At 69.6% G+C, this 109,712-nt stretch carries 98 protein-coding genes; 39 read left to right on the top strand and 59 right to left on the bottom strand.

From position 1 onward, the window contains the following. Nucleotides 1–16: 16 nt before the first annotated feature. The 3 genes from ftsL to mraZ all read right to left on the bottom strand — a co-directional run bounded on the left by ftsL (nucleotide 17) and on the right by mraZ (nucleotide 2,604). Nucleotides 17–886 carry a cell division protein FtsL gene (gene ftsL, locus KGQ19_RS03035; RefSeq protein ID WP_212007491.1) on the bottom strand — a complete coding sequence of 290 codons (870 nt, stop codon included), beginning with the start codon at nucleotides 884–886 and terminating at the stop codon, nucleotides 17–19. A 2-nt stretch (nucleotides 887–888) separates the two neighbouring features. Next, nucleotides 889–1,839, bottom strand: coding sequence for a 16S rRNA (cytosine(1402)-N(4))-methyltransferase RsmH (rsmH, locus tag KGQ19_RS03040; protein WP_212007492.1), 951 nt, complete (start codon nucleotides 1,837–1,839; stop codon nucleotides 889–891). A gap of 321 nt (nucleotides 1,840–2,160) precedes the next feature. Continuing rightward, the gene (gene mraZ, locus KGQ19_RS03045; protein WP_212007493.1) at nucleotides 2,161–2,604 is read right to left on the bottom strand and encodes a division/cell wall cluster transcriptional repressor MraZ; all 444 of its coding nucleotides are present in this window, start codon (nucleotides 2,602–2,604) and stop codon (nucleotides 2,161–2,163) included. A 671-nt stretch (nucleotides 2,605–3,275) separates the two neighbouring features. Between mraZ and KGQ19_RS03050 the strand changes: the two genes are divergently transcribed. The 3 genes from KGQ19_RS03050 (at nucleotide 3,276) to KGQ19_RS03060 (ending at nucleotide 8,474) form a co-directional block, all read left to right on the top strand. Further along, nucleotides 3,276–4,241 (top strand): AAA family ATPase, encoded by a 966-nt coding sequence (locus KGQ19_RS03050; protein ID WP_368862045.1) that lies wholly within the window; start codon nucleotides 3,276–3,278, stop codon nucleotides 4,239–4,241. Between the two features lie 17 nt (nucleotides 4,242–4,258). Beyond that, complete coding sequence (locus tag KGQ19_RS03055) at nucleotides 4,259–5,590, top strand: DUF58 domain-containing protein (RefSeq protein WP_230418129.1); 1,332 nt, start codon at nucleotides 4,259–4,261, stop codon at nucleotides 5,588–5,590. Between the two features lie 97 nt (nucleotides 5,591–5,687). Continuing rightward, nucleotides 5,688–8,474 carry a transglutaminase TgpA family protein gene (locus tag KGQ19_RS03060; protein WP_212007495.1) on the top strand — a complete coding sequence of 929 codons (2,787 nt, stop codon included), beginning with the start codon at nucleotides 5,688–5,690 and terminating at the stop codon, nucleotides 8,472–8,474. A gap of 144 nt (nucleotides 8,475–8,618) precedes the next feature. Here the strand turns inward: KGQ19_RS03060 and KGQ19_RS03065 are convergent, their stop codons facing one another. Further along, entirely contained in the window at nucleotides 8,619–9,047 is a 429-nt protein-coding gene (locus KGQ19_RS03065) for an SCO2097 family morphological protein (RefSeq protein ID WP_212007496.1), read from the bottom strand. A gap of 258 nt (nucleotides 9,048–9,305) precedes the next feature. Further along, complete coding sequence (locus KGQ19_RS03070; protein WP_212007497.1) at nucleotides 9,306–10,112, bottom strand: methyltransferase; 807 nt, start codon at nucleotides 10,110–10,112, stop codon at nucleotides 9,306–9,308. 251 nt (nucleotides 10,113–10,363) lie between these two features. On the opposite strand from KGQ19_RS03070, the gene KGQ19_RS03075 reads away from it, so the two are divergent. Both KGQ19_RS03075 and KGQ19_RS03080 read left to right on the top strand, forming a co-directional pair. Further along, nucleotides 10,364–12,349 (top strand): DNA polymerase IV, encoded by a 1,986-nt coding sequence (locus KGQ19_RS03075; RefSeq protein WP_212007498.1) that lies wholly within the window; start codon nucleotides 10,364–10,366, stop codon nucleotides 12,347–12,349. 11 nt (nucleotides 12,350–12,360) lie between these two features. Beyond that, on the top strand, nucleotides 12,361–13,323 hold the full coding sequence (locus KGQ19_RS03080; protein WP_212007499.1) for a pirin family protein: 963 nt from the start codon (nucleotides 12,361–12,363) through the stop codon (nucleotides 13,321–13,323). A 1,668-nt stretch (nucleotides 13,324–14,991) separates the two neighbouring features. Here the strand turns inward: KGQ19_RS03080 and KGQ19_RS03085 are convergent. Next, the gene (locus KGQ19_RS03085) at nucleotides 14,992–15,372 is read right to left on the bottom strand and encodes a hypothetical protein (protein WP_212007500.1); all 381 of its coding nucleotides are present in this window, start codon (nucleotides 15,370–15,372) and stop codon (nucleotides 14,992–14,994) included. Nucleotides 15,373–15,435: 63 nt separating this feature from the next. Beyond that, on the bottom strand, nucleotides 15,436–16,866 hold the full coding sequence (locus KGQ19_RS03090; RefSeq protein WP_212007501.1) for a serine/threonine-protein kinase: 1,431 nt from the start codon (nucleotides 16,864–16,866) through the stop codon (nucleotides 15,436–15,438). 190 nt (nucleotides 16,867–17,056) lie between these two features. Here KGQ19_RS03090 and KGQ19_RS03095 point away from each other — a divergent pair, with 190 nt between their 5' ends. The 3 genes from KGQ19_RS03095 to KGQ19_RS03105 all read left to right on the top strand — a co-directional run bounded on the left by KGQ19_RS03095 (nucleotide 17,057) and on the right by KGQ19_RS03105 (nucleotide 20,768). Beyond that, on the top strand, nucleotides 17,057–17,803 hold the full coding sequence (locus KGQ19_RS03095) for an ANTAR domain-containing protein (protein WP_212007502.1): 747 nt from the start codon (nucleotides 17,057–17,059) through the stop codon (nucleotides 17,801–17,803). A 218-nt stretch (nucleotides 17,804–18,021) separates the two neighbouring features. Continuing rightward, entirely contained in the window at nucleotides 18,022–18,750 is a 729-nt protein-coding gene (locus KGQ19_RS03100; protein ID WP_212007503.1) for a GAF and ANTAR domain-containing protein, read from the top strand. Nucleotides 18,751–18,947: 197 nt separating this feature from the next. Then, nucleotides 18,948–20,768, top strand: coding sequence for an APC family permease (locus tag KGQ19_RS03105; RefSeq protein ID WP_212007504.1), 1,821 nt, complete (start codon nucleotides 18,948–18,950; stop codon nucleotides 20,766–20,768). Nucleotides 20,769–20,863: 95 nt separating this feature from the next. Here the strand turns inward: KGQ19_RS03105 and KGQ19_RS03110 are convergent, their stop codons facing one another. The 14 genes from KGQ19_RS03110 to KGQ19_RS03175 form a co-directional block, all read right to left on the bottom strand. Beyond that, nucleotides 20,864–21,799, bottom strand: coding sequence for a SigB/SigF/SigG family RNA polymerase sigma factor (locus tag KGQ19_RS03110; RefSeq protein WP_230418130.1), 936 nt, complete (start codon nucleotides 21,797–21,799; stop codon nucleotides 20,864–20,866). 314 nt (nucleotides 21,800–22,113) lie between these two features. After that, complete coding sequence (locus tag KGQ19_RS03115) at nucleotides 22,114–23,166, bottom strand: acyl-CoA desaturase (protein ID WP_212007505.1); 1,053 nt, start codon at nucleotides 23,164–23,166, stop codon at nucleotides 22,114–22,116. A 238-nt stretch (nucleotides 23,167–23,404) separates the two neighbouring features. Next, nucleotides 23,405–23,959, bottom strand: a complete 555-nt coding sequence (locus KGQ19_RS03120; protein ID WP_212007506.1) for a hypothetical protein — start codon at nucleotides 23,957–23,959, stop codon at nucleotides 23,405–23,407. After that, nucleotides 23,956–24,537: a hypothetical protein gene (locus KGQ19_RS03125; protein ID WP_212007507.1), complete on the bottom strand. Its 582-nt coding sequence runs from the start codon at nucleotides 24,535–24,537 to the stop codon at nucleotides 23,956–23,958. The genes KGQ19_RS03120 and KGQ19_RS03125 overlap by 4 nt, the downstream gene beginning before the upstream one ends. 150 nt (nucleotides 24,538–24,687) lie before the next feature. Further along, a complete protein-coding gene (gene atpA / locus KGQ19_RS03130; RefSeq protein ID WP_212007508.1) occupies nucleotides 24,688–26,328 on the bottom strand; it encodes a F0F1 ATP synthase subunit alpha in 1,641 nt (546 codons plus the stop codon). Between the two features lie 36 nt (nucleotides 26,329–26,364). Then, nucleotides 26,365–26,808: an STAS domain-containing protein gene (locus KGQ19_RS03135; RefSeq protein ID WP_212007509.1), complete on the bottom strand. Its 444-nt coding sequence runs from the start codon at nucleotides 26,806–26,808 to the stop codon at nucleotides 26,365–26,367. Nucleotides 26,809–26,937: 129 nt separating this feature from the next. After that, nucleotides 26,938–27,102, bottom strand: a complete 165-nt coding sequence (locus KGQ19_RS03140; RefSeq protein WP_212007510.1) for a hypothetical protein — start codon at nucleotides 27,100–27,102, stop codon at nucleotides 26,938–26,940. 121 nt (nucleotides 27,103–27,223) lie between these two features. Then, the gene (locus KGQ19_RS03145) at nucleotides 27,224–27,580 is read right to left on the bottom strand and encodes a PRC-barrel domain-containing protein (RefSeq protein WP_212007511.1); all 357 of its coding nucleotides are present in this window, start codon (nucleotides 27,578–27,580) and stop codon (nucleotides 27,224–27,226) included. A gap of 83 nt (nucleotides 27,581–27,663) precedes the next feature. Then, nucleotides 27,664–27,837, bottom strand: coding sequence for a hypothetical protein (locus tag KGQ19_RS03150; protein ID WP_212007512.1), 174 nt, complete (start codon nucleotides 27,835–27,837; stop codon nucleotides 27,664–27,666). A 297-nt stretch (nucleotides 27,838–28,134) separates the two neighbouring features. Then, a complete protein-coding gene (locus KGQ19_RS03155) occupies nucleotides 28,135–28,815 on the bottom strand; it encodes a DUF1345 domain-containing protein (protein WP_212007513.1) in 681 nt (226 codons plus the stop codon). Further along, nucleotides 28,812–29,075, bottom strand: coding sequence for a WhiB family transcriptional regulator (locus KGQ19_RS03160; RefSeq protein WP_212007514.1), 264 nt, complete (start codon nucleotides 29,073–29,075; stop codon nucleotides 28,812–28,814). Before KGQ19_RS03160 ends, KGQ19_RS03155 begins: the two co-directional genes overlap by 4 nt. Nucleotides 29,076–29,212: 137 nt before the next feature. After that, complete coding sequence (locus tag KGQ19_RS03165; protein WP_212007515.1) at nucleotides 29,213–29,821, bottom strand: hemerythrin domain-containing protein; 609 nt, start codon at nucleotides 29,819–29,821, stop codon at nucleotides 29,213–29,215. 105 nt (nucleotides 29,822–29,926) lie between these two features. Continuing rightward, the gene (locus KGQ19_RS03170; protein ID WP_212007516.1) at nucleotides 29,927–30,424 is read right to left on the bottom strand and encodes a GNAT family N-acetyltransferase; all 498 of its coding nucleotides are present in this window, start codon (nucleotides 30,422–30,424) and stop codon (nucleotides 29,927–29,929) included. 5 nt (nucleotides 30,425–30,429) lie between these two features. Further along, a complete protein-coding gene (locus KGQ19_RS03175) occupies nucleotides 30,430–31,830 on the bottom strand; it encodes an MFS transporter (RefSeq protein ID WP_212007517.1) in 1,401 nt (466 codons plus the stop codon). A 178-nt stretch (nucleotides 31,831–32,008) separates the two neighbouring features. Between KGQ19_RS03175 and KGQ19_RS03180 the strand changes: the two genes are divergently transcribed. Then, a complete protein-coding gene (locus KGQ19_RS03180; protein ID WP_230418132.1) occupies nucleotides 32,009–32,572 on the top strand; it encodes a winged helix-turn-helix transcriptional regulator in 564 nt (187 codons plus the stop codon). 61 nt (nucleotides 32,573–32,633) lie between these two features. Here KGQ19_RS03180 and KGQ19_RS03185 read toward each other — a convergent pair whose 3' ends face one another. Continuing rightward, complete coding sequence (locus tag KGQ19_RS03185; protein ID WP_212007518.1) at nucleotides 32,634–33,242, bottom strand: helix-turn-helix domain-containing protein; 609 nt, start codon at nucleotides 33,240–33,242, stop codon at nucleotides 32,634–32,636. 114 nt (nucleotides 33,243–33,356) lie between these two features. Here KGQ19_RS03185 and KGQ19_RS03190 point away from each other — a divergent pair, with 114 nt between their 5' ends. Continuing rightward, entirely contained in the window at nucleotides 33,357–34,175 is an 819-nt protein-coding gene (locus tag KGQ19_RS03190; protein WP_212007519.1) for an MBL fold metallo-hydrolase, read from the top strand. Next, nucleotides 34,141–34,689, top strand: a complete 549-nt coding sequence (locus KGQ19_RS03195) for a serine hydrolase domain-containing protein (protein WP_212007520.1) — start codon at nucleotides 34,141–34,143, stop codon at nucleotides 34,687–34,689. The genes KGQ19_RS03190 and KGQ19_RS03195 overlap by 35 nt, the downstream gene beginning before the upstream one ends. A 229-nt stretch (nucleotides 34,690–34,918) precedes the next feature. On the opposite strand, the gene KGQ19_RS03200 is transcribed toward KGQ19_RS03195, so the two are convergent. Continuing rightward, on the bottom strand, nucleotides 34,919–35,089 hold the full coding sequence (locus tag KGQ19_RS03200) for a tellurite resistance TerB family protein (protein ID WP_212007521.1): 171 nt from the start codon (nucleotides 35,087–35,089) through the stop codon (nucleotides 34,919–34,921). A gap of 662 nt (nucleotides 35,090–35,751) precedes the next feature. Between KGQ19_RS03200 and KGQ19_RS03205 the strand changes: the two genes are divergently transcribed. The 5 genes from KGQ19_RS03205 (at nucleotide 35,752) to KGQ19_RS03225 (ending at nucleotide 39,143) form a co-directional block, all read left to right on the top strand. Further along, nucleotides 35,752–36,432, top strand: coding sequence for a DUF6629 family protein (locus KGQ19_RS03205; RefSeq protein ID WP_212007522.1), 681 nt, complete (start codon nucleotides 35,752–35,754; stop codon nucleotides 36,430–36,432). A gap of 12 nt (nucleotides 36,433–36,444) precedes the next feature. Then, the gene (locus KGQ19_RS03210) at nucleotides 36,445–36,915 is read left to right on the top strand and encodes a YrhB domain-containing protein (protein WP_212007523.1); all 471 of its coding nucleotides are present in this window, start codon (nucleotides 36,445–36,447) and stop codon (nucleotides 36,913–36,915) included. A gap of 166 nt (nucleotides 36,916–37,081) precedes the next feature. Next, a complete protein-coding gene (locus tag KGQ19_RS03215) occupies nucleotides 37,082–37,903 on the top strand; it encodes a helix-turn-helix domain-containing protein (RefSeq protein ID WP_212007524.1) in 822 nt (273 codons plus the stop codon). Continuing rightward, nucleotides 37,900–38,694 (top strand): alpha/beta fold hydrolase, encoded by a 795-nt coding sequence (locus tag KGQ19_RS03220; protein WP_212007525.1) that lies wholly within the window; start codon nucleotides 37,900–37,902, stop codon nucleotides 38,692–38,694. The genes KGQ19_RS03215 and KGQ19_RS03220 overlap by 4 nt, the downstream gene beginning before the upstream one ends. Beyond that, complete coding sequence (locus tag KGQ19_RS03225) at nucleotides 38,691–39,143, top strand: SRPBCC family protein (RefSeq protein WP_268907685.1); 453 nt, start codon at nucleotides 38,691–38,693, stop codon at nucleotides 39,141–39,143. The genes KGQ19_RS03220 and KGQ19_RS03225 overlap by 4 nt, the downstream gene beginning before the upstream one ends. Nucleotides 39,144–39,354: 211 nt before the next feature. Here KGQ19_RS03225 and KGQ19_RS03230 read toward each other — a convergent pair whose 3' ends face one another. The 4 genes from KGQ19_RS03230 to KGQ19_RS03245 form a co-directional block, all read right to left on the bottom strand. Further along, nucleotides 39,355–40,497: a S53 family peptidase gene (locus tag KGQ19_RS03230; protein WP_212007527.1), complete on the bottom strand. Its 1,143-nt coding sequence runs from the start codon at nucleotides 40,495–40,497 to the stop codon at nucleotides 39,355–39,357. 474 nt (nucleotides 40,498–40,971) lie between these two features. Next, nucleotides 40,972–41,178, bottom strand: coding sequence for a GH32 C-terminal domain-containing protein (locus tag KGQ19_RS03235; protein WP_212007528.1), 207 nt, complete (start codon nucleotides 41,176–41,178; stop codon nucleotides 40,972–40,974). Between the two features lie 120 nt (nucleotides 41,179–41,298). After that, on the bottom strand, nucleotides 41,299–41,766 hold the full coding sequence (locus KGQ19_RS03240) for a hypothetical protein (protein ID WP_212007529.1): 468 nt from the start codon (nucleotides 41,764–41,766) through the stop codon (nucleotides 41,299–41,301). 215 nt (nucleotides 41,767–41,981) lie between these two features. Continuing rightward, entirely contained in the window at nucleotides 41,982–42,521 is a 540-nt protein-coding gene (locus tag KGQ19_RS03245; RefSeq protein ID WP_212007530.1) for a TetR/AcrR family transcriptional regulator, read from the bottom strand. A gap of 76 nt (nucleotides 42,522–42,597) precedes the next feature. Here KGQ19_RS03245 and KGQ19_RS03250 point away from each other — a divergent pair, with 76 nt between their 5' ends. From KGQ19_RS03250 to KGQ19_RS03260, 3 genes are all read left to right on the top strand, one after another. Next, a complete protein-coding gene (locus tag KGQ19_RS03250; protein ID WP_212007531.1) occupies nucleotides 42,598–43,524 on the top strand; it encodes an SDR family NAD(P)-dependent oxidoreductase in 927 nt (308 codons plus the stop codon). A 70-nt stretch (nucleotides 43,525–43,594) separates the two neighbouring features. Further along, nucleotides 43,595–45,043 carry an aldehyde dehydrogenase gene (locus KGQ19_RS03255; RefSeq protein ID WP_307856335.1) on the top strand — a complete coding sequence of 483 codons (1,449 nt, stop codon included), beginning with the start codon at nucleotides 43,595–43,597 and terminating at the stop codon, nucleotides 45,041–45,043. Nucleotides 45,044–45,059: 16 nt separating this feature from the next. Continuing rightward, the gene (locus KGQ19_RS03260) at nucleotides 45,060–45,530 is read left to right on the top strand and encodes a hypothetical protein (protein WP_212007532.1); all 471 of its coding nucleotides are present in this window, start codon (nucleotides 45,060–45,062) and stop codon (nucleotides 45,528–45,530) included. Between the two features lie 232 nt (nucleotides 45,531–45,762). Here KGQ19_RS03260 and KGQ19_RS03265 read toward each other — a convergent pair whose 3' ends face one another. The 8 genes from KGQ19_RS03265 to KGQ19_RS03300 form a co-directional block, all read right to left on the bottom strand. Then, on the bottom strand, nucleotides 45,763–46,449 hold the full coding sequence (locus KGQ19_RS03265; RefSeq protein WP_212007533.1) for a response regulator: 687 nt from the start codon (nucleotides 46,447–46,449) through the stop codon (nucleotides 45,763–45,765). Next, nucleotides 46,446–47,639 carry a sensor histidine kinase gene (locus KGQ19_RS03270; RefSeq protein ID WP_212007534.1) on the bottom strand — a complete coding sequence of 398 codons (1,194 nt, stop codon included), beginning with the start codon at nucleotides 47,637–47,639 and terminating at the stop codon, nucleotides 46,446–46,448. The genes KGQ19_RS03265 and KGQ19_RS03270 overlap by 4 nt, the downstream gene beginning before the upstream one ends. A gap of 37 nt (nucleotides 47,640–47,676) precedes the next feature. Then, the gene (locus KGQ19_RS03275; RefSeq protein WP_212007535.1) at nucleotides 47,677–48,510 is read right to left on the bottom strand and encodes an ABC transporter permease; all 834 of its coding nucleotides are present in this window, start codon (nucleotides 48,508–48,510) and stop codon (nucleotides 47,677–47,679) included. Beyond that, the gene (locus KGQ19_RS03280) at nucleotides 48,510–49,184 is read right to left on the bottom strand and encodes an ABC transporter permease (protein ID WP_212007536.1); all 675 of its coding nucleotides are present in this window, start codon (nucleotides 49,182–49,184) and stop codon (nucleotides 48,510–48,512) included. Before KGQ19_RS03280 ends, KGQ19_RS03275 begins: the two co-directional genes overlap by 1 nt. Nucleotides 49,185–49,372: 188 nt before the next feature. After that, a complete protein-coding gene (locus tag KGQ19_RS03285; protein ID WP_212007537.1) occupies nucleotides 49,373–50,338 on the bottom strand; it encodes an ABC transporter ATP-binding protein in 966 nt (321 codons plus the stop codon). Nucleotides 50,339–50,530: 192 nt separating this feature from the next. Beyond that, nucleotides 50,531–51,448: a C1 family peptidase gene (locus tag KGQ19_RS03290; protein WP_212007538.1), complete on the bottom strand. Its 918-nt coding sequence runs from the start codon at nucleotides 51,446–51,448 to the stop codon at nucleotides 50,531–50,533. 590 nt (nucleotides 51,449–52,038) lie between these two features. Then, nucleotides 52,039–53,514, bottom strand: a complete 1,476-nt coding sequence (locus KGQ19_RS51665; protein WP_368862047.1) for a sensor histidine kinase — start codon at nucleotides 53,512–53,514, stop codon at nucleotides 52,039–52,041. Nucleotides 53,515–53,573: 59 nt separating this feature from the next. After that, nucleotides 53,574–54,284 carry a response regulator transcription factor gene (locus tag KGQ19_RS03300; protein ID WP_212007540.1) on the bottom strand — a complete coding sequence of 237 codons (711 nt, stop codon included), beginning with the start codon at nucleotides 54,282–54,284 and terminating at the stop codon, nucleotides 53,574–53,576. Between the two features lie 64 nt (nucleotides 54,285–54,348). Between KGQ19_RS03300 and KGQ19_RS03305 the strand changes: the two genes are divergently transcribed. Together KGQ19_RS03305 and KGQ19_RS03310 are read left to right on the top strand one after the other, a co-directional pair. Next, the gene (locus KGQ19_RS03305; RefSeq protein ID WP_212007541.1) at nucleotides 54,349–55,569 is read left to right on the top strand and encodes a UDP-N-acetylglucosamine--N-acetylmuramyl-(pentapeptide) pyrophosphoryl-undecaprenol N-acetylglucosamine transferase; all 1,221 of its coding nucleotides are present in this window, start codon (nucleotides 54,349–54,351) and stop codon (nucleotides 55,567–55,569) included. Further along, nucleotides 55,566–56,591, top strand: a complete 1,026-nt coding sequence (locus tag KGQ19_RS03310) for an SDR family NAD(P)-dependent oxidoreductase (RefSeq protein WP_212007542.1) — start codon at nucleotides 55,566–55,568, stop codon at nucleotides 56,589–56,591. Before KGQ19_RS03305 ends, KGQ19_RS03310 begins: the two co-directional genes overlap by 4 nt. Before the next feature lie 86 nt (nucleotides 56,592–56,677). Here KGQ19_RS03310 and menC read toward each other — a convergent pair whose 3' ends face one another. The 11 genes from menC to KGQ19_RS03365 all read right to left on the bottom strand — a co-directional run bounded on the left by menC (nucleotide 56,678) and on the right by KGQ19_RS03365 (nucleotide 71,378). Then, entirely contained in the window at nucleotides 56,678–57,787 is a 1,110-nt protein-coding gene (menC, locus tag KGQ19_RS03315; protein ID WP_212007543.1) for an o-succinylbenzoate synthase, read from the bottom strand. Further along, nucleotides 57,784–58,725 carry a hypothetical protein gene (locus tag KGQ19_RS03320; protein ID WP_212007544.1) on the bottom strand — a complete coding sequence of 314 codons (942 nt, stop codon included), beginning with the start codon at nucleotides 58,723–58,725 and terminating at the stop codon, nucleotides 57,784–57,786. Before KGQ19_RS03320 ends, menC begins: the two co-directional genes overlap by 4 nt. Nucleotides 58,726–58,867: 142 nt before the next feature. Further along, nucleotides 58,868–59,971: a dipeptidase gene (locus tag KGQ19_RS03325; protein ID WP_212007586.1), complete on the bottom strand. Its 1,104-nt coding sequence runs from the start codon at nucleotides 59,969–59,971 to the stop codon at nucleotides 58,868–58,870. A gap of 203 nt (nucleotides 59,972–60,174) precedes the next feature. After that, nucleotides 60,175–61,218, bottom strand: coding sequence for an ABC transporter ATP-binding protein (locus KGQ19_RS03330; RefSeq protein ID WP_212007545.1), 1,044 nt, complete (start codon nucleotides 61,216–61,218; stop codon nucleotides 60,175–60,177). Continuing rightward, the gene (locus KGQ19_RS03335) at nucleotides 61,215–62,267 is read right to left on the bottom strand and encodes an ABC transporter ATP-binding protein (protein WP_212007546.1); all 1,053 of its coding nucleotides are present in this window, start codon (nucleotides 62,265–62,267) and stop codon (nucleotides 61,215–61,217) included. Before KGQ19_RS03335 ends, KGQ19_RS03330 begins: the two co-directional genes overlap by 4 nt. Next, a complete protein-coding gene (locus KGQ19_RS03340) occupies nucleotides 62,264–63,274 on the bottom strand; it encodes an ABC transporter permease (protein ID WP_212007547.1) in 1,011 nt (336 codons plus the stop codon). The genes KGQ19_RS03335 and KGQ19_RS03340 overlap by 4 nt, the downstream gene beginning before the upstream one ends. A gap of 13 nt (nucleotides 63,275–63,287) precedes the next feature. Further along, nucleotides 63,288–65,048: an ABC transporter substrate-binding protein gene (locus tag KGQ19_RS03345; RefSeq protein ID WP_212007548.1), complete on the bottom strand. Its 1,761-nt coding sequence runs from the start codon at nucleotides 65,046–65,048 to the stop codon at nucleotides 63,288–63,290. 43 nt (nucleotides 65,049–65,091) lie between these two features. Next, the gene (locus tag KGQ19_RS03350; protein ID WP_212007549.1) at nucleotides 65,092–66,084 is read right to left on the bottom strand and encodes an ABC transporter permease; all 993 of its coding nucleotides are present in this window, start codon (nucleotides 66,082–66,084) and stop codon (nucleotides 65,092–65,094) included. A gap of 53 nt (nucleotides 66,085–66,137) precedes the next feature. Continuing rightward, nucleotides 66,138–67,334 (bottom strand): serine hydrolase domain-containing protein, encoded by a 1,197-nt coding sequence (locus tag KGQ19_RS03355; RefSeq protein ID WP_212007550.1) that lies wholly within the window; start codon nucleotides 67,332–67,334, stop codon nucleotides 66,138–66,140. Between the two features lie 357 nt (nucleotides 67,335–67,691). Then, nucleotides 67,692–69,380: a PucR family transcriptional regulator gene (locus tag KGQ19_RS03360; RefSeq protein WP_212007551.1), complete on the bottom strand. Its 1,689-nt coding sequence runs from the start codon at nucleotides 69,378–69,380 to the stop codon at nucleotides 67,692–67,694. Nucleotides 69,381–69,599: 219 nt separating this feature from the next. Then, nucleotides 69,600–71,378: a sulfatase gene (locus KGQ19_RS03365; RefSeq protein ID WP_212007552.1), complete on the bottom strand. Its 1,779-nt coding sequence runs from the start codon at nucleotides 71,376–71,378 to the stop codon at nucleotides 69,600–69,602. Nucleotides 71,379–71,416: 38 nt separating this feature from the next. Between KGQ19_RS03365 and KGQ19_RS03370 the strand changes: the two genes are divergently transcribed. From KGQ19_RS03370 to KGQ19_RS03400, 7 genes are all read left to right on the top strand, one after another. Beyond that, nucleotides 71,417–72,358 (top strand): formylglycine-generating enzyme family protein, encoded by a 942-nt coding sequence (locus KGQ19_RS03370; protein ID WP_212007553.1) that lies wholly within the window; start codon nucleotides 71,417–71,419, stop codon nucleotides 72,356–72,358. 73 nt (nucleotides 72,359–72,431) lie between these two features. After that, complete coding sequence (locus KGQ19_RS03375; RefSeq protein ID WP_212007554.1) at nucleotides 72,432–72,998, top strand: PadR family transcriptional regulator; 567 nt, start codon at nucleotides 72,432–72,434, stop codon at nucleotides 72,996–72,998. Nucleotides 72,999–73,032: 34 nt separating this feature from the next. Then, on the top strand, nucleotides 73,033–74,607 hold the full coding sequence (locus KGQ19_RS03380) for a sulfatase family protein (protein ID WP_212007555.1): 1,575 nt from the start codon (nucleotides 73,033–73,035) through the stop codon (nucleotides 74,605–74,607). Nucleotides 74,608–74,617: 10 nt separating this feature from the next. Next, nucleotides 74,618–75,970 (top strand): MFS transporter, encoded by a 1,353-nt coding sequence (locus KGQ19_RS03385; protein WP_212007556.1) that lies wholly within the window; start codon nucleotides 74,618–74,620, stop codon nucleotides 75,968–75,970. Beyond that, entirely contained in the window at nucleotides 75,967–77,424 is a 1,458-nt protein-coding gene (locus KGQ19_RS03390) for a sulfatase family protein (protein WP_212007557.1), read from the top strand. Before KGQ19_RS03385 ends, KGQ19_RS03390 begins: the two co-directional genes overlap by 4 nt. After that, entirely contained in the window at nucleotides 77,421–79,904 is a 2,484-nt protein-coding gene (locus KGQ19_RS03395; RefSeq protein WP_438801858.1) for a beta-glucosidase family protein, read from the top strand. Before KGQ19_RS03390 ends, KGQ19_RS03395 begins: the two co-directional genes overlap by 4 nt. Then, nucleotides 79,901–81,004: an extracellular catalytic domain type 1 short-chain-length polyhydroxyalkanoate depolymerase gene (locus KGQ19_RS03400; protein WP_212007559.1), complete on the top strand. Its 1,104-nt coding sequence runs from the start codon at nucleotides 79,901–79,903 to the stop codon at nucleotides 81,002–81,004. Before KGQ19_RS03395 ends, KGQ19_RS03400 begins: the two co-directional genes overlap by 4 nt. Nucleotides 81,005–81,048: 44 nt before the next feature. On the opposite strand, the gene KGQ19_RS03405 is transcribed toward KGQ19_RS03400, so the two are convergent. From KGQ19_RS03405 to KGQ19_RS03425, 5 genes are all read right to left on the bottom strand, one after another. Then, entirely contained in the window at nucleotides 81,049–81,891 is an 843-nt protein-coding gene (locus KGQ19_RS03405; protein WP_212007560.1) for an LmeA family phospholipid-binding protein, read from the bottom strand. Between the two features lie 119 nt (nucleotides 81,892–82,010). After that, nucleotides 82,011–82,586, bottom strand: coding sequence for a helix-turn-helix transcriptional regulator (locus KGQ19_RS03410; protein ID WP_212007561.1), 576 nt, complete (start codon nucleotides 82,584–82,586; stop codon nucleotides 82,011–82,013). A 134-nt stretch (nucleotides 82,587–82,720) separates the two neighbouring features. Then, a complete protein-coding gene (locus tag KGQ19_RS03415; RefSeq protein WP_212007562.1) occupies nucleotides 82,721–83,524 on the bottom strand; it encodes an alpha/beta hydrolase in 804 nt (267 codons plus the stop codon). A 1-nt stretch (nucleotide 83,525) separates the two neighbouring features. Continuing rightward, entirely contained in the window at nucleotides 83,526–84,005 is a 480-nt protein-coding gene (locus KGQ19_RS03420; RefSeq protein ID WP_212007563.1) for a hypothetical protein, read from the bottom strand. A gap of 416 nt (nucleotides 84,006–84,421) precedes the next feature. After that, nucleotides 84,422–87,676 (bottom strand): penicillin acylase family protein, encoded by a 3,255-nt coding sequence (locus KGQ19_RS03425; protein ID WP_212007564.1) that lies wholly within the window; start codon nucleotides 87,674–87,676, stop codon nucleotides 84,422–84,424. A gap of 166 nt (nucleotides 87,677–87,842) precedes the next feature. Between KGQ19_RS03425 and KGQ19_RS03430 the strand changes: the two genes are divergently transcribed. Beyond that, nucleotides 87,843–88,394, top strand: coding sequence for a P-loop nucleotide/nucleoside kinase family protein (locus KGQ19_RS03430; protein WP_212007565.1), 552 nt, complete (start codon nucleotides 87,843–87,845; stop codon nucleotides 88,392–88,394). Between the two features lie 54 nt (nucleotides 88,395–88,448). Here the strand turns inward: KGQ19_RS03430 and KGQ19_RS03435 are convergent, their stop codons facing one another. Genes KGQ19_RS03435 through KGQ19_RS03445 form a run of 3 tightly spaced genes read right to left on the bottom strand, consistent with a single transcriptional unit; the run spans nucleotide 88,449 to nucleotide 92,054 of the window. Continuing rightward, nucleotides 88,449–88,865: an acyl-CoA thioesterase gene (locus tag KGQ19_RS03435; RefSeq protein ID WP_212007566.1), complete on the bottom strand. Its 417-nt coding sequence runs from the start codon at nucleotides 88,863–88,865 to the stop codon at nucleotides 88,449–88,451. Between the two features lie 2 nt (nucleotides 88,866–88,867). Next, complete coding sequence (locus KGQ19_RS03440; protein WP_212007567.1) at nucleotides 88,868–90,769, bottom strand: acyl-CoA dehydrogenase family protein; 1,902 nt, start codon at nucleotides 90,767–90,769, stop codon at nucleotides 88,868–88,870. A 31-nt stretch (nucleotides 90,770–90,800) separates the two neighbouring features. Further along, nucleotides 90,801–92,054: a beta-ketoacyl-[acyl-carrier-protein] synthase family protein gene (locus KGQ19_RS03445; protein WP_212007568.1), complete on the bottom strand. Its 1,254-nt coding sequence runs from the start codon at nucleotides 92,052–92,054 to the stop codon at nucleotides 90,801–90,803. 225 nt (nucleotides 92,055–92,279) lie between these two features. On the opposite strand from KGQ19_RS03445, the gene hppD reads away from it, so the two are divergent. The 3 genes from hppD to KGQ19_RS03460 all read left to right on the top strand — a co-directional run bounded on the left by hppD (nucleotide 92,280) and on the right by KGQ19_RS03460 (nucleotide 94,589). Beyond that, nucleotides 92,280–93,326: a 4-hydroxyphenylpyruvate dioxygenase gene (hppD, locus tag KGQ19_RS03450; RefSeq protein WP_212007569.1), complete on the top strand. Its 1,047-nt coding sequence runs from the start codon at nucleotides 92,280–92,282 to the stop codon at nucleotides 93,324–93,326. Nucleotides 93,327–93,406: 80 nt separating this feature from the next. Beyond that, nucleotides 93,407–94,309, top strand: a complete 903-nt coding sequence (locus KGQ19_RS03455; protein ID WP_212007587.1) for a phytanoyl-CoA dioxygenase family protein — start codon at nucleotides 93,407–93,409, stop codon at nucleotides 94,307–94,309. A gap of 40 nt (nucleotides 94,310–94,349) precedes the next feature. After that, nucleotides 94,350–94,589 (top strand): acyl carrier protein, encoded by a 240-nt coding sequence (locus tag KGQ19_RS03460; RefSeq protein ID WP_212007570.1) that lies wholly within the window; start codon nucleotides 94,350–94,352, stop codon nucleotides 94,587–94,589. On the opposite strand, the gene KGQ19_RS03465 is transcribed toward KGQ19_RS03460, so the two are convergent. Next, nucleotides 94,586–95,494, bottom strand: a complete 909-nt coding sequence (locus KGQ19_RS03465) for a LysR family transcriptional regulator (protein ID WP_212007571.1) — start codon at nucleotides 95,492–95,494, stop codon at nucleotides 94,586–94,588. The two genes, KGQ19_RS03460 and KGQ19_RS03465, sit on opposite strands and share 4 nt — an antisense overlap. Before the next feature lie 286 nt (nucleotides 95,495–95,780). On the opposite strand from KGQ19_RS03465, the gene KGQ19_RS03470 reads away from it, so the two are divergent. The 4 genes from KGQ19_RS03470 to KGQ19_RS03485 are packed head-to-tail and all read left to right on the top strand — an operon-like array spanning nucleotide 95,781 to nucleotide 99,495. Then, entirely contained in the window at nucleotides 95,781–96,227 is a 447-nt protein-coding gene (locus KGQ19_RS03470; RefSeq protein ID WP_212007572.1) for a MaoC family dehydratase N-terminal domain-containing protein, read from the top strand. A 2-nt stretch (nucleotides 96,228–96,229) separates the two neighbouring features. After that, a complete protein-coding gene (locus tag KGQ19_RS03475; protein ID WP_212007573.1) occupies nucleotides 96,230–96,634 on the top strand; it encodes a MaoC/PaaZ C-terminal domain-containing protein in 405 nt (134 codons plus the stop codon). 49 nt (nucleotides 96,635–96,683) lie between these two features. Beyond that, nucleotides 96,684–98,171: an NAD(P)/FAD-dependent oxidoreductase gene (locus KGQ19_RS03480; RefSeq protein WP_212007574.1), complete on the top strand. Its 1,488-nt coding sequence runs from the start codon at nucleotides 96,684–96,686 to the stop codon at nucleotides 98,169–98,171. Between the two features lie 49 nt (nucleotides 98,172–98,220). Next, nucleotides 98,221–99,495 carry a cation:proton antiporter gene (locus KGQ19_RS03485; RefSeq protein WP_212007575.1) on the top strand — a complete coding sequence of 425 codons (1,275 nt, stop codon included), beginning with the start codon at nucleotides 98,221–98,223 and terminating at the stop codon, nucleotides 99,493–99,495. Nucleotides 99,496–99,545: 50 nt separating this feature from the next. Here the strand turns inward: KGQ19_RS03485 and KGQ19_RS03490 are convergent, their stop codons facing one another. The 4 genes from KGQ19_RS03490 to KGQ19_RS03505 all read right to left on the bottom strand — a co-directional run bounded on the left by KGQ19_RS03490 (nucleotide 99,546) and on the right by KGQ19_RS03505 (nucleotide 103,521). After that, nucleotides 99,546–99,815, bottom strand: coding sequence for a hypothetical protein (locus KGQ19_RS03490; protein ID WP_212007576.1), 270 nt, complete (start codon nucleotides 99,813–99,815; stop codon nucleotides 99,546–99,548). 94 nt (nucleotides 99,816–99,909) lie between these two features. Continuing rightward, entirely contained in the window at nucleotides 99,910–101,328 is a 1,419-nt protein-coding gene (locus KGQ19_RS03495; RefSeq protein ID WP_212007577.1) for a class I adenylate-forming enzyme family protein, read from the bottom strand. A gap of 132 nt (nucleotides 101,329–101,460) precedes the next feature. Beyond that, entirely contained in the window at nucleotides 101,461–102,357 is an 897-nt protein-coding gene (locus tag KGQ19_RS03500) for a LysR family transcriptional regulator (RefSeq protein WP_268907686.1), read from the bottom strand. A 147-nt stretch (nucleotides 102,358–102,504) separates the two neighbouring features. Next, complete coding sequence (locus KGQ19_RS03505; protein WP_212007579.1) at nucleotides 102,505–103,521, bottom strand: GNAT family N-acetyltransferase; 1,017 nt, start codon at nucleotides 103,519–103,521, stop codon at nucleotides 102,505–102,507. A 655-nt stretch (nucleotides 103,522–104,176) separates the two neighbouring features. Between KGQ19_RS03505 and KGQ19_RS03510 the strand changes: the two genes are divergently transcribed. The 3 genes from KGQ19_RS03510 to KGQ19_RS03520 are packed head-to-tail and all read left to right on the top strand — an operon-like array spanning nucleotide 104,177 to nucleotide 109,586. After that, nucleotides 104,177–108,568, top strand: a complete 4,392-nt coding sequence (locus KGQ19_RS03510; RefSeq protein WP_307856337.1) for a DUF6531 domain-containing protein — start codon at nucleotides 104,177–104,179, stop codon at nucleotides 108,566–108,568. Then, nucleotides 108,565–109,074 carry a hypothetical protein gene (locus KGQ19_RS03515; protein ID WP_212007581.1) on the top strand — a complete coding sequence of 170 codons (510 nt, stop codon included), beginning with the start codon at nucleotides 108,565–108,567 and terminating at the stop codon, nucleotides 109,072–109,074. Before KGQ19_RS03510 ends, KGQ19_RS03515 begins: the two co-directional genes overlap by 4 nt. Before the next feature lie 5 nt (nucleotides 109,075–109,079). Next, nucleotides 109,080–109,586 carry a hypothetical protein gene (locus KGQ19_RS03520; protein WP_212007582.1) on the top strand — a complete coding sequence of 169 codons (507 nt, stop codon included), beginning with the start codon at nucleotides 109,080–109,082 and terminating at the stop codon, nucleotides 109,584–109,586. Nucleotides 109,587–109,712 lie beyond the last annotated feature (126 nt).

Consider the following 109,712-nt stretch of genomic DNA (forward strand, 5'->3'; position numbering starts at 1 on the left):
GGGCGGTCTCGGTCGCTCATCGCTGCTCTCCCGTTGGGGTCGGCGTCGGGATGGGAGTCGGGGGCGGGGTGTGTGTGGCCGGTGCCGGGGAGCGCGGAACCGGCGGGTTCGGGACCGGCGGGTGCGCGACCGGAGGCTGGGGCACCGCGTTGGGCTTGGCACCCGGGCCGTTCGGCGCGGGCGGCACCGGGGTGGTCGGCGCCGGTGTGGTCGGCAGGACGGCCTCGCCAGGCGGCGCACCGTTCCCAGCCGGCTCGGAGGTGGAGGGCGAAGGCGTCGGCGTCGGCGCGGGGGTGGGCGAGCCGAGCACCGAGCCGTTCGGCGCGAGGAACGCCGGGTCCGGATTCGGCACCATGCCCATCTGCGAGGCCTTCGACGCCAGCGCGCCGGGGCCGTCCAGGCTGTTGAGGGACTGCTGGATCTGCTCGGACTGCTGCTCGAGCTTGGTCGCGGTGGCTTTCTGCTGCTTTATGGTGAACGCGCCCTTGTTCAGCTCGGTGTTGAGGAACAGCAACGCCACCAGGCCGACCGTGCCCAGCACCAACAAGACGGCCACGAAGGGCAACAGCGAAGGCGTGCCCTTACGCCCGGCCAGCACGACGAGCCGCGGGGAGATCCCGCCGCCCCGCCCGGAGCCGCCGGACCCGCTGCCGGCACCACCACGCACCGCGCTGAGCTTGCCCGCCGCGCCGCCGGAATCGCTCAAGGCGCCTAATCGGCTCGCCCCGACGCCGCTCTCGCGCACACCGGAACCGCCGGCCTTGCCCGAGCCACTCCCGCTCGTGTCCGATCCACCGGGCCCGGCCGGCCGAGCGCCGCCGCCCTTGACCTCGCCCTTGACCTCGCCCCCGCCCGAGCCCGTCGAACCACCAGCACCCGAAGCCACCGCTACCCCTTCCTCACACGCTCGGCAGCCCGTAGCTTCGCCGAGGCGGCCCGCGGGTTCTCCGCGATCTCCTTCTCGGTCGGCGGCTCGGCGCCCCGGGTCAGCAGCCTGAATTTCGGCTGGTACTGCTCCGGCACCACCGGCAGTCCCGGCGGCGCCGCCGATTCGGAGGCCGCCGCGAAGGCCCGCTTGACCAGCCGGTCCTCCAGCGAGTGGTACGACAGCACCGCGATCCGTCCGCCCAGTTCCGTCGCCGCGACCGCCGCCGGCAGCGCGCGCTCCAGCACCGGGAGTTCGTCGTTGACCGCGATGCGCAGGGCCTGGAAGGTGCGCTTCGCGGGGTGGCCGCCGGTGCGGCGGGTGGCCGCCGGGATGGAGTCCCGGACCAATTCGGACAGACGCGCCGTCGTGGTGAACGGTTCCCGGTCGCGTTCGGCCACGATGTTCTCGGCGATGCGGCGGGCGAAGCGCTCCTCGCCGTAGTCGCGCAGGATGCGGGCGATCTCAGCGGCCGGATACGTGTTCACGATCTCCGCCGCCGTGATGCCGCCGGTGGAGTCCATGCGCATGTCCAGCGGCGCGTCGTAGCTGTACGCGAACCCGCGCTCGCGCATGTCCAGCTGGAGCGAGGAGACTCCGAGGTCGAACAAGGTCCCGGACAGCGCCGGGACGCCGAGCCGGTCCAGCACCGCCGGGATCTCGTCGTACACCGCGTGCACCAGCGTCGCGCGCTCGCCGAACGGCGCCAGGCGCTTGCCCGCGGCCTCCAGCGCCTGCGGGTCGCGGTCCAGGCCGATCAGCCGCGCGTTCGGGAACCGCTTCAGGAACGCCTCGCTGTGCCCGCCGAGCCCCAATGTCGTGTCCAGCACGACCGCGCCGGGCCGCTCCAGAGCCGGGCCGAGGAGGTCGACGCAGCGTTCGAGCATGACCGGGATATGCGTCGCGCTAGTCATCGGTGGTGGTTTCCGCCTTCGCCAGTGCCGTCTTCTTACGCGCCCACGGTACCGAGCCGACCTCATAAGCCGCGCACGCCGCGCGCCTGAGCCACGCACGCCGCGCACCTTCTGGTCCCCGCCCGTTCTCCGGCTCACCGCGGGCTGGCACCGGGGAAGGTGTGCCAGCCGCGGCGGGCCGGTCGAGCGGGAGGAGGCCACAGGGCGCGCGGCGCGTGGTCCGAGCCGGCTGATCTCGTCGATCTCGCCTGAGCAAGCCGATCCGGAAGCAAGGAGTAGAGGGCAGGGGGTATTTTGCGGGGTATATAGCAGAGAGCAGTCTTAGGGAGCCGCCTCCGATCCGCTCGCCGAGAACGCGGACTCGGCCTCGCCCAGGTAGTCGGCCCACGCCGTGGCGTCCCAGACCTCCAGCCGGGTGTCGGCGCCGATCACCACGCACTCCCGGGTCAGCCCGGCGTACTCGCGCAGCGGCGCCGGGATCACGATCCGGCCCTGCGTGTCCGGCTGGCAGTCGTAGGCGCTGGCGAAGAACACCCGGTGGTAGTCCCGGGACGAGCGGCCGATGCCCGCCTCGGGCGAGCCGGGCCGGGAGGCGCTGCGCATCTGCGCCGTCAACTCGGCGAAGCCCTCGGCGGTCCACACCGCCAGACAGCGCTCCTGCCCCTTGGTCACCACCAGACCCGCAGCCAGTTCCTCGCGGAACCTGGCCGGCAGGATCAACCGGCCTTTGTCGTCCAAGGAGGGCGTGTAGGTCCCGAGGAACACTCGCGCCTCCTCCCGGGCCGTCGGCGTCCAAGTCGGTGTCCAGGTCGGTGTCCAGGTCGGTATCGATAGAACGGCGGGTCCGTAAAAAATCTGCGCATTGCGCGGTAGGCCGAATCCGGGCCCGGTGCCGCTCCACTTCCCCCCACTGTACTCCACCAAACCTCGCGGGCAACCCGGGAACGTGGAATCCGAGCAGGTCACAGTGGCCTCGGACACCCGTTCGGTGATTGCCCCGAACGGGCGGTGCAACGGGAATCGTCCGGCACGCGTCTTGTCTTCAACGAGCGGGGAAAGCGGGTGGTCCAGACCAGTGGGACAAACTTTTGACCGGATCTATTGCCCTACCGGCCCCGCTGTGAGCGAAGATCTGAGGAGTACATGTTTTCTGCTGACCGCGCGCCGTGCGATCAGCGGTGGAGTGCTATCGGTCGCGTGCGAAGGAGTGCGCGGCGGGGGCCTGGCCGGCGCGGGGTCCCGGATCGGAACAGATCCGGAGAATCCGCGGCGGCGGGCGGGGCGGCCGTGCGATCACCGCACGGCCGATCTGACAGCGGTGGGAGGAACCTGTGACGGTCGGCAACAGCGAACTGGGTTACACCGGGGGCGGCGGCGGTCTGGACGCCGTCACGGCGCCCGGCGCGCGTGCGCGGACCGGGGTCGGCCCCGCCGACCTGGAGCGCATCGCCGCGACCACCACCCGGATCCGGACCGCGGTGGAGACGGTCATCGAGGGCAAGCCCGAGGTGGTCAAGCTGGCGGTCACGGTGCTGCTGGCCGAGGGCCACCTGCTGCTGGAGGACGTGCCCGGGGTCGGCAAGACCATGCTGGCCAAGGCGCTGGCCAAGTCCATCGACTGCACCGTGCGGCGGATCCAGTTCACCCCGGACCTGCTGCCCTCGGACATCACCGGGGTGTCGATCTTCGACCAGCAGCGCAAGGAGTTCGAGTTCAAGCCCGGCGCCATCTTCGCCAACTTCGTGGTGGGCGACGAGATCAACCGCGCCTCGCCCAAGACCCAGTCGGCGCTGCTGGAGTCGATGGAGGAGCGGCAGGTGACGGTGGACGGCACCACGTTCCACCTGGAGGCGCCGTTCATGGTGGTGGCCACCCAGAACCCGATCGAGATGGAGGGCACCTACCCGCTGCCCGAGGCCCAGCGCGACCGGTTCATGGCCCGCATCTCCGTCGGCTACCCGGCCCCGGCCGCCGAGCTGCGGATGCTGGACACCCACGGCCAGATCTCGCCGCTGGACGACCTGCGCCCGGTGGCCGACGCCTCCGAGGTGGCGCACCTGATCGAGGCGGTGCGGCACATCCACGTCTCCGACGAGGTCCGGCGCTACACCGTGGACCTGGTGAACGCCTCGCGCACCTCCCCCGAGCTGCGCCTGGGCGCCTCGCCCCGGGCCACGCTGCAGCTGGTCCGGGCGGCCCGGGCGGCCGCGGCGATGGAGGGCCGCGACTTCGTGCTCCCGGACGACATCCAGCACCTGGCGGTCTCGGTCCTGGCGCACCGCCTGCTGCCCACCGCCGAGACCCAGATCAGCCGCCGCACCACCGAGCAGGTGGTGGCCGGGCTGGTCGCCGCGGTCCCGGTGCCGTCGCTCGGCGGCGGTGCGCACCACTCCCGCCGCTAGCGCCGAGGAAGGGCATCATGTCCGCCCAACAAAACCAGAACACCGAGAACACCGACGGACGCGGCGGGCGGCTGTCCGGGCTCACCACCCGGGGCCGGTCGTTCCTGGCCGCGGGCCTGGCGGCGATGGCCTGCGGCATGCTGTTCGACTACAAGGTGCTGCTGCGGGTCGGCGCGATGCTGGCGATGCTGCCGCTGATCGCGATCATGGTGCTGGCCCGCACCCGGTACCGGGTGTCGTGCCGGCGGGCGCTGGAGCCGGCCCGGGTCGGGGTCGGCCAGGAGGCGCGCGTGCACCTGCGGCTGGAGAACGTCTCCCGGCTGCCCTCGGGCACGCTGCTGGTCGAGGACCGGGTGCCGTACGTACTCGGCTCCCGGCCGCGCTTCGTGCTGAACAAGGTCGAGCCCAACGGCCGGCGCCGGGTGGTCTACCGCGTCCGCTCCGACGTGCGCGGCCGCTACCTGCTCGGCCCGCTGGCGCTGCGGCTGGCCGACCCGTTCGGGCTGGTGGAGCTGTCCCGCTCGTTCTCGGCGCAGCACGCGCTGACCGTGACCCCGCAGGTCCACACCCTGCCGAACGCCCCGGTCGGCCAGGCCTGGAGCGGCCGCGGCGAGGGCCACGCGACCTCGGTGGCGGCGGCCGGCGAGGACGACATCGGCACCCGCGAGTACCGGCACGGCGACGACCTGCGCCGGGTGCACTGGCGCTCGACCGCGCGCACCGGCGAGCTGATGGTCCGGCGCGAGGAGCAGGTGTGGCAGAGCCGCGCCACGATCCTGCTGGACACCCGGGCGATCGCGCACCGCGGCGACGGCCCGGCCTCGTCCTTCGAGTGGGCGGTCTCCTCGGCCGCCTCGATCGCGATCCACATGGCCCGGCACGGCTACGCGGTGCGGCTGCTGACCGAGACCGGCCAGGCGGTGACCGCCGCGGCGCACGACTCCTCGGCGGCGGTCGGCCTGGACTTCGAGGGCATGCTGCTGGACGCACTGGCGGTGGTGGAGATGAGCAACGCCGCGACGCTGTCCGGCGCGAACTCGATGCTGCGCCAGGGCGGCGGGGACAGCCTGGTGATCGCCGTGCTCGGCGACCTGTCCGGGGACGACGCCTCGGAACTGGCCCGGGTCCGGCACTCCACGACCTCCGGCGTGGCGTTCGCGATGGACACCTCGGCCTGGCTCGGCGGTCGTCCGATGCCCCAGTCCCAGGCCCGCTTCACCGGCTCCGCGCAGGTGCTACGGGTCGGCGGGTGGCGCGTGGTGGAGGTGGAGCCGGGCGACCGGCTGCCGGAGCTCTGGGAGCAGGCGGCGCGGCACGGTTCCAAGATGGAACTGAGGGCCACGCGATGAACACCGGTGCGCGTGCGCGCGTGGATACGGGAGCGCGCGTCGATACGGGTGCGCACAGGGATTTCTGGGACCGACCAGACGACGGGGGCTGGAAGCGATGACCGGCAGATTGCGCATAGGCATAGCCGCGGCCGTCGCGCTGCTGCTCACCTCCTCCGGCCTGCTGCGGCTGCTGGCGCCGGGGACGTGGGTGTGGCCGATCGTGCTGGCGGTGATCGTGGCCGCCGCCTCCGGCGAGCTGTTCCGGCGGCTGATCCGGCCCCGGCCGCTGGTGGTGCTGGCCCAGGCCGTCGTCGTGTTCTGGTACGACATGGTGCTGCTGGCGCACGACGAGGCGTTCCTCGGCGTGCTGCCGACCTGGTCGGTGTTCAGCAGGCTCGGGAGCCTGTACTCGACCGGCGCGCACGACATCCGCGACACCTTCGTCGGCGGCCAGGCCACCTCGGGCATCGCCGCGATCCTGGTGCTGTCGCTGAGCGCGCTGGCGGTGCTGGTGGACGCGCTGGCCGCGACCTACGCGGCGGCCCCGCTGGCCGGCCTGCCGCTGCTGGCGCTGTACCTGGTCCCGGCCACCCGCAGCGGCGGCGGCTACGACTGGCTGGCGTTCGCGCTGGCCGCGGCCGGCTACACCGCGCTGCTCTCGGCCGAGGGCCGGGACCGGCTGGGCCGCTGGGGCCGGCCGCTGGTGCACGCCGGGCGGCAGCGCACCGGGGCCGACGGCAAGCCGGTCGCGGCGCCCAAGGCCCGGGTGGACACCGGCCCGATCGCCGCCACCGGCCACCAGATCACGATGTACGCGCTGGTGCTGGCGGTGCTGGCGCCGATCCTGCTGCCCACGGTCTCCGGCGGCCTGTTCGGGATCGGGCCGGACAGCGGCAACGGGAACGGCCACAAGAAGGACAACGGCTCGTTCAGCCAGGTCCTGAACCTCAAGTCGAGCCTGGCCTCCAACTCCGACGCCCCGGTGCTGAACTACACCTCGCCCAAGCCCGAGTACCTGCGGCTGCAGACTCTGGACGAGTTCAACGCCAAGAGCAACATCCCGTGGACCCCGGATCCGAACGCGCCGATGAACCCGCTCCCGGACGACGGGACCGTCTCGGCCACCGTGCCCGGCCTCACCCTCAACGGCGGCGTCCAGCCGCCCACGGTCAACCTGAACATCCAATACAACTCCCAGACGACCACCAAGGTCACCGCCACCGGGCTGAGCTCGCTGCCGCTGCCGTACCCGGCCAAGCACGTGGGGATCCCGACGGCGGGCTTCTCCTACGACGCCAACTCGCTGGCGGTCATGGGCGTGAGCCCGGTCTACGACGGGATGTCCTACAGCGCGACGGTCTACGACACGACCTCACTCGCGCCGGCCACACTGGCCGGCGTCAGCGGCCTCACCGCACAGGACATGTCCCAGTTCAAGCTGGCCCAGGACCTGGATCCCACCGGCATCCCGCCCGAAGTGGTGCAGCTGGCCAAGAGCATCGTGGCGGGCAAGACCAACCTGGTCGACAAGGCACAGGCGCTCCAGAACTACTTCCTGGACCCGGCCAACGGCTTCTCCTACACCCTGAACGTGCCGGACAACATGACCGGCGCCAGCGCGATGCTGTACCTGCTCCACAATAAGAAAGGCTTCTGCCAGGACTACGCCGACACCATGGCGGCGATGGCCCGGGCGGTGGGCATCCCGGCGCGGGTTTCCCTGGGCTTCACCCCCGGGGTACAGACCGGCAACACGTGGCAGGTGACGCAACACGACTACCACTCCTGGCCGGAGCTGTACTTCCACGGCGTCGGCTGGCTGCGGTTCGAGCCGACCGTGGGCATCGACAACACCCTGATCAGCGGCGGCCACGGCCGGATCCCGAACTACAGCACCAGCACCGCCGGCAGCACCACGACGCCGTCGCAGAACCCGACGTCGACCACCGGCCCGAGTTCCACGGCCTCCTCGGCCAACAAGTGCCCGGTGCAGATCCGCAAGGCCGGCGGCTGCACCGACACCGACACCGGCACCGGCACCGCGACCCCGGCGGCGAAGTCGAAGTTCAGCTGGCTGGGCTGGCTCGGGGCGATCCCGCGGTTCCTGCAGTACTGGCTGTTCGGCGGGTCCGGATACGCCATCGCGGTGCGGTTCGTCCTGCTGGCCCTGCTGCTCGTCGCCTGCGTGCCGATGGTGCTGCGGATCATCCGGCGGCGGGCCCGCGGCAAGCTGGCCTCCGGCCGGCGGGCGAAGGACGGTCCCGAGGGTGACGACGGCCTGGACTGGGAGTCGGCCGACGGGCCCTCGGCCCGCCGGCCCGAGGAGGACCCGGAGCGGCTGCGGATCCTGGCGGCCTGGGACGAGGTGCGGGACAGCGCCACCGACCTGGGCTACACCTGGCCGAGCTCGGAGACCCCGCGGCGCAGCGCCGAGCGGATCATCCGGCAGGCGCACCTGTCGCGGCCGGCCCAGGACGCGATGGGCCGGGTCACCGGGCTGGCCGAACGGGCCAGCTACGCCCGGACGCTGCGCCGTCCGAGTGCGTCCGGGGCCGCGCCGACGCCGGCCTTGATGGACGACGTCAAGGTGATCCGGGCCGGGCTGGCCGAGCCGGTGTCCCGGCGGACCCGGATCCGGGCCACGGTGCTGCCGCCGTCGGCGCTGGCCGCGTTGCGGGAGCGCCGGGAGGACTTCACCGGACGGGTCTATGAGCGGGTGCAGGGCGCCGGGTCGCGGCTGCGGCCTCGCGGGTCGCGGGGCGAGCCGGGCAGGCCGGGCGGGTCCGGATCGGGGTCCGGATCGGGATCGGGATCCGGGTCCGGCGAGTCGGGCGGGTCGGCCGGATCGGGCGGGTCGGCCGGCTCCCGGCCTGACCGCGGCGACGGCCACGGCGGTCGGTGACCAGACCCGGGCCCGGGAGCCGCATCCGCCCGGCCCCGGCCGCGGCCCGGTGACCGCGGGTAACAGATCCGGGTAACAGATCACAGAACGAAGGCCGGGCCCCGATCACGGGGCCCGGCCTTCAAGCTTGTGCGGAGCGTGCCGCTACATGTTGCCCTCGTCGCGGCGGCGCTGCCAGCGCTCTTCGAAGCGGCGCATCGTGGGCTGCTTGGCCTGACGGCCCTGGCGCCCTTGCCGGCCGCCGCCCTTGCCGGTCACGGCCCGGGCCCGGCGGCGGGCGATCGGCACGATCTCGCCGGGGGCCGGGATCCGGCGCCAGCTGGCGTAGGTCAGCCAGGCGCAGGCCAGCATCACCACGAAGCCGGCCACGCTCAGCGCGATCTGCGAGATCACCACTCCGGCGACCAGCATGCCGACGCCGAGCACGAAGCCGATCACGGCCAGGAGGGCACGGCGCCGGAACAGCGCGCGCAGGTCCGCTCCTTGCAGCGCGGAGGCGAACTTGGGGTCCTCCGCGTGCAGCGCGCGCTCCATCTGCTCCAGCAGGCGCTGCTCATGATCAGACAGCGGCACTTGGCCTATCCTCCCAGCATCCACAGCCACCCATCGGCGGTGACTGTCTCAAGAATAAGCAGACCACGGGGTCTACGAAAGCTCCCATCGGAACGGATCACACGACCCCTTCATCGGAACGATGCCCTGGTATGCGCTGGGCTACTCATGGCGTCATCGGCGATGGCGGGGACGCTGTCAGGTCCACCCCTTACAAGAACGTTTCGGAGCGGGAAAAGGTTCGCTTCCGGAACGGTCTGGTTCTCGCGTGAGCGGAAGTCAAGAAGCGATCTTGCGGGCCAGCAAGTGGAGCCGCCCGGCCACCGCGCGGAACTCCGGGCGGTCGGCCACGGCCGCCTCCAGCGCCGCCAGATCCGCGGCGCCGTGCGGCTCGGTGTCGACCAGGGCGCCGGGGACCAGGTCGGTGAACACCCGCACCCCGTGCACCGACTGCACCGTCAGCCCCGCGTCGGCCAGCAGCCGGGACAGCTGTTCCTCGTCGAAGCGGGCGGCCAGCGGGTCCTGCGCCCCGAACCGGCCGCGCGGGTCGGCCAGCGCGCGCCGGGCCTCGGCGAAGTGCCCGCCCAGGGCCCGGGCCACCACCGCCGCGGTCCGGTTGGCGGCCAGCACGCTCACCACGCCGCCGGGGCGCAGCACGTCGGCGACCACGGCCAGCCCGACCGCCGGGTCGTCGGCCATCTCCAGGACGCCGTGGCACAGGACCAGGTCCACGCTGCCCGGCTCGACGTGCTCCAGCAGGCCCGCGAGGTCGCCCTGGACGGCCCGCAGCGCGTCCTTGGGCACGCCGGCCTCGGCGGCCCGGCGCTCCAGCGCGGCCAGCGCGTCGGGGCTGGGGTCCACGACGGTGACCCGGTGCCCGAGCTCGGCGATCGGGACCGCGAAGCCGCCGGTGCCGCCGCCGACGTCGAGCACGTCGCGGGGGGTGGGAGCGTCCAGGACGGCGCTCACGGCCTGCCACAGGACGGCGGTGCGGGCCTGGCCGCGGCGGGCCGGGGCCGGACCCGGTCCGGCGGATCCCGCGCTCGCGGCGGGGGCGGCGGTCGCGCTGGCGGCGCTGTCGGCCATGAGGGGTGCACTCCTGCGGGTCGGCTCGGCTGGGGTTCGGCGGGCTTCGCGGCGGCCTCGGTGCAACCACCTGGGGCTTCATCGTGGCACGGTGCGGCTTCAGGGCCAGCGTAGTGGACCGGGGGGCGGGTGGTCCGGGGTGTCTCGCGGGGCGGTGGCGGGGGTCGGCGTCCCCGGCACATCAATCCCGGCACATCACTCCCACCGCGTCACTGCCAGCAGGTGTCAGTGGCTCGGGGCACGATGGTCGGGTGCGCAGCCTGCCCTCCATCCTCCACGTCGACCTGGACGCGTTCTACGCGTCGGTGGAGCAGCTGCACAAGCCGAGCCTGCGCGGCAAGCCGGTGGTGGTCGGCGGCATCGGGAACCGGGGCGTGGTGTCGACCGCGTCGTACGAGGCGCGGGCCTTCGGCGTGCACTCGGCGCTGGCGACCGGGATCGCCCGCCGCCGGGCCCCGAACGCGGCGTACCTGATCCCCCGCTTCGGCGCGTACCAGGTCTACAGCGAACGGGTCATGGCGCTGATGCACGAGTTGTCGCCGTTGGTCGAACCGCTCAGCCTCGATGAGGCATTCATCGACATATCACACTTAATGGAACCGATTGACAGACAATCGAGCCGTAATGCGACACTGAAAGCACGACAAGTAGCCGACGACCTCAGAACCCGCATCAAAGACGAAACCGGACTCACCGCCTCCATCGGCGCCGGCAGCAGCAAACTCATCGCGAAGATCGCCTCGGACGCCGAGAAGCCCGACGGCCTGGTCATCATCGAACCCGGCACCGAGCAGACCTGGCTGGACCCGCTCCCGGTGCGGGCGCTGTGGGGCGTCGGCCCGGCCACCGCCGAACGGCTGCGCAAGATCGGCGCCACCACCGTCGCCGAACTGCGGACCCTGAGCCATGCCGAACTGACCGCCGCCGTGGGCGCCTCCTACGGAGCGACCCTCTACGCGATCGCCCGCGGCCAGGACGACCGCGACGTCAGCACCGACCGGGAGCTGAAGTCGGTGAGCGTGGAGGACACCTTCGCCGAAGACCTCCTCGACCCGGCCACCATCACCTCCCACATGGACGACCTGGTCACCCGGCTGGGCAGCCGGATCCGCAAGGCGGGCCGCTCCGGCCGGACGATCACCATCAAGGTCCGGGGCCACGACTTCACCACCGTGTCCCGCAGCGAGACCACGCCCAACCCGACCGACGACCCGGCGGCCATCCGGGCCGCCACCCACCGCATGCTGCCCGGGGCGGTGGCGGCCGCCACCCAGCTCACGCCGGGCGTCCGGCTGCTGGGCGTGGGGCTCACCGGACTCGCCGAGTGGGCCCAGCTCGACCTGTTCAGCACCGAAGAGGACGACGACACGCTCGACTTCTGGGATCGGGACGCCGAGACCGGGCCGGGCGACTCCGACGAGGACTTCGACATGCCGCGGGGGGTGGTCGAGGGCCCGGTCGCTCCGGCCGCACCGGCCGCTCCGACCGCTCCAGCCGCACCGGACCCCGACCCGCAGCCGACCCAGGATCCCGCCCCGCAGCCCGACCCGGCCGACATAACAACCCCGGTCCCGACCGTCGAAGGCGAGCGCTCCCCGCGCCAGTTCGGACCGCTTCCACCCGGAACCCGCGGCGCCGTCGAGACCGCGCAAGGCGAGCGCCGCTTCCTGCCCGGCCAGGACGTGGCCCACGACGAGTTCGGCGGCGGCTGGGTACAGGGCAGCGGACTGGGCCGGGTGACCGTGCGGTTCGAACGCCCGTGGACCGGCTCGGGGCGTATCAAGACCTTGCGTTCCGACGACCCGGCCCTGCGGCTCGCCGACGCCGCGGACGTCGCCCGGGAAGCGCTCGAACTACTCGCCGGGCGCGGCCCCGACGACGGCATTAGCATCGGCGACATGACTGATGAGCCCACCAAGACCGAGGTCGTCGACAACGAACTCGAAGACCGCTTCGAGATCTGGCACGGCGACCGCCTCGCGGGCTTCGCCGCCTACCGGCGACGGGACGACGCGACGGTCTTCGTGCACACCCAGATCGAGCCCGAGTTCGAGGGCAAGGGGCTGGCATCGGTGCTGGCGCGGCGGGCGCTGGACGAGACCGTGGCCCGGGGCCAGGCCATCATCCCGGTGTGCCCGTTCATCGCCGCCTACCTGCGCAAGCACCCCGAGTACGAGGAGCACGTGCGCTGGCCCGCCGCCGACTCCCCGGCCGGCGACCGCTCCGGCGAACACTGAGAGCCGACACCGTGAGCAACCTCGACGCCAACCCACCGGAACAGGACTGCCCGGCCAAGGACGACCCGGGCCCGGTCGCCGAGTTCCACGAAGCCCGCGACGTCCCCCTCGGCGGCGTACGCGGCGTCCACGTAATGCGCGCACTCCCCCAGCGCGTCCTGCCGACCGTCGGCGCCTGGTGCTTCCTGGACCACTTCGGCCCCCAAGCCGCCGCGATGAACATCAACCCGCACCCCCACATCGGCCTGCAAACCGTCACCTGGCCATTCCAGGGCGACATCCGGCACCGCGACAGCGTGGGCTCCGACGTCGTGGTCCGCCCGCGCCAGCTGAACATCATGACCGCCGGCCGCGGCATCGCCCACTCCGAGTTCGGCATCGAGCCCGGGCAGCTCGGCCACGGCCTCCAACTCTGGACCGCCCTGCCCGACGAACACCGAGACATCGCCCCGCACTTCGAGCAGCACCAGAAACTCCCCGTCTACGAGCTCCCAGGCCTACGCGCACTGGTCTTCCTCGGCACCCTGGACAACGTCACCTCCCCGGCAACGACCTACTCCCCAATCCTCGGCGCGGACATCACCCTCAACCCCGGCGCCACCGCGACCATCCCCCTGACCAACTACCACGAGCACGCCATCATGGTCATCGCCGGCGACCTCACCACCGCCGACACGACCGTCCCACCCGGCCCACTCCTCTACCTAGGCACCGGCCGCAGCGAACTGACACTCACCACCCACACCGGCGCCCACCTGATCCTCCTCGGCGGCCAACCATTCCGCGAGGACATCGTCATGTGGTGGAACTTCGTAGCACGCACCCACGACGACATTGAGCAGGCACGCAACGACTGGGAGAAGCGCAACACCGAGCGCTTCCCGGACATCGCAGGGCACACGGTCGCCGAGCGCATCCCCGCTCCGCCGCTGCCTGGGGTGCGGCTCAAGGCTCGTGGGCGTGGGGGTCGCTAGTGGGTGCTGGTGGGTACTGCTGGTGGGTACTGCTGATAGCTGCTGCTGGTGAGGGTTGCTGGTGAGGGTTGCTGGTGAGGGTTGCTGGTGAGGGTTGCTGGCGGGGGCTGCTGGCGGTTCGGGTCTTTTGGGGAGGCTGGGGTTTGCGGGCCGGGTTGCGGTTTGGTTGTGGGTTTCAAAGCTTTTTACGCCTTCGGTCATAGTTGAGCCGGTTCGGGGTTCGTGGTGGTGGGTGTGCTTGTCGGCTGCCGGTCTTCGCGTTCACAACCCCGCCCCGCCTCAGGCCTCTTCAACTCCAGTAGGTCCGAGCACGGGCAAGATCAAGAGCAAGATCAAGATCAAGAACTGTGATGAAGAGCCGGGCCTCCGGCGGGCCTCGGCAACCTCAGGGAAACTAGCGCGGTTCCCTCGGGTGGCCAATCTAGTCTCAGCGGCGGCGGTTTGTGGGGTGGTGCGGTCCGTTCCCCTCGGTCGCGTCGTCAGCCCGGGGGGTACAGCACCGGTGTCCGGGGGTAAAGTCCGCGCGCTTGCGGTCGAGCATTTGACCTGCGGTTTTGTGCAGCGCGAACTTGACCCCCGGCCACCGGCACTGTAGGCGAAGCCCTGCCGACGCGACCGAGGGGAACGAACCGAAAACCAGCCGGAAGAATAGCAATCGCAAGGAACGAGGACACGGCTTGGTGACGCAGCTGCCGGTGAGGCTGTGGCGGCGGGTCGCTGGTCAGTTGGTCGAGAACATGCCCGGGTGCGGTGCGGCCGTGCCACAGCAACCAACCGCGACTGATATCCCCGGCTGGCCTTGCTGTCCGCAGCATCGGCTTTGGTGGCGAGGTCGATCCGCTATCCGCCGGTGTCTGTGTTGGTAGTCGGCGCGATCCGCACCCGCCAGCCGGGAATGTGCACCTCGGGGCTGGTGCGCTGCCAGGCGCTGAACCGGCGGCCGAATTTGCCGAGCCGCCGGTACCGAACCACTGGGCTTTGCCATTCTCCGACCGGTTTTCGGTTCGTTCCCCTCGGTCGCGTCGGCAGGGCTTCGCCTACAGTGCCGGTGGCCGGGGGTCAAGTTCGCGCCGTACAAAACCGCCGCCTACCTGCATGACCGCCGCGCGCGGACTTTACCCCCGGACACCGGTGCTGTACCCCCCGGGCTGACGACGCGACCGAGGGGAACGGACCGCACCACCTCACCGGCCGCCGCCGCTGAGACCGACCCGGCCACCCGAGGGAACCGCGCTAGTTTCCCTGAGGTTGCCGAGGCCCGCCGGAGGCCCGGCCCTTCACCACAGCCCTTGACCTTGATCTTCAGCTCTTGATCTTGCCTGCGCCGTTGATCTTGCTCTTGATCTGGCCTGTGCCCTTGCCCCGACTTGCTGGAGTTGAAGAGGCCTGAGGTGGGGCGGGGTTGTGAACACGAAAACCGGCAGCCGACAAACACACCCACCACCCCGAACCCCGAACCGGCACAACTATTACCGAAGGCCGTAAAAAGCCTTGAAACCATCAACAAAACCGCAGCACGGCCAACAAACCCCGACCCCACAAAAACCGACCCGAACCCGGCCACCCCAAACCAGTCCCTACCGCATCCCGCCAGTAGCCATCCGCAGCCAGCAAAACCGGCACGCCAACGCCAAATCATCACCGAAGCAAACGTTGCCTGATACGGCGCTAGTTGAAGGTGACAGGTCCGGCGATGTCACGAGCCTGCACGACAGAGCCGTCCACAGTCCCCGAGACCGTGCCGGTCACGTCGCCAGCTCCGGTCACCGTGACGACAGCCGCCCGGTGCCAGTCGGCCAGCTCGGCGGCGAGCGTCGGATCGGCGGCAGCCGCGGCTGCCAGGGCCTGCGCCAGTCCCGGTACCTGCTCCGGCTGCAGCGGGCTGTCCAACGCAGGCAACGCTTCCCCGGCTTCGCCGCCGGAGCGCGTCTTCCACTTCCCCACGATCCACGCCAACCCGGCCAGACTTCGCCGCCCGGCTTCGCCCCCAGCCGCGTCCAGTGCCTTCGACAACGCACCGGCCAACATCTGCGCGGTGACGATCTCCATCGCCCGACCCCCCAGCCCCTGTCCGGCCGGCCCCAGCGCGCGCCGGCGTCCTCCTCATACCCGTCACGACGACGGTGTCGCGCTCGCCGTGGGGTCGTTCACCAGTCCGGCACAGAGTGTGTACGATTTGTCGCTCGGCTGCCAGCGTTCGTCAGAGCCGCCCCAGCCGGGCACGGTGTCCGTGGTGCACGTCGCCGTCGGGTCGTCGAAGCGGCGGAGTACCTGCCAGACCGCTTCGCCGGCCGGCGGTGCGGTTCCACACGTCATCGGGGCCCATGGCCCGTTCTTGTCCGCGCCTGGCGGCATCGCGTGGAAGCACTGGCCCTGCTTGATGTTCTTGATGTCGTAGGGCGTCGCGCTCGTGAAGTGGTCGTGGACGTAGTTCCAGATGGGCTGGTGCAAGACCAGGACGACGAGGAAGAGAAGCCCGCCGATGATCGAGCCCCATCCTGAACTGGAAGACGTCGAGGTCGCGGGACTCGTCGGTGGCTGCGGTTGCGGCTTGTCGATGACCGGCGGGCGCGGGAGTCCGGAGCTGGCGCCCAAGGTCACTGATTCCCACGGCATCTTCGGTTTCTTGCCCGGGTCCGCTTTCGCGTGTGCCGGCACTGCTTCGGTGGCTACGAGGTCCGGAGACGGAGCGGTCCACCCGTCGGGCTGGCCGCCGGCGAGGAGTGCCTGGGCCTGGGCGACGGTGGGTCGTTGCTCGGGCAGCTTCAGTGTCAGTGCGCTGATGAGGGGGGCGAGCCGTCCGGCGCGGGTCATCGGCGGCAGCGGCTTGGTGAGGATCGCGGTCAGCGTACCGGTGCGGCTGTTCTTCTTCTCGAACGGCGAGACGCCTTCCACGGCCTCGAACAGTGTCGCCCCGAGGGAGAACAGGTCGGCGGCCGGGCCGTCGTTCTGGCCTTCGGCGCGTTCCGGCGCCATGTATGCCATGGAGCCCATGACCGATCCGGAGACGGTCATGGTGGTGTCCGTCTCGGCTTTGGCGATCCCGAAGTCGGTGAGGAGTATCTGTCCGTCGTCGGAAAGCAGGATGTTGGCCGGTTTGACGTCCCGGTGCACGATGCCGGCCTTGTGTGCGAAGCCCAGTGCGGACAGCATGGCTTCGGCGATCCTCGCTACGGCGTCCACTTCCAGCGGAGCGCCGGGCGATTCCGGATCGGCGTGGTCGGACAGCAGCGCGGTCCGCAGCGAGGTGCCGCGTACCAACTGCATGACGATCCACGGTGCGCCGTCCTCGATGACGACGTCATAGACGGTGACGATGTTGGCGTGATCCGCCAGGGCCGCGGCGTTGCGTCCCTCGCGCTGGGCCCGGTCGAGCCGTTCCGCGTGCTGTGCGGGCGGCAACAGTGACAGCATGACCTCCTTGACGGCCACGGCCCGGCCCAACTGCTCGTCGGTCGCTTCCCAGACCCGGCCGAAGCCGCCGACGCCCAATAGTTCGATCAGCCGATAGCGACCCCCCACCAACGTCCCGATCTCAGCCATCGACAATCCCCCATACGAATGCTGTCATGCCCCGGGACCGACTCCCGCCAGGAGGATAGCCGTCGTGAACGTCGGTGTACACAGCGGACGTCCCGGCCGCGGGCGGGCAACCTGGCCGCGTCCTGACTCGGCACGGTGGTCTTCGAGGCCGTCAGGAGGGGACTACCGTAGGTGATGTCCGGTGTCGTTGGTGCGTTCCGAAGAAAGCGGTGCCGAGGTGGTCAGCGACCGGATGGCCACGGTCCTGGCGCGGCTGGACCGTGGCGGGAGCGGCGACGGCGGCGACAGCTTGTCGCATCTGGCCTCCTCGACGGTGGCCGGGATCGTGGGAGTCGACGGCATGTGCGCCGGGGTGGGTACCGGGCCCGCGGGCACGGTGCCGGCCTGGGGCGGTGAGGCGGTCGGCGCCGCGTTGGAGGACCTGCAGTTCACGCTCGGCGAGGGACCGAGCCGGGACGCCGCGGTGACCGGGGTCCCGGTCCTGACGCCGGACCTGGCCGACGCCCTGGCCCGCTGGCCGGCGTTCTCCCCGGCCGCGATGGGCTTGGGCGCGCGGGCGCTGTTCGTGTTCCCGCTGCGGATCGGTGCGATCGGGGTCGGCACGATGCTCGCGCATCGGCGCGCCCCCGGCGCCCTGGCGGCGGGCCAGATGACCGACGCGCTCGCGCTGGCCGACGCGGTGACGCTCGCCCTGTTACACAGGCAGTGGTCCGCGCCGGAGGACGCCGGGCGACCGGGCCCCGGCTGGGCACAGCCCGTGACCTACCGCGCCGAGGTGCACCAGGCGACCGGGATGGTCAGCGTGCAGCTCGGGGTGAACCTGGCCGAGGCGCTGGTCCGGCTGCGGGCCCGGGCCTGGGCCGAGGACCGTCCGCTGGCCGACCTCGCCGCCGACGTGGTGGCCCGCCGCCTGCGCTTCGACGCCTCGGATCGGTGAGGACACCCGGACCTACGGCAGACCCATGGCACCCGCACCCATGGCACCCGGACCTACGGCAGACCTATGACACCCGCACCTAATGGCACCCGGACCTGCGACAGGAAGCCCGGACCAGTGACAGCCCGATCAGTGACCCCCGGATCACAGACATCCCCGACCTCAGCTGGACGGCGCGGCCACACCCGCGACCTGCCTGGCGGGTCTACCTTGGAGGCATGAGCGTGACCCGTGAACGACAACTCGTCGAGACGTTCGTCGAGGTCGCCGACACCCTGGTCGACGACTTCGACGTCATCGACTTCTTGCTCACCCTGGCCGGGCGCTGCGTGCGGCTCCTGGACGTGGACGCCGCCGGCATCATGCTCATCGACCAGCGCGGGCATCTGCACGCCGCGGCGGCCTCCACCGAGAGCGCGCGGCTGGTGGAACTGTTCGAACTACAGACCGATGCCGGTCCCTGCGTCGACTGCTGCCGCACAGGCACCGCCGTGGTCAACGCCGATCTGGGGGCCAACGCCGAGCACTGGCCCCAGTTCGCCGAAGCCGCGCGGGACTCGGGTTTCGTGGCGGTGCACGCCCTGCCGCTGCGCTTGCGGGAGACCGTCATCGGGGCCCTGAACCTCTTCAGCGCCGAGAGCCGGGTGCTGACCGAGGACGACGTCCGCGCCGGGCAGGCGCTGGCGGACGTGGCGACCATCGGCATCCTGGCCCAGCGCAGCCTGCACCAGGCCGAGCTGCTCGCCGCGCAGCTGCAGAGCGCCTTGAACAGCCGCATCGTCATCGAACAGGCCAAGGGGGTGCTGGCCGAGCGCCGCCAGGTCGGCGTCGACGAAGCGTTCCGGCTGCTGCGCGAACACGCCCGCAACCACAATCTGCGACTCTCCGATGTGGCCCGTGACGTCGCCGAACGCTCGGCGGCGGCGGCCGAACTGTGGGGCGCCTGACCGCTGGAACGAACACCTTGGAGCCGGCGAGCCCGGTGATCGCCTCGGCGCCGCGCCGGTTTGGGCTCCGGCGTTCCGGACAGCAGGAGGGGCGTCGGCCGACCCGCGTTTCGGCCGGTGGCGTTGCGATCGATTCCTGCGACCGATCGATAGCGTTGGTTTCGACTGGGCTTCGATATCAGGGATCTGGATCTGCCATGGGCTACGGAACGGCGTCGAAGAAACTGGTGCCGCGCGTCCCGCACCGGCACGGCGAGGGCGAGAAGGATCATCTGACGAGTTTCGGCGGCCTGGCCGCGCTGTCGCTGGACGCGTTGAGCTCGGTCGCCTACGGCCCGGAGGCCATACTGCTGGTGCTGGCGGTGGCCGGCACCTCCGCGCTGCGGCTGACGCTGCCGATCACCATCGCCATCACCGTGCTGCTGGCGGTGCTGGTGGTCTCCTACTGCCAGGTCATCGCGGTGCATCCGGACGGCGGCGGCGCCTACGCGGTGGGCAAGAAGGACCTGGGCGGCACGGTCAGCCTGCTGGCCGCCGCCAGCCTGGTGGTCGACTACGTCCTGACGGTCGCGGTCAGCCTGGCGGCCGGTGCGGCGAGCCTGGCCTCGGTGTTCCCGTCTCTGGCGCACCACATCCTCGGCATGACCCTGCTCGGTCTGGTCCTGATCGCGGGTATCAACCTGTGGGGCGTCGCCGAGAGCGCGCGGGCCTTCATGGTGCCGATGCTGCTCTTCCTCGGCGCCGTCTTCGCCGTCATCGGCGCCGGGCTGTTCCGGACGCATCCGGCGGCGGTGGTGGGCACGGCCGCACCCGTCCATGCCGTCGAGGCGGTGAGCGTGCTGCTGGTGCTGAAGGCCTTCGCCGCCGGCTGCTCGGCGCTGACCGGGATCGAAGCCATCGCCAACGGGGTGCCGACCTTCCGCGAGCCGCGCGCCGAACGCGCCCAGCGCACCGAGCTGATGCTCGGCGGGCTGCTGGCCGCCATGCTCCTCGGACTGGGCGTCCTGATCCACCGGCAGCATGTCGCGCCGCGCGGGGGCGTCACGGTGCTGGCTCAGCTCACCGCGGGTTCGTTCGGCACCGGCTGGGCGTACTACGCCACGAACATCATCGTCACCCTGATCCTGGCCCTGGCCGCGAACACCAGCTTCGGCGGACTGCCGGTCCTGATGAGCCTGCTGTCCCGCGACAACCGCCTGCCCCACCTGTTCGGCCTGCGTGCCGAGCGCCCGGTCTACCGCTACGGCGTGGTCGCCCTGGCGCTGCTGGCCGGGCTGCTGCTGACGGCGGTGCACGCGGCCACGGACCGGCTGATCCCGCTGTACGCGATCGGGGTCTTCATCGGATTCACCATCAGCCAGACCGGGCTGGTCCGCCACTGGTTCGGCGAACGCCCGCCGCGCTGGCGGCTGCGCGCCGCCCTCAACGGAACCGGCGCGGCCCTGACCGGGCTGGCCGCCGTCGTGTTCATCATGACCAAGTTCGCGTCCGGGGCCTGGGTCGTGGTGATCACCGTGCCGGCGCTGATGCTGCTGTTCGCCCGGATCCAGAGCTACTACACGGCTGTCGGCCGCGAACTGGACCTGTCCGGAACCTCCACACCCCCGCTGACGCCGACCCGAAGCCTGGTGATCGTCCCGGTCGGCAGTGTCAGCAAGCTGACCGAGCACGCGCTGTACGCCGCCCGGTCCCTGGCCGACGATGTGGTCGCGGTCAGCGTCTGGCCGGATCCCGGGCAGTGTTCGCAGTTCCGCGACGCCTGGGACCGGTGGGATCCCGGTGTCCGGCTCGAAACCCTGGTGAGTCCGCACCGGTCGCTGGTCCACCCGATGGTCGCCTACGTCCGACAGGCGGCGGAGGGCAGTCGGCAGGTCGCGGTCCTCATCGTCGAGGTCCAGCCGCACCGGTGGCGCTACCGCATCCTGCAGAACCAGCGCGGTCTGCTGCTGGCAGCGGTTCTGCGCGCCAGCACCGATGTCGTCATCTGCACCATCCCCTACCGCCTCACCTCGCGGTAGACGATCGCCTCCGGCGGCAACCGCGGGTCACAGCCGACGGCTACTGCGAGAGCCAGTCGGGGCCGACGGCTAGAGCGAGTCGGGGCCAACGGCTACTACACGTCACCGCCGGCGTGTGTCCTGAGCCTGCCGAGGATCCCGGTGAGCAGACGGGAGACCTGCATCTGCGAGACGCCGAGCTCCTTGCCGATCTCGGTCTGCGTCATGCTCCGGAAGAAGCGCATGAGCAGGATCTCCTTCTCCCGCGCGGACAAGGTCGCCAACAGCGGTCGCAGGGTCTCGCGATCGATGACGTTCTGGATGCCACGATCGTCGGCACCCATCAGGTCGACCGGCGAGGAGCCGGACCCGTCCTCGGTGGCGGCCGGCACGTCCAGGGACCCCACGGCGTGCAGCCCGGTCGCGCCGATCGCGTCGGCCACCTCCCCCGGATCGGCGGCCAGCAGCACCGCGAGTTCCTGGACGGTCGGAGCCCGGTTCAGGTCCTGCGAGAGGGTCTCGGTGGCGTCTCGCAGTTCACTGCTGAGCTCCTGGATGCGTCGCGGCACGTGGACCGCCCACGTCGTGTCCCGGAAGTAGCGCTTGAGTTCCCCGAGGATCGTGGGGGTGGCGAAGGTGAGGAAGCCGGTGCCGAAGCCGGGATCGAAGTGGTCGACCGCCTTGACCAGGCCGACATAGGCGGACTGGAGGAAGTCCTCCGCGGCCTGGCCGCGCACGCCGTAGCGGCCCGCGACATAGCGGGCGTAGGGCATGTACTCGGTGATCACGGCCGTCCGCAGAGCGGACCGTTCGGCGTCGTCGGGTGCCAGGCTGTGCATCCGGTCCAAAGACCGCAGCGCCGCGGCCCGCTGATCGGTCCGGTCACGACCGTGGCGATCGCGGCCGTGACCGATCCGCGGCTCGAAGGCGGGGTCGTGGGCCCGGCCGCGCTGGTGCGGCACAAGCACGGCGGCGGTCGCATCGCCGCCGATCACATCGATGTCTGTCGCATCCCAGCTGGTCGCATCCCGGCCAGTCGCGACGCCTCCCATCGCGTCGCGGCCTGTCGCGTCGGGCCGGGTGCGGAGTCCAGAGCCCGTCCGGGAACGGCGCGATTGACCTCGTGGCACGCGTGGTCGCACCGCGCGTGCCGGCGTGCTGATGGAAGCTGTGCCCATGAAGCGCCCTACGCTTTCGCATATGGGGCGTCGACTGCGTGGGAGGGCTTTCGCGGCCGAGGGTGAAACCGGTGCCTGCCCCGACCGCATACGGCGCGTCGGAATTCACGGCGCCAAAGTCTGGGGCGTATGAAGTTACAGCCACAGTAGCGCGAATCGATACGGTGCGTATATAGCGCCCCTGGCTCCTACCTGGCGCGATCACGAGGGGCCAGCGGCCCGGTACGCGGGAGCGCGGACGGGAGCACGGAGGCGGACGCGGACGCGGGCGCGGGCGCGGCAGCCGGACTCAGCCGGTGCTCGGCCAGGCGCCGGGGGTCGGGCCACCGCACATCGGTGGCCCAGCCGAGGCGCTCGAACAGCCGGATCACCCCGGCGGACAGGTCGATCTGGCCGCGATCCACGCCGTGCCGGGCGCAGGACGGATCGGAATGGTGGGTGTTGTGCCAGCTCTCGCCCATCGACAGCAGGGCCAGCGGCCACAGGTTCGTGGCCCGGTCGTGGCGGCGGGTCGCGAACGGCCGCGTGCCCATCAGGTGACACAGGGAATTGACACTCCACGTCACATGCTGGAGCAGGAACACCCGGGCCAGTCCGGCCCATATCAGTGCCGTGACTCCCGCGGTCCAGGCGAAGTCGCCGATCGCCCAGCCGGCCAGAGCGGGCAGGGCCAAGGACGCCACACACAGCACGGGGAACATCCCGGAGATCCGGCGCATGGCCGGTTCGGCCACCAGGTCCGGGGCGAAGTGGTCGACGTCGGTCGGGTCGTCGCCGAACAGCCAGCCGAAGTGGGCGTGGACCAGGCCGTGCAGTTGGCCCACCGGTCCGGTGCCGTACCGGTAGGGCGAGTGCGGATCGCCGGGCCGGTCGGTGAACGCGTGATGCCGCCGGTGGGTCGCGACCCAGCTGATGACCGAGCCCTGGAAGCTCATCGATCCCGCGACCGCGAGCCCCGCGCGCAGGGCCGGTTTGGCGGTGAAGCTCCGGTGGGTCAGCAGTCTGTGGAAGCCCACGGTCACGCCGAACCCGGTCAGGAAATAGAAAAAGCCCGCCAACAGCAGGTCGACGGCACCGACGCCCCTCCCCCACAACAACCACACCGCGGCGACGAGGCCGAGCAGCGGCGCGGTGACCAGCAGGGCCGTCACGGCGACTTGGATTCTGCGTTGGACCGGCGTCGTGGCGGTCGGCGGGTGGCCGGGAAACGGCTCTACGCCGTCATAGGGGATAGCAGCCATGGCGGTTACCTCACTGGTTGAATGCAGCGAGGCGGGTCACGAGACCGGCGTGAGGTCCAGACCTGATCGAAAACTCGGTCGGGCTGCGATGATTGGGTGCTTCACAGGCATTCTACGGCCGCTGGCCGGGCGCGGGCCAGGAGCGGCCGGGCGGTGGGACGACGTCCTCGGAAGGACGGCGCCGCCTGCTGCGATGCCGCGCCTCGCGGGGTGAGACGCGGCACCGGTCCAGGGGGTGTTACTTGGGGAGGATGACGCCGACGAAAGCGCGGTAGCGCCGCAGCGCCAGGCGCAGCTCCTCGGTTCCGGGACTGCCGTCCTGCCAGTCGGCCGCCAGATCGGTCCTGCGGGCCTGGAAAGCCTCGAGCAGGGCCGCGGCGATCTCGTCGATGAGCTGGTCGGCGTCACGCACGGACTGCGGCGGGTCCTCCACGAAGCCGACCTGGATCTCGGCCCAGCGGCTGAGGAAGGCCTGCTCCGCCGCGTCGCTCAAGAGCGGGCCGCTGACGACCGGGTCCGACGTCGCCTTGGACGAGGTCTCCATCGACGTCTGCGGCTCCGCAGGCTCCAGCTCTGCGGATTCTGGTTCCGCGGACTCCTGTTCCGCGGACTTCTGCTCCGCGGATTCCTGTTCCACGGACTTCTGCTCCACGGACTCCTGCTCCACGGACTCCTGCTCGACGGAATCCGGCTCCGGCGACCGCTCCTCGGTGAGCACGCCACCGTCGTCAGCCCACCGGTGGGTCGGCTCGGTGGGGAAGGTGTCCTGGTTCATAACCGGTTCGGCGTTCACGGTGTAACCTCCGATTCCTTGATCCTGCGCGACACCGCTGCACCGGGCTCGGTGAGCAGGTCTTCGAAGAGTGTCTGGTACTGCATCAGGGCTTCGCGTTTCGCCTCGGTCGGCATCGACGCCGGATTGGTCCGCAGGCGTTCGCTGACCCACAGCGCCTGGCGGTAGTCCGCCAGGGCGGGTCCGTGCCGGACCGAGAGCAGCGCCAACTGCTCGCCTTGATCGTCGACGGGATATCCCCTGGCTTCCAACAGCCGGGTCAGCAGCTGCGCGGCACTCGTCACGGCGACCCCCGGGTCATCGAGGAAACCGCCTCGGATGTGCTGCCAGGACGTGGCGTAGAACTCCCGGTCGTTCGCGCTGATCGGTTCCAGGGGAAGCCTGTCGTGCATCTGGCTGCGCCGCGCCAGCTCCCGATCCGCGGCGCGCGTTCCGCCTTGCTCGGCCCGCACCCGGGCGTATTCGGGCCCGAACGCGGTACGGATCCGGCGCTTGGTGTACTCGTGCCGGCCGCTGTACGCCGCGAAGGCGATGACCAGGACGATGGCGATGACGGCGAAGACCGCGGCGATGATCATGAGGGCCTCCTCAAAGGGGCTTCCGCCCATGAGTACCCGAATCACCGGATTCAAACGGGGTAGCGCACATACTTCAGAACCCGACTTCGGAGCCGGGCTTCAGGGCCGGGCTTCAGAGCCCGGCTTCAGAGCCAGCTTCTCTGTGCGCTCTCACTTGGCCTTGACGTGCTTGGTGATCGTGGCCTGGCCGACGTTGTCCTCGTCTATGGCGTCGGCCTTGTTCCGGTCGGCCAGCAGGCTGCCGTCGCCGAGCTCGAAGCCGCGCTTGAACTGCGCGACCGCGTCCTTGAACGCCGAGACCGTGTCGTCGGAGAGCTGACCGGTCTCCCGGACGGTCGCCAGCACTTCCTCGTGGCTGGTCTTCAGGAACGAGATGAACTCGCTCTCGAAACGCCGCACGTCGGACACCGGCACATCGTCGATCGAGCCGGAGGTACCGATCCAGATCGCGGCCACCTGGTCCTCGACCGGGTACGGCGTGTACTGGCCCTGCTTCAGGATCTCGACCATGCGCTGACCACGGGCCAGCTGCGCCTTGGACGCGTCGTCCAGGTCCGAGGCGAAGGCCGCGAACGCCTCCAGGTCACGGAACTGCGCCAACTCCACACGCAGCGAACCGGACACCGAACGCATCGCCCGCACCTGCGCCGAACCACCCACGCGGGACACCGAGGTACCCACGTTGATCGCCGGACGCACACCGGAGTTGAACAGGTCCGTCTCGAAGAAGACCTGACCGTCGGTGATCGAGATGACGTTGGTCGGAATGAACGCCGAGATGTCGTTCGCCTTGGTCTCGATCACCGGCAGACCGGTCATGGAGCCGGCACCCATCTCATCGGACAGCTTCGCGCAACGCTCCAGCAGACGCGAATGCAGATAGAAGACGTCACCGGGATAGGCCTCGCGCCCCGGCGGACGACGCAGCAGCAGCGACATCGACCGATAGGCCTCAGCCTGCTTGGTCAGGTCGTCGAAGACGATCAGCACGTGCTTGGAGTCATACATCCAGTGCTGGCCGATGGCCGAACCGGTATACGGCGCCAGATACTTGAAACCCGCCGAGTCCGAAGCGGGGGCGGCGACAATCGCCGTGTACTTCATCGCGCCGGCCTCCTCCAACGCGCCCTTGACGGCCGCGATGGTCGAACCCTTCTGGCCGATGGCGACGTAGATGCAGCGGACCTGCTTCTTCGGGTCGCCCGACTCCCAGTTCTGCTTCTGGTTGATGATCGTGTCCACGGCCACCGCGGTCTTGCCGGTCTGCCGGTCGCCGATGATCAGCTGACGCTGGCCACGGCCGATCGGCGTCATCGAGTCGATCGCCTTGATACCGGTCTGCAACGGCTCCTTCACCGACTGCCGGGCCATCACACCCGGAGCCTGCAACTCCAGAACCCGGGTCCCCTCGGCCTCGATCGGGCCCAGGCCGTCGATCGGCTCACCCAGCGGGTTCACCACCCGGCCCATGAAGTTGTCACCGACCGGCGTCGACAAGATCTCGCCGGTACGGCTCACCGTCTGGCCTTCAGCGATCCCCTCGTAATCGCCGAGCACGACCACGCCGATCTCCCGGACATCCAGGTTCAAGGCGATGCCCAGAGTGCCGTCCTCGAACTTCAGCAGCTCGTTGGTCATGGCTGAGGGCAGACCTTCGACCCTGGCGATACCGTCACCGATCACGGTCACAGCCCCGACCTCATCGATCGGCGCCGTCGTCGCCTCATAAGAATCGACAAAGCGCTCCAACGCGTCCCGGATCTCATCCGGACGGATCGTGAGTTCCGTCATGGCTATTCCTGTTCTCTTCGATTCGATGGACGCGCTTCATTCGACATCGGCGAAGGCATCGACGGCGGTCGGATAACAGCGCAGCGCCGCCGCGAGTCCGGTGATATCGAGCATCTTCTGCAAACGACGGTCCGTACGGCACAGCCGGATCCACCCGCCGCCTGCGCGAGCCCAGTTATGGATGAGGACGAACGCGTTCAAGCCCGCGCAGTCGCAGAAGTACAAACCGGCCAGGTCTACGACGACGTAGGGGCGGGGGCGGGATTCGAACGTTTCGAAGCAGACGGTCTTGACGGCGGGCGCGGTCGCGATGTCCAACTCGCCGGCCAAGGAGACCACCGGCCTGCTCGCGGTCGGGTCGACCGATATGGTCAACAAGGCCCGCGAGGTACTGGCGGGGGCGCCGATATCCAGCCGACCGGAATCGGACCGCCCACGTAAGTCGATGCCCGAGTCGATGCGCGAGTTGATGTCCGCCATGCCGGCCCCCTAGGACGTGCCGCAGGAGTGCGAAGCGTCACCGGGGTCCGGGGAGACCGCCCAGATTGGCCGGGCGTAGTTCAAGTCTAGACCTCCCGGCCAACAGGGAGGCTTTAGTTCAGAAGGTCTTCATCGCTGCCGCTGCTGCGGGTGACGCAGCCGCACCACGCCGAAGACGAGGGCCGCGGCGACCAGCACGCAGCCGATGATCAGCAGGTAGAACAGGCCTTTGACGACGGCGCCGATGATGCCCAGCACGACCGCGGCCAGGATGAGGAGCAGGAACACAACCATGGCGCTTCTTCCTCTTGCGGGCAGATGGTCAGTTGGGGCAGCTAGCCGGCTTGCGGGCAGCTGGTCGGCTTGCGGGCCGATGGTTAGCTTGCGGGCCGATGGTTAGCTTGCGGGCCGATGTTCAGCGGCGAGCGAGTTGCCGCTCCCCGGAGGCACCGGGCTCGTACGGCAGCTCGTAGTGCTGGAAAACAGCTTCCTCGTCCTCGAAGGGGAGGACGTCGTCGGTACCGATCGCCGGGCTTCCCTTCACCAGCGACTTGGCATAGTTGACCCTGACGTAGTCGGGTCCCACGACCACGTTGTCCAGCGGGACGAACACCAAGCGGTGCCTGGTGGGAAGGCCCACCCGGACGGTCGCCATCGAGGGTTCGTCGGTACTGGTGTCCACGTAGACCGCCTCCAAGGAGCCGATCTTGTGCCCACCGGAGTCGACCACATCGTAGGTACGCCACTCCCGCAGGTCCGCTGCCTGGATCATCGTGCCTCCTCCCGCGCCGACCGGCGGCGTCTCAGGGTCCACCGCCATGTCCGGGCGGACATGGCGCAGATCAGGTCACGGCCTTAGCCGTCTTTCCCTTCGCCCCGTTGGTTGGCGATGTCTATGCGATTACGCCGGCTGTCGGCGATGACGAATCCCAGCGCCAGCGCCATCACGATGACGGCGACGACCCACATGAAGTTCACCGCGAAGCCGATCAGGCCGCAGAGCAGAGCCACGGAGAGCGCGCTGAGCATGACGGCGTCCGGGCCCCTCTTCTGGCTCAGGAGCCGCCGGAGCCGTTCGTCCGGCCTGAACTCCCGGCCGGGCTGAGCCGATCGGGGAGCTTGCGCACTGTACCCAGCCGTGTGGATGCCTTGGTCGCCGATGACGTTGCTTTTGTCGGGTCTCATCATGAGGCCCCCGATCTCCCTCCGGTCGCGAAGGGGCAATAGCTCTACTTGGGCTTATTGCCAGCATACGCCCGTCAACTCCCGATATAGCGCGAGCCGCGGAATCAGCGGGGCCCGGCGGCCGGGGGCGGACCAGGCGTTTCACTTCGCCAGCCCGGACACGAGGTTGATCGACGTCGCGATGATCACGGCACCCAGCGGGAACGACAGCCAGGCGTGCCGCAGCGCCGTGCGCCGGATCTCCTTGGACCCGATGTTCGTGTCGGAGACCTGGAACGTCATGCCGATGGTGAACGCCAGATAGGCGAAGTCGCTGTACTGCGGGGCGTCAGACTCGTTGAAGTCGATCCCGCCGACCTCGCCGGAGTAGTACAGCCGCGCGTACTTCAACGTGAACACCGTGTGGACGAGCGTCCAGGACGCGAAGACCGAGACCAGCGCCAGCGCCGCCTGCCCGTACTTGGCGTTCCCACTCGCGTGGCCGGCTCCGAACAGCACGACCCCGACGGCGACCAGGCTCGCGACCGCGGCCCCGAGCAGGACCAGGTCGGCCAGATCGCGGCTGGGGTTCTCCCGGTTGGCATGTCCTGCCGTGGCCTCCGCGTCCAGGCTCCACACCGCGGACCACACCCACGCGCAGAAGACGACCGCCAGCACGTCCCAGCCGATCAACGGCGCGGCCCGGCCGGCGCCCAGCAACGCCGCGGCCACGCCTGCCACGGCCGCCGCGGCGACGGACACCAGCAGCTTCGTCCGGGCCGAGCTGACCGGCCGGCCGGTCGCATTCCGATTCCGGTCGCCGGTGTGCGCTTGACTCGTCAAGGGCGGGACCCCGACCGATCACCATGGCGGCGGACCGTACGGCGCTCCTCCTCGGACATCGCTCCCCATACCCCGTACTGGGCCATCCGTGGATGGGCAAGTGCCCACTTGCGGCAGGACTCGACCACCGGACACTGCTGGCACACCGCTTTCGCCGCGGTGAGCTGCTGCTTCGGCCGGGTGTAGCCGGGCGCCGTGATCGGGAAGAACAGCTCCGGTTCGCTGGTCCGGCAGGCGCCCTGCTGGACCCAGTCGGACATGTCGTCTCCCGGTGTCCGCAAACGCTGCTGACCCGCTGGACGGGCACCGTTCCGGCGTTTGGGCGGGCCGGCACCCCCCGCGCGCGGTCGGGTGCCGACGATCCTGGCGTGGCCAGGCGTCCCGGTGGCGTAAGTCATCAGTACCCTCCTTCGGTGGGACGCGCCAATGCGTCGCGGAGCCGGTCGACCAGACCCGGCACGGGTCCGGCAAGCACGTCGCCCGGAGGCGTCGTGACGGCCGCCGGGTGCGGTCGGGTCGGTCTGACCGACTTGCCGGCTTGAACCCGCTCACCGATTTCACGCAACTCCGTCGGTGGGCACGCCGCGGCCAGACACGGGAACAGCTGCGTCTCCTCGTCGGCGACATGGGAGCGGGTCACGGTCATCAGCTTGATGAGCACCCGGTCGAAGACCTCGTCGGTCGCTTCGAGCGGCTCAAGCTGCTTCATGAGCGCCTCGGCCTCGGCGTCTGCACTCACCGCGTGATCGACCACCGCCTGTCCCCCATCGGCCTCGCGGACGATCGGGTAGACGTACTGCTCTTCGGCCACCATGTGCCGGACCAGTTCGATGATGGCCTGGTCCGCGAGCTCCTTGCGGCGGTTGCGGTAATGGGCATGGTCCTGGACCTTCTTGAACAGCTCCTCGACGTCCTGGTGGTCGCCCCTGAGCACCGCGATGACGTCAGGGGTTTCCGGGCTGCCAGGGGTACCAGGGCTGCCAGGGCTGTCCTCGGCTATTGACATGGCGACTCCGATGCGACTGTGCGCGGGTCGCGGGATAGAACCGCGAGCCTCCTGCTGCCCTGCCCGCCCGAGAGTAAACAGCCTCGTCACGGTCCGCGCTCGGAGTCAGATGCCGGACAACCACACGGCGTAGTGCCACTGCCCGTCCCGCACCCCCGTGTATCGCAGGCTCGGCAACGCCGCGTGCAATGCTCCGCGTGCGGCTCGGTTGCCGACCTGAATCTGCGCATACAACACGGGCACCGCAGCCGCCTTGGCCACAGCGGCGACTTCCTTGACCAGTCTCGTACCTAGACCGCCTCCCTGGTGGCGGTCGCAAACCAGGGCCGCGAGTTCGGCGGAGTCGCGGTCGTTGCCCAGTCCGTACTCCGCCCAGCCCACGATGCGGCCTTCGCTCTCCGCCACGCAGGCGTTCCACGTGCCGCGTGCCCAGCCTTCGGCGATCCGGGCTAGATACCAATCGGGGATCGTGGGATACGGCACGCCGAACCGGAGGGCCAGCGTGTCCCGCGAGATCCCGACAGCGGCCTCGCCGAGTCTTTCGATGTCGTCCGCACGCCATGGACGCAGCTGTACGGTGCCGGGCTCCACAATGACGGCCACGGTCATCACCTCTGGCGGCTGGTGATGCCGCAGGCGGTGGCGGCGGATACGGCCGCGGTGCCGGCGATGAACCACCAGGCCTGGCCGAAGGAGTGCGCCGGATGGCGTGCGGAGTCCGCCGCGCTGACGATGGCGATGAGGATGGCGACGCCCAGGACGTAGCCGAGTTGGCGGCTGGTGTTGACCACGGCGCTGCCGGAAGCCGCCTGTGCTCCGGGCAGGTGGGCGGTGGCCTGGGTCAGCATGACCGGCAGGGCCAGGCCGATCCCGGCGCCGATCACGAGCCATCCCGGCAGGATCTGCGTCGCGTACCGGGGATCCGAGGAGGCACTCGCGGCCAGCAACACGGCACCGGCGGCGAACACCAGGTTCCCCGCCGCCACCAGGGCTCCGGCCGGGACGCGCGAGGCCAGGCGCCTCCCGACGGCCGCGAACACCGGCACCATCACCGGCCCGGGGGCCAGGGCCAGGCCGGTGACCAGCGTGGAGTAGCCGACCGGGCCCTGCAACCACAGCACGACGGACGGGAAGACCGCGCCGAAGGCGACGCAGAACATCAGCACTGTGATGTTGGCCCAGACGAAGGCCGGTATCCGGAACAAGGCCGGATCCACCACGGGTGAGGGGTGGTGAAGCATCCGGAATACGAACACCGCGATAGCGACCGCGGCGACAGCGAAGACACCGAGGCTCTGCGCTCCGGTCCACCCCCAATCCTGGCCCTTCACCAGGCCCAGCGAGGCCGCACCGAAGGCAACGGCCAGCGCCGCCGTGCCCACCGGATCCGGCATCCGCACCACTGACGCCTCCCGCAGGTCGGGAAGCACGCGGCGGGCCGCCACGAACGCCGCCACCCCCACCGGAACGTTGATCACGAACACCCATCGCCAGGACAACTCCACCAGAGCGCCGCCGACCACCGGGCCCACCGCGCCCGCGAACGAGCTGGTGGTGGCCCAGATCCGGACCGCGCCGGCCCGGCGCTCCGCCGGCAGCACAGTGAGCAGCAGCCCGAGGCTGGCCGGGGTGAGCACGGCCGCGCCGACCGCCTGCACTCCGCGGAAGAACACCAGCCACCACAGCTGGGGTGCGAGGGAGCAGGCGGCGCTCGCGGCGGTGAACAAGACCAGTCCCGCGAGGAACGCCGGCTTGCGGCCGTAGCGGTCGGCGAGCCGGCCCGCGGGGATCAGCAGCGCGGCGTAAAGGATCGTGTAGGCGTTCAGGACCCAGCTCAGATCGGCGAGCCGGGCACCGAACTCGGCGCCGATGCCCTTGAACGCGACGTTGACCACGAAGACGTCGAGCATCGCCATGAACGCCGCGGAGCACACGACGAACGTGATCACCGATGGTCGGGCGCCCTCCGGGCGCACGGCTTCCTGGGGCGGTGCGGCTTGTATCGCCACGCGAATCTCCTTGCGATCGATCCCAGTTGTTCGAGAGCGGCAGCGGCAGAGCTCAACTGACGGCAGGGCTCAGCCGGCAACAGAGCTCAGCCGGCCGCAGGGCTCTAACTATCCCGAAATATAGCCAGCGAGAGTCTGGCTATACAAGACTCCAGTCGAAGTCGGTATCATGGGGCCCATGCCCGTAGTCATGGAAGGCGCGCTGGCCGACCTCGGCGCGTGGAAGACCGACCACTGCTCGCTGACCAAGGCGCTGGAGGTGGTCGGAACCCGCTCCGCGCTGCTGATCCTGCGCGAGGCCTTCTACGGCACCACCCGGTTCAGCGGCTTCGCCAGCCGGATCGGCGTCACCGACCGCGCCGCCGCCCACCAACTACGGCACCTGACCGGCGCCGGCCTGCTCGCCAAGCGCCCCTACCGCGAGGACGGCGGCCGCACCCGCGACGAATACGTGCTCACCGACATGGGCCGCGACCTGTTCCCGGTCATCGTGGCCCTGATGCAGTGGGGCGACAAATACCTGCAGGACGGCACGGCGCCGCTGCACTACCTCGACCACGAGACGGGCGTCCCGGTCCACGTCGAGGTGCGCAGTGAGAGCGGGGACGCGGTCGAGCTGGAACAGGTCGGCGTCCGGAAGAACCCCGCGTGGTCTGCACCGAAGGCACCGACCACGCCGAACGCGCCGAACCCACCGAACGCGCCGAAAACAGTCCGGGAGCGTCCGGACACGGCTTCCTGACCGGCCGCTGGAAGCTCGCAACCGCTCCGGGCGACGCCCGCACCGGCCGGTACGCCACCGATCAGGTTCTGCGCGAGATGACCATGATGTATTCGCAGGGAGCGTCCGTCCGGTTGGCGAAGCCGTGGTCCGCATCGGCTTGGAAGAACAGGGAGTCGCCCGCGTTCAGGGTCTCGCTGATCCCGCCGACCGCGACGGTGAGGGCGCCCTCCAGCACCACGAGCTGTTTCTCCGTACCCGGCGGATACGCGGGTAGCAGCCCGGTGGAGACCTGCGCGGGGAGGTAGTGGACGACCATCTCGGCACGTCCCGCGCCCGGGGCCGCCGACACGATGTGCCGCTCGAAGCCGGTTTCCGGGTCGCGGAAAACGGGGCGATCCGTCTTGCGCATCACGACGGCCACGCCGGACGCGGCGGCTGCCGGCGCACCGATCAGGTCCGAGAGCGACACCTGGAGCGCGTGGGCGATCCTGGACGCGACGCCGATCGTCGGGCTCTTCTCGCCGCGTTCGACCTTGGACAGCATCGCCCGGCTGACCGATGACCGGGTGGACAGCTGCTCCAGCGTCAGGCCCGCCTCCTCGCGGCGTCGCCGCACGTTGGCGCCGAACGCGCCGGCCAGGTCGTCACCGGGCTCCGGCTCGGCCGCGTTTCCATCTTGCTTGACCACCGTGCTCCTAGATCGATGGATACCTCGCTGCCCACAGTGTAGAGTTTCTCCTAAAGTAGATTCTATCTTCCATCGAAGATGGACGGTGCACGCCCGACCCGACGGAGGGGTTCCATGCGGTTGATCTCGAGTGGCCGGCACCACGCCACGTTCGAATTCGGCGACCTTCAGGTGGTCTCATTGCGGGACGGGTACATCGACATGCCGCCGACCCGGCTCCGCGACGAGGACGGACGCCCGCTCGACGAGCTGCCGGCCGCCGTCCCCCTGGCCGACGACAACCTCCGGCTGTCAGTCAACGCCTTCTTCATCACCGACGGCGCCCGCTCGGTCCTCATCGACACCGGCGCCTCCGACGTCTGGCACGTCCCCGGCATGGGGTTGATCTATGCCGCGCTCGACGAAGCGGGGATCGACCGCGCGCAGGTCACCGACGTCGCCATCACCCACCGGCACGAAGACCACGTAAGCGGCCTGATCGCGCCCGACGGCTCCGAGGCCTTCACCGAACTCGAGCGCGTGTGGATCGGCGCGGGCGACACCTCGGTGTTCACCGGCCGACTCGCGCCGCTCCGCGACCGGGTGGTACCCGTGTCGGAAGCGGTCGCGATCAACGCCTGGACCACCGCGATCCCGACCCCGGGCCACACACCCGGCCACACCGTCTACGCCGTCCGGAGCAGCACCGGCCACCTTCTCGCCTGGGGCGACACCGTCCACGTCCCCACGCTCCAATTCGACCAGCCGAACGTGTCCTGGGAACTCGACGGCGACCAGCCCCAGGCCCGCGCGGCACGAGCGGCCCTACTCGCGCAACTGACCCAACCGCAGCACTTCGTGGCCGGCGCTCACCTCGACTCACCCGGCATCGCCCGCGTGAGCGCCGCCGGCGACGGCTATGCGCTGGAGTACCTCGCGCCGCCGATCGGCTGATCGGGCGTGTCGGCACCTTCACGCGCGGGGCGAGACCGACCACCTCTCGGCGGTCTCGGTCCGCGTCACCTATCCGGGCGAACGGCACGCCACCGCCGTCACCGTCGGCACCACGCGGTTCGGCGGCCACACGCCGGTGTCCGACGACGCAATGCGGCAGATCGGCAGCACCACCAAGGCGTTCACCTCGGTGGTGCTGCTCCAGTCGGAAGCCGAGGGGCGGCTGTCCATCCACGACACGCTCGGCAAGTGGCTTCCGCAGTACCCGGCGTGGAGCAGTGTGACGATCCAGCGCCTCCTCGAAGTGCTCGCCCTGATGGCGCGCGGTCTGTCCAACCCGGCGATCGCCGCCGAACTGGTCATCAGCGAGCGCGCGGTGCACAAGTACATCAACCGGATCTTCGGCAAGCTCGGCCTGCCGCCGACGGAAAGCGCGCACCGGCGGGTGACAGCGGTGCTGCGCTGCCTGGACGGCAGCGGGTCCCACACGGCCCGGCCGACGTCAGTGTTCTGACACCGCACCGGGCGCGCTGATCCAGATCAGCCCGGACCAGCCCGGACCAGCCCGCCCGGCATTACCGAAGGCCGGGACCAGGGGTCCCGGCCTTCGGGCATATACGGGGTGCGGCTTCGCGCTGCACCCCGCTGGTGCCCTGGCTCGCCAGCGCCCGCCTGTAGCGAGCCGGCACCACGCTGAGCCGCCAGAGGCCCCCCGGCACCCAGCATGCTCAGCCCAGGGGGTGTTACAGGGTGTCGACCTGGAACAGAGCCCTGCGTAATTTGGCAGTGGTCATCTCCATACCCGCCACGGCATGGATGGTCAGGACGGCGTCGCCGGATACCCCGAAGATCCCGGCTGCCTCCAGGACCTTCGTCTTCTCCTTCGTGGCCTGGGCACCGTCGACGGCACACATCTGGACACATGATGGAGCGCAGGGAGCAGGGGATCGCAGACTGCGGGAAGACGGATCACTGCGGCGATCAGCACTTCGGGCGGGCCGGTCCTGGGGAGGGTGTTCACCGTCGGGCGGGGGCCTGGCCCGGACAGCGCCCAGTACGTATGGTCACGATTCGAGACGGTATACGTACCCTGCGTTGCGCACCCCAGTCTGCACCGATGCCCGGCGTTCTGCAAGGGCCGACGCCGAATACGGGCTGCCTGTAGTGGTTGTGCTTGTCTGGTCGTGCTTATGGTGCCTGTGTGGCCACGTTCTGGAACCGCTGACGGAGCCGCCGCTTATCGATCTTGCCCACCGGTGATCCCGTCCGGGCGATCGTCCAGGGCCCTTGGCTATCGCTCCGGAGCTTCTGCCGTTCTACTGGAGGAGCGACACAACGCCTCAGGAGAAAACTGTGCAGCCGAGCAGATCCACACCCGGGAAGTGCCGATGACGTCGGACCGCACCGCACCGCAGCTCGCCTGGCCTTCACCGATGCCTGTGCTGCCGGTGCCGCCGGTGTTGCCTGGGCCGCCGGTGCTGCCTGCGCTGCCTGTGCGGGCACGCCCGGCGCCGTATTCCGTCGCCGCTCCAGCGTCGGCCACGCCGCGGCATGACGCCGGATCCGAGGTGGAGCCATGTGCTGGAGTCCGGACGCCGACCTCATCGCCGGGGGCGTGATCGCCGCCCTCGGCATCGGCACTCTGGCCGGGGTCCGCCGCCGGACCGACCTCCCCCTGGCCGCGCTCCCGTTGCTGCTCGGGACCCACCAAATGGTCGAGTCGGTGGTGTGGCGGGGACAGGAGGGCACCGTGTCGCCCTCGGTGGCCTCGGCGGCCCGGGTCATCTGGGCCGTCATCGCGCTGCCCCTGCTCCCCCTGCTGGTTCCAGTCGCGGTCCTGCTGGCCTCGTCATCCGCGGCCGGCAAGGTCCGGCGACGGCTCGTCTTCCTGACCGGAGTCGGCGCGGCGACCTCCATCACCCTGGCCGTCGCCCTGGCCCGCGAACCGGTGAAGGCCCACGTCCACGGCCACACCATCGCCTACACCGTCGGAATAGCGGCCGCACCTCTGGTCGTCGCGGGATACCTGGTCGCGACCCTCGGTGCCCTGCTCGTGGCGGAGGACCGCACCATCCGGACACTCGGCGTCGTCTGCACGGTCGGCAGCGTCGTCTGCTTCCTGGTCTGGCGCCTGGCCTTCGCCTCGACCTGGTGCGCGCTCGCAGCGGTGGCGAGCCTGATCCTGCTGCGCTGGGCCTGGGGCTCGCGGCCGATGACCCGCCCGAGCGGGCTGGACCGCACGCGTTTGCAGAACTGAAGGCGTTCCCGAATGCGCTCGATGCGCCTCCACCGTGACACCGGAGCTCTTCAGCCATCCGGCGTCGCTGGTTATGGTGGAGACGTGGTGTCACGCGAGTGGGCAGTCAAGGTCGTGGAGGCACATCTCGCCTCCCGGCCACCGCAAGCCGACCCCGATCGAACACTGGTCGTCGTCGGCACCGAGGAGTACCGATTCGGCTGGTTCGTCTACATTCAATGCGTTCGATGGGTGCGCACTCGCTCACACCGCGACCTGCTGGCCGGACCTGGCTACTTCCTGGTGGACGGTCTGGACGGCAGCCTTCACCACATGAACGCGTCCGCCAATCGCATAAGCGGGAGTTGGATCCAGGACTATCTGGAGGAGGTCCGCGGTGTTCCGCATCCGGACCCGCTGCGACCGCGTGGGGCCGAGACCTCTCCGCCGGCGTTCTCGGCGCGCCACCGCGTTACCGGCCCGAATCCCGAGCCCGTTCAATGAGCCGGCTCGACAACACCATGTGCCTGTTCGCCATGTGCCTGTTCGCCGAGTAGTTCTTCAAGTGGCCACCGACTAGCGTCAGCGGATCAGGGGCTATCGCTGCCTGCGAGCGGGTGGGTGTACCACGCCCTGCCAGCCCAGCCGGTTTCGGCTTAGCGTTGTGGCCGTGGATGTGGGCAACGAACTCGGCGCCTTCCTGCGGGCGCGTCGCGGCTTGGTCAGCCCGAGCCGAGTCGGTCTTCAAGACGACGCCTCTCGTCGGGTCAGCGGGCTGCGCCGTGAGGAGGTCGCGCTGCTTGCCGAGGTGAGCACGGACTACTACGTGCGGCTTGAGCAGGGACGCGAGCGAAGGCCTTCCGAGCAGGTCCTCAACGCGATCGCGCGCGCCCTGCTCCTGGACGAGCCCACCACCGCGTATCTGTTCCGGGTGGCGAAGCCGGCATCGCACAGGGTGCGCAGCGTCGCTCGGCCCGAGGTGGACGAGCGGCTGCGGCAGCTGATGGAACACTTCCTGGACGTGCCCGCGTGTGTGGTCGGACCGGCGAGCGACATCCTGGCGGCGAACAGCTTGGCCACGGCTCTGTACAGCGGGTTCACCCGATTCGACAACCTGCTGCACATGATCTTCCTCGATCCGTTCGCCCGTGAGTTCTACGTCGACTGGGACGAGGTCGCCGCCAACGCCGTGGCCAACCTGCGGGCCCAGGCCGGGCAGTTTCCGGACGACCCCGGCATCGAGGAGACCCTCGGCGGACTCAGCGTTCGCAGCCCGTTGTTCGCCCAGATATGGGCACGCCAAGAGGTGCGGCCTCGCGGGGCCGAGGTAAAACGCATCTGCCATCCCCGCGTCGGACGCCTCGACCTGCACTACCAGGCCTTCACCGTGGTCGGCGCGCCCGGGCAGCGGTTGTTCGTCTACTCCGCGGCGCCGGACAGCGCAGCGGCCGTCGGGCTCAGAGCCCTTGAGGAAAAGGAATCCCGGCGATGACCGAGATCGCCATGATGTCCGTGGGCGACCATGAGCTTTCCGTCGCCGAGGACGGGACCGGCCCCGCGGTGATGCTCCTGCACGGCATCGGCGGCACGTCCGCCGTCTACCGGGGGCAGGCCGCTGCTCTGGCCGCGGCCGGGGCTCGTGTCATCCGCCCCGACTTCGCCGGCGCCGGGCGGTCCCCGCTGGGACGGAGCCGGATCACCGTTGACTCGCACGCCGCCGACGCCATCGAGATCCTGGCCGGACTGGATGTCGACCGGGTCCTGTTGGTCGGCCACTCGATGGGCGGGCTCGTGGCCCGCGCCATCGCGGCGACGCGCCCGGATCTCGTATCCGGGCTGGTTCTGCTCGGCGCGGTCTCGCCCCCGACGCCACCGGCCGCGCAGGCGATCCGGAACCGTGCCGGCCGGATCCGGGAGATGGGCAGTGCTGTCGTCGCGGACGAGATACTCGACGTCTCTGTGAGCGCTGAAACCCGCCGGCTCCGCCCGGAAATCACGGCCTTCATCCGCCAACTCATCTGCGGCCAGGACCCCGCGGGCTACGCGGCCAACAACGAAGCCCTCGCCGAGGCGACCGACCCGGGAGAGGTCTCCACGGACTTGCCGATGACGCTGGTCGCCGGCGAGCAGGACACATTGAGCCCGCCGGAGCTGTCTGTTCGCATCGCCGCCGGGCATGAGAACAGGAAAGTGGTCGTCATACCCGGCATCGGCCACTGGATTCCGCTCGAAGCGAGCAGCCAGGTCGCCGCGCTCCTCATCTCGTCCCTGGACGGAACATGAAAAGCCGACAGCGTTATGACGTGACGGCCAGATCGAAGGCCCCTGCGTCCGTCATCTGGGCCCTGATGCTGGACGCGGCAAGCTGGCCGGTCTGGTCGTGCGTCGACAGCCTGGAGCGCGAGCGGTCGGCCGGGCTCGACCCCGAGGGCCGGGACGGCGTGGGCGCGGTTCGCGCGTTCCGCACCGGGCGAATGGTCACCGGGGAGCGCCTGACGATGGTGGAACCCGAAAAGCGGCTGGCGTACGAAGACGCCTTCAACCCGGTGATGCGCGACTACCAGGCCACGATCGAGCTCGAACCGGCCCCGGACGCGGGCACGTCCATCCATTGGTACGGCGCCTACTCGACCCGCTGGGGGATGGGCTGGTACCTGGGGCCCTACCTTCAGCGGTACATGCGGAAGATGGCTGATGGCCTCGCGGCCCATGCCGAGATGATTCGGCGTTGACGTCACCGCGGCGCAGATCGACCGGGCCCGCGGCAAGGCGCGCGCCAACTCGGTGCGCAAATAGCCAGCAGCGGTCCGAGAGGCCAAGCGGCGTGGTGGCGACTGAACTGCCGCCACCACGCCGGTCACCGTTCGTCAACGGCTAACAATTTTCTACCAATCCTCTACCAATCGGCTGCCGCATCGGCTGCCATATCGGCTGCCGAGCGGATCAGAACCCGCCGACACCGTTCGGCGTGCCCAGGCCGGTCGGGCCGTCCCAGCCCGCGCGGGCGTGGCACAGCTGGGTCGGCGAGCACGTGCCGTTGGAGCCGGTCGTGACGTCGAAGAAGGTGCTCGCGGAGTCGTGGGTGTAGGGGTAGTTGTTGTTGATGCCGGCGGCGTTGCCGGCCAGGGCGTACACCGAGGCGATGATCGGCGAGGCCACCGAGGTGCCGCCGTAGACCTGCCAGCCGCTGCTGCCGTTGTACGGGGTCGTGTCGTAGACCGCGACGCCGGTCGACGGGTCGGCCACGGCCGAGACGTCGGCCACGGCACGCCGGGCGCAGCCGGTGCCGTAGCTGGCCTGGCCGCTGAGCGCCGGGTTGTAGGCCGAGCAGCCGGAGCCGGCACCGGACCACGCGGATTCGGTCCAGCCGCGCGTGTTCGAGGCCCGGGTCAGCGAGGTGCCGCCGACCGCGGTGACGTAGCGCGAGGACGCCGGGAACTCCACGCCGTAGCCGCCGTCACCGGAACTGGCGGTGATCATGATGCCGGGGTGGTTGTAGTACGGGGCCGAGGTGTCGGACAGGTCGCCGCCGCCGTAGCTGTTGGATATCGTGCTGGCGTGCAGCGCCGCCGCCTCGTTCACCGCCGCGCCCAGGTTGGCGTACGAGGCCGAGGTGGCCTCGACCAACAGGATGTGGCACTTGGGGCAGGTCGCCGAGACCATGTCCAGGTCCAGCGAGATCTCGGTGGCCCAGCCGGCGTCGGTCGGCGGGTAGCTCGTGCCGCCGGTCTGGTTCACCTTCTTGAAGCAGCCGTTGGCCGTGGTGCACGCCGGCAGGCCGTACTGCGCCCGGTACACGCCGAGGTCGGCCTCGGCGGTCGGGTCGTTGTTGGAGTCGACGATCGCCACGGTCTGGCCCGTGCCCTTGGTGCTCGAGGGCAGCTTGTACGCGGACTGGAGATCGGACGGTCCGTAGCCGGACGGCACGTTCGGGTGGACACCGGGCGCGGCGTGCCCGACCACGAACATCGGGTGCGCGTAGGTGGTGGCCGCGAGTGAGGCGTTCGCGGCGGCGAACGTCGGCACGGCCGCGGCCAGGAGAAGCGCGGCGAGCATGGAGAGCAGGAGCCTGATACGAGCTGTCACTGAAATCCTCCGAGAGGCGGATCTGTGGGGAGAGACCGGGCTGGTGGCCGGGCCGCGGTGCAGTGTGACGAGTTCGAAGCGGGCCGCGGACGGACCGCGGAGCTGGGTGCGCTCCGGCGGGGAGTCCGACACCGGTGTCGGCTGTCCGGCGGCGAGGTCTGGGTCCGCACCTTCGGCATCGCTTCCGTTTTCCGGCACGCCGGCAGACCAGCGGGCCAGCGGACTCACGATGCTTTCCGGGCGAACCGGAGGGAACCGTCAGCGGACCGACGGTGATGTGGGGATACGCCACCCCGACGGAGACCGGCCGGGCCCGCTCCGGTCGTCACCGGAGCCGGCGCCCAGCCGGCAAGCGTCGCAGGGTTCGTATTTAAGCGGAACGTAGCAGCGCAGACTCAGAGGGTCAATGGCCGGGTCAATGGCATGAGTCGCGACGACCGGCGTCAGCACTCCCCCGGGAATCCGTGGGAAGACTCAGGGCCAGATCGAAGCCGGCTTCCACACCCGCAGTCCCGAGACGGTCGCCCGGCCGCCGTCAGCGAAGACGTCCAGGCCGGTGCTCGCCGGATCCGGGAAGATCTGCGTGGTCAGCACCCGGGCACCGTCGGTCAGCGACACCGGGGCCGACTCGACCGACGCGAACGCGGGGTCGAAGCCGACGCACTCCACCAACGTCCCCAAGGGGGCCTTGAGATAAGCCTCGGCGAGATCCTGCGACGGGGGACGGACGCGCGCGATGGCGTGGGTGGTCTCGGGGCCGACACTTCCGCGAGATCGCCGGGCGCTGCGGCCGGTACCGGCTCAGCTGCCTCCGCAGATGGTGAGGACCGTTTTGGCGTCGGCCAGCGCGGTCGACGGGTCCGGGTTCTGCCCGTTCGCCGCCTGGCTCAGGATGCTCTGCATGTCGTCGGCGACCTTGTTCATGGCCTGCGCGGCATCCTGGTTCTGGGTCATGGTCGCCGCGGTCCGCAGCTGGCCCATGTCCGTGGTGACCTTTGTGACGACGTCCTGCGGGTTGGTGCCGATCTCGGACTGGGCCTGCTCCGCGTCGGCGATAGCGGTCTGCGCCTGGGCGCAACCAGCGTCGCTGCTGCCCGTACCGCCCGTACCGCCCGACGTGCCACCGGAACCGCCGGTGGTGCTGCCGAGCAGGCCGGCCGTACTGCCATGCGCGGAGCCACCGACTGTGCCCGAGCTCGAACAGCCCGCGAGGAGCAGCGCGGCGCACACGACACCGGCGAGCGCGGGAGTACGAGAACTAATGGACATGGGTCAACCCCCTGATGCGACGAGAGACACTTCTAGAACCTTGTTGGCGGTCTTCTGGCCGGTGGTGTGCTTGCGGGGCCATGCCCGCGGGCCAACAGCCACGACGAAGGTTAGAGCCCAGCCGTCAGGACCGGTCCTCTCGCGGGGAGAACCGGGGTGATACCGGATCGTGGCGTCGTGGCTGATCTGCCTGCCGGCGATACGGATCGCGATCGCTATCCGACCCCACGCAGCAACGAATCCACCACGAGGTCGGCAGCCGGACCCGGCTCGATATCGGTGAACACGTGGGCCATGTCGTCGACCATGCCGCCCAACAGCGCCATCGCCCACCCGGGCGGCAGGCCCTGCCTGATCAACCCTTCGTCAGCGGCTCGGCGGAGAAACGCCGCCAGCCGAGCGCGCTGCTCCTCGGCCCGGCGCTCGGCCTCGGGGTCGTCCTTCATCATCCGCCGGATGTCCAGCGGCCAGCGCCGGCTGACCGGGATGATCGCCTCGACGTAGCCGTGCAGCGCGATCGCCACCGGCGCCTCCGTCAGGCGCGCCGCGTCCAGGACCGCCTGGGAGGCGTCGAGCTTGGCCGTGTAGACGGCGGAAAGCAGCGCTTCCCGGTTCGCGAACCGGCGATAGACGGTGCGCCGGTCGACTCCGGCCGCCGCGGCGATCGCGGCCATGGTCGTCGCCGGGTTCTGCGCGAGCAGCCGCGCCCCCGTCTGAAGGACCGCGTCCAGGTTCTGGGCTGCGTCGGCTCTCATAACGACACACTAGCATCGCGCTTGTTGCATTAAGTGTCACATCGACGTAGCGTTTACGGCATGAGCGAGACACGGCATGAGTGAGACATGGTTCGTCGCCGGCGCCGCCGGAGGCCTCGGACGGCACCTGGTCGGTGCCGCCCTGGCAGCCGGGCACGACGTCCTGGCCGCCGATATCGATGCCGACGGACTCTGCGAACTCAAGGCGGTCGAACTCAAGGCGGTCGCGGCCACCGGCAGCCTCACTGGACGCCCCACTGGACGCCTGGTCACCACCGAGCTCGACCTGACCGACCGCCTCGCCGTCGATCAGGCGGTGCGACAGGCCGGCACCGCGTTCGGCGGGCTCGACGTGGTGATCAACAGTGCCGGCCACCGCGGAGTCGGGTCCGTCGAGGACATGGACGAGCAGGAGTGGCGCCGCACGATCGAGACCAACTTGTACGGCAGCATCCACTTGGTCCGCGCGGCATTGCCGATTCTTCGTCCGCGCCGCCGTGGACACTTCGTGCAGATCTCCACGATCGGCGGACGGCGGGCGCAGCCCGGGCTGGCCGCGTACCAGACGGCGGCCTGGGCGGTCGGAGGGTTCTTCGAGATCCTGGCCCGCGAGCTCGCCCCGATCGGGATTCACGCGACCGTGCTGGAGCCGGGAGGCATCCGCACGGCAAGGGCGGACCAGCCGCTGCCGACCGGCGGCTGGCACCACGAGTACGAGCCGACCGTCGGGCGCTTCGCCCGGACCTACCAGCGCAACCCGGATGTGCAGCGCGGCGACCCGGCGAAGATCGCCGAAGCCGTCCTGCGCCTGACCGCCGAGCCCGACCCGCCGACCCGGCTGCCGCTCGGGTCGGACGCGGTGTGGCTGGCACCGCAGATCGCGGCAGCACGAGCAGCCCAGGACGCCGCGTGGCGCGACCTGAGTCTGTCCACCGACCGCGACGGGCTGCCCGACTTCACCACTACAGAGGTCGCCCACATGGTCCGCCCGGACCAGCCATGAAACCGGCTACAACCCCCACGCACAGCCGGCTACCGCTCCCCGCACAACAGGACAGGAAGAAGACAGCATCGTGATAGTGCGCGACAAGCTCTACCTCGGCGGTCTGTGGACCGACCCGAGCGACCCCACCCCGCTCGCCATCCGCTCCCCCCACGACCAGTCACCGGTCGGCCAGTCCGTCCAGGCCCGGCTGGCCGACGTCGACCGCGCGGTCGCGGCGGCACGCACGGCCTTCGATCAGGGACCCTGGTCACACACGACACCCCAGCAGCGCCAAGACCTCATCGCGCGCCTCAACCAGCTCCGCGAGGCACGCTCCGATGAGATCGCGGCACTGATCACCCGGGAGCGCGGCAATCCGCTGTGGTTCAACCGGGCGGGCCAGGGCGGACTGACACGGCAGGCCCTGGGCTATCTCAAGGGGGCCCGAGAGTTCGGCTGGGAGGAGACACTCCCGTCCTCCGTGCCAGACGCCGCCTTCCGCAGCGTGGTACGCCGCGAGGCCATCGGAGTCGTGGCCGCGGTCATCCCGTGGAACTCGCCGTTCTCGGCGGCGCTGGCGAAGATGATCCCGGCGCTGCTGGCGGGCAACACCGTGGTCCTGAAGGCTTCGCCGGAGAACTCCCTGAGCATCATGCTGCTGGCAGACATCTTCGACCAGGTGGGGCTACCGGAGGGGGTCGTCAGCATCCTGCCGGCCGACAGGGAGACCAGCGAATACCTGGTCGCACATCCCGGCGTCGACAAGGTGTCGTTCACCGGCTCGACCGGCGCGGGCCGCTCCATCGCCGCCGTCGCCGGCCGGCAGCTCAAGCGGGTCAGCCTGGAACTCGGCGGCAAGTCCGCGGCGATCATCCTGCCCGACGCGGACCTGAACGAGGCCGTGCCCGCCTTGCGGTACTCCGCGCTGGCGAACAACGGCGAGGCGTGCGTCGCACAGACCCGCGTGCTGGCACCGCGCAGCCGCTACGACGAAGTGGTCACCGCCCTCAAAAACCTGCTGGAAGGCCTGAAAGTCGGCGACCCGTCCGAGGAAGACACCTTCATCGGCCCGCTGGTCCGCGCCGAACAGCAAGAGCGCGTACGGTCCTACATCCGCCTCGGCATCGAGGAGGGCGCCCGCCTGGTCACCGGCGGACCCGAGTCCCCGGCCGGCCTGGAACAGGGCAACTACATCAAGCCGACCCTGTTCGCCGACGTCGACAACACCATGCGCATCGCCCGCGAAGAGATCTTCGGCCCGGTCCTGGTCGTGATCCCCTACGAGGACGAAGACGACGCCGTCCGCATCGCCAACGACTCCGAATACGGCCTCAGCGGCGGCGTATGGACCGCCGACGCAGAGCACGGTCTACGAATCGCCCGCCGGATCCGCACCGGCACCTTCACCGTCAACACCGCACCCATCGGCTTCGACGGCCCGTTCGGCGGCTACAAGACCAGCGGCATCGGACGCGAATATGGAGCCGTCGGCCTGGCTGAGTACGTCGAGCACAAGACGATCACGGTCCCGGCCTGAGTGCCCTTGAAGCCAGTTGGCGGACATCGTGGCCCGCCTGTCCCGCGACCCAGACCCGGCAGTCCGCGAAGAGGTTGCCCATCGCGCCGACGTCGACCCGACCGTACTCACCGGGCTGGCCCGAGACCCCGACCCGGAGGTGCGAGAGCGCGTCGCCGGCCGCCCGGGCCTCGACCCGACGCTTCTCGCCGATCTGGCCCGGGACCCGGACGAAGCGGTCCGGGCCCGGGCACTGTCGCGCCCGCGCACAATCGCCAAAGCCCAGCGTCAGCAGATCGACCAGGCCGCCGGCCGCACCGCTGATGAGATCGGCCGGCCCGACGAAGCCGCCGGCGACTTGGACGCGGACTGGCTCGCCGCGTGCGCCGTATCAGAGCAACCGCTGATGCGCCGGGTCGCAGCGATCAACTCCAGCGCGCTGCCGCCCGGCCTCGTCTACCGCCTGACACAGGACCCTGATCCGCACGTCCGTCACCTGCTGGCCTAAAACCACCCAGCCGCACCGGCCGAGCTCTTGCTGCAAGCCTTCATCGCCGGACCCAGCCAACGCAGATTTCTCCTCACATTCCCGGCATTCCCCCGCACCGGCCTGGCCGGCCTGCTGAAGTCCCCTGAGCGACCACGGCCTGAGCTCCGCCGGGCACGGCAACCCGGCCAGGATTAGAGCCCTGATCCCATCGCCGACTCTCGGCTGCCAGCTACCGATTCTCGCCTCCCGGCTACCGTCCCCGCGGATGGACCAGCCCCGAATCGTAGGCCGCGACCGCAGCCTGCAGCCGGTCCCGAAGGCCCAGCTTGGCCAGGATGTTCTGCACGTGGGTCTTCACGGTGGATTCGGCCAGGTGCAACGCGACGCCGATCTCAGCGTTCGACAGGCCCCGGGCGACCAACAGCAGCACGTCCACTTCGCGCACCGACAGCCGCGCTCGCAGGTCGGCGCCGTCAGCACGGTCGGCACCGTCGGCGCCGTCCTCGTGGCCGGCCGCCATGCGTTCCAGCACGCGCCGGGTGACCGCGGGCGCCAGGATGGCCTCGCCCGCGGCGACCACGCGGACCGCCTCCAGGAGTTGGTCGGCGGTGGCGTCTTTGAGCAGGAAGCCCGAGGCTCCGGCGCGCAGGGCCTGTGCGACGTAGTCATCGAGGTGGAATGTGGTGAGCATCAGGATCCTGGTCGGGTGCGGTCCGGGGCCCGAGCACAGGGAGCGGGCCGCGGCGACGCCGTCCAGGCGGGGCATGCGGATGTCCATCAGCGCGACGTCCGGGCGCAGGCGGCGGACCGCCTCGACCGCCTCGGCGCCGTCGGCGGCCTCGCCCACGACCTCCATGCCCGGCTCGGACTCGATGATGGCGCGCAGGCCGGAGCGGATCAGGCGCTGGTCATCGGCGATCAGGACGCTGATGGTCATCGGGCTTCCTCCTCGGGCAGCGGGATGACCGCCCGCACCTGGAATCCGCGGCGCGGGCCGGGGCCGACGCGCAGGGTGCCGCCGTAGATGGCGACCCGCTCGCGCATCCCGACGATGCCGTGGGCGGCGCCGGATGCGGGCGCGGTCGGCCCCCGGCCGTCGTCGAGCACTGACACCAGCACCGATCCGGCGCCGGGCTCGACGGCGACGACGGCCCGCACGCCGGGGCCTGCGTGCTTGAGCACGTTGGTCAGCGATTCCTGGACGATCCGGTACACCGCCAGCCCCACCCCGGGCGGCAGCTCGGCCGACGGGGCGTCCAGACTGACCCGCAGCCCACCGTCCTGGAACCGCGCCACCAGCTCCCCCAGGTCCCCCAGCCCCGGCTGCGGGCTCATCTCGGGCTCGGCGTCCGGGCGCAGGACGGCCAGCACCCGCCGCATCTCCGCCAACGCCTCACGGCCCGTCGCCGAAATCGTCGCCAGGAAGGGCGGCACCGCGTCCGGGTTCGTCCGCACCGACCGGGTCGCCGCCTCGGCCTGCACGGTGATCAGGCTGATCGAATGGCCGACCACATCGTGCAGCTCCCGGGCGATCCGCAACCGTTCCTCGGCCACAGCCCGCGCCGCCCGCTCGCCCTCCTCCGCCTCCAGCCGGGCCGCCCGCGCCACCAGTTCGGCGACATAGGCGCGCCGGGTACGCAGCGCATAACCGAGGATCCACGCCGACGCGACGGCCAGTCCGACGCTGTTGAGCCCGCTGCCCCGCGCATCCGGCGCCAGGTTCGCCGCGGAGAGCGCCAGCGCGGTGGCCGCCACCATGGCCGCGCTCGCCACCGGGAACCGTGCACGCCCCGCGTGCTCTGTGCGCTCGACGTCGCAGCGACCATGCCTGCTGCCCCAGTACATCGCCACGGCGTAGGCCGCGAAGAACGTGCCGACAACCGCGCCGCCGGCCGGGTACCCGCCGACAATCAGCAGCAGGGCGACCGCCGTCGTCCCGGCCAGCGCCGGCACCGGCGCGCGCCGCCTGGCCAGCAGGATCAGGCCCTGCACCACCGCCAACGCCGGGATCGCGGGGTGCGGCAGCCAGGAGGCCAGTGTGTCGGTCGCGCCCAGGCCGGTGGCCGCGGCTGCCAGGACGCAGACGAGCCAGTCCATGCCGGCCTGGCGTCCTGTGCCCGTGGTCACGAAGTCCATCATGCCCGCGTCGCCCCCGGCCGGCTTGTCAGGCGTCGTGATGCCGCAGCCACAGCGCTGCGAGCGTCCCGAGGCCGGCGGGCCAGAGTACGAGCAGGGCCCAGGCCGGGCCGGCGGTGAGCAGGCCGGTGGTGTGGGAGTGCCATACGGTCTCGCCGAGGTTGGACGGCAGGTAGGGCACGGTGTATCGCCACAGGGCCGTGTGCGGCAGTTCGTCGACCGTCACCGGCAGCATCAGGAAGAGGGCGAAGACGCTGGTCATGGCCACGGCCGTGCCGCGGGCCAGGACGCCGAGGAAGACGCCGCACAGCCCGGTGGCCGTCAGGTAGGCCACCGCGCCGAGGAGGTGCCCGAGCACGCCGGGGTCGCCGATGTGCACGGTGGGCACGTGGCCGCTGAGCAGGCCCTGTCCGACGAAGAACGCAGCGAAGCAGACCACTGATGACGCCGGCAAAGCGAGCGCCCCCAACAAAGCAGCCTTGGCCGCGAGAACCAGGCCGCGCTGCGGTGTCGCGGCGAAGGTGGTGCGGATCAGGCCATTGCCGTACTCGCTGGTGACGACCAGGGCGCCGAGGACGCCGAAGAAGAGGACGCCGATCCGCAGGAAGCCGAAGTTGACCGTCAGCGGGTCGAACGTGTTCCGGTCGGCGGCGCTGACGTCCTTCCAGTGCCCGGCGTAGTCGGAGCAGACCAAGGCGGCCAGGCCGACACAGAACACGGCCGCGACGACCAGCGTGACGGGCAGGGACCGCAGCGAGCGCAGCTTGATCCACTCGGCGGCGAGCACGGCCCGTGCCCGGCGCGTGCGCGAGACCGTCCGGGCCGGTGGCGGCAGAGTCGCAAGGGAGGCAGACGAGGACATCAGACGTCCCTCCTTCGGATTGTGAAGAACGCCGCCGCCGCGGTGGCTGCCGCGTAGGCGGTGAAGAGGGCGAAGCCCGGCCAGGCGCCGAGGCTGTGGCCGCTGTGGACGAGGTGCCAGATCTGGAAGCCGGCTCCGGCCGGCGAGTACTCGCTGACGAGCGCCCCGGTGTTGCCGGGAAGCAGGGCGAGGACCACCGGCAGCACCATCATGACGCCGACCAACGCGGCCAGGGCGGCGGCCGTCCGGCGCAGCAGCGCCCCGAGGAACATCCCGAACAGCCCGACCCCGGCGAGATACAGGCCGCCGCCGAAGACCGCGGTCGGTACGCCCGGATCGCCGAGGCCGACAGGCGGCACCGGCGCGGTGAGGAAGCTCCGGCCGACGAAGAATGCGACGAAAGACAGCCCCGTGCACCACACCCCCACGACGGTGGTGAAGATCAGGGCCTTCATCGCCAGCACCTGACCGCGCTGCGGGGTCGCGATGAAGGTGGTGCGGATCAGGCCGCTGGTGTATTCGCCGGTCACGGTGAGGACGCCGAGTGCGCCGACGAGCAGCTGCGTCACGATGACGCCCCGCAGAGTGAGGTCCCCGGGATCGAAGGATGCCCGGTCGGCGGCGGTGTAGCTGCTGTGATAGCCGGCACTGACCATCCAGGCGCCCAGCACCATGGCCAGAAGAGTCGCGGCCAGGACCACGGGCCCCGACCGGACCGAGCGGAGCTTGATCCATTCGCTACCGGCGGTGGCGCGGAGCCTGGTGGCGACGGAGGCAGTGGATACGGCGCCTGGCCCCGTCCCAGGCAGGCGGCAGGCGGCTGCTGTCGCCGCTGCGGCTGCGGCCGTGCTCGCGCGGCCGGTCACGCCGACACCGCTTCCGGCTTCGGCACCGCTTTCGACGTCGGTCCCGCTTCCAACGCCGACACCGGGGTCCGGTACTCGACGCTCTCGCCGGTGAGCCGGAAGTACGCCTGCTCCAGCGACGCGGTCACGTCATGCAGCTGGTGCAGCACGTGCCCGCGTGCGGCGGCCAGCTCGCCGATCCCGACCGAGCCCATCCCGGTGACCGCCAGCGTGCCGTCGGATTCCACCGCGACCCGCGCACCGACCGCGCGCAGATCCGCGGTCAGCCGCCGCGGATCGGCGGCCCGCACCTCGACCCGCTCGGCGGAATGCCGCGCGATCAGCTCGGACAGCGGGGTGTCGGCGAGCAGTCTGCCGCGGCCGATGACCAGCAGGTGATCGGCGGTCAGCGCCATCTCGCTCATCAGGTGGCTGGAGACCAGCACGGTGCGGCCCTCGGCGGCCAATGACCGCATCAGGGTACGGATCCACAGAATGCCGTCCGGGTCCAGCCCGTTGACCGGCTCGTCGAACAGCATCGTCCCCGGATTCCCCAGCAGCACACCGGCGATCCCCAGCCGCTGCGCCATCCCCAGCGAGAACCCGCCGACCCGCTTGTGCGCCACCGATGTCAGCCCCACCTGCTCCAACACGACGTCCACGCGCGCCCGGCCGATGCCGTTGGCGGCGGCCAGACTGTGCAGGTGGTTGTACGCCGAGCGGCCTGGATGCACCGCGCGCGCGTCCAGCAACGCGCCGACATCGTGCAACGGCCACACCTTGCCCCGGTAGTCCCGGCCGTCGACGGTGACGGTCCCGGCCGTGGGCAGATCCAGGCCGAGGATCATCCGCATGGTGGTCGACTTGCCGGCCCCGTTGGGCCCCAGGAAGCCGGTGACCGACCCGGGACGAACCTGGAAGTCGATGCCGTCCACCGCGGTCTTGCCGCCGTAGCGCTTGGTCAGTGCCTTCGCCTCGATCATGAGGACCTCTTGCTGCTCATGACCTCGACGCTAGGGACCCGACCTTCGCCGTCGCCTCGTCCGCAGGGCGGAATCCGGCGGCCGGAAGCCGAAAACCTCCTCCTTGAGACGGAGCCGGCCGGGTGTGGCCGGCGCCCGCTTGGCGAGCGCCGGCCACACCCGGGTCAAGGTGCTGTCCGTTTCAAGCCGGCGTCAGTTCTGGGCCAGCTTGCCGACGGAGTACAGCTCGTCGACGTCACCGGTGGTGAAGAAGCTCCACGGGACGTTGACGTAGCCGTTGTCGCCCCAGCTGGCGCCCCAGCTGTTCTCGATGGTGACGCCCTGGTCGGTGTAGCCGATCACGGCGACCTCGTGGCCCCCGACGACGGGGTCGGAGCTGTCGTCGCCGGGCGTGTAGCTGTAGTCCGACGCCGCCTGGCCGCTGAGGTCCATGAAGCTCTGCCGGACGTTGAACCCGATCGAGACCGGCAGGCCCTGGGATATCGAGTCCTTGATGGCCTGCTCGGAGCCGTCGCCGACCGGCAGGGTCTGGTAGCCGGAGAGCTTGTAGTGCGCGGCGTTGGCGATCTCGTTGGCGTCGGGCTGGGTGGTGTAGTCGAAGTCGCCCTGGTAGTAGTCGGCCTTGGTGTCGATGCCCTGCTGCTGCTCCATGCCGAGGGCGACGTCGCCGGTGGTGCCCTGGTCGTTGCCCTGGGCGATCTGGGCGTAGATGTACATCGGCGCCATCGGGTCACCGGTGATGCCCTGCTCGTTCATCAGGATCCCGTAGGAGCTGTAGCCGGTGGCCCAGGTGACGCAGGAACCGACCTGGCCCTGGTCGCCCGGGGACAGCGCGTACTGCTGCAGGCTGGCGCTGTCCGGGGCGTCGGCCGACAGGCCGGCCGCCGCGCGCAGGCCGCGCAGGGACGTGGAGTACGTGGCGCGGGTGGCCAGGCCCGCACGCTCGGCGGCCCGGGCCTGGGCGATGTTCAGCCCGGTCGCGTAGTGGTGGTGGCGCTGCCCGGCGGCCTGGGCGGCCTGGGCGGCGGAGGCCGGTGCGGCCGCGACAGCGGTCAGCGCGGCGGCCGCGACGAACGCCGCGGCTATGCCGGCGGTCTTTGCGTGGTTCATGGTGACTCCTTGCGTTGCGAGACGGTGGCATGACTCTGATACGCCGGATTCGGCCGACGCGGCCCGCAGCTCCCGCACCACTATCAGGACTCTGATCAATTCTTGACATCACAAGCCCAAGTCGGCACCCGGGTTCCCGGAACCGACCGGTGCCGCCACAGCCCGAAACGGCCCGGGACAGCCCGGTCGCGGCAGGCGCGGTGGCGCTAGGTGGTGCCAGGTGGACGTGCGAGCCCTGGGACGTGACCGCTCAAGGCCGAAGCCGAGAGCCGGAATCCAGGTGATGACGGTTACGCCAGCGCGGCGCGACCCGATGCCCCCGTTCGCGTCGGCGGTCGGCTGCGGTCCGGCGTCGATCGACTACGAGGGCTCGTACTACCGAGGAAACGTAGCAAGCCCCTGTGACCCGCGTCAGCCTGCGAGTCGGTAAAGGCTTCGCAAAGGCGTCATACGATGCCGCGCAGTAGTCGCCTGCGCCATATCGCTCGATCCCGATCGCGAAGCACGATCAGTCGTTCAACTCCTGTGATCAGATATGCACGTTTCGGGTGCAGTGCTGGCGGTATCGCGCATAACGTGCCGACGAAGCCCTACAGGGGCACTCGGGTGATCGGGATACGCAGCTGGAAGGAGGCACCGCCTCCGGGAGCGTTGGCCACGGTCAGCTCGGCTTGGTGCGAGCGCGCGATCTGCTGCGCCATCGCCAAGCCCAACCCGGAGCCGGGCAGCGCCCGCGCCGACGCGGATCGATAGAAGCGGTCGAATACGTGAGGAAGGTCCTCCGGGGCGATACCGGGGCCGTGATCGCGCACCGTCAGCTCCGCCGTCTCGCCGTCGGCCCCGGCCACGACGCCGAGTGCCACCTCGACCCGGCCGGCCGGCGGGCTGTACTTCGCGGCGTTGCCCAGGAGGTTGTCGACCAGCCGCGCCAGCCGCTGAGGCACCCCGCGCACCAGGATGCCGTGCCCGCCGCCCGCAGCAGGATCCGCGGCGGGATCGGCAGCCGCATCTGTGAGCGGGTCCGTGAACGCCAACTCGGGCCAGTGGTCCCGGGCCGCCTCCACCCGGCCGTGTACCAGCCGATCCAGCGCGAAGACCTCGACCAGGGCGTCGGGCTCCTCGGTGCGGGCCAGTTCGATCAGATCGTTGACGAGGCCGGTGATCTCCCTGGCCTGCCGGTCGACGGCCCGGGCCGCCCGGGCCGTCTGCCGCGGCGTCAGGCGCTCCGCGTCGATCAGCAGTTCCGCGTTGGTGCGCAGGGCCGTGAGCGGTGTCCGCAGTTCGTGGGACGCGTCGGCGACGAGCCTGCGGCGCGCGTCGACCGATTCCTCCAACTCCGCGAGCATGGTGTTGAAGCTCGCGGCCAGCCGCGCCGGCTCGTCCGGCCGCCAGCGGCGCCCCGCGGCCCCGGCGGCGGCACCGGACGGCGTCTGGATGCGCAGGCTCGCGTCACCGGTCGCGGCGATGCGTTCGGCCACGGCGGTCAGCCTTGCCACCGGGCGCAACGAGCCGCGGGCGACCAGGTAGCCCAGCAGCGCGGCCAGCAGCATGCCGCCCGCGCAGACCGCGGCCATCAGCCAGGCCGCCTGCCGCACCCCCGTCCGTACGGTGTCCGACCTGGCCGCCACCTGTACGGCAGTGCCGGGGGCGTAGGAGACCGTGTACATCCTGACGGGGAACCCGTCCAGGGTGATGTCGCTGTAGTACGCGCGGTGTTCGCCTGCCGCAACCTCGCGGGTGCGCGGCCCGACCGGCAGGACGTATCCCCGCGCCGGGTCTTGGGCCGGGGAGGCGGAGACGAGTTGGGAACAGGCCGGTGCCGCCAGATATCGGCACTCGCCGGAGATCACTTGAGGCGCTTGGTTCTTCGACTGCTGGGCCGCGAACGTGGCATCCTGCCCGAGCTGGATGTCGAACTGTCGCTCAAGCTCGTGGCGCACCACCACGAACGCGGCAGTGCTGCACGCCAGCGCGACGAGGGCGACCGCTAACCCGCTGGCCACGGCCAGCCGCGTACGCAGCGGAAGCAAGCGCAGCCAGCGCACCGGGAGTAGCAGTCTGCGCACCGGGAGCGAGAGCAGCCTGCGCAAGCCGCGGCCGCGGGGTGCGGACTCAGCAGAGGCGTTCACGAGGACGCCAGCCGGTAGCCGACCCCGTGCACCGTCTGCACCAATCGTGAGCTGCCCTCCGCCTCGAGTTTGCGGCGCAGGTAGCCGATGTACACAGTCAGCGAGTTGGATTCCGGACCGAACACCTCTCCCCACACCCGGTCCATCAACAACTCGCGGGTGAGCACCTGCTCCGGATTGCGCAGCAGCAACTCCAGCAAGGCCGCCTCGGTGTGGGTGAACTCCAGGAAGCGCCCGGCCCGCTCGCCCGTACGGGTCACCGGGTCGAACCTCAGATCGGCGTAGCGCAGCCGGTCCTGGTCGGGTTCCGGCTGCTCCGGTAACGAGCGCCGCAACAGGGCTCTGACCCTTGCCTGCAGCTCGCGCAGCGCGAAGGGCTTGGCGAGATAGTCGTCGGCCCCGGCGTCGAGACCGTCCACCCGGTCGCTGACCGAACCGCGCGCGGTCAGCACCAGGATCGGCACCCGGTCGCCCAGGGCGCGCAGCCGCCGGCACACCGCCAGACCGTCGAGCCCCGGCATCAGCACGTCGAGCACCAGCGCGTCTGGTGACCACGCGGAGACGGCGGCCAGGGCCCGCACTCCGTCCGCGGCGCCGGCCACCTCGTGCCCCTCGACCCGCATGGCCTCGCACACCGCCTCGCGGACCTCGGGGTCGTCGTCGACCACCAGGATCCGCGCGGAGGCGGACCGCTCGCTATTCGCCATGCCCCCAATCCTCGCCGACCAGGGTCTTAGAAGCTTCTTACCACGCCCGGCCAGGCTGCCCGGCATGACGAGAAGAGCACAGCCGTCCACCCTGTCCGTGGTCATCGGTGCGGGCGGGACCGGCGGGCACATCTATCCGGGACTGGCCCTGGCCGACGCCATCCGCGCCCTTGAGCCCAGAGCCCGCATCAGCTTCGTCGGTACCGAGCGAGGTCTGGAACGCACGCTCATCCCCGGCGCCGGATACCGGCTGCACACCGTCGACATGATCCCCTTCGACCGGCAGCTCGGCGCGCGCCGCTTCCTGCTGCCCGCACACCTGCTCAAGTCCGCCGTCCAAGCGCGCTCGGTCATGGAGCGGCAGGGCGCCCGCGTGGCGGTGGGCATGGGCGGCTATCCGAGCGCGCCGGTGATACTCGGGGCGCGCATGCTGCGGATCCCGGCCCTGATCCACGAGTCGAATGCGATTCCCGGGCGCGCCAACCGGTTCAACGCGCGCCTCGGCTCAGCGGTCTGCCTCGGATTCGAGGCGGCCCGCGGGTATCTCCCGCGGCGCGCCCGGGCGGACGCCGAACTGGTCGGGATGCCCCTGTACGCCCCGCTGACCAGGGCAGAGCGCCTACGACTCGGGGAAGGCGCCCGTGCCCACCACGGCCTGCGGCGCTCGGTACGCCTCGTGCTGGTCAACGGCGGCAGCCTGGGCGCCCGCCGGCTCACCGAGGCGGCGACGGAGCTGGCCGGGCGCTGGCGGTCCCGGCCCGACGTGCGCTTCCTGATCAAGACCGGACCGCGGGATCTGGAGCGCGCACGCGCCGTACTCACGGAGAACGGCGGCTACGCCGTGGCCGAGGCGCGTGCGTACCTGGACCGCATGGACCTGGCATACGCCGCGGCCGACGTCGCCGTATGCCGGGCCGGGTCGGCCACGGTCGCCGAACTCGCCAGTTGCGGGCTGCCCTGCGTCCTCGTGCCCTACCCGCACGCGCCCGGCGACCATCAGACCCACAACGCCCGAGTTCTCACTCGGGCCGGAGCCGGGGTACTCCTGCCAGACGCAGAACTCGACGCCGGCTCTCTCGCCGCGGCTCTTGAGCCGCTGCTGGCCGACCCCGGCCGGCTCGGCACGATGTCCGCCGCCGCGGACCCCGGCAGCCACGGCACGGCGTCGCGCCGGCTCGCGGAGCGCGTGCTTGAGCTCGCCGGAAAGCTGACGTACCCGATCACTTTCGCCCCGCATGACCGCGAGTCGGCGGTCACCGACGAATTGGAGCGCACGAACGCATGAGCAGCCAGACGAGCAGCCAGACGAGCGGCGAGGCCGGGGCCGGCTGGGCCGGTCGCAGAGTACTGGTGACCGGCGCGGAGGGGTTCATCGGCAGTGCGCTGAGCGAGGCTTTGGTACGCCTCGGCGCCTCGGTGCGGGCACTGCTGCATTACAAGCCGTACGCGGAGAACGGCCACCTCGCGCCGCTCTTGCTCAGCGGCGCGATCGAGCCGTTTCCCGGCGACGTCCGGGACGCGGGCCGGATACACCAGGCGGTCGAAGGCTGCGACGCGGTATTCCATCTCGCCGCGCTGATCGGCATCCCGTACAGCTACCAGGCGCCCGAGTCGTACACCCAGACGAACGTGCTGGGCACCGAGCACGTCGCGGCGGCCTGCCTGCGGCACGGCGCACGGCTGATCCAGACCTCGACCAGCGAGGTCTACGGCTCCGCGGTCCGCGTTCCGATCGACGAGACGCACCCGCTCCAGCCGCAATCGCCGTACTCGGCCTCGAAGATCGCCGCGGACATGACGGCCCTGGCCTACCACCACGCCTTCGACCTGCCGGTGACGGTCGTCAGGCCGTTCAACACCTACGGCCCGCGCCAATCCGCCCGCGCGGTCATTCCGACCGTGCTCGCCCAGCTGCACCACGGGGCGCGCGAGATCAAGCTCGGCTCGCTCCGGCCGACCCGCGACTTCACCTACGTCGACGACACCGTCAGCGGTTTCCTCGCCGCGGCGGACTCCCCCCGCACCCTGGGCCGGACGGTCAATCTCGGCGTCGGCCGCGAGATCTCCATCGCAGACCTCGCCGCGGCGCTGATCCAGGCGAGCGGACGCGAGGCCGTGGTGGTCCAGGACCCGGCCAGGCTCCGCCCGGCCGACAGCGAGGTGCTCAGGCTCGTCTCCGACAACTCGCTGATGCGCGAACTCACCGGCTGGGCGCCGCAGGTCCCGCTAGCGGTGGGGCTGGAGCGGACCTCGGCGTGGATACAGGAAAACCTGCGCCTGTTCGCACCTGACCGCTACCAGGTGTGAGGCTCGAACCGAGCCGAGCGTCCGCGTCCCATTGCCACTGCCGTTGCTGTTGTTGCCGTCGCCACTGAAGCAATCTTCGACCCGGGTCATCGGAAATCGATCCAGTCCGTGGCCGTGGTGAACTCATCGAGGAGCACAGGGTCGGGCGTGACCCCGAGGCCGGGGCCCTGCGGCACGTCCAGGCCCCCGTCGCGCAGGACGAACGGTTCGGTGATGTCACGCTCGAAGTAGCGCTCGGAGGCGCTGATGTCCCCCGGGAGGGTGAAGTTCGGCAGTGCCGCCAGGGCGACGTTGGCCGCGCGGCCGATGCCGGTCTCCAACATGCCTCCGCACCACACCGGCACTCCGTTCGCGGCGCAGACGTCGTGCACGCGGCGCGCCTCCAGGTAGCCGCCGACGCGCGCGGGCTTGATGTTGACGATGCGGCAGGCGCCCAGCGCGATCGCTTCGGCGGCCGAGCGGGCCGAGACGATGGACTCGTCCAGGCAGATCGGGGTGTGGAGCAGCCGGGCCAGGGCGGCGTGCCCGCCGATGTCGTCCTCCGGCAGCGGCTGTTCGATCAGCAGCAGGTCGAAGGGATCCAGGGCGGCCAGGCGTTGCGCGTCGCCGAGGGTGTAGGCGGTGTTGGCGTCGACCTGCAACAGCGGCGCTTCGCCGAACCGCTCCCGGACGGCTCGCACCGGCTCCACGTCCCAGCCCGGCTTGATCTTCAGCTTGATCCGTCGGTAGCCCTGGTCGAGGTAGCCGCCGACGGTGTCGACGAGCTCTGCGACGCTCGGCATGATCCCGACCGAGACGCCGACCGGCACCCAGGACCGCACGGCGCCGAGGTGGTCGCCGAAGGAGGTGCCGGCGGCCCGCAGTTCGGCGTCCAGGACGGCGGCTTCCACCGCCGCCTTGGCGATCGGGTGGCCCTTGAACGGCGCCAGGATCTGCGCCACCAGCGCCGAGGTGACGTGCGGTGCGGCGGCGAGCCTCGGGAGGAAGAAGCGGCGGATGACGTCCTGCGCGCCGTTGATGTGCTCCGAGGAGTACACCGGCTCGCTCATCGCCGCGCATTCGCCCCAGCCCTCGGCCTCCTCGGTGACGACGCGGACCAGCAGGATGTCGCGTTCGGTCACCACGCCGAAAGACGTCTCGAACGGACTGCGCAGCGTCATGCTCAGGCGCCGCAGTTCGACTCCGGATATCTTCATCGGCGCTCGTTCTCCTCGTGGTGTTCCGGTTGTTCCGGTTGTTCCAGCAGGTACCAGCCCGATCGGGTGAAGCCGGTGATGCGGTATCCGCGTCCCATGGCATCGGTCAGCGCGCCGCGCAGCGCGAACCGCCAGCTGCGCGCCAGCTCGGGCTGCTCACGCCGCAGGGTCTGGATGGCCGCGGGCGTCGCACACAGCAGGGAACCGCCGAAGTCCGATGGCGGGCCGGGATCGGGCCTCATGCCCGGCGCGATCCCGGAGAGCAGTACCTTGTTCGCGCTGAGCAGGGATTCTTCGTTCTGTGGCTCGATTCGAGTGCCGCCTGCCGCGGTGTCCGTGCGCGCCGAGTCCAGGGCCCAGCTCATCAGGAGTCGATCGCTGCCCTGTCCCGCGTTGACCCCGTCCGGCATGTCGCCGTAGAAGTCGACGAGATAGGCGGTCGCGTCCGCACCGAGTTTGGCCAGGTTGAAGTAGGCGTTGGCGCGCACCAGCGGGTCGAACGTCCAGGTGATGCGGCGCAGCCCGCGGCTCAGGGCCCAGGCCCGCTGGTGCAGTTTGAGCGCGAAGCCGGCGTGCCGGCCGCCGGCCTCGTTCAGCATCCCGGTGATGTGCGAGTGCAGATGGATGCCGCCTCGTTGTTCCACGTCCGAGGCGAGAAACGCCGTGGCGGCACCGATCAGCCGGTCGCCGTGTCTGTCGTCGAAGACACCGGCGATGTAGCAGCCTTCGTATGCCATCACTCGCATCAGGCCGGTGGGCACCAGGCTCTGCCCCGGCTCGAGTGCCCAGACCCGGGTGAAGACCTCAGCGGCCGCACCGTGCTCTCCCGGTTCGGTCAGTTCTCTGATGGTGACCGCCGCCGCGCGGGCCGCCGCCTCGGCTTGGGCATGCGCCTTGGCGATCAGGGCGCGCGCCGGGGGCGTTGGGCTCGGGGGCATCGGGACCGGAGACATCGGGACCGGGGGCTTCGGGATCGGCACCGCGTTCACGGACGCGCCCCCAACAGGTCCGCCCCAAGGTCGGCGAGCATGGCCGGCAAGTCCTGCGTCAGCCGCTCGGGCAGCGGTGCGGTGTCGATGCTCACGCGGCGGCCCCACGGCGGTCGGCGGGCACGCCCAGCTCGGCTCGGAACAGGCGCAGCACGTTGCCCCCCAGCGTCGCGGCCACGACTGCCTCATCCAGGCCGCGCGCCAGCAGTTCGGCGGTGAGCAGCGGCAGACCGGCGGGTCCGGCCAGACCCGGCAGCGCGGCGAACGGATCGCAGCCGGCCACCGGCCCGACCTCGACCCCGCCGGGCACCACGTCGCGCAGCACTTCGAGCACGAAGTCCGGTCCGATGCCGACGTGGGCGGTGCCCGCGACCTTCCCGATGTGCTCGATGTGGTCGACGAGCCGGGAGATCGACGGCTCGTGCGCGTCCACGAACCCCGGGAAGAAGTTCACGCACACCACGCCGCCGCCGGCGGCGATGGCCGCCAGGCGCGCGTCGGTGAGGTTGCGGTGGTGGTCGCGCAAAGCCCTGGCGGAGGAATGCGTGGCCAGCACGGGCCGGGTCGCGAGTTCGAGCACGTGGTCGACGCCGGCCGCACCGAGGTGGGAGACGTCGAACATCATGCCCAGGCGCTCCATCTCGGCCAGCGCCTCGACCCCGGCGGCGGTCAGCCTGCTGCCCGCGGCGTCCTCCCCCGAGCCGTCGGCGAGCGCCGTGCGGCCGAAGTGGGCCAGCGACGCGATGCGCACGCCGAGCCGGTACAGCGTGGCGAACAGTTCGATGTCCGCGTCGACACCCGGGGCCCCTTCCAGCGCGAGGACCAGCGCGATCCGGCCGGCGGCCAGCGCGCGGTCGATGTCGGCGCCGTCCAGGCACAGGCTGACCTCGTCGGCGTTGCCCTCGGCGATCCGGTGCGCGGCCTCGATCATGCGCAGCGTCTCGCGCAGCGCGCCTTCGGGCCGGTAGGCGTCGTCGATGTAGACCGGAAGCACCTGGATGTCCACGCCGCCGGCGCGCAGCTGCGGCAGCCACTGCGCGCGGAAGTAGCCGGGCCACTGCGCGACCGGCCGCAGGACGACCGAGCAGAGCAGGTCGTTGTGGGTGTCGGCGACCACCGCGCGCCGGTGCAGCTCCAGCGTCGCCGGATCGAGGCGATCGGGTGTGCCGAAATCGGGTGTGCCGAACGCGGGCATGGTCATTGTGAGGCCCCATAACGCTTGAGGAACGTGCGGGACCTGCGGCAGAAGTGATCCGCCCACGGGTTCGTTGCCATGCCGATCAGCTTGCCCGCGCACGCCGGTAGCCGTCTTGGTGTGGACGGATCAATTCCGGGCGTGGCTCTCGTCGAGTCGGATGAAGTGACACAGGGGTCGCCACCGCCGCCTACCATCGGCGCTCAGTGCTCTACCGGGAAGTGGCAGGCCACCTGGTGTCCCGGTCCGGCCGTCGCGATCCGCAGCAGCGGCGGCTCCTGGACGGCGCAGGTCTGCTGTGCCTTCCAGCAGCGGGTACGGAACCGGCAGCCGGACGGCGGGTCGATCGGCGAGGGCACGTCGCCGGTCAGCCGGATGCGCTCGCGGCCGGTGCGGTTCTCGACATCCCTGCGGGCCGGGTCGGGGATCGGCACGGCGGACAGCAGTGCGTTGGTATACGGGTGTAGCGGGCGCCCGTACACGTCGTCCCGCGGGGCGATCTCGACGATCTTGCCCAGGTACATCACCGCGACCCGGTCGGAGATGTGCCGGACCACGGACAGGTCGTGCGCGATGAACACGTAGGCCAGGCCGAGCTCGGCCCGCAGGTCCTCGAACAGGTTCACCACCTGCGCCTGGATGGACACGTCCAGGGCGGAGACCGGTTCGTCGGCGACGATCAGCCTGGGCTTGAGGGCCAGTGCGCGGGCGATGCCGACGCGCTGGCGCTGGCCGCCGGAGAACTCGTGCGGGTAGCGGTTGTAGTGCTCGGGTGACAGGCCGACCAGCTCCAGCAGATCCTGGACCGCGCGCTTGACGCCCTGCGGCGGGTTGAGGCCCTGGATCTTGAACGGCGCACCGACGATCGTGCCGACGGTGTGCCGCGGGTTGAGCGAGGACTGCGGGTCCTGAAACACCATCTGGATGTCGCTGCGCAGCGGGCGGAAGGCGCCCTGGGACAGCCTGGTGATGTCCCGGCCCTCGAAGACCATCTGCCCGCCGGTCGGTTCCTGCAGCTTGGTCAGCACCCTGCCGACGGTGGACTTGCCACAGCCGGACTCGCCCACCAGGCCCAGGGTCTCCCCCGGCTTGATGGACAGGTCGATGCCGTCCACGGCCTTGACCGCGCCGACGGTGCGCTGGAACAGCCCGCGCCGGATCGGGAAGTGCTTCTGCAGACCGGTGACGGTCAGCAGCGCCTCGGTGTCGGCCACTGCCTGGTTCTCGGTAATGGTCTCGGTGCTCACAGGTTCTCCCGAATCTGCTCGGTGAAGATCTCCTGCCGCCGGGCCGGGTCCAGGTGGCAGCGCACCAGGTGCCCCGGGTCGCTGCCGGCCAGCCGCGGGATCTCCGTGTCGCTGCGCCCGCCGGTCTCGGCCGTGTACGGGCAGCGCGGATGGAAGGCGCAGCCGGCGGGCACGTTGATCAGCGACGGCGGGTTGCCCCGGATGGGCGAGAGCCGGTCCTGGACCGCCCGGTCGATCCGCGGCATCGAGCCGAGCAGGCCCCAGGTGTAGGGGTGTTCCGGCTGGCGGAAGACAGTCTCGGCGGTGCCGTACTCGACCGCCTTGCCGCCGTACATCACCATGATGTCGTCGGCCAGTTCGGCGACCACGCCGAGGTCGTGGGTGATGAGGATCAGCGCGGAGTCGAACTCCCGTTGCAGGTCCCGCATCAGGTCCAGGATCTGGGCCTGCACGGTCACGTCCAGCGCGGTGGTCGGCTCGTCGGCGATCAGCAGCCGCGGGTTGCAGACCAGCGCCATGGCGATCATCGCGCGCTGGCGCATACCGCCGGAGAACTGGTGCGGGAAGTCGTCCACCCGGGTGTTCGGCTGCGGGATGCCGACCAGTTCCAGCAGCTCGATCGCGCGCTTGCGGGCGACCGGCTTGGAGACCTTGTTGTGGACCCGGTAGGCCTCGATGATCTGCGCGCCGACCGTGTAGAACGGGTGCATCGCGGACAGCGGATCCTGGAAGATCATCGCCATCTTCTCGCCGCGCAGCCGCCGGACCTCCTCGGCCGAGGCGGTCACCAGGTCCTGGCCGTCCAGCCAGATCCCGCCGGAGATCCGGGCCCCGCCGCGGCCCTTGCGGTCAGCCCTGCGGTGCAGGCCGAGCAGGGACAGCGAGGTGACCGACTTGCCGGAGCCGGACTCGCCGACGATACCCAGCGTCTTCCCGCGCTCCAGCGCGAAGCTGATGCCGTCCACCGACTTCACCACGCCGTCGTCAGTCGGAAAGTGCACCCGCAGGTCGCGCACGTCCAGGAACGGACGCTCGCCCCCGGCCGTCACAGCCGCACCCGCGGGTCCGCCACGGCGTACATGACGTCGACCAACAGGTTGGCCAGCACGATGAACGCCGCGGCGAACAAGGTGACGCCCATCATCATCGGGAAGTCGCCGTTCTGGATCGAGGTGATGGCCAGGAAGCCGATCCCCTTCATGGAGAAGGTGATCTCGACCAGCACCGCACCGCCGAGCACGGTGGCGAAGTCCATGCCGAAGATCGTGATGATCGGGGTGATCGCGGCCCGCAGCGCGTGCTTGAGGATCACCCGGCGCTCGGACAGGCCCTTCGCCCGCGCGGTGCGCACGAAGTCCTCGCTCAGTACGTCGAGCATTCCGGCCCGGGTCAGACGGGTGTAGAGGGCGGCCAGGCCGAAGGCCAGACAGGTCCAGGGCAGGATCATGTCCAGGAACCATTGGCCCGGGTCGGACAGGATGCCGACGTAGCTGCCCGGGGCCGGCAGGATCGACCACCGGTAGGCCAGTGGCAGGGACAGCAGCGGCGCGAGGAAGTAGACCGGGAGCGAGATGCCGAGCAGGGCGGTGACCATCGACGCCCGATCGAGCAGCGATCCCTTGCGCACGGCCGAGGCCAGACCCGAGGCGACGCCGAAGAACAGCCACAGGACGCCGGCACCCGCCGCGATGGAGAAGGTGACCGGCAGGTCGCCCAGGATCGTGGGCCAGACCTGCTGGTAGTTCCGGAACGAGTAGCCCAGGCACGGGGCTTTGCAGACGATGTCCTGGGTGCCGTCGCTGAAAGTGGTGCCGGTGACGATGGTGCGTATGTAGTCGATGTACTGGACCAGGAACGACCGGTCGAAGCCGAAACGATGGATCACCCCCTGGATCGCCGCGGGCGAGGGCTGCTTGCCCACGTACTGGACCGCCATGGTGGCCGGTGTCTGCCCTCCCCACTGCGGCATCTCGTAGAAGATGACCATCGTCACGAACGCGACGACGAGCAGCAGACCGGCAACGGCGAACAAGCGCCGGACGATGAAAGTCAGCATGGTGTCGGGGTCCTCACTGGACGCCGAGGGCCTGGTAGTCGTACATGCCGTACGCCTGCTCGATGTAGGCGTTCGTGAGGTTCGGCGGGCGCAGCATCAGGGCCCGGGAGTCGATCATCGGCACCAGTGCCGCGTCCTTCAGCGCCTGCTGGTCGATCTGGGCGTACAGCGCGTTGCGGGCGTCCGGGTCGGTGGTCTTGAGCGCGGTGGCCATCAGGGAATCGACGGCCGGGTCGTCGAGTTCGGAGTAGTTGCTCTCCCCGGTCGCCTTGATGCCGTCCGGGGTGAGGATCTGGTCCAGGAATCCGTACCCTGACGGGAAGTCGGCGGCCCACGCGGTGATGAACAGCGCCTCGTTGTTCTGCTTGACGTACGACTGACTGCCGGCCTTGATCGAGAGCTGGCTGTACTTGAAGCCGTCCTCGGTCACGGTGATGCCGATGGCGGCCAGGTTCTGCTGGACGACGTCGGCGACCGGCTTGTCCTTCGGCTGATCGATGTAGTAGCCCACCTGGGTGGTGATGTCGGTGACGTGCTCGGCGGCCTTGCAGGTCGCGATCTCGGCCCTGGCCTTGGCCAGGTCGCCGGTGTGGCCCGGGCTCTGGTACAGGTCCTGCTGGACGTAGCCCGGGACGGTCGGGGGCAGCACCGTGGTGGCGATGTCGCCGCCGCCGATGCCGCCGCCGAACGCGGTCTGCACCGCGGACTTGTCGATCGCCCATTCCACGGCCTTGCGACAGTCGATGTCGTCGAACGGCTTGATCGTCGTGTTGATCGTCAGATAGGTCAGCAACCCGGTGATCGGGTCGTCGGCCTCGGCCTTGAGCCTGGGGTTGCCCAGCACCTGCGACTGCGTCGCGGTCTGGACGCCGGCGCCGGACTGGTCCACGTCGGTGGTGCCGTGCAGCAGGTCCTGATCGACCGTCTGCGCGCTGACGTCGACCTTGTCGACGATCCTGGCGGCGTGCGCGACATGCAGGTGCAGCGGGTCGGAGGCGGCGTTGAAGGCCGGGGACGCCGACAGGTCGAGCTCCTTGCCCACGGCGTAGGAGTCGAACCTGTACGCCCCGGAGGACAGTACGTGCTCGTAGTAGGTGGCGCCGGTGTCCTTGGCCCGCGGGACCGGCACTGTCGACGGCAGCGTCAGCACGTCGTCGAAGTCCGCGAACGGCTTGACCAGATGGAAGACGATGGTGTCGCTGTCCGGCGTGTCGATGCCCGAGGGGTGGTCGGCCGGGTTCTTGTCCTTGTACGGACCCTGATAGTTCGTGGTGTCCGTGAGCAGCTGCTTGAAGTAGGTCGGGCCGTTCGGCAGGACCTCCTGGCCCCAGTTCGAGCGCTCGATGCCGTAGGCGACGTCCTGCGCGGTGATCGGGGAGCCGTCCGTGTACGTCGCACCCTTGACCAGGTGGAAGGTCCAGGTCAGGCCGTCCGCGCTCATGGTGCCCAGATCGGTGGCCAGGTCCGGGACCAGCTTCACCGGGCCGGGGGCCTCGGCGAAGGTGACCAGCGAGCGGGTGTAGAGCCGCATCACGTCCCAGTCGGCCCCGAAGTAGCTGTTGCCCGGGTCGGTGGACTGCAGGTCCGAGGACTGTTCCAGCCGGAGCGTCCCGTGGCCGGTGGCGGAGGATTTGTTCACGGTCCCGGCCAGGCCGACGTCGTACGCCGCCGAGGAATGGGCTCCGGTACCGCCGCTGGACCCGCCGCCGCAGGCCGCGGCGCCGAACGCCAACGCTGCGGCCGCCGCGTAAGCGGCGATTCGTGGCTTGCGCATGATGTGTGTGAGCCCCTTGTTCTCTCGTTCGGGTCTGGCCCGGTCAGCGACTGGCCTTGGGATCGAAGGCGTCGCGCAGTCCGTCGCCGAGCAGGTTGAAGGCGAGCACGGTGAGGAAGATGGCCGAGCCGGGAACGATCAGGAACTCCGGGTCGACCTGGTACAGGGCGATCGCCTCGTTGACCATCTCGCCCCAGGACGGCATGGGCGAGCGGATGCCGACTCCCAGGTAGGACAGTGACGCTTCGAACAGGATGTTCGACGGGATGAGCAGCGTGGCGTAGACCAGGATCGGCGCCGTCAGGTTGGGCAAAATCTCCCTGAGGATGATCCGCCCCGGGGTGGCGCCCAGGACGCGCGCCGCCTCCACGAACTCGCGTTCGCGCAGCACCAGGGTCTGCCCGCGCACGATGCGGCCGATATACGGCCAGGAGAAGAAGCCGATGATGAAGATCAGCAGTACGATCCGCAGCGTGTTGCCGGTCAGCCCGAAGGCCGAGTAGCCGAGCACTCCGGACAGCGAGATCGCGAACAGGAACAGCGGGAACGCGAGCATCACGTCCATGGTCCGGCTGATCACCGAGTCGATCAGGCCGCCGAAATAGCCGGCGACCATCCCGAGGCCGACCCCGATCGCGATGGCGATGACGGTGGCCAGTCCGGCGATGCCCAGCGAGGTCCGGGCGCCGTAGACGACCCGGGCGAACAGGTCGCGGCCGGTGGGCACGTCCACGCCGAGGATGTGCCGCGAACTCATCCCGCCGAAGCCGCCGCTGGGGATCTGCAGGTTCGGGTCGATCAGTCTCGTGTGCGTGGTGTAGGGATCGTTGCCGGTGAGCGAGCACAGCTGCGGCGCGAAGATCGCTGTCAGGATGAGCAGGACGACGGTCACCCCGCCGGCCATCGCGACCTTGTCCTTCTTCAGCCGGCCCAGGGCGATCCGGCCCGGGGAGCGGCCCTCGATGGCCTCGCCCGGCGGCGCCGCGGCTTCCGGCTCGGCCGCCGGCGCCGAGCCCGGTTCCAGAATCGTCGTCATCGTGTCGCTTCCTCACAGTGGCCAGCGGGGAGACCTTCCGCGAAGCAGGGCCTTCATCCCAGGAGTCGCGCCCCGTGGACGAGATCTGTCGTGACCGAGGCCCTGAAGTCGGTGACCGACGACCCGTCGCCCTCGTCGGTGTTGATCAGCACGGCGACGGCGTGGGTCTGGTCTTCCGTCAGGACCACCATGTTGGCGAACCCGATGTCCGAGCCGGAGTGGCCGACGTACGGGTGCCCGTCGACGACCTCTTGGACCCAGCCGAGACCCTGGTAGGGCACTATCTTCGGACTGACCTGGGGGCGCAGCATGTCGGCGACGTCGGCCGCCGACAGGATCGGGGGCGTGCCGATCGCCCCGCCGATCATGGCCCGCAGGCTGGTCGCCAGATCGGCCACCGAGCAGCGCAGGGCACCAGCGGGGACGTCCGGATAGCTCATCTGGGGCAGCGCCGCCAAGGCGCCCTTCTTGAACTCATACGGCACGGCCAAGACGCCCGGCGCGAACTCCCGCAGGTACCAATGCGCGCCGGTGACACCGAGCGGCTCGAACAGGTTCGCCTTCGTGGAGGCGGCGAAGTCCTGTCCGCTGACGCACTCCACCACATAGCCGACCAGGGCCATACCCACGTCGGAGTAGTCGAAGTACGTGGCCGGCTTGTGCTTGGGGAGATACGACTTCTTCGGTGAATAGTGGGTCCCACCCGGCACGAGGTAGTCGCGCAGGAAGTCCGACAGGCTCTCCTTCGGGTCCCCGACGACGTCGAAGCCCACGTAGTTCTCGTCGGAGACGCTGGAGGTGTGGGTGACCAATTGGTGCGGGGTGATCGGCACGTCCGGGTAAGCGGGGTTGCGCACCGGGAAGTCGATGAAACCGTTGACGTCGTCGTGCAGGTCGAGGCCGCAGCGATCGAACAGCTGGACCAGGGCCGAGGCGGTGAACAGCTTGCTGACCGACGCCAGGTGCATGGGCGTGGTCGGGGTGAGCAGGCGGTTCGCGGCGATATCGGCGTAGCCGAAGGCCGCCGCATAGGGTGTCGGGGCGTTCTTGGACACGATCGCGACTTCGACCCCCGCGACGTGGGCGGTCGCCAACCGCGCCGGCATGCCCGCCTCGAACTCGCGCAGCCACTGATCGAACGTCTGGTTCCGGCCCGTGGCGGCGAACGCCTCGGAGCCCTGGGTGAGGAGAACACCTGCCAGTCCGCCGGCCAGTCCCGCCTTGAGTACCGAACGTCGAGTCGAGATCATGATGCGTCATCCGTCTCTGGCGGTCGTATCCGCCGATTGATTCCGGGGTGGGGCGAGCGACTCGTTCAGTCGCGACCCGGCTCACTCACCGGGAGACACCCGCTTGGTTCACGGATCGGTGTGCCGAGGGTATGTCCGCCGGTCGGGCCGGGGCTTCGTCAGGGCGGATAAGGCCGGGTGACGGAATCTGTAGAGAAGGACGAAGATCGTCGGCGGCCCGTCACGGGCCAATGTCTCAGGGTCCTGATTCACGGGACGGGTGCGGGGCGCGAACCCGAGCGCGGAACGGACCCCGCCATCGGACTGGCCCGTCATCGCCCGGCGGGACAGTGGTACCGACCGGCACCGGTGTGAGTGTCAGCGAGCCGGATCCGCGTCGGGGTCGCCCTGGGCCGTCGGCCGCCCGGGGGGCTGCAGTCGAAGGTGCAGCATGGCCGCGAAGCGGGCGTCGGCGTCGCGCAGATCGATCTGGCCGATCTCGGCGACCCGGCGCAGCCGGTACCGGAAGGTGTTCGGATGGACGTACTGCGTCGCCGAAGCGGCGTTCACGTCGCCGAACGCCTCCAGCCACGCCCGCAGCGTGGCGACCAGGCCGGTGCGGTGCACAGAGTCGTAGTGGGCCAGACGCGCGACCGGGCCGCCGAGCGCGTCGCCGCGCTCGGCGATCGTCTCGGCCATCTCCGCCAGCAGCGCTTGGAGCTGGACATCGCTGATCGAAGCCACGCAGGCCTCGCCGTCCCGGTTCCGCAGTACGTTCAGGGCCCGGTGCGCCCCGGCTCGCGACCGGAACAGTTCGCCGTGGCCGGTGCCGACCTCGCCGATGCCGACGATCAGCCCGTGCCGGGTGCCGACGCGCCGCAGGAACTCCTGCGCCACCGTGGCGACGCGCTGTGCGCCGTCGGCACTCTGCTGCGGCACCGGAACGATGGCGTACACCACGTCGCCGACGACGGCCACGGCCGAGCGCGGATGCACGGCGGTCAGGTGCACCGCGAACGCGTCGGCCACGCGTTGGCGTTCGGCGACCAGGTGCGCGCGCTGCACGGCGGACGGCTCGCCGTCAGAGCCGATGGAGCCGATGACGTCCAAGGCGACGACCACGGCGGCCCGCTCGGCCAACCCCAGGCGCGCGACGGCCTGCGCCGCGCCGGGCCCGGACTCCAGCGCCGTGGCGACCAGGTCGGCGTGCAGCCGCCGCCCGACGTCGGCTCCGGCACGCAGCCGCATCATGTGCAAGGCGACGAGCTTGGCCGCGTCGCGCAGCGCCTGCGCACGCTCGGCCGACAGCGGCGCCCACACCGCGGCCCAGATCGTGCCGAGGATCTCGTCGCCGGCCCGCACCACCAGCGCGGCCCTGGGCATCTCGCCGTGACCTATCAGGTCCGGCAGGGGATCGACGAACACCGGTTCCTCGCTGCGGTACAGAGCCTGGTAGACACCGCGCTCCTCGAGGATGCGCGTGTACTGCTCAGGGACCTGTCGGCCCAGGATGGTCGCCACCCGCGAGGCGTCGGCTTCGTCCTGGCGGCCGGAGAACGCCAGAACCCGGTTGCCGCGGTCCTCGATGGTGATCGGCGCGTCCAGCAAGGCCGCGATGGCGTTCGCGAGGGCGAACAGGTCGCCGGCCGGCGTCCCGAACATCGTCGGCGTACCCACCTCGGCGATGTCGCCCTCCGCGATCAGCGACCTGACCATGGCCGCCAGCTGCGCCCAAGTCGCGCCGGGCGTCAGGGCCAGCACGGTGACACCCGAGCGCGACGACGCGGCCGTGACGACCGGATCAGCGAGGACGGGCGCCCGGACCACCAGCGCCGCCGCACCGGCCATGACGGGGTCGCTCAGCAGCGCGGCGATCGACGCCGGCTCCCGCACCCCCACGCCGAGGACCAGCGCGTCCAGGCACGACACCTGCTCCTCCAGCGGATCGTAGATGACGACGCCGCCGACCCGGGCCTCGGAGACCGCATCGCCGCACACCACCTCGAGCAGGGTGCTGCCCAGGTCCTCGATGACCCGGCCCAGGCTGGCCCGTAGATGCGCCTTCATCGCCGATCGCACGCCTTCCGCATCTACGGCCCGCTCCCACATCAGGATCCCTCGCCGTCCAAGGCATCCTGACGCCGCCGAGTCCGCGTTGGCAAGGATCTTGGGCTGGACCCGCCCCGCCGCCGGCGGTATCCGACCCGATGCGAGCGATAGCCGGGGCCTACGTCCCGGCCGGTCTCCGGCACGAGCCCCGGCCGGGCGCGGAACGCTCGTAGGCGTTCACGATGACACCGTCAGTTCCTTCTTCAGCGTGTGCAGCACTTCCGCACTGACCGCGGGTGTGACCGCGGCGAGCTGGTAGGGCGACAGGTGTCCGACGTAGGCGCGCATGCTGTCACGGGTCAGCAGCGGCAGTTGCCGGGCCAGGACTTCCCCTGCGCGCTCGTCGTCGAGAAGCTCGCCGATCGTGGACAGCACTCCCAGACCGTCGGTCTCGAACTCCGATGGCGGCGGCAGCGGGGCCGCTGAGCTGACTGTCTGGTCGTGCTGGGCCCGGGCCAGCAGGTGTTCCGGTCCCACCGGGCCCTCGGCCGGCAGGCCCAGGCGCTGGTACTGGCCGGCCGGGGCGTCGCAGGCGCGCATCAGCTGGACCAGGAGTGTGGCCATACGCAGTTCGAGCTCGTCGTCGATCAGCGGGTTCCGCTGTTCGGGGTCTGATTCGAGGTCGAACAGCAGGGTTCCGAAGCTGTGCGGGTTGCCCCAGGTGACGGCGGGGACCCGCAGCACGGGGACACCCTTGGTGAACGAGAACGGTTCGGCCAGCTTCGCGCCGCGCAGCTCGTCCGGGGTGAACCGGGACGCCATGTGCGTCGGCATGAGCGTGAACTCCTCCAGCGGCTGGTTCGCCTCGGTGGCGCAGGCGCGCATGTAGACGTGGCGGCCGTCGGTGACGTTGACGTGCCCGCCGTGGTTGCCGAACAGTCCGCCCTCGCGCACCGGTGTGTCGGCCGCGACGGTCTCGGCCAGCGGCACGCCCTGCATGTCCGGTGTCGATCCGACGCCGAAGTACTCCAGCAGCGTCGGTCCGAAGTCGACCGTCTGCACCAGCGCCGACCGGCGCTCGCCGCGTACCCGGCTTCGGGGGTCCCAGACGAACAGCGGCGTGTGGATGTTCTCGTCGTACCAGGGCTGGACGGTCTTGCCCCACCAGCCGTGCTCGCCGAGCAGCAGACCGTGGTCGGTGCAGACGATCAGCATCGTGTCATCCCACAGGCCCTGCTCGTCCATCGCGTCCAGCACCCGGCCCAGCGAGGCGTCGCAGAACGTCAGCAGCGCCGAGTACTCGGCCCGCAGATGGTCGACGGTGCCCTCGTCCTCGGCGACGCGCCGGTAGTCCGGCCAGTCGAAGTGCGGGCCGTCGTAGTCATGCACGTAGTGCTCGCGGTGTTCCTCGTAGGCGAAGAACGGCTCGTGCGGATCGAAGCACTCGATCTGCAGGAACCACCGGTCGGCGTCCTTGTTCGTCTCGATGAACTCCAGGCCGGCGTCCACAGTCAGCGTCTGCGAGTGTGTCTCGACGGTCGGCATGTGCTGCCGGTTGACCCAGTCCTGCCGCCACGACGGCGTCCCGGACCGCCAGAAGCTCACCGTTTCGGCCGGCATCGGCGGGTCGGCGACCTGTCCCTTCCACTTGTCGCCCTCCTGCCCCCGGAACAGCTCGTAGGTGCTGAACCGGTTGTGGTAGGTCGCGCCGCCGTCCTCCCAGTAGTGGTAGTGGTCGGTGGCCAGGTGGGTGTGCACGCCCGCGGCGGACAGCAGTGCCGGGACCGAGTCGTCGAACGGTTCCAGCGGGCCCCAGGACCGGTGCAGGAAGTTGTGGCGGCCGGTGTGCAGCTCCCGGCGGGCCGGCATGCAGGGCATGCTGCCGGCGTAGCAGTTGTCGAAGGTCGCGGCGTGCCGGGCCAGCCGCTCGAAGTTGGGGGCGTGGATTCCCTGCGCGCCGTAGGGCGGCAGGTACCGGCGATTGAGGGTGTCGAACATGAGCATGACGGCGCGCAAGAGATGCTCCTTCGCAATGGGTATGTACATTAGAACATATGAAGCCGTGTTGCATGCCTTCGCATGAGCCCACCCGCGCCCCCCGACACGTCCCCTGGCCGATCACCGGGACCGGCGGGGCCGCATCGACCGCCGGCATGGTGCGGCTGCCGGGCGGTGAGTTCCTGATGGGTGCCGACGACGCCGAAGGATTCGCCGACGACGGCGAGGGACCGGTGCGGCCGGTACGCCTGGCGCCGTTCCGCATCGACGTCCACGCGGTCACCAACGACGCCTTCGCCGAGTTCGTGGCCGCGACCGGCCATCGCACCGACGCCGAGAGATTCGGCTGGTCGTACGTCTTCGCCGGCTTCCTGCCCGCGGCGCTGCGCCGCAGCGCCCGAAGGCCGGAACGCACCCCGTGGTGGTGTGGGGCCGAAGGCGCGATGTGGAGCCGGCCCGAAGGGCCGGGCAGCACGCTCGACGGCCGCGGGGACCACCCGGTCGTCCACGTCTCCTGGCACGACGCCGCCGCCTACGCGGCCTGGTCCGGCAAGCGCCTGCCCACCGAGGCCGAATGGGAGTACGCGGCGCGCGGCGGCCTGGAGCAGAAGCGCTACCCGTGGGGCGACGAGCTCGACCCGGACGGCGAGTACCGCTGCGACATCTGGCGCGGCACGTTCCCCGCCAAGAACACCGCCGCCGACGGCTACCGCGGCACCGCCCCGGTCGACGCCTTCGAACCCAACGGATTCGGCCTGTTCAACACCTCCGGCAACGTCTGGGAATGGTGTGCCGATTGGTGGCGCACCGAACACGGCACCGAGCGCCCGCTGGTCGACCCGACCGGCCCGGCGACCGGCCACGACAAGGTGATCCGGGGCGGTTCCCACATGTGCCACGCGTCGTACTGCAACCGCTACCGCGTCGCCGCTCGCAGCGCCAACAGCCCCGACAGCTCCAGCGGTCATGCGGGTTTCCGCTGTGTGGCGTCCGCGTAACGCGGTCTTGACAGCTTCCCGGCGCCCGGTGAGACTGAGGCCCCATAAGTTCCTACGTACATAAGGGCGGCGAATGCTTCTCGACTACGTGATCCTCGGGGTGCTCGCCGTGAGACGCCTGTCCGGCTACGACATCAGCCGGTGGATGGACGGTTCGGGCCGCTACATCGGCTACGGCGTCAAGTCCCCGCAGATCTACCGCAAGCTGACCGCGCTGGTTGACCGCGGCTGGGTCGCCTTCGAGGTGGATCCGCGCGAAGGCCGTCCCGACGCCAAGCTCTACAGCCTCACCGAGGCCGGTCGTCAGGCGCTGCTGGAGTGGGCCCGCTCGCCGTACGAGCCGTCGCCGCGGCCGATGGACCCCGATTTCAAGCTGCGGTTCCTGTTCGCCGGACAGCTGGGTCCGGAGATCGCGTTGGCGGTCGTGGACACCGAGCTGGCCTACCGGATCAAGCACGACGGGACCTCGGCCGACTTCCCCATCACCGACGTGTACGAGGGACAGATCCCTGAGCTCGACCCGGACTGGGCCCGCGAAGTCCACATCATGGCCCACGAGAACGGCTACGCGTACGCCCACTCCTACATCGCGTGGCTTCAGCTGACCAAGGCCCGCCTGGAGCGACTGCTCGGGCGCTGATCTCCCCGTCGAACCCTGCCGGAGGCGCCTCCTCATGCGCATCATCTACGTGGACGTGGACACCCTCCGCGCCGACCACACCACCCCCTACGGCTACCACCGCCGGACCACACCGCACCTGCAGGAGCTGGCCGACAAGGGCGTCACCTTCGAGCGCTACTACTGCTCGGACTCCCCCTGCCTGCCCTCACGCACCGCGCTCACCTCCGGCCAGTTCGGCATCAGCAACGGGGTGATCGGCCACTTCGGCGCGGCGGCGCAGTTCCGCCTGGACGCCGGACACGGACCCGAACCCGACCGGCCGCTGCTCGGCCAACGCCTGGGCTTCGGCGGCTACTACACGGCCGCGATATCGGTGTTCGCCGAACGCCACCGGGCCTACTTCTTCCACGCCAACTTCCGCGAAGCGATCCGTGCCACCGACCGACTCGGCGACGAGGAGGCCCCGGACATCAACCGGGCCGCGATCGACTGGCTGCGCCGACACGCCGACGACGACAACTGGTACCTGCACCTCACGTACTGGGAACCGCACACCAACTACACCCAGCCGGCGGAGTGGACCGAGAAGATGGCCGCCGCGGGACCCGTCCAAGCCTGGCCGGACGAGCAGACCATCGCCGCGCACGCCGAGATCTACGGCCCGCGCAGCGCCCTGGACCTGCACCACTCGATCGTCGGCGGCAGGACGTCCCCGGTCCCGCACAACATGCCGGACGCGATCCGGTCCCGCGCGGACTTCGAGCACCTGGTCAACGGCTTCGACGGCGCGATCGCCTACTGGGACCACCACTTCGGGCAGCTGATGGCGGCCTTGGAAGAACTCGGCATAGCCGAGGACACCGCCGTGATCGTGTCCGCCGACCACGGCGAGTCCTTCGGGGAGCAGGGGCTGTACGCCGAGCACGGTCTGGCCAACGAGCCGACGCATCGGGTACCCCTGGTCGTCTACTGGCCGGGCGTCACCGACGATCTGCCGGTGACGGCACGCCGCAACGACGCCCTGCTCTACAACATCGACTACGCGCCGACGCTGTGCGAGATGCTCGGAATGAGCGCGCCTGCCGGATGGCAGGGCACATCGTTCGCCGCGGCGATCCGCGGCGAGCCGATCCCCTCCCGCGAGTACCTGGTACTGGGACACGGAGCCCACACCTACCAACGGGCCGTACGCACCAGGGACCACCTCTACATCCGGACCTACCATCCCGGTTGCTTCCGTGCGGAGTGGGAGCAGCTGTTCAACGTCGCCGACGACCCGTACCTCACGCACGATCTCCTGGAATCAGAGCCCGAACTCGCCGCCACGATGCGCTCCCATCTGGCCCAGTGGTGGAACGAGTACGCCGGCCGCCCCGGCGCGCTGCCGGACCCGATGCAGGCGACACTCCAGACCGGCCCCACCTACTACAACGACCCGGTCCGCTACGCCCGACATCTACGCGATACCGGGCGCTCCCACTTGGCCGAGGACTTGGAGAGCCGGCTGGCGTCCCTGGACATCCCCGTGTCCTGGCACGCCCCGGACCGGCCGCGCACCTACGAACTCTTCCAACGCTGGATCCACCTGCTTCAGACCCGCGACCAGGAGTCCGTCACCACGCCTTAGGGGGCGAGCTGTGTCAAGCGAAGCAGCACTACCCTCCACCGACCTGCCGACCGACACCAACACCGACACCGACACCGGCTCACCGGCCGACCCCCACCGCCGGCGCCAGCTCGCCATCCTCGGCGGCCTGCTCAGCGTGGACAACAGCGAGTCGAGCCTCATCACGGTGCTGTTCCCGGCCATCCGCAAGGCGCTCGACGTGAAGCTCGCCGGCCTCGGCGCGCTGACCGCGGTGTCCAAACTGGTCGGTGCCTTCGCCGGCCCGATGTGGGTCTCCGTCGCGCGGCACCGGCCCCGCAAGCAGGTGCTGGTCCTGTGTTGCGGCGCCTGGGGCGTATTCACCGCCGCGGCCGGGCTCGTCCAGAACTACGGCCAGCTCGTCGCCCTGGTCGTGGTGATCAGCCTCGGGCTGGCCGGCGGCGGACCGCTCACCAACGGCCTGATAGCCGACCTCTTCGACGACCGGACCCGCGGTCGCGCGGCCGGGGCGCTGTACGGCATCGCGTTCATCGGCGTGGGGGTGATGGGCCCGATATTCGGCGCGCTGTCACACCTGCACAACGGCTGGCGTTACGGGTTCCTTCTCAGCGGTCTGGTCCAGATCGGCTTCGGCCTGGCGACTCTGGTGTTCCTGCGCGACCCCGGCGTCGGCGCCGCGGAGGGCACACCGGTGGCCCGCGAGGTGGCGGCCGCTGACAGCCGGGGGGAACGAGCACGCGTCAAGATCCTCCTCGGCAACCGCACGTTCCGCGTGATGTGTTTCCAGCGCCTGGTGACCGGCCAGTTCGTCCTGCTGACCTTCGGCCCGACGTTCATGGTCGACGACCGCGGCTTCAGCACCGCCGAAGCCTCGCTGATCACGGTGCCGGTCGCCGTCGCCTACGTCGCCGGGACCCTGCTCGGCGGCCTGCTCGGCGACCGGGCCCACCACCGTCGGCCCCGCTCGGGCCGGATCATGGTGATGCAGGTCGCGATGTTCGTGTACGCGCCGATCGGCTACGCGCTGACGCAGTTCCATTGGCACCAGTTCGGCATCTACCTGGCCCTGTTCGCACTGCTCGCCGCGACACAGAGCGTGGTGCCCGGGGTGAACCGGCCCATCGTCATGTCGGTCGTCGCCCCCGAGATGCGAGGCACGGCGTTCGGGATCATGTTGTCCGCCGAGGCAGTCGGCTGGGCCCTGACCAATCTGCTGACCGGCATCGTCGGCGACGCCTACAGCCTGCAGACCGCGTTCCTGTGGTTCTCGGTGATCCTCATGCTTGCCAACGGAGCCTTGTTCTTCGGGCTCTACCGTCCCTACGCCCGCGACGCGGCCGCACTCGAAGCGGCGTTGCGCGCGCCCCTGATGGAGACCTCGTGAACCAGCCCAACTTCGTCATCTTCATGCCCGACCAGCTTCGGGCCGATGCCCTCGGCGCGTTCGGCAACCGGCGGGTGCGCACCCCGCACATCGACGCGCTCGCCGCGAGCGGCACCCGGTTCGACAACGCCTACGTGCAGCACCCGGTGTGCTCGCCGAGCCGGGCCTCGATCCTGACCGGCTGGTACCCGCACACCGCGGGCCATCGAACCCTGACCCACCTGCTGCGGCCGCACGAGCCGAACCTGTTGCGGATACTGAAGACGGCCGGCTACCACGTGGCCTGGGCCGGGATGCGCGGCGACACCTTCGCGCCCGGCGTCACCGAGTCCAGCGTCGAGGAGTACGGCTTCTCGACAATGCCCAACGCGCTGTACGGCGGCGACTATCCCGAGGGCGTGTGGTCCCGGCTGTTCTACCGCGGCCGGATCGACGACGAGAACCGGATCGACCCCGACGAGGCCGCGGTCCGGACCGCCGAACAGTGGCTCGGCGATCCCCCGGACCGCCCGTGGGTGCTGTTCCTGCCGTTGGTGGCTCCGCACTGTCCCTTCCAGGTCGAAGAACCCTGGTATTCCCAGGTGGACCGGGACGCGCTGCCGGGCGCGGCCGCACCCGGCGATCCGGCCCGCGAGCCGCGGTACATGCAGGCCATCCGCGATCGCTACGGGATCGGCGACGTGACGGCCGACCAGTGGCGAGAGGTCACCGCCACCTACTACGGCATGATCGCCAAGCTGGACGACCAGCTCGGGCGGGTGATGAGGGCCGTGGCCGCGACGGACGACGCGGCGAACACCGTCACGCTGTTCTTCGCCGACCACGGCGAATACCTCGGCGACCACGGCCTGATCGAGAAGTGGCCGTCGGCCATGCACGAGTGCATCACCCGCGACCCGCTCATCATCAGCGGCCCGGGACTGCCGGCCGGACAGGTCCGCGAGGCGCTCGTGGAGATGGTCGACGTCCTGCCGACCGTGCTGGAACTGGCCGGCGTCGAAGCACCCCACCGGCATTTCGGCCGCAGCCTGCTGCCATTGCTGCACGATCCGGCCGCGCCGCACCGCCAGTACGCGTTCACCGAAGGCGGGTTCACCGTCGAGGAGGAACCGCGGCTGGAGCGCGCCGGCTTCCCCTACGACAAGAAGGCCGAGCTGCAGCACGAGGACCCGACCCTGGTCGGCAAGGCCGTGGCGGTGCGTGACCAGGACTGGACCTACGTCTGGCGGCTCTACGAGCCACCCGAGCTCTACCGCCGCGGCGACGACCCCCACGAGCAGACCAACCTCGCCGGCCGTCCCGAGCACGCCGAAACAGAGCGCCGTCTGCACGACGCCATGACCCGCTGGCTGGTCGAGACCGCCGACGTCCTCCCGCCCGACACCGACCCGCGCCTGCCGACCGTGCAGCTACCCGCCCCCGGTGCCGCCCTCGTGAACGGCCCGGACCTATGAAGAAAGCTGACAAAGTGGAACACCCCGAGTACGCCGACGTCGTCGAGGCCGCGCTGAAGCGGTTGGACCTGGATGCCAAGACCCGCCTGCTGGCCGGCCAGGACCTGTGGTCGCTCCCGGCGCTCCCGGAGATCGGCCTGGGTTCGCTGGTGATGTCCGACGGACCGGTGGGTGTTCGTGGCGCGTCGTGGGATCCGGGCGACCCGTCGCTGGTGCTGCCGAGCCCCACGGCGCTGGCGGCGACCTGGGATCCGGAGCTGGCCCGGCGGGCCGGACAGGTGTTGGCCCAGGAGGCACGCCGCAAGGGTGTGCACGTGCTGCTCGCGCCCACCGTCAACCTGCACCGCTCGCCGCGCGGCGGCCGCCACTTCGAGTCCTATTCCGAGGACCCCTTGCTGACCGCGCGGATCGGCGCGAACCACGTCGCCGGCGTTCAGGACGGCGGCATCGGCGCCACAGTCAAGCACTTCGTGGCCAACGACGCCGAGACCGACCGCTTCACCGTCGACAACCGGGTCGGGGCGCGGACGCTGCGCGAGCTGTATCTGGCACCGTTCGAGCAGATCATCGCCGAGGCGAACCCGTGGGTGGTGATGTCCGCGTACAACAGCGTCAACGGCTCGACCATGACGGAGAACCGGGACCTGCAGATCGGCGTGCTGCGCCAGGAGTGGGGCTACGACGGCGTCGTGGTCTCCGACTGGCTCGCCGCGCGTGACACCGTGCGCGCGATCACCGGCGGGCTGGACGTGGCGATGCCCGGCCCGGTCACGGTGTTCGGGCCCGCGCTCGCCGGCGCGGTGCGCGACGGCCGGGTCGCCGAATCAGTGGTCGACGACGCGGTGCGGCACGTCTTGCTACTGGCCGCGCGCGTCGGGCTGCTCGCGGGTGCCGGACCGGTGGTCCCCGAGGACCGCCGCCCCGCGCCGCTCGACGGGGAGGCGGTCGCGCGCGAGATCGCCGCGCGCTCCATCGTGCTCCTGCGCAACGCGGACCGGATCCTGCCGCTGGATCCGGCGGCGGTCACCCGCGTCGCGCTCATCGGCCGCGCGGCCCGTGACGCCCGGATCCTCGGCGGCGGTTCCGCGACCGTGTTCCCGACGCGGGTCGTCTCGCCGCTGGCAGCCTTGCAGACCGCGCTGCCGGCAGCCGCCATGAAGCTGACCTACGCGATGGGCCCCGACCCCGACGGCGAACTCGACGTCGCCCGTGAAGGCTTCGCGCTGCGGACCGTGCTGCGCGACGCCGACGGCCGCACCCTCGCCGACGAGCCGTCGCCCTTCGGCCGCGCCCGGTGGCTGTCCTCCGACCTGCCCGGCGGCGCGGACTTCGACGCCCTGGACAGCGTCGAGATCGCGGGGACGTTCACGCCGCGGGAGAGCGGACGACACCACTTCGGGATCAACGGCTCCGGGCCGTTCCGCCTGGTCGTCGACAACAGGGAACTGACACAGGAGACCGAGCCCGCGGCCGACGACGACATCGTGGCCGCCGTACTGGGCAATCGGTTCACGGCTGCCGGATCGGTGGAGCTGGAGGCCGGGCGCACAGTCCAGGTCAGCCTGCGCAGCCAGAGTCCCAAGGGACACCACGGTCCGCTCAGCGGTGTGGCCTTCGCGCTCGGCCACCGCGCCCCAGAGCGTGCCGACGACGACTTGATCGCCGAGGCGGTGGCCGCTGCGGCGGAGGCCGACGTGGCGGTGGTCGTGGTCGCCACCACCGAGCGGGTGGAGAGCGAGGGGTTCGACCGCGCATCGCTGCGGCTGCCGGGCCGCCAGGACGACCTGGTCGCCGCGGTCGCCGCCGCCAACCCGCGCACCGTGGTGGTGGTGAACGCCGGGGCACCGGTCGAGATGCCGTGGCGCGAGGATGTCGCGGCGATCCTGTTGTCCTGGTTCCCCGGCCAGGAGGGCGGCGCGGCCCTGGCCGACGTGCTGCTCGGCGTCGAGGAGCCGGGCGGGCGGCTGCCGACCACCTGGCCGGTGGAACTGGCTGACGCCCCGGTGTCCGAGGTCACCCCGACCGACGGCGTCCTGCCCTACGACGAAGGACCCTTCATCGGCTACCGCGCCTGGCAGCGCGCCGGCACCGAGCCCGCCTTCCCGTTCGGATACGGCCTCGGCTACACCGACTGGGACTACGAAGGCGTCGACATCATCGGCGGTACCGCACGCGTCCGGGTCCGCAACACAGGAGACCGCCCTGGCCGGGAGGTCGTGCAGGTCTATGCGGGACCGGTCGGCGATCCCGCCGGCTCCCCCGATCGGCCGCGACGGCAACTCGCCGGCTTCGCGACGGTGACGGCCGGCCCCGGCGAACTCATCGAGGTCTCCGTCACCGTCCCGGATCGCACGTTCCAGATATGGGACGAAAGCGCGGACGCCTGGGTCACGGTGCCCGGCAGCTACCGGATCGAGGCCGGACACAGCATCGCCGACCTGCCGATATCCGCACAGCTCGAAGTGGGGCTCGACCAGTGAGAACGAGAGTCAGGGCCTTCATAGCCGGGACCGTGCTGATCACCGCCACCATGGGCACGACGGCATTCATGAGCGAGCAGGCATCGGCGACGCCGGCGGCCGGCCACCCGGGCACAAGCACCGCGACGTCATCCACGGCAGCCTTCCCCGGCCCGGGAAAGTATCTGCACCAGACATTCAACGACCACGGCGACATCTACAACTACAGCCTCTACATCCCTTCGACCTACCGGGCGTCAGCCGCCGCACCGCTGGTGGTCCTCCTGCACGGCTGCGACACGACCGCGGACCAGCGCGCGGCCTCAAGCCAGTTCGACCAGGTCGCCGAACAGAACGGCGTCATCACGCTGTACCCGGACGGCGACGCCGTCGACCGCACCCTGAACAAGGAATGCTGGCGCGCCGCCGACTTCCCCGCGGGAGAGACCCGCGGGCACGGCGACGCGGGCGCCATCGCCGGGATGACGCACGCTGTGATGGCGGCTTGGCACATCGACCCGCAGCGGGTGTACGCCATGGGCATGTCCTCCGGCGGCTTCGAGACCTCGATGCTCGGCGCCGACTACCCAGACCTGTACGCGGCCATCGGCGTGTTCTCCGGCGCGGCCTACGACCGGGGCCCGATCGGCTGCCTGGGTACGTGGATACCCGCCGCCGACACCACGTCGCTGGCGCGGAAGGCTTCCGCGCAGATGGGCCCGCGACAACGCGACGTCCCGGCGATCTTCTTCCACGGCGACGCCGACAAGACGGTCCCGTACCAGTGCGGGCGGCAGGCATTGGAGCAGTGGCGGCAGACGGACAACAGCGCGCTGGCCGCCCGGAACCTCGAACCGATCGCACCACAACCCACCGAGGTCACGAACGCGACGACCCCGTCCGGACAGGCCTACACAGTCGAGGACTACGACCGCGGTACACGCGACTGCGTGGCCCTGCAATTCTGGACTGTCCATGGCATGGGCCACCAATGGTCCGGCGGCTCCTCCGACCCGGCCTACGCCACGATGACCGACCCCGACGGGCCCGACGCGTCCCAGGCCGCGTGGAGATTCTTCGACCGGATCCGCATGGGCGGCGCACCGTGCGCACACGATTGATACCCGCGAGGCCAGCATCACGCCCACCTGTCCTTCAGGGCGAGTCAGGCGCAGGCGGTCGGGTGGTCGGCGGTCAGGGCTTTCGCGGTGGGATGGGCGATGGCGAGGTTCAGGCTGAGTCCGTCGGGGCCGGCGGTCGCGGAGGTGAGGGCGGTGCCGGCCGGCAGGTGGGGCAGGTGGATGGTGCGTGGTTTGAGCTTGTCTGCCAGGCCGGATGCCGCGGTCGGGCTCAGGGCACTGATGGGGACGGAGCGTCCCAGCACCTGTAGTTCAGTGGGAGTGATGGTGAGGCTGTCGGGCGTGGTGCTCAAGGCGGCGACGACGGTGACGGGCATGCCGCGCAGGGTCTGTGTGAAGGCGAGGTCCGTACCGTCGTCGCCGAGGGTGGCCGGTGCGGTCGGGCTGTTCGGACCTGTGGTGACGGCGGGGCGGGTGAGGTGCTTTTGGAGCTCGTCGAAGCCGATGACCGCGCTGGCCGTCGCCGAGCCGACGGTTCCGGCGGTGGTGACGCCTCGCAGGTTCAGGTGCAGGTCCAGATCGGTGTTGTGGTTCCGCACCCCACGGGCGTCGACGCGGACGTCTCCGACGTCGCCGGTGAGGGTCCGCAGGCCGGCCAGTGGCGAGGTGAGGTCGGCGCTGATGCCGCCGCTGGGGTGCAGGCGGCAGGCGACCTTCTGGGCGATACGGTGCCGCGCGGTGTGTTCCACGGCGAGATCGACGGCGGTGGCGGCGGTCAGGGTCAGGGCGGTGCCCGCGGCGAGCAGGACGTGGCGGCGGCGCGGCTTCATGGACCGGTCTCCGATCGAGATGGTGGTCGGTGCGGTGACGACCGCGGCGTCCGAGCCGCGGTCGGCGATGTGGAGTGCGATACCAGAGGCTGATGTCACAGGGCTGATGTCACAGGACTGCGAGTTCGGGTGGCGGCCTGGTGCTCCTCGGCATACAGGCAGGCCGGCGGGACTCAGGAACCTCTTTCGGAGGGTCGGGGTTCGGGGCGCCGCGGAGCTCAGCAGACGTACTTGGCCTCCAGCCGCTCCAACGTGAGCTCTAGCCAGGCGATGTACGCCGAAGTCGAGGCGTAGCCCTGTTCGTGCGTCAGGGTGTGGACCTCGCGGGCCCATTCCGGGTCGATCTGTGAGAACTCCGGCTGCAACACGGTGTGGCGGGCGTCGTAGCCGGGCACCCGCGGTCCGCCGCGCTGGGCGCGGCGGTAGTCCAGTTCGGTGCGCAGCAGCTCGATCGCGATCTGCGGGTCCAGTTGGCCACCGAACAGAAAGCGGAGCTTGAAATCCGGGTCCATCGGGCGCGGCGAAGGCTCGTAGGGAGCGCGCGCCCACTCCTCAAGGGCTTGTTCCCCGGCCTCGGTCAGGGTGTAGACCTTGGCGTCCGGTGCCCCGTCGCGCGGATCCGTCTCGAACTGGATCCACCCTTGTTCGGCGAGTTTGGCCAGTCGGCGGTAGATGTGCGGCAGCTGCACTCCGAAACCGACGTACCGGCCCGGCCCTTCCATCCAGCGCCGCAGGTCGTAGCCGGACATCCGGTGCAGCGCCAGCATTCCGAGGATGACGTAATCAAGAGGCATCGGCGTTCGCGGCTTTCTGTACTGGCCGCGCTGGCGGTCTCGTGAGTGGGTCACCCGGTTGCCGTTGCGGTACGACCGTCTTCATGCGGTGCTCCTGTCAGTGGTGTCGCAAAGTTCGAAGAACGGATGCCGCCCTATCCGGCTCCACGTGCCGTTTTCAGATGTTCCAGCAGGAAACCGGCGGCGACGTCGGCGGTTGCGGCGCACCAGTCGACGCCGTCGGCGTTGTCGACGCCATCGGCGTTGGCAGCTCCGGGGTTGAAGAAGCCGTGATCGGCGCCGTCATACTCCACCAGCCGGCACCGGTTCCCGGCCGCGACCATCGCCTGCTGGAACCTTCTGGCCTGCCCGATCGGCACGACACGGTCCGCGGTGCCGTGCTGGATCAGGCATGGCGGCGCTCCCGGACCCACCATCGCCATCGGCGACAGGGCGCCCGCGGCGGCCGCGTCCAGGCCCAGCACCGTGTACAGCGGCTGGTCCGAACCGGTCAGGGCCGGCAGCGGCGCCCGCAGATCCAGCGCCGGATTGAACAGGGCCAAAGCCCCGGCGCCGACCCCGCGCGACAGCACGGCGGCCAAGGCCAGTTGCCCGCCGGCCGAACCCCCGCCCAGCCCGATCCGCTCCGGGCCCAGGCCGTATCCGGCGGCCAGGGCGGTGAAGAACCCCGCCGCGGCCACCGCGTCGTCCACGCAATCAGCCAGGCTCGCCGCGCCCTGCCCCAGCAGCCGGTATCCGGCGGAGGCCACGAGCAGTCCCCGATCGGCCAGCATCCGGCCGTGGGCGTCGAACATCGCCGGACCGCCGGCCAGCCAACCTCCACCGTGGAACAGCAGCACCGCGCCCCGGGGCGCCCCGGCTGTGGAGAACAACCGCAACGGCAGTTCCTGGCCGCCGGGCGAGGGATAGAAGGTCTGACTCAACACACTCTCCGCCATTTCAGACATCCCCCCGGTCCAAGGCCGGCACAGGCACCCGCAGCTGGGCGCCGGGCCGGTTGTGCCGCCGGTGCAGCACCGGCCCGATCACCGCGATCGCCACGCCCAGCCCCACCCCGACCACGAGCTGCGCACTGTCCGCGGACACCCAGCGGTGCAGCAGATACTCCACGCCCAGCGCCACCGCGACCAGCACCAGTTTGGCCCCGACCAGCGCACGCACCGGGAACCCCCCGGGCTGCCGACCGCCGCGCCGCCCACGCAGCCAGCGCACCAGCTCCGCCACCGTCACCAGCAGCAACATGGTCACCAGCACCTGCAGCGCATGCCGCCACGCGGGGCCGTGCGCACCGAAAGCCCAGCGCCAGCCGAAATACAGGCCGCCGCAGGCGAACACGATGCGCACCGCCCGCCTCGACAGCCCCCTGCGACTCCGCGCCGTCGTCGCGGGATCAGCGTGATCCGGCGTGGAATTCAGCATGCGATCAACTCCAGGACGTAGCAGTAGCGCCGGACCCACCAGGGCCGACGCTGCGAGCACCTGACCCAGCCGACTGCGACGCGCCGCCCAGCCTTCGGCGAAGCTCCAGGCCGACTAGATACCTAGGAATCTAGCATCGCATGCGCCATCACGCTGTAGCAGCAGCTAAGAAGAAACTATGAAGGACAAGATTGACTGAAGTGTAGATACCTTCACACATAGCGTCTTCCCGCACCCGGGCCGCCGGCCAGTACACCCCCGACCTCGCCTCGGCGGGCCTGAACACGCGGCTGAGCCGATTCCCGAGGTTCGCCATGATCCTGACGCGCTGCTCGTGTTCGTTCTTGGCACGGAAGCCGTCTCGCCCGGACCGCTGGGGTGCGGTCCGGGCGAGTGGGTGCGGTGCTTGTCAGCGCCTACAGGGCGTAGACCTGGAATTGGTACAGAGAGTAGCCCCAGCCGGTGGCGCGTTGGACTCCTTGCATCCGCACGTAGCGGGCAGAGGTGACCGGGAAGCTATCGATTTCCTGGCCGCCGTGGCCGGTGGTCGTGGTGTAGACGGTGCGCCAGTTGGTGCCGTCATCGGAGACCTCGATGTTGTAGGCCTTGCCGTAGGCGGCTTGCCAGTTCAGCATCACGCGGCCGATCTGCTGGACCGAACCGAGGTCCACCTGCAGCCATTCGTTGTCGTGCCAGTTGCTGGCCCAGCGGTTGGCGCCGTTGCCCGTGACGGCGTTTTGCGCGGGGTAGCCGAGCTGGATGCTGGAGGCGGTCGCAGTGCCCGCGGCCGCCAGGTCGGAGACGTTCGCGCCGCGGTGTGCCGGGTACTGCACGACCTGCTGGAAGGTCGGGCGGTTCTGCCAGTTGCTCTGGTCGTCGGTGATGCCGCCCAGCGGGTGCTGCTGGATGGAGTCGGCGCACCACTGGTCGCCGGCCGAGCAGACCGAGTCCGCCGGGTAGACGGTGGCCGCCGGGGTGGCGATCGCGGAAGACAGCGCCGACAGCAGAGCGGTGCGGCACGCGGTCAGGTTGCCGCCGCCGCAGTAGCTCTGCGCCAACGGGCCCTGAACCGATTCGCCGAGGACGCTGCGCAGGTCCTTGTCGACGTAGGAATACCAGCCGAGCTCATACGACGAGCCGCTGTGGCCGCCGCCGTTCGGCGATTGGTCGAGCGGCTGCACAGCCTTCATCGCGTTGTACAGGTCGGTGCCCATGCCCGGCTGGAATTCGGCTTGGAGCAGCAGCGGCCACCAGGCGTCCATGATGCGGATGGCGTCGGAGTCGGCGTAGGTCTTGCTGCCGGCCGTGGTCTCCTTGCGCTGGGCGCCGTCGGCCAGCCAGGTCTTCAGCTCGGCCACGGCGGCGGCCTGCGTCGGATCCGTCGGCGTACCGATCACCTGCAACAACTCCGGCAGCAGCTTCTCCCCGCGCAGGTCGGTCAGCGCCGCATCCTCCATCACCTGGGTCAGGTTGGCCCGGGTCACCTTGGTGCCGGAGTTGATCAGGCCCTTGACACGGTCATCGAGCAGGTTGCTGCGGTAGATCGAACCGTCACCGAAAGTGGAGACCGAGTAGTCCTGCGCGATCTTGTTGTTCCAGGACACGTAATAGTCCTGGTCGATGGAGTTCGGATGCGCCGCAAACGGCGTGTTGGCGACCGTGTTCGTACTCGGATCCCAATTCAGCCACTGGTGCGCGGCATCGGCGGTGATCGGCAGGTTCGGGTCGTCCTGGGCCGGGCGCGTCGGGTTCAGACCCGAGTTGTAGTAGGCCGTGTGCTGGGAGTCGACGTAGAACCAGTTGAACGTGTAGGAGACGTTCGAGGCCGCCTGCTGGAACCCGGCCGGACCGGTCACCACGCTCGGGTCGTTGAACATCTGGAAGCCGACGATCGTGTCGACCTCATGCTGGTACGTCGAACGCAACGCGGTGTACGCGACGGGTTTGCCGCCGATGGTCGCGCGTGCTTGGACGATCCCGAAGTTGGTTCTGAAAGCGATGAGTTTGTACGAGCCGACCGGTGTGCTGTCGGCGAGGGTCGGGCTCCAGGAGTCGTCCCGCTCGATCTGCTGCATCGGCGTGCACACACCGTTGTACAGATAGGCGTCGGAGTCCTTGGTCGCCGGCGTGCCATCGGTATTGCACAACGTCACAGCGAACGTGTCGATCATGTCCTGGCCGGCCGAGGTGGCACTCCAGGAGTAGTCCGCACCGCGGCCCAGCTCGACATAGAAGTTCAGACCCGCGAAGGCCGCACCCCGGGCACTGATACCAGGACCCTGAATCTCCTCCAACATCAGCAGCTGCGGAGCGAAGTAACCGGTCTGCGGGCCGAACACGGCCACCGGATTCCCGGTGTCAGTGTACTGACCCGAGACCACCAGCGCGTTGGACATGCCACGCTTGGTCTGAAGCAGGTCGGCGGGCAGCACGCCGTTTGCCATCGAGTTCGCCTGCTTGGCCAGGGCTGGATCGGCCTTGAGGTTGGCGTTGGACGTCGCCGACTTGACCGCGGCCGAACCGGTCGCCGTCGTCGAAGTCTTCGCGGAGGCACTGGTGCTGGACGCGGCCGAGCCGGTCGGGTCGAAGACCATTTGCTGCGGGGTGACCGAGCCCGGGTCCGGCATCGCCACCCCGGAGGCGTTCGCCGGGCTGCCGTTGAACGGGAACGACTGGCCGTCATGCAGCGTCAGGTCCGCCTCGGGGTCGTTCTCCTCCCGGAAGGAGTTCCAGACCGCGTCACCCTGAGCGGTCCCGTACTTGGCCTCGGCCGCCTCCTTCACCAGCGCGGAGGCGACCTGATTGCCGCCGCCGGAACCGAACAACGCGCCGATCACAGTGCCGATCGCCACCAGGTCGGTGGGCTGGAAATCCTGGATGCCGGCGCCGGTGTAGACAGCGGCGTTGCCGGTGAGGTCGTACTCACCCGGGAAGACGTGGCCGGCCTTGGCGTCGGAGATGTACTGGTTCAGCCCGGCGATGTAGTCGGACACGTCCTGGTAGGCCTGCGCGCCGCGCGGTCCGCTGTTCTTCACGCGGTCGATCTGCGCCTGCAGATCGGGTTCGGTGTAGGCACCGTTGAGATAGAGGGCCTGTTCCAACTGCCGGTTACCGGCCGCGCCACCGGCGAACCCGCTGAGCTCGCCCCGGCCCAGATGCCGGAACACGTCCATCATCCACAGCCGGTCCTGCCCGGCGGCGTATCCGGCCCCGTATTCGGTACCGGCCCGCGTGGTCCCGTAGATGTGCGGGATGTCCTCGGTGTCCCGGGTGATGGTGACATCGGTACGCCCACCGGGGTTCAGGGTGCTGGTGACCTGGTTGGCCGGAACGCCGAACGAGGAGTCGTTGAAGAAGTTGCCCAACGTGCTATTGGTCAGGCCCTTATAGCCATCGACCAGACTCGCGTACTTGCCGAGCTGGTCATCAGTGTTGGCCGGCCGGTTCCCAGTGGCCTTGAACCACGCGATCTGCGTCGCCGTGGCGCTGCCGTTCTCCCCCGGCGGCAGGATGTCGTTGCACTGACCCAAGCAGTCGTCGGCGACACCGGACGCGGCGATCGTGGCCGGTTTCGCAGGCGCCGCCGAAGCCGACAGCGCGGGCACCGCAACGGCCCCACCCACCGCCAACACGGTCAGCGCCGCAGCTATCGTTCGGGCACGGATATGCATGCTCGTTCTCCATTTCGAGGATGTCACGGCGCTACCTGCCTCGAAGCCTAGGAAAACGCGGCCAGGACCGGTCCTGGAAGGTTCCAGGATTGACGCCCCCCCGCCGACGGAAATCAGCGGACTTATTCTGTTGGCTCTGCGCAGGGCCAGCTGAAAGGCTCCCCGCATGGCGATGCTGATTCTGACCGTCGGCCTACAGGGCGCGGGAAAGACCACGCGGGCCCGGCAGTTGGCCGCGAAACTGAACGCGCTGCGACTCACCCCGGATGAGTGGATGATCCCGCTCTTCGGAGAGCCGGAGGCGGACGGAAAACGTGACGTCCTGGAGGGACAGCTGCTGAAGCTCGCACTTGAGGCACTGCGGCTGGGGACCGCCGTCGTCCTGGACTTCGGCTGCTGGTCACGCGATGAGCGCTACGCGATCCGGCATTTGGTGGAGGATGCAGGCGGCTCGTTCGAACTCGCCTACCTGCCCGTGGACGAAAAGACCCAACGGGACCGGGTCGCCCACCGGCAAGCGACCGCACCGCACGAGACGTTCCCGATGTCCGACCAGGAGTTGGCCGACGCGAGGGCCTTCTTCCAGGAACCCGATGACGCCGAACTCTCCACCGGGGAGATCATCGATCCGCCAAAGGGCTGGCAGACCTGGAGTGAATGGGCAGCCGACCGGTGGCCGTCGTTCGGCGACGACCACCGTCCGCCCGCTCCCGCCTGACACCCCGCGCGGAACGCCGCCGACCGTCGCCGAACACGCCGTCACGGCTTCCGGCTACGCGGGTGCTTCGAGGTATTTCTCGAGCAGAGCACGCTCCTCGGCGGTGAGCCGCCTGGGACGGCCGGCGTCGTGGTTGAACGGCGCGATGACGGTCGAGGCTGTGGCGAAGAGCTTGTCGCCGTCCTTGACCTGGTAGTCGATGGTGACCATGGCGGCCTGGAGCTGTGTCACCCAGGTCTGCACGTCGACCGGCCGGTCGCGATAGACGAGCGGCTGCTTGTAGTCGATCGTGTGGCGGATGACGACCGGGTCGCCACGGAACAAGGGGTTCTCGTCGTCGACGATCGCCAGAGGCGCCAGGAGGTCGCGCCGCGCTTCTTCCAGATAGCGCAGGTAGGCCACGTTGTTGATGACGCCGTACATGTCCATGTCGGCCCAGCGCAGCGGGCAGCGATAAAGGTGTCGGGCCACGGCTATCGGGCTCCTTCTTCGATCGGGTCCGGCCGGCCGGGGCCGGTCAGCTCGTTGTAGGCGGTCATGTAGTCGTCAGCGGCGATGGGTGCGCGAAGCAACTGCGGCGACAGCTGGAATCCGTTGATGAGCATCGGGATCCGCGGTCGCAGGGTTTCGCAGAGCTCGTCGGCGGCGGCCGGAATCGCCTCGACCTGAGCGGCGTCGAGTACGCCTCGCGCGAGGTACCATCCGGCGTCACGCTGGATCTCGTCGAGACCGTAGAGTGCCGCGAGCGACCGCAACGCCTGGCTCACCGCGGTGGTTCGAGCGTCGTCGGCCGCGGCCAGGGCACACTCCAGCGCCGCTGCGACACCTTCGAGGCGGGCCATCGCCAAGGCGTTGTTGACATTGCGGTTCCAGGAATCGAAGTACGGCTCCCGCCGATCGGCGTCCATCGCCTTGCGTACCGCCTGCCGAAGCCAGTGCACCCGGTATCGGAGGCATTCCAGGTGCAGGGCCGGATCCCGGATGTCGCGGCCTCGCGGATCCGGTGCCTGTGCCTGTGCCTGTGGTGCGAGTCCGCCGCCGGGCCGGGCGACCTGTCGGCCCGCGGTGGCGGCCAGCAGCACCTGGCTGTCGCCTTCGGCGGTGACCGCGCTCTGCAGGAAGATCCCGTAGTCGGCGATCCGGTTGACGCTGAACATGCCTTGCGCACCGCACCGTTCGCGGCACACGGCCGCGACGTCGCTCATCTCCCAGGTCGTCAGCGCCTTGGTGATGGAGATCAGGGTATTGAGATCGGCGTCGACGACACCGCGCCGATCGACGTACTCGCGCTTGGCCCGGTTCACCAAGAAGGTCATGGCATAGACCTTCGCCAGCGCGGTGAACAGGGGCAACTGGTGGCTGCGGTATTCGATGACCGGCATGTCGTTACGGCCGGGAGCGTTGGTCACCCGCTGGAGCGCGTAACGCAGCGCGATATAGACGCTGGCTCGGCCGAGTGAGACCGAAGCGGCGGACACGCAGATCCGGCCCGGCTGGTTGCGGCTCATGGCCCGCAGGAAGCGCGTGCGCGGATTGGCGACGGACGGATGGAACACGCCGTCCTCGGTGAACTCGCCCATGTCCCCGGTGAGCAGACTCCGCCGCGGGATACGAATATGGTCGAACCAGGTCAGACCGTTGTCCAGACCCATCGCGGGCTTCTCCGGGCACAGCGCGGCCCGGACACCCTCGGCCGGGCCGTCCGGGCCGCTGATCCTGACCACGAACGGGAAGACACCGTAGTCCTGGCCGGCCGACTTCAGGCGGGCCAGGACGACGGCGAGCTTCGGGATGTCGGTGAACCCGCTGTAGGGCATGTGTTTTTGGGCCGGCACATCCGGCGTGTTCAGCACGAAGGTGTTCGTCCGGCCGTCGTAGACAGCCTCGGTCCGCAGCGCCGCGACGTTGTTGCCGTAGCCGAGTTCGGTGGCCATGTAGGGGCCGAACGAGCTGAGGCTGTCCAGTTCCTCGATGTAGTCGGCCAAGTCCTCACGGCCGGCGCTGTGCTCGATCAGCGTGCCGAAGCAGAGGTTGTAGTGGACGGCCAGCACGGGGAAGGTCGAGATGTCCAGCAACGTGGTCCACTCGGTGAGAGCGAACAGGCGCCGCGGGTCGCGAAGCACGTCGGCGGGCCGTTCCAACCGGCCGTGCACGAACCGGCTACGCCGGTAGGCCAGCCGGCCGGCCTGGTTCAACGTCAGGTCGCGGTGGTGATCGAAGATCGGGTCGAACAGCAGCGCCCTGATGTCTTCGTGCACGCCGGCATACGTTCCGTCGTACACGAGCCGAGTCAGATCCGCGCTGTCGGGATCGGGGTCCGGCCCGGCCGGGGACGCGGACGCGGACGCGGGCCGCTGATCCGTATCGGAGGTCATCGGTCTTCCCTTCGCAGTGTTCGCCGTCGGATCACGCGGTGATCAGGAGCGTGGCGTTCTGGCCACCGAATCCGAAGGAATTGCTCATCACCACGTCCACCGGGCCGTACCGGGCACCGGTATGGACGAGGTCGACCGCCATGACCGGGTCCGGCCTGGTCAGATTCGCGGTGGGCGGAATGACGCCGTCCAGGATCGCGAGCACCGCGTACGCGGCCTCGATCGCACCGGCCGCGCCGAGCGGATGGCCGGTGACGCCCTTGGTGGAACTCACCGCGACATCCGGGCCGAGTACCGCGTGGATCGCTTTCGCCTCGACCGAGTCGTTGAGCGGGGTGGAAGTCCCGTGCGCGTTGACGTAGTCGACGTCGCCGGCGCCCAGCCCGGCGTCGGCGAGGGCGTTTCGCATGGCCAGCTTCGCACCGCGGCCTTCGGGATGCGGAGAGGTGACGTGATGGGCGTCAGCGGAGGCGCCGAAACCGGCGATCCGCGCAAGGGGCCTGGCTCCTCGCTGACGGGCGTGTTCTTCGGACTCCAGGATGAGCACGCCGGCGCCTTCGGCGAGCAGCATGCCGTCGCGGTCGACGTCGAAGGGCCGGGATGCGGTTCCCGCGTCATCGGTCCGCCTCGACAAGGCGCCCATCCGAAACAGCGCCGATATATACATCGGGGTGATGCAGGCATCCGCTCCGCCCGCGATCACGATGTCCGCCGCGCCGGTGCGCAGCAAGTCCCGGCCGATACCGATAGCCGTCGCACCGGACGCGCACGCGGTGCTGGGGGCCAGGCACGGGCCCTGCGCACCGAACTCGATGGCGATCTGGCCCGCGGCCATGTTGGCCAGGCCCATCGGCAGCGTCAGCGGGGAGACCCGATTCGGCCCGCCGCGACGCATTCTGACGATCTGTTCTTCCATCGTCGCCGCGCCGCCGGATCCCGATCCGAGCACCACGGCCACGCGGGAGCTGTCCGGCCAAGCGTCCGGATCCAATCCGGCTCTCGTCAGGGCCTCATGGGCCGCTGTGACGGCGAACTGGGTGAAGGGGTCGAACTGCCAGCCGCGCCGCAGCCCGGGGGTACCAGGCGGGAAGTCCGGCACGCAGCAGGCCATGCTCAGGGCGCAGTCGGCGAGCTCAGCGTGGATCGCGGCGGTCGGAATCCCGGCGACGACACGCTTCCAGTTCTCGGACACTCCTATCCCCGCCGGAGTGACCAGCCCGATACCGGTGACCACAGCGGTGTTAGCCGACGTGGTCGCTCCGCCGCCCCCAATGGAATCGGCCATGTGCCTGGCGTCCCTCCTCGATGAAGTCCTGGGGCAACGATGCACGGCGCTCATCGCCGCGGGCCAATACGTGCCCTGATAGCCGATGGCTATGGGATAACCGATGGCTATGGCCAGCTGCCTTGGACAGTCGCCACGACACGACCTGAGTCTGGTGAGCGCCCCTGGAGCGTCGGGGGACGCCGGATCACCCGGCTCGAGCTCCTTTCACCTAGGAGGCCTGTGGTGAAGATCGAGGGAATCGACCATGTCGAGTTCTATGTCGGGGACGTATTTCAGACTGCTTTCTTTCTCCGTACCGCGTTCGGGTTCAGAACCTGCGGCCGAGGTGGCCCCGAAACCGGGTTGGCCGGTCAGCGATCGATGCTGTTGGGCCAGGGCGATATCCGGATCTTGTTGACCGCCGGCCTCAGCGCGGATCATCCGGCCGCACAGTACGTGAGCCGCCACGGGGACGGCGTCGCTGTCGTCGCATTGGAAACGAGCGATGCGGCACTGGCCTTCTCGGAGGCGGTCGAGGCCGGCTCGACCGCCGCCGAGCAGCCCGCCGAACAGTTCGCCGGCGCACTGGTGACCGCGGCGGTTTCCGGATTCGGTGACGTCGGCTACCGATTCGTGACCCGTGACGGCTCCGGCGAGCGCTTCCTGCCCGGGTTGACGCCGGTGGACGCCACGGGACCGGACCCGAGCGGTGACACCTTGACGGCGCTGGATCACCTGGCGGTGTGCCTGCCGTCCGGCTCTCTGACGGACACCGTCGACTACCACCGGGATGTGCTCGGGTTCTCGCGGATCTTCGAGGAACACATCGAGGTGGGCGGCCAGGCAATGAATTCGCAAGTGGTCCAGAGCACATCAGGCAAGGTCACCTTCACCCTGATCGAGCCGGACACCAGCCTGCGGCCCGGCCAGATCGACGAGTTCCTCCAAGCCCACGGGGGCGCGGGCGTACAGCATCTGGCCTTCCTCACCCAGGACATCCTCTCGGCGGTGCCGCGGTTGCGGAACCAGGGTGTGGAGTTCCTAGAAACGCCGGACAGCTATTACGACCGCCTGCCCGAACGGCTCGGCGACCTCGGCCTGCCGATCGAAGCGCTGCGCGAAACCGATGTCCTCGCCGACCGGGATTCCTGGGGCCACATCTTCCAGATATTCACCCGGTCCATGCACACCCGCCGCACGCTTTTCTTCGAACTCATCGACCGCCATGGTGCGCAGACCTTCGGCAGCGGAAACATCAAAGCACTCTACGAGGCGGTCGCGCGCAAGTAAGCCCTCTCATCAAAGAGGCATCGAATTCGTGCAGGCTCATCAAGCATCGGCCATGGCCGGAAAAGGGGGGACACGTGTCGATGGACACATTCGCCGTGGTGGGAGAGGAGCATCTGCTGCCCACCGACGATGAGGTCGCAAGCTACCTGCGACGCGGCTGGTACCTGTCCCGCAAGCTGTTCTCGGACGACGAGATCGACGCCTTGGTCGAGGCTAGCGAGCGGTTCTACTCCGGGCAGCGTGACCGGGAGCTGCCGGCCCGTCCCCGCCGTCTTGCCGACTGGCGGCCCGCGGATGGTGAAGTCCAGCGCCACAACGACTACATCCACTACCTGAGTGACGACATCGGACGGATCCTGCGCAAGCCGATCATCGGCGCGGTGGCCGCACGCCTTGCCGAAGCAGAGGAGATCCGGGTGTTCCAGTCGACTCTGATCTACAAGCCGCCGCTGCCCGACGAGCGAACCAACGTGGTGCCGTGGCACTTCGACAAGCACTACTGGCGGACCTGTACCTCCGATCGGATGCTCACCGCGTTCATTCCCTTCCACGACTGCGATGTGCGGATGGGCACGCTCACCACGGTCGACGGCAGCCATCGGTGGAAGGAGGTCGGCGACGACGCCAGCACCGCCCAGCACTTCGCCCAGCGGGATCACGGGGACCTGGAACGGCGCCTGGCCGAGAACGCCGAGTTCAACAACGCCGAGGTTCACAAGACACCGATGATCATCCCGAAGGGCCACATGAGTTTCCACCACTGCCGCACCTATCACGGCAGTGGCTCCAACCTTGCCGACCGGCCGCGCCGGGCCATCTCCCTGCACCTGCAGGATGGAGAGAACGCCTACCAGTCGTTCCGCCAACCGGACGGCACGATGGTCGAGTACAACCACGACGCGGTGGTGCGCAGGACCGAACGCGGCCTTCCGGACTATGCGGACCCTGACTTCTGCCCCGTCCTGTGGCGCTTTCATCACTGAGCGGATTTCCGATCCTGACACACGCAAACGAGGAGACGAAGTGAGCAAGACGTACGACACAGTGGTGGGCGTTCTGTCGGAACGGTTCAACATCGCACCCGAGACGGTCACTCCGGCATCGACCTTCGACGATCTGGCACTGGACTCCCTCACGCTGCTGGAACTGGTCGACGCTCTCACCGACTCCCTCGGCGTCGAGATCACCGACGACGAGCTCGCCGAGATGTCGGGGCTACCGGACATCGTCGCGAAGCTTCAGGAGAAGGGACTGGCGGTCTAACCGCCCGTGGACGGCGTGAGGATCGCGGCAGCGGCCTGGACGCACGCCATCGTGAAGTTGCGGACTTCCGGACGCTGGTCGTCGTGCCGCCAGGCCACGGCCAGCTGGCACTCGGTCAGATCCGGCACCGCGCTGAAAGCGATCCCGGGCCTGGCGTATACCGCCGCGTCGCCGGCCGGCAGCAAACGCACGCCCAACCCGGCCGCGATGGCCTCGAACGACTCGTCGGGGTTCGCGGCCTCCAACGCGATGTGCGGCGGCTTGCCGGCGCGCTCGCAGCCGGCCAGCCAGAACTCCCGGGCCGCACCCGCCGATCTCGGCAACGCGATGAACGGCTCGTCCAGCAGCGCCGCGAAGTCCACCGCGACCTGATCAGCCAGGTGGTGTCCACTGGGCAGCGCCACCCAGCGCGGTTCGCTCAACAGGATCCGGGTCCGCACGCCGGCCGGAACCGGCATCCAGACCAGCGCGACATCGACGTTCCTCTTCAGCAGGCCGGCGCACGGCTCGGTCCAGCCGCACAACTTCAGTTCGACGCGCCAGTCCGGCTGCAGCCGCGAGAAACGTTCGAGCAGTGCCGGGTAGAGCCCCCGCCCGATGCTGCTCTGTAGACCGACGCGGAGCACCCGCCGTTCGCTCGCTCCGGCGGCGAGTACCCCAGGAGAAGCGTCGTCCCACCTTTCGAGTGTCCGCCGGGCCACGGGCAGCAGCACGGCGCCGGCGGCCGTCAACGCGGTTCCCTGCGAGTCCCTGCGTAACAAGGTGACCCGCATGGTCAGCTCGAGTTGGCGGATCTGCTTGCTCAGGGCCGGCTGCGACATGTAGAGCAGCTCGGCCGCACGGGTGAAGCTCAGTTCCTCGGCGACGGTGACGAAATAGCGCAGATCCCGGAGGTGCACGTCCATTGAGCGACCGTATGCGAACGCCCATCCCCGACTACGTCATCGGAGGACATGAATAGCCAACGCGTATCGATGGAGGCCTCGTTCTTCTCAATGGATATCCGATCCTAGCTGGCCGTGTACGGATGCTTACAGCAAGAGATCGGGCGCCGCGGTTATCGCGATCGCTATAGCGACGGCCGTCGTGGATTCCCCGCGCCGCTGTAGCCTCTGAAACAAAGCCGACCCGACCTTCTGTCGCGCTATTTCCCACTCTCTTCCGATCCACACTCCCGGTAGGTAATCAGTCATGCCTCTGAACCCGTCATTCACCGGTCGCAGCTATCCGCCGACAGAGCCGTATGAGGTCGGACGCGAGAAGATCCGCGAATTCGCGGACGCCATCGGTGCCGGTCACCCCGCCTACCGCGATCAGAGCGCCGCCCGCGCGTCGGGCCATCCGGACATCGTCGCCCCGCCGACGTTCCCGATCGTGCTGAGCATGCGTGCGAACCGCCTGGTCCTCGACGATCCCGAGCTCGGTATCGACGAGGGCCGGGTGGTCCACGGCGAACAGAAGTTCCGCTACTTCCGCCCGGTGTACGCCGGCGACACTCTCGTGTGCCGGGCCGGCATCGAGGAGCTCACCGCGAGGGGCGGACACGAGTTCCTGCTCATCCGCACCGACGTCGCCACAACTCAGGACGAGCCCGTCGTGACGGTCTGGTCGCGCCTGGTCGTCCGCGGAGAGAAGTGATCATGGACAAGGACACCGAACTGCCAGAACGCAGCTTCCGGATCACCCGTGCCGATCTGGTCAGGTACGCCGGAGCCTCCGGTGACTTCAACCCGATCCACTGGCACGACCGGACGGCCGCGGAAAACGACCTGCCGGGGGTCATCGCGCACGGCATGTTCACGATGGCGCTGGCCGCGCAGGCGCTGGTGGACTGGACCGGCGATCCCGCGGGGCTGGTCGAGTACGAGGTTCGTTTCAGCAAGCCCGTCGCAGTGCCCGACGACGAGATCGGCGCCGAAGTAGTCGTATCAGGGGTCATACAGAGCCCGACTGCCGAAGGCCGCACCCGGATCGAGATCTCCGCGACCTGCGCCGGGCAACGGGTCCTGGGCCGGGGCTCCGGCGCCGTGACCCGCAACGGGTGATCCCGGCACACCGATCGCTGTCTTTCGACATTGGAGAAGGAGTCAGCCCATGGCGGCAGACGAGTACGACGTGATAGTCGTCGGCGGAGGTCCGGCCGGATCAACGGTGGGCAGCGTGCTCACCCGTGCCGGCCACAGCGTCCTGCTCTTTGAGAAGGAGCAGTTCCCGCGCGATCACGTCGGCGAGTCCATGCTCCCCTTCTGCTATCCGCTCTTCGACGACTTGGGCGTCCGCGACGAACTGGCAAGGACTTTCGTCCGCAAGCCCGGCGTCCGGTTCGTCGACCGGGAAGGCGCCGTATTCACCAACTGGTGTTTCAGCCACGTCATCAAGGACGAGTCGTTCCTGTCCTTCCATGTGGACCGGGCGAGCCTGGACACGATCCTGCTGAACAACGCGCGTCGTCTCGGGGTGGAGGCACGGGAGGGGCACCGGGTCACCGGCGTCGGCCTGGACCAGCCTGACCACGTCACCGTCCGCACCCGTGACAACGACGGCACCGAGGCCGAACACCGGGCCCGGTTCCTGGTGGACGCGAGCGGGCGGGACGCCTTCGTCGGCACCAAGTTCGGCTGGCGCGAACCGCGGCCCGAACTGGATCGCACAGCCGTCTGGTCGCACTTCACCGGGGTACGGATGGCCGGTGGGCTGGAAGAGGGCGCGTCGGTAATCGTCTACATCGGAGAGGAGAAGAAGGGCTGGATCTGGATCTTCCCCCTGGGCCCCGATCGGATCACCGCCGGAGTGGTCATGCAGAACTCGTACCTGCGCCGGCGGCGTGCCGAGCTGCTGGAGGAGGGCGATGACGACTGGAAGACAGCGATGCTCCATGACGAGCTGAGGGCTTCGCCGTTCGTCACGGATCTGTTGGAAGGCACGACGCAGGCGCTGCCCACCATGGTGGACGGCGACTACTCCTACGAGGTGCGGAACCATCACGGCCGGAACTACGCGATGATCGGTGACGCCCGGGGTTTCATCGATCCGATCTTCTCCAGCGGAGTGTTCCTGTCGATGAAGACCGCGTATCTCGTTGGGGAAGCGGTGCATCGGCATCTGCTGGATCCGGCTCGCGACGGCGATGTTGGCGGCGAGGGCTGGGGCGAGGGCTCCGCGCTGACGAAAGCCTATGAAGCCGTCGACGGCGCCTACAACCTGGTCCACCGAATGATCCGGCTGTTCTACGATCCGCATGCGGTGACCTGGGCTGCGATCGGCGCGGAGAAGCAGGTGCACAAGGCGCACGAGAGCGCTATGGCGGTCGGCCACTACATGCTCGCCGGGGACTTCTTCGAGAACCACGACAAGTACAACAGGTTCTTCGCCCTGCTTGAGGACCGCCGAGGTTTCGAAAGATTCCGCGAGCACGTCGTCGAGCGGCCGGAATTCCAGGATTCATCCTGCCGGCTGCCGTGGGAGGTCGCGTTCGGCAGGCGCCTGGAACGATTCAGCCCGGAAGAGGCGCTGGGCTTCAATCCGGAACCGGTGACCGTCGGCGGAGACTCCGAGGCGGACCATGGTGCCGACGCACCCTGACACCCTTTCGGCGGAAGCCGGCCTGCCACCCCCGCTTGGCGGGGACAGCATGCAGATCTTCCTGCTCGCGCTCGCCACGCTGCTGGTGGCCGCGGTTCTGCTGGGACGGCTCGCAGGCCGGCTGGGGCTGCCTGCGATCGTCGGTGAACTCCTCGCCGGCGTGCTGCTCGGACCGTCGGTGCTCGGCCACCTCTCACCATGGGTGAGCGCGCGGCTCTTCCCGCAGGTTCCGCAGCAGACCCGGCTGCTCGACGCGGTCTCCCAATTCGCCGTTCTGCTGTTCGTGGGTGTCGCCGGCACACATGTGGACCTGGACGTGATCCGCAGACGGCGCCAGGCGGTCGCGAAAGTCGGTCTCATCGGCCTGGTCACGCCGCTCGTGCTGGGAACGCTTCTGGGCTTGCTCGTCCCTCATCGGATGCTGGCGGCGGGAACCGGCCAAGCCAGGTTCGCGGTGTTCCTCGGGATCGCGCTGTGTGCCAGTGCGCTTCCGGTGATCGCCAGGACGCTGAGCGACATCAAGCTGCTCGATCACGAAACAGGGCAGCTGATCCTCGCCTCCGGCCTGCTCAGCGACGCCGTCGGCTGGTTCCTGCTGTCGATCGTCTCAGCCACGGCCACTGCCGGGTTCCGTGCCGGTCAGGTGGCTTTGCCGTTGCTCGGGGCCGCAGGTTTCCTGCTGGTCGCGATCGTCGTCGGCCGGCCCGGGATCAGGTGGATCCTCGAGCACGCCGCACAGGCCGAGCACGCGGCCCCGGCGAGCGCCGCGGCGGTCGCGGTCATCCTGGTCGGCGCCGCCATCAGCCAGGCGATTCACATGGAAGGAGTTTTCGGCGCCTTCGCAGTCGGCGTCCTGCTGGGGTCTTCCGGTCGGTCGACGTCAGCCCGGCTGGAACCGCTGAACGAGATCGCGATGTCAGTCCTGGCACCGGTGTTCCTGGCCACTGCCGGACTGCGCGTTGACATCGGTGCCCTGATGGACCCGGTGGTCCTGCTCGTCGCCCTCACCGTGCTGGCCGCCGCGATCGTCGGCAAGTTCAGCGGGGCCTATACCGGGGCCCGACTCAGCCGTCTGAGTCATTGGGAGGGCGTGGCGCTGGGGACCGGCCTCAACTCGCGAGGCGTCGTCGAAGTGGTCATCGCATCCGTCGGGCTGCAACTGGGTATTCTGACTGCCAGCACTTATACCGTCATCGTGTTGGTCGCCATCTTCACCTCCGTGATGACCCCGCCCTTGCTGAAATCCGCCGTGGCGAGGATGGAGGGCGAGGCCGCCGTGCGGGTGGTCCTGATCGACGAACGTGTGGCCGACGCTGCGAAATGACGAAGGTGCCCCCGTCCTGCCAGGCGGGGGCACCTTCGTCATTCGGTGTTCTAAGAACCTTCGGCCGGTCTGGCAGCGGCCAAGGCCTTGCCGAGAACGTCCTCGGCATCGGCCACGGTGCGGATACCGGCGAGCTGCTCGACGGTCAGATCGACGGGCAGCCCGTAGCGTTGCTCGACGCAGTGCGCCAGCCAGGCGATCTCCATGGAGTCGACCATCTCGGAGCGCTCCTCGTCGTCCCGCCCGGTCAGGCCGGCCAGCATATCGATCAGGTCTGCTCGGGCCAGAACGGGCTTTTCCGCGCGTATGTCATCGCTCATAGCTACTCCAAGGTGAGATCGGGCTTCTGCTCCGAGCCAACGTCTTCAGGGTTAATGTCTTCAGGGTCAACACGTCTTCAGGGTCAACACGTCTTCAGGCTGATCCACCGGGCGAGGCGGCGCTGGACGCCTGGCGCAGCACCGAGGGATCGCGCACCACCTTGCCCGTGGCCGTCCGCGGCAACCGGTCGAGGATGCGCACTCTGCGCGGCATCTTGTAGCGGGCCAGTCGCTTCCCCAGCGCCTGGTTGAAGGCATCGACCGTCAGATCGCCGACCGGCTGCACATACGCGGTGATCTCCCCGTCGTGGACCACTACCACCGCCGCCACACCGGGCACGGCCGTGATCGCCCACTCGACCTCGGTCAGGTCGATCTTCAGACCCCCGACCGAGACCTGCGAGTCCAACCGGCCCCGCACCGTCACCAGCCCCGAGCCCGGGTCGACGCCGCCGGCGTCCCGGGTACGCAACCAACCGTCAGACCACCGGGGATTCTCCGAGTCGCCGACGTAGGGAGAGGCTGGGCAGCTCACCCACAACTCGCCCCCGACTTCGCGAATCTGCATGCCGGGAGCGGGTCTGACGCCGGGCCGGTGACGGCCGTGCAGATCGGTGGCGATGACACCGGTCTCTGTCATGCCGTACATGTTGCCCAGCGGGACGCCGAACCGGTCCTCGAAGGTGCCGGCGGTCACGGCGGGAACAGGTTCGCCGCCGATCGTCATCCGCCGGAGCTGCCGGAGCTGCGGCCTGGGGTCGGTTGAGGTCAGCAGTCCGACGTGGAAGGGCACTCCCAGCACCGTCGCCGGCGTATCGTGCGCCGACAGGGCACGGAAGACGGCCTCACCGCTGAGCCGACTCGGCGGCTGCAACTCCACCCCGGTGTGCAGCCCGAACAGCAGACCCCCGACCAGGCCGAGCACGTGGACCACCGAGGGCAGCAGGATCAGCCGCTCGCCAGGGGCCGGAACCCCGTCGATACGGGTGTAGCGCCGCACTTCAGCCGTCAGGTCGGCCGCGCCGCGACCGATCACTTTCGACGGACCGGTCGAACCCGAGCTGAGTTGGATCACAGCATGCTGCGATCCCGCCAGATCGGTGCCGAGCCGGACGAGTTCTTCCTCGACGTCGAAGAAGACCTGCAGCGCCGCGCCGCCGGTACGCCGGGCGCGTACCAACACCTGCGGCCTCAGACGCGATAGCGCCTGATCGGCTTCGTAGTCGGTCAGGCGGTGATCGAGGAGTACGGCCTGGGCACCGGCTCGCCACACAGCGAGCAGATTGACCAGGTAGGCAACCGATGGCGGGAGCCGCAGCGCCGCGGCGCCACCCGGCCGTAGCCCGGCTTCGACAAGCCGGGACTGCCGCTCGATCACCAGCCGACGCAGCCCCGCCCGGTCGATGGGTTCGGGCAGCCGCAGGCAGATCTGCCCCGCCGGGCCTTTCAGCAGGAATTCGTCCACCCAGTCCGCGGTCGGCAACCCTGCCGGATCGGTGGCTGACAGCCTCATTCATGCCCCCATGGATCGACTGACGGCTCCTCCTAAGAGTCTGAGCTCCCCCGTTCGATCCCGGCCAATATCCGTCGCCATAGCCGCGAGCTATCCGCGGTGGGCCATCCGCCGTGGGCTGTCCGCGGTCGTCTAGGCGGACATCGCCTTCCGGGCTACTTCGATGAAGTCCTGGACCAGAGGCGAGGGATCATTGGCACGCCAGGCCAAAGCCAGTGTGGAGAACGAGAGGTCGGTGATCGGGACGAAGCGGACGTTCGGGCGCGCGTAGAAGCGCCCGACGGATGCATGGGTGATGGAGATCGCCAGCCCGGCGGCGACGATGGTCAGCATCTCCTCGACCGAGGCGGCTGTCTCATCGCTCAGGACCACCGGCCGGCCGCCGCGCCGATCGTCCCCCCGCCAGTACGCGCGCCACACCGGCGAGACCTCGTCGGGCGACCGGACGAACGTCTCGTCGGCGAGCTCGGCGAAGGCGATCGACCGACGCGCGGCCAGCGCGTGTCCCGAAGGCAGAACGGCGACCCGGGGCTCGGTGCCGAGGGCAACGGTTGTCAGTCCAGCCAATTCCTCAGGCGCGTAGGGCGGCCGGATGAAGCCGACGTCCACACCACCGGTGCGCACCTGCGAGACGTGGTCCACGAAGGTCAGCGCCCGCAGCTGCACGACGGCCTCCGGACGCCGCGCCTTGAAGTCCGCGAGGATCGTGGACGTGTTCTCCGCGGCCGCCTGAGCCAGGAAGCCGACAGCCAGAACCGGACCGTCGCCGAGGGCTATCGATTGAGCCGTCTGGACAGCGCGGTCCGCCGCGGCCACCGTACGCAGCGCCTCAGTCAAGAAAGCCGCACCGGCCGGAGTCAGCACCACCGACCGGCTGCTGCGGCTGAACAACTCAATGCCGAGTTGCCGCTCGAGCTGCCTGATCTGCTGACTCAGCGCCGGCTGCGCGATGTGCAACCGCTCGGCGGCCCGTCTGAAGTGCAGCTCTTCCGCGAGTACGATCAAGGAGCGAAGACTCTTCAGTTCCATCTGCGACTTCTCCCGTTGACGAACGACGCGCTATCAACCCCGGTGGGTGTCTCAGGCCTCAGACTCCAATGTGCCGCGGCCGGCCGCTGTCGGGCAAAGACGTCCAAGGCCGAAGATGGAACGGATCAGATCCCGCCTCGCCGGCCCCTATCTGCTCTCCACCCGCTTGGTAACTGCGGCTATGTCGGCTTCGAACTCAGCCAAGGTCGCCGTCGTGGTGTAGCCGAGGGCATGGTTGATGCTGATCATGTGGGCGTTGTCCTGGGCCGTGTGGGTGGATATGGTCGCGATCGCGGGCCGTTCGGCGGTCAGCCAGCGCAACATAGCGCCCTTGACGGCGAGGCCGAGGCCATGGCCTCGAAAGTCGGCCGCGACGGCGGTGTCCCCCTGGCCGGCCCAGTCGGGCTTACTGGCGAACAGCTGGATCTCAGTGATGGCGGCTACCCGGCCACTGGATTCCTGCACGGCCACAACGACACGATTCTCGACGTTCCGCGCCCGCAGGTCCGCTTCATGGGCGCGGACGCGCTCGGGTGTCCAGTCCTCGAACTCGATCGTCGAATCCCCGATCGGCGCGTCCAAGATGGCGGAACGACCGCGCGCGTACTGCTCAAGCAGCTCTTCAGGGGCTCCGCCGATCCAGCGCTCCAGCCGGAATCCGTCGGAGACAGGGCGTTGCCATAGGCCCGGGGCGGCTTCGGGGACGTTCAGGATCTGGCGGACATACGCGTGGGTTTGGGCGAAGCCCATCTCCCTGGCCCACAGGTCACCGGAGGCGTCGGCTTTGACACCCTCCCCGACCACGACGGTCCGTCCGCGGGCACGCAGGGCCGGGAGGATCACCCGCAACAGCGCGGTGCCTATGCCCTGGCGCCGCCATGTCGGCGTCACGATGACTCGCACGGTGGCCATGTGGCGGTTCTCGAGTTCCGGGTAGGCCGCGTAGGCACTGCCGATGATGCGGCCGTCCTCCCGCGCTACCCAACGCTCTTTCGGTCTCGTCGCCGCCTCGGGTTGGCGCGTCTGCGTGACGTACTCCTCGAGCGTCGGCAGCGACTGTCGGGGATGGTCCAGTCCCATGACGGCCGTCATCACCCCATAATGCTCGGCGAAATCAGCGTCAGAGGCCGAAAACGGATCGAACAGGCTGATCTCCACAGGCATGATGAGCTCCCCTTCTCGCAAGACGTGTCGAGCCACGCCAAGGTGGCTGCCGCGATCATAACGAGGGCGAGACCGAACAAGCACATCAGAATACTGATAGCGGAACAGCGTCGAGTCCAGACGGGATCAGGGCGCCTCGTCGTCGTCCCGGCTCGTCACTCCGAGCAGGCCGGACTCCTGCCGCAGCCATTCAGTGACGAACAGGTCCGATCATCCGGGCCGCGAGCGCACGGCATCGACCGAGCATGTTCGGGCGGCCCAGCATCTCGATGACGACGCTCCTCAGGGTATTCACTTGTTCCTCTCAGTCCGTATTGGACTCGGAAATACGGATCTGGGGTTGATCTGCGGTTCTGCGAAGTTGACCGGCGCTTGCGACCCAGTCTCCGCGCCCAGCGCATCGCGATAGCGGCCGCGGCGGCCGCTCAGTGCAATGACTTGGCTGGACCCCGACCTGCGACCGCTGATGACAAATCCGGCACTGGCCATTATAAAGCCCGGGTAGAGACCGATCTCTGGCCGTGGGCTCGCGATGTAGTGAACTGATTCGTACACTTGGGGCCGGCAACGAACTACCAGAACGGGGGGTTTGCTCGTGGCGCGTCCAACGGGGTGGGACATTCTGGGGTTGGATGGGGATCCGACGCCGGGTGTGGTGGAATCGGTACAGGCTTTGGCGAAGCAGTTCGGGGACTTCGCCCACGATGTGGAGTCGGCTTCTCGGAGCCTGAACTCGTTCGGCTCAGACGCCGCGGCGATGCAGTGGATAGGCAAGACCGCTGATGCCTTCAAAGCACAATACGGCCCGCTACCAGGTCGCCTGCAAAAGCTGTACACGTCCTACTCCGAGGCCTCCGACGCCTTGTCGGCCTACTGGCCGGCGCTGCAGGCAGCACAGAACAAAGCCGACAGCGCACTACGCCAAGCACAAGACGCCAACGCCGATCTGCAACGCGCGAGCGTCAACGCCACCAACACCGCCAACGACCTGAAAACCACCCAACAGAACCACGCCGCCAACCCCAACCCACAAGCCGTCACCGACGCCCAAAACGCACACACCACCGCACAGAACAACCTGACCAACGCCAAAGCGACAATGGCCGCACTCACCAAACAAGCCAACGACGCCTACAACGACCGCATCACCGCCGCCACCGCCTGCGGCCACGCCATCGGCAAAGCCCAAAGCGACGGCATCCACAACCAATCCTGGTGGCACCACCTCGGACAAGAACTCTCCGACATCGGCGGCGAAATCGCCGACATAGCCAACGAGATCGCCCCCATCCTCGACATCATCGCCCTGGCCACCTCCTGGATCCCCGGCCTGGACGTCATCACCGCCGGCCTGGCCGAAGCCGACAACATCATCGCCCTCGTCGGCACCGGCATGCAGATCGCCGGCGACGCCATGCAAGGCCACTGGGGCGACGCCTTGCTGGGTGTCGGCATGCTCGGCCTGCAATTCGCCGGCGGCAAAGTCCTGGGCAAGCTCGGAGGCGAGGCCGAGGACGAAGCCGGGGCCTTGGGCCGCGATGCCGAGAACGACGTCGGCAGTGAAGCCCGCACCGCCGAGGGCAGCACTGTGGCGGTCAAGGACGGCGACCCGGTCGACGTGGTGTCCGGGTGGATGCTCACCGAGGCCACCGACGTCGATCTGCCCGGCGTGCTGCCCCTGATACTGCGCCGCTCCTACGCTTCCGGGTACGAGACCGGCCGGCTGTTCGGCCCCGGCTGGTCCTCGACGCTGGACCAGCGGCTGGCCGTGAACGAGGCCGGCGTCCACTTCGTCGGCGACGACTCCGAGCGCCTGGACTACCCGCTCCCCCTCGGCGACACCGAGGTGCTGCCCGAACGCGGCCGGCGCTGGCCATTGGTATGGGACCGGCACAGTGACGAGCTGCGGATCACGGACCCGTGGTCGGGCCGCACGCACCACTTCTCGCAGGTGCACTACCAGGACGAGTCCGGGCAGATCAGGGACCTGACGGCGATCACCGACCGCAACGGCAACACGATCCGCGTCGTGCGCGACGAGCGGGGCACGCCGCGCATGGTGGAGCACCCGGGCTACCGGATCGCCGTGGACACCACCGACACCGCGGCCGGCCCACGCGTCAGCGCCCTGCGACTGCTCGACGACGCGGCGGGACCGGACTCCGGTCCGGGCACGGAGCTTCGCCGGTTCGGCTACGACCAGCGCGGCCGCCTCAGCGAAGTCGTGAACTCCTCCGGACAGCCTTTCCGCTACGAGTGGGACGAGCAGAACCGGATCACGGCGTGGGAAGACCGCTCCGGCTACCGCTACACCTACTTCTATGACGCCCTCGGCCGGGTGGTCCGGGGCGAGGGCGGCTTCCAGTCCGGGGCCTTCGCCTACGACCCGGCGAACCGGACCACCGTGGCGACGGACTCGCTCGGATATCAGACCACGTACTACTACGACGAGTACGGCCACGTCTGCGCCGAGCGCGACCCGCTGGGCAACACCACGCTCACCGAGACCGACCGCTACGGCCGGGTCCTGTCCCGGACCGACGCGATCGGCGTGACCACCGGCTACGAGTGGGACGAGCGCGGCGACCTGCGCCGGGTCGTGGCCGGCGACGGCGGCGTGACCGCCATGGACTACAACGGCCTGCACCAGTCGGTCCGGGTCACGCGCCCCGACGGCGCGGTGTGGCACCGCGAGTACGACCGGCGCGGCAACCTGACCGCCCTCACCGATCCGACCGGTGCCGTGACGCGGTACCAGCACTCTGACACCGGTGCGCTGGCGGCGGCCACCGACGCGCTGGGGGCCACCACCGCCCTGGAGTCCGACGCGGCCGGCCTGACCTCGCTGGTCCGGGACGCCACCGACAGCGTGACCAGGAACGTGCGCGACGCCGCCGGCCGGGTGGTCGCCCTGATCGATCCGCTGGGTGCGGTGACGGCGTTCACCTGGGACGCCGACGGTCGGCCGCTGACCCGCACCGGCCCGGACGGGGCCCGCGCGCAGTGGGAGTACGACGCCTGCGGCCGGCTGGTGAAGGCTGTCAGCCCGCTCGGCGCGGCCACCGTCTACGAGCCCGGTCCGCTGGGCACCGTGCGCTCCAGCGTCCGCCCCGACGGCGTCCGCCACACCTTCGCCTACGACACCGAGCTGCGGCTGACCGGGGTGACGAGCGCCGCCGGCGCGACGTGGGACTTCGCCTACGACCCGGCCGGGCGCCTGGTCGGCGAGACCGACTTCATCGGCCGGGCGATGGGCTATGAGTACGACGCCGCCGGGCAGCTGACCGCGCGGATCACCGGCACCGGCGAGCGGATCGCGCTGGACCGGGACGCCGCCGGCCGCGTCACCGGGCGCCACACCCCGGAAGGCGAATTCGCCTACTCATACGATCCGGCCGGCCGGCTCCTGCGGGCCACCGGGCCGGGCACGGTGCTGGAGTACGAACGCGACGAGCTCGGACGGGTGCTCGCCGAGACGATCGACGGCCGCACGCTGCGCCACCGCTACGACGCCGTCGGCCGCCGGACGGGCCGGACCACCGGATCAGGGGTCGAATCCGAGTGGGCCTACGACGCCGCCGGAGGGGCGCTGGCCCTGCACGCCGGGGCGAGCCGGCTGGAGTTCACCCTCGACGCCGCCGGCCGGGAGATCAGCCGGACGTTCGGCGCGCACGCACAGCTGGTCCAGGAGTTCGACGCCGCCGGACGGCCGGTTTCGCAGCGCGTGGGCGTCGGCGCGGACTCCGAGCGGACCACGCTCAGCCGCTCGTGGACCTGGCGGGCCGACGGCGTGCCCGAGGAGATCACAGACAGCCTGCGCGGGACGCGGCGCATCGTCTCCGACGCCTCGGGCCGGCCCACGGCCGTGACCGCCGAGGGCTGGAACGAGACCTACGCGTACGACGCCTTCGGCAACGTCACTTCGGGCCCTGATTCCGCCGAGCCGACCATCGCCGCCAGGACCCTGATCCGCCAGGCCGGCCGCACCCGGTACGACTACGACGCGGCGGGCCGCCTCACCAGCGCCGTCCGCCGCACCCTGGACGGCCGGCAGAGGGTGTGGACCTACACCTGGGACTCGCAGGACCGCCTGATCCAGGCCGACACCCCGGACCAGGGCACCTGGCGCTACAGCTATGATCCCAACGGCCGCCGCACCGGCAAGCACCGCCTCGGCCCCGACGGCTCCGTCACCGAGCAGACCCTGTTCACCTGGGACGGCTCAAGCGTCGCCGAACAGTGGAGCCCGCGCCCGGACGGCGGCGCGGTGACCCTGACCTGGGACTACGACCCCGGCAGCTTCCGCCCCGCGGCCCAGCGCCGGCGCACCTGGGTGGACGACGCCGGCCGGGGCGAGATCGACGAGGCCTTCCACGCCATCGTCACCGACCTGGTCGGCACCCCCACCGAACTGCTGGACCCCGACGGCCGCGTCGCCTGGCACACCAACACCACGCTGTGGGGCCGCACGATCCAGACCAGCGCCGAGGCCGGCGTGACCTGCCCGCTGCGGTTCCCGGGGCAGTACCACGACGACGAAACAGGGCTCTACTACAACCTGTTCCGCTACTACAGCCCGGACAGTGCGGCCTATCTCACGCCGGACCCGCTGGGGCTGGCACCCGCGCCCAACGACCACGGGTACGTCAACAATCCCCTGACGTACTCCGACCCCTTCGGCCTCTACGAGGACGCGCTGGGCAACGAGATCGAGATGGGCGACGACATCTCGGACTACCACCACACCCCCGGTGAGGTGCACGAACAGATCCTCAACGTGATCAACCACATGGACGAGCACGGGGAACGGCCACCGGGGGTGCTCTCCGGCGGCGAAGGCGAAGCCGGGACCTATCGCGGCCACGGCATGCCCAAGGAAGCGCAGCAGCCACGTGGCTACTGGCGCGAGTCGGACATCTTCGCGTCCGAAACCGCGGCGGACCGGCAGTCCACGGGGCGCCTGGTGTTCGGGGAAAAGGGTGAGGTCTGGTTTACTCCTCACTACAAGCCGGGAAGTTGGACGAAATTGAGAGGCGCGATCCGTTGACCGAAGACAAGTGGCTGCGGATCCGCAAAGCACCGAAGGACACCGACGATCCTTGGGTCATCGCCGCGCGCCGGAGACTGGACCGCGGCAGCGAGATCATTCCGCTGTTGGTGGACCTGGACGAGTCGGTGCCTTTCATCGATTCCGTGGATGCCCCCGGCGCCTTAGACGGCTTCCGTGCACTGCGGTGCGAGGTAAAGGAGCTCGACGTCCGGGGTATGGATGAGCGGACACTACTCCGGGAATTGGGCGTCCTCTACGGCTTTCCCGAGGACTACGAGCCGAACTGGTCTTCCTACAACGACTGCTACGTGGATTTCCTCGAAGCCGGCGATACGCCGGTCGTTATGGCGATCCGCGGATTCGGCGCGTGGCGGGAGAACGACTTCAGGCTGTTCATTCGGACCGTATACGAGTTGGAAGCGGCCACGGAGGGATTCAGGCGGGATGCGGGTGCGGTCATCCCCCGCAGAGTCGTGAACCTGTACATCGGCGATTGGGACTAGGCACCGTGATCGAGGACAAGTGGCTGAAGGTCCAGAACGCACCGCAGGACTCTGACGATCCGTACGTCATCGGCGCGCGCCGGAGAATGGAGTACTCCGGCCGGCTCGCCCCGGCGTTGACGCCGTTGGGGAAGCGGCCGTGGTTCGTCGACTCCGCGGACGCGCCCGGCGTCCTGGCCGAGCTCCGTGCGCTGGACTGCGAGATCAAGGAGCTCGACGCCCGGGGCATGGATGAGGAGGCGCTGCTCACGGAGGTGGGCGTCCTCTACGGCTTTGCGGAGGGCTACGGCGAGAGCTGGGGCGCGTACAACGACTGCTATCCGGGGTTCGCCGAGGCCGGGGACGTGCCGGTCGTCCTGGCGATCAGCGGGTTCGACGAGTGGAACCGGAACGAGTTCAGACGGTTCTTCCAGACTGTTTACAACTTGGAGTCGACCACGGAGTTGTTCGCCGGCTCCCACCAGATCGTCGCGCGGACTGTCGTGAATCTTTACATTGGGGACTGGAACTAGGGGGGTTTGCTCGTGGCGCGTCCAACGGGGTGGGACATTCTGGGGTTGGATGGGGATCCGACGCCGGGTGTGGTGGAATCGGTACAGGCTTTGGCGAAGCAGTTCGGGGACTTCGCCCACGATGTG

Source organism: Catenulispora pinistramenti (genome assembly GCF_018274385.1).
Taxonomy (GTDB): Bacteria; Actinomycetota; Actinomycetes; order Streptomycetales; family Catenulisporaceae; genus Catenulispora; species Catenulispora pinistramenti.

Coding starts and splice junctions, on each gene's coding strand:
- rsmH (WP_212007492.1), bottom strand. CDS start 1,839: ATGACTAGCGCGACGCATATCCCGGTCATGCTCGAACGCTGCGTCGAC.
- KGQ19_RS03055 (WP_230418129.1), top strand. CDS start 4,259: ATGTCCGCCCAACAAAACCAGAACACCGAGAACACCGACGGACGCGGC.
- KGQ19_RS03060 (WP_212007495.1), top strand. CDS start 5,688: ATGACCGGCAGATTGCGCATAGGCATAGCCGCGGCCGTCGCGCTGCTG.
- KGQ19_RS03070 (WP_212007497.1), bottom strand. CDS start 10,112: ATGGCCGACAGCGCCGCCAGCGCGACCGCCGCCCCCGCCGCGAGCGCG.
- KGQ19_RS03085 (WP_212007500.1), bottom strand. CDS start 15,372: ATGGAGATCGTCACCGCGCAGATGTTGGCCGGTGCGTTGTCGAAGGCA.
- KGQ19_RS03090 (WP_212007501.1), bottom strand. CDS start 16,866: ATGGCTGAGATCGGGACGTTGGTGGGGGGTCGCTATCGGCTGATCGAA.
- KGQ19_RS03100 (WP_212007503.1), top strand. CDS start 18,022: ATGAGCGTGACCCGTGAACGACAACTCGTCGAGACGTTCGTCGAGGTC.
- KGQ19_RS03105 (WP_212007504.1), top strand. CDS start 18,948: ATGGGCTACGGAACGGCGTCGAAGAAACTGGTGCCGCGCGTCCCGCAC.
- KGQ19_RS03110 (WP_230418130.1), bottom strand. CDS start 21,799: ATGGGAGGCGTCGCGACTGGCCGGGATGCGACCAGCTGGGATGCGACA.
- KGQ19_RS03115 (WP_212007505.1), bottom strand. CDS start 23,166: ATGGCTGCTATCCCCTATGACGGCGTAGAGCCGTTTCCCGGCCACCCG.
- KGQ19_RS03125 (WP_212007507.1), bottom strand. CDS start 24,537: ATGATCATCGCCGCGGTCTTCGCCGTCATCGCCATCGTCCTGGTCATC.
- atpA (WP_212007508.1), bottom strand. CDS start 26,328: ATGACGGAACTCACGATCCGTCCGGATGAGATCCGGGACGCGTTGGAG.
- KGQ19_RS03135 (WP_212007509.1), bottom strand. CDS start 26,808: ATGGCGGACATCAACTCGCGCATCGACTCGGGCATCGACTTACGTGGG.
- KGQ19_RS03140 (WP_212007510.1), bottom strand. CDS start 27,102: ATGGTTGTGTTCCTGCTCCTCATCCTGGCCGCGGTCGTGCTGGGCATC.
- KGQ19_RS03145 (WP_212007511.1), bottom strand. CDS start 27,580: ATGATCCAGGCAGCGGACCTGCGGGAGTGGCGTACCTACGATGTGGTC.
- KGQ19_RS03150 (WP_212007512.1), bottom strand. CDS start 27,837: ATGCTCAGCGCGCTCTCCGTGGCTCTGCTCTGCGGCCTGATCGGCTTC.
- KGQ19_RS03160 (WP_212007514.1), bottom strand. CDS start 29,075: ATGTCCGACTGGGTCCAGCAGGGCGCCTGCCGGACCAGCGAACCGGAG.
- KGQ19_RS03165 (WP_212007515.1), bottom strand. CDS start 29,821: ATGTCAATAGCCGAGGACAGCCCTGGCAGCCCTGGTACCCCTGGCAGC.
- KGQ19_RS03180 (WP_230418132.1), top strand. CDS start 32,009: ATGCCCGTAGTCATGGAAGGCGCGCTGGCCGACCTCGGCGCGTGGAAG.
- KGQ19_RS03190 (WP_212007519.1), top strand. CDS start 33,357: ATGCGGTTGATCTCGAGTGGCCGGCACCACGCCACGTTCGAATTCGGC.
- KGQ19_RS03195 (WP_212007520.1), top strand. CDS start 34,141: ATGCGCTGGAGTACCTCGCGCCGCCGATCGGCTGATCGGGCGTGTCGG.
- KGQ19_RS03200 (WP_212007521.1), bottom strand. CDS start 35,089: ATGTGTGCCGTCGACGGTGCCCAGGCCACGAAGGAGAAGACGAAGGTC.
- KGQ19_RS03205 (WP_212007522.1), top strand. CDS start 35,752: ATGTGCTGGAGTCCGGACGCCGACCTCATCGCCGGGGGCGTGATCGCC.
- KGQ19_RS03210 (WP_212007523.1), top strand. CDS start 36,445: ATGCGCTCGATGCGCCTCCACCGTGACACCGGAGCTCTTCAGCCATCC.
- KGQ19_RS03220 (WP_212007525.1), top strand. CDS start 37,900: ATGACCGAGATCGCCATGATGTCCGTGGGCGACCATGAGCTTTCCGTC.
- KGQ19_RS03225 (WP_268907685.1), top strand. CDS start 38,691: ATGAAAAGCCGACAGCGTTATGACGTGACGGCCAGATCGAAGGCCCCT.
- KGQ19_RS03240 (WP_212007529.1), bottom strand. CDS start 41,766: ATGTCCATTAGTTCTCGTACTCCCGCGCTCGCCGGTGTCGTGTGCGCC.
- KGQ19_RS03245 (WP_212007530.1), bottom strand. CDS start 42,521: ATGAGAGCCGACGCAGCCCAGAACCTGGACGCGGTCCTTCAGACGGGG.
- KGQ19_RS03250 (WP_212007531.1), top strand. CDS start 42,598: ATGAGTGAGACATGGTTCGTCGCCGGCGCCGCCGGAGGCCTCGGACGG.
- KGQ19_RS03265 (WP_212007533.1), bottom strand. CDS start 46,449: ATGACCATCAGCGTCCTGATCGCCGATGACCAGCGCCTGATCCGCTCC.
- KGQ19_RS03275 (WP_212007535.1), bottom strand. CDS start 48,510: ATGTCCTCGTCTGCCTCCCTTGCGACTCTGCCGCCACCGGCCCGGACG.
- KGQ19_RS03280 (WP_212007536.1), bottom strand. CDS start 49,184: ATGGTGCTGGGCGCCTGGATGGTCAGTGCCGGCTATCACAGCAGCTAC.
- KGQ19_RS03285 (WP_212007537.1), bottom strand. CDS start 50,338: ATGATCGAGGCGAAGGCACTGACCAAGCGCTACGGCGGCAAGACCGCG.
- KGQ19_RS03290 (WP_212007538.1), bottom strand. CDS start 51,448: ATGAACCACGCAAAGACCGCCGGCATAGCCGCGGCGTTCGTCGCGGCC.
- KGQ19_RS03300 (WP_212007540.1), bottom strand. CDS start 54,284: ATGGCGAATAGCGAGCGGTCCGCCTCCGCGCGGATCCTGGTGGTCGAC.
- KGQ19_RS03305 (WP_212007541.1), top strand. CDS start 54,349: ATGACGAGAAGAGCACAGCCGTCCACCCTGTCCGTGGTCATCGGTGCG.
- KGQ19_RS03310 (WP_212007542.1), top strand. CDS start 55,566: ATGAGCAGCCAGACGAGCAGCCAGACGAGCGGCGAGGCCGGGGCCGGC.
- menC (WP_212007543.1), bottom strand. CDS start 57,787: ATGAAGATATCCGGAGTCGAACTGCGGCGCCTGAGCATGACGCTGCGC.
- KGQ19_RS03320 (WP_212007544.1), bottom strand. CDS start 58,725: ATGCCCCCGAGCCCAACGCCCCCGGCGCGCGCCCTGATCGCCAAGGCG.
- KGQ19_RS03325 (WP_212007586.1), bottom strand. CDS start 59,971: ATGCCCGCGTTCGGCACACCCGATTTCGGCACACCCGATCGCCTCGAT.
- KGQ19_RS03340 (WP_212007547.1), bottom strand. CDS start 63,274: ATGCTGACTTTCATCGTCCGGCGCTTGTTCGCCGTTGCCGGTCTGCTG.
- KGQ19_RS03345 (WP_212007548.1), bottom strand. CDS start 65,048: ATGCGCAAGCCACGAATCGCCGCTTACGCGGCGGCCGCAGCGTTGGCG.
- KGQ19_RS03350 (WP_212007549.1), bottom strand. CDS start 66,084: ATGACGACGATTCTGGAACCGGGCTCGGCGCCGGCGGCCGAGCCGGAA.
- KGQ19_RS03355 (WP_212007550.1), bottom strand. CDS start 67,334: ATGATCTCGACTCGACGTTCGGTACTCAAGGCGGGACTGGCCGGCGGA.
- KGQ19_RS03360 (WP_212007551.1), bottom strand. CDS start 69,380: ATGAAGGCGCATCTACGGGCCAGCCTGGGCCGGGTCATCGAGGACCTG.
- KGQ19_RS03370 (WP_212007553.1), top strand. CDS start 71,417: ATGAAGCCGTGTTGCATGCCTTCGCATGAGCCCACCCGCGCCCCCCGA.
- KGQ19_RS03375 (WP_212007554.1), top strand. CDS start 72,432: ATGCTTCTCGACTACGTGATCCTCGGGGTGCTCGCCGTGAGACGCCTG.
- KGQ19_RS03380 (WP_212007555.1), top strand. CDS start 73,033: ATGCGCATCATCTACGTGGACGTGGACACCCTCCGCGCCGACCACACC.
- KGQ19_RS03395 (WP_438801858.1), top strand. CDS start 77,421: ATGAAGAAAGCTGACAAAGTGGAACACCCCGAGTACGCCGACGTCGTC.
- KGQ19_RS03410 (WP_212007561.1), bottom strand. CDS start 82,586: ATGCCTCTTGATTACGTCATCCTCGGAATGCTGGCGCTGCACCGGATG.
- KGQ19_RS03415 (WP_212007562.1), bottom strand. CDS start 83,524: ATGGCGGAGAGTGTGTTGAGTCAGACCTTCTATCCCTCGCCCGGCGGC.
- KGQ19_RS03420 (WP_212007563.1), bottom strand. CDS start 84,005: ATGCTGAATTCCACGCCGGATCACGCTGATCCCGCGACGACGGCGCGG.
- KGQ19_RS03425 (WP_212007564.1), bottom strand. CDS start 87,676: ATGCATATCCGTGCCCGAACGATAGCTGCGGCGCTGACCGTGTTGGCG.
- KGQ19_RS03430 (WP_212007565.1), top strand. CDS start 87,843: ATGGCGATGCTGATTCTGACCGTCGGCCTACAGGGCGCGGGAAAGACC.
- KGQ19_RS03440 (WP_212007567.1), bottom strand. CDS start 90,769: ATGACCTCCGATACGGATCAGCGGCCCGCGTCCGCGTCCGCGTCCCCG.
- KGQ19_RS03445 (WP_212007568.1), bottom strand. CDS start 92,054: ATGGCCGATTCCATTGGGGGCGGCGGAGCGACCACGTCGGCTAACACC.
- KGQ19_RS03455 (WP_212007587.1), top strand. CDS start 93,407: ATGGACACATTCGCCGTGGTGGGAGAGGAGCATCTGCTGCCCACCGAC.
- KGQ19_RS03465 (WP_212007571.1), bottom strand. CDS start 95,494: ATGGACGTGCACCTCCGGGATCTGCGCTATTTCGTCACCGTCGCCGAG.
- KGQ19_RS03470 (WP_212007572.1), top strand. CDS start 95,781: ATGCCTCTGAACCCGTCATTCACCGGTCGCAGCTATCCGCCGACAGAG.
- KGQ19_RS03475 (WP_212007573.1), top strand. CDS start 96,230: ATGGACAAGGACACCGAACTGCCAGAACGCAGCTTCCGGATCACCCGT.
- KGQ19_RS03480 (WP_212007574.1), top strand. CDS start 96,684: ATGGCGGCAGACGAGTACGACGTGATAGTCGTCGGCGGAGGTCCGGCC.
- KGQ19_RS03485 (WP_212007575.1), top strand. CDS start 98,221: ATGCAGATCTTCCTGCTCGCGCTCGCCACGCTGCTGGTGGCCGCGGTT.
- KGQ19_RS03490 (WP_212007576.1), bottom strand. CDS start 99,815: ATGAGCGATGACATACGCGCGGAAAAGCCCGTTCTGGCCCGAGCAGAC.
- KGQ19_RS03495 (WP_212007577.1), bottom strand. CDS start 101,328: ATGAGGCTGTCAGCCACCGATCCGGCAGGGTTGCCGACCGCGGACTGG.
- KGQ19_RS03500 (WP_268907686.1), bottom strand. CDS start 102,357: ATGGAACTGAAGAGTCTTCGCTCCTTGATCGTACTCGCGGAAGAGCTG.
- KGQ19_RS03505 (WP_212007579.1), bottom strand. CDS start 103,521: ATGCCTGTGGAGATCAGCCTGTTCGATCCGTTTTCGGCCTCTGACGCT.